The organism is Nocardia uniformis NBRC 13702 (genome assembly GCF_001613345.1).
Classification (GTDB): Bacteria; Actinomycetota; Actinomycetes; order Mycobacteriales; family Mycobacteriaceae; genus Nocardia; species Nocardia uniformis.
This window is the reverse complement of record NZ_BDCE01000034.1, coordinates 1-113856: the sequence shown is the minus strand read 5'-3', so window position 1 is coordinate 113856 and position 113856 is coordinate 1. Positions and strand designations below refer to the sequence as shown.

General features: G+C 66.6%; 87 protein-coding genes and 1 tRNA gene. 56 read left to right on the top strand and 32 right to left on the bottom strand.

Features of this window, described 5'->3' with window-relative positions; translation table 11 throughout:
- The 4 genes from NU1_RS09960 to fabG all read left to right on the top strand — a co-directional run.
- The coding region (locus tag NU1_RS09960) for a cytochrome c oxidase subunit I (RefSeq protein WP_067519610.1) at nt 1-1132 on the top strand (1132 nt) is incomplete at its 5' end.
- 212 nt (nt 1133-1344) lie between these two features.
- On the top strand, nt 1345-2127 hold the full coding sequence (locus NU1_RS09955; RefSeq protein WP_245720039.1) for an SAM-dependent methyltransferase: 783 nt from the start codon (nt 1345-1347) through the stop codon (nt 2125-2127).
- A gap of 18 nt (nt 2128-2145) precedes the next feature.
- A complete protein-coding gene (locus NU1_RS09950) occupies nt 2146-2691 on the top strand; it encodes a TerD family protein (RefSeq protein WP_067519607.1) in 546 nt (181 codons plus the stop codon).
- A 10-nt stretch (nt 2692-2701) separates the two neighbouring features.
- The gene (gene fabG / locus NU1_RS09945; protein ID WP_067519605.1) at nt 2702-3460 is read left to right on the top strand and encodes a 3-oxoacyl-ACP reductase FabG; all 759 of its coding nucleotides are present in this window, start codon (nt 2702-2704) and stop codon (nt 3458-3460) included.
- 15 nt (nt 3461-3475) lie between these two features.
- On the opposite strand, the gene NU1_RS09940 is transcribed toward fabG, so the two are convergent.
- Complete coding sequence (locus NU1_RS09940; protein ID WP_067519603.1) at nt 3476-4615, bottom strand: acyl-CoA dehydrogenase family protein; 1140 nt, start codon at nt 4613-4615, stop codon at nt 3476-3478.
- Between the two features lie 529 nt (nt 4616-5144).
- Here NU1_RS09940 and NU1_RS09935 point away from each other — a divergent pair.
- Together NU1_RS09935 and NU1_RS09930 are read left to right on the top strand one after the other, a co-directional pair.
- Nucleotides 5145-6185, top strand: a complete 1041-nt coding sequence (locus NU1_RS09935) for a polyprenyl synthetase family protein (RefSeq protein WP_067519601.1) — start codon at nt 5145-5147, stop codon at nt 6183-6185.
- A gap of 128 nt (nt 6186-6313) precedes the next feature.
- Nucleotides 6314-7609, top strand: coding sequence for an MFS transporter (locus tag NU1_RS09930; protein ID WP_245720038.1), 1296 nt, complete (start codon nt 6314-6316; stop codon nt 7607-7609).
- 172 nt (nt 7610-7781) lie between these two features.
- On the opposite strand, the gene NU1_RS09925 is transcribed toward NU1_RS09930, so the two are convergent.
- Nucleotides 7782-9023, bottom strand: coding sequence for an alpha/beta hydrolase (locus NU1_RS09925; RefSeq protein WP_245720037.1), 1242 nt, complete (start codon nt 9021-9023; stop codon nt 7782-7784).
- A gap of 120 nt (nt 9024-9143) precedes the next feature.
- Here NU1_RS09925 and NU1_RS09920 point away from each other — a divergent pair, with 120 nt between their 5' ends.
- Nucleotides 9144-9791 carry a Uma2 family endonuclease gene (locus tag NU1_RS09920; RefSeq protein WP_067519598.1) on the top strand — a complete coding sequence of 216 codons (648 nt, stop codon included), beginning with the start codon at nt 9144-9146 and terminating at the stop codon, nt 9789-9791.
- Nucleotides 9792-10177: 386 nt separating this feature from the next.
- On the opposite strand, the gene NU1_RS41265 is transcribed toward NU1_RS09920, so the two are convergent.
- Entirely contained in the window at nt 10178-10324 is a 147-nt protein-coding gene (locus NU1_RS41265) for a hypothetical protein (protein ID WP_212761657.1), read from the bottom strand.
- A gap of 990 nt (nt 10325-11314) precedes the next feature.
- Here NU1_RS41265 and NU1_RS09905 point away from each other — a divergent pair.
- A complete protein-coding gene (locus NU1_RS09905) occupies nt 11315-11767 on the top strand; it encodes a DUF8020 domain-containing protein (RefSeq protein ID WP_157552076.1) in 453 nt (150 codons plus the stop codon).
- Between the two features lie 142 nt (nt 11768-11909).
- Here the strand turns inward: NU1_RS09905 and NU1_RS09900 are convergent, their stop codons facing one another.
- Entirely contained in the window at nt 11910-12872 is a 963-nt protein-coding gene (locus NU1_RS09900; RefSeq protein WP_067519638.1) for an alpha/beta hydrolase, read from the bottom strand.
- 85 nt (nt 12873-12957) lie between these two features.
- On the opposite strand from NU1_RS09900, the gene NU1_RS09895 reads away from it, so the two are divergent.
- Nucleotides 12958-13611, top strand: a complete 654-nt coding sequence (locus NU1_RS09895; protein WP_067519591.1) for a TetR/AcrR family transcriptional regulator — start codon at nt 12958-12960, stop codon at nt 13609-13611.
- A 574-nt stretch (nt 13612-14185) separates the two neighbouring features.
- On the opposite strand, the gene NU1_RS09890 is transcribed toward NU1_RS09895, so the two are convergent.
- From NU1_RS09890 to NU1_RS44175, 5 genes are read right to left on the bottom strand one after another with little or no spacing between them, the layout of a single operon-like run.
- Complete coding sequence (locus NU1_RS09890; RefSeq protein WP_084521142.1) at nt 14186-15319, bottom strand: alpha/beta hydrolase; 1134 nt, start codon at nt 15317-15319, stop codon at nt 14186-14188.
- Nucleotides 15320-15352: 33 nt separating this feature from the next.
- Nucleotides 15353-16369: a zinc-dependent alcohol dehydrogenase family protein gene (locus NU1_RS09885; RefSeq protein WP_170264248.1), complete on the bottom strand. Its 1017-nt coding sequence runs from the start codon at nt 16367-16369 to the stop codon at nt 15353-15355.
- Nucleotides 16370-16391: 22 nt separating this feature from the next.
- Nucleotides 16392-17159, bottom strand: coding sequence for an SDR family oxidoreductase (locus NU1_RS09880; protein ID WP_067519588.1), 768 nt, complete (start codon nt 17157-17159; stop codon nt 16392-16394).
- Nucleotides 17160-17182: 23 nt separating this feature from the next.
- Nucleotides 17183-17683 (bottom strand): cyclophilin-like fold protein, encoded by a 501-nt coding sequence (locus tag NU1_RS09875; protein WP_084521141.1) that lies wholly within the window; start codon nt 17681-17683, stop codon nt 17183-17185.
- 39 nt (nt 17684-17722) lie between these two features.
- Nucleotides 17723-18127, bottom strand: a complete 405-nt coding sequence (locus NU1_RS44175) for an MFS transporter (RefSeq protein WP_067519586.1) — start codon at nt 18125-18127, stop codon at nt 17723-17725.
- 164 nt (nt 18128-18291) lie between these two features.
- Here NU1_RS44175 and NU1_RS09865 point away from each other — a divergent pair, with 164 nt between their 5' ends.
- A complete protein-coding gene (locus tag NU1_RS09865) occupies nt 18292-19206 on the top strand; it encodes a helix-turn-helix transcriptional regulator (protein ID WP_067519585.1) in 915 nt (304 codons plus the stop codon).
- 247 nt (nt 19207-19453) lie between these two features.
- Here the strand turns inward: NU1_RS09865 and NU1_RS09860 are convergent.
- Both NU1_RS09860 and NU1_RS09855 read right to left on the bottom strand, forming a co-directional pair.
- Nucleotides 19454-19529 (bottom strand) — tRNA-Arg (locus NU1_RS09860).
- Between the two features lie 270 nt (nt 19530-19799).
- Complete coding sequence (locus NU1_RS09855; protein ID WP_067519633.1) at nt 19800-21269, bottom strand: flavin-containing monooxygenase; 1470 nt, start codon at nt 21267-21269, stop codon at nt 19800-19802.
- A 480-nt stretch (nt 21270-21749) separates the two neighbouring features.
- Here NU1_RS09855 and NU1_RS09850 point away from each other — a divergent pair, with 480 nt between their 5' ends.
- The gene (locus tag NU1_RS09850) at nt 21750-23387 is read left to right on the top strand and encodes a long-chain fatty acid--CoA ligase (RefSeq protein WP_067519631.1); all 1638 of its coding nucleotides are present in this window, start codon (nt 21750-21752) and stop codon (nt 23385-23387) included.
- Nucleotides 23388-23600: 213 nt separating this feature from the next.
- Nucleotides 23601-24860: a PucR family transcriptional regulator gene (locus NU1_RS09845; RefSeq protein ID WP_084521140.1), complete on the top strand. Its 1260-nt coding sequence runs from the start codon at nt 23601-23603 to the stop codon at nt 24858-24860.
- A gap of 46 nt (nt 24861-24906) precedes the next feature.
- On the opposite strand, the gene NU1_RS09840 is transcribed toward NU1_RS09845, so the two are convergent.
- The 3 genes from NU1_RS09840 to NU1_RS09830 form a co-directional block, all read right to left on the bottom strand.
- Nucleotides 24907-26313 carry a lipase family protein gene (locus NU1_RS09840; RefSeq protein ID WP_067519583.1) on the bottom strand — a complete coding sequence of 469 codons (1407 nt, stop codon included), beginning with the start codon at nt 26311-26313 and terminating at the stop codon, nt 24907-24909.
- The gene (locus tag NU1_RS09835; RefSeq protein WP_067519581.1) at nt 26310-27386 is read right to left on the bottom strand and encodes an esterase/lipase family protein; all 1077 of its coding nucleotides are present in this window, start codon (nt 27384-27386) and stop codon (nt 26310-26312) included. The genes NU1_RS09840 and NU1_RS09835 overlap by 4 nt, the downstream gene beginning before the upstream one ends.
- Nucleotides 27387-27538: 152 nt before the next feature.
- On the bottom strand, nt 27539-28186 hold the full coding sequence (locus NU1_RS09830; RefSeq protein WP_212761721.1) for a TetR/AcrR family transcriptional regulator: 648 nt from the start codon (nt 28184-28186) through the stop codon (nt 27539-27541).
- Nucleotides 28187-28358: 172 nt separating this feature from the next.
- On the opposite strand from NU1_RS09830, the gene NU1_RS09825 reads away from it, so the two are divergent.
- A complete protein-coding gene (locus NU1_RS09825) occupies nt 28359-29978 on the top strand; it encodes an acyl-CoA synthetase (protein WP_067519579.1) in 1620 nt (539 codons plus the stop codon).
- 8 nt (nt 29979-29986) lie between these two features.
- Here NU1_RS09825 and NU1_RS09820 read toward each other — a convergent pair whose 3' ends face one another.
- Nucleotides 29987-31279, bottom strand: coding sequence for a PucR family transcriptional regulator (locus tag NU1_RS09820; protein WP_067519577.1), 1293 nt, complete (start codon nt 31277-31279; stop codon nt 29987-29989).
- A gap of 222 nt (nt 31280-31501) precedes the next feature.
- Between NU1_RS09820 and NU1_RS09815 the strand changes: the two genes are divergently transcribed.
- The 8 genes from NU1_RS09815 to NU1_RS09785 all read left to right on the top strand — a co-directional run bounded on the left by NU1_RS09815 (nt 31502) and on the right by NU1_RS09785 (nt 37979).
- Nucleotides 31502-32260: an ABC transporter ATP-binding protein gene (locus NU1_RS09815; RefSeq protein WP_067519575.1), complete on the top strand. Its 759-nt coding sequence runs from the start codon at nt 31502-31504 to the stop codon at nt 32258-32260.
- Nucleotides 32257-32988 carry an ABC transporter ATP-binding protein gene (locus NU1_RS09810; RefSeq protein ID WP_067519574.1) on the top strand — a complete coding sequence of 244 codons (732 nt, stop codon included), beginning with the start codon at nt 32257-32259 and terminating at the stop codon, nt 32986-32988. The genes NU1_RS09815 and NU1_RS09810 overlap by 4 nt, the downstream gene beginning before the upstream one ends.
- On the top strand, nt 32985-33866 hold the full coding sequence (locus NU1_RS09805; RefSeq protein WP_067519572.1) for a branched-chain amino acid ABC transporter permease: 882 nt from the start codon (nt 32985-32987) through the stop codon (nt 33864-33866). The genes NU1_RS09810 and NU1_RS09805 overlap by 4 nt, the downstream gene beginning before the upstream one ends.
- Nucleotides 33863-34831 (top strand): branched-chain amino acid ABC transporter permease, encoded by a 969-nt coding sequence (locus NU1_RS09800; protein WP_067519570.1) that lies wholly within the window; start codon nt 33863-33865, stop codon nt 34829-34831. Before NU1_RS09805 ends, NU1_RS09800 begins: the two co-directional genes overlap by 4 nt.
- A complete protein-coding gene (locus tag NU1_RS09795; RefSeq protein WP_067519568.1) occupies nt 34821-36071 on the top strand; it encodes an ABC transporter substrate-binding protein in 1251 nt (416 codons plus the stop codon). Before NU1_RS09800 ends, NU1_RS09795 begins: the two co-directional genes overlap by 11 nt.
- A 75-nt stretch (nt 36072-36146) precedes the next feature.
- Complete coding sequence (locus NU1_RS09790) at nt 36147-36896, top strand: DUF8020 domain-containing protein (protein WP_067519566.1); 750 nt, start codon at nt 36147-36149, stop codon at nt 36894-36896.
- A gap of 24 nt (nt 36897-36920) precedes the next feature.
- A complete protein-coding gene (locus NU1_RS41260) occupies nt 36921-37097 on the top strand; it encodes a helix-turn-helix domain-containing protein (RefSeq protein WP_157552075.1) in 177 nt (58 codons plus the stop codon).
- A gap of 93 nt (nt 37098-37190) precedes the next feature.
- Nucleotides 37191-37979, top strand: coding sequence for a helix-turn-helix domain-containing protein (locus tag NU1_RS09785; RefSeq protein WP_067519564.1), 789 nt, complete (start codon nt 37191-37193; stop codon nt 37977-37979).
- Nucleotides 37980-38281: 302 nt separating this feature from the next.
- Here NU1_RS09785 and NU1_RS09780 read toward each other — a convergent pair whose 3' ends face one another.
- Together NU1_RS09780 and NU1_RS09775 are read right to left on the bottom strand one after the other, a co-directional pair.
- Nucleotides 38282-38674, bottom strand: a complete 393-nt coding sequence (locus NU1_RS09780) for an SCO5389 family protein (protein ID WP_067519563.1) — start codon at nt 38672-38674, stop codon at nt 38282-38284.
- A 58-nt stretch (nt 38675-38732) separates the two neighbouring features.
- The gene (locus tag NU1_RS09775; RefSeq protein WP_067519561.1) at nt 38733-39776 is read right to left on the bottom strand and encodes an NAD(P)H-dependent flavin oxidoreductase; all 1044 of its coding nucleotides are present in this window, start codon (nt 39774-39776) and stop codon (nt 38733-38735) included.
- A 174-nt stretch (nt 39777-39950) separates the two neighbouring features.
- On the opposite strand from NU1_RS09775, the gene NU1_RS09770 reads away from it, so the two are divergent.
- The 6 genes from NU1_RS09770 (at nt 39951) to NU1_RS09745 (ending at nt 68328) form a co-directional block, all read left to right on the top strand.
- Nucleotides 39951-40805 (top strand): M23 family metallopeptidase, encoded by an 855-nt coding sequence (locus NU1_RS09770; protein ID WP_245720036.1) that lies wholly within the window; start codon nt 39951-39953, stop codon nt 40803-40805.
- A gap of 56 nt (nt 40806-40861) precedes the next feature.
- The gene (locus tag NU1_RS09765; RefSeq protein ID WP_067519626.1) at nt 40862-41842 is read left to right on the top strand and encodes a helix-turn-helix transcriptional regulator; all 981 of its coding nucleotides are present in this window, start codon (nt 40862-40864) and stop codon (nt 41840-41842) included.
- Between the two features lie 257 nt (nt 41843-42099).
- Complete coding sequence (locus tag NU1_RS43130) at nt 42100-51567, top strand: non-ribosomal peptide synthetase (protein ID WP_245720035.1); 9468 nt, start codon at nt 42100-42102, stop codon at nt 51565-51567.
- A gap of 400 nt (nt 51568-51967) precedes the next feature.
- Entirely contained in the window at nt 51968-65704 is a 13737-nt protein-coding gene (locus NU1_RS09755; RefSeq protein ID WP_157552074.1) for a non-ribosomal peptide synthetase, read from the top strand.
- Between the two features lie 204 nt (nt 65705-65908).
- A complete protein-coding gene (locus NU1_RS09750) occupies nt 65909-66931 on the top strand; it encodes an alpha/beta hydrolase (RefSeq protein ID WP_371859784.1) in 1023 nt (340 codons plus the stop codon).
- A 158-nt stretch (nt 66932-67089) separates the two neighbouring features.
- Entirely contained in the window at nt 67090-68328 is a 1239-nt protein-coding gene (locus NU1_RS09745; RefSeq protein ID WP_084521143.1) for an Nramp family divalent metal transporter, read from the top strand.
- A gap of 121 nt (nt 68329-68449) precedes the next feature.
- Here the strand turns inward: NU1_RS09745 and NU1_RS09740 are convergent, their stop codons facing one another.
- Complete coding sequence (locus NU1_RS09740; RefSeq protein WP_067519552.1) at nt 68450-69322, bottom strand: polysaccharide deacetylase family protein; 873 nt, start codon at nt 69320-69322, stop codon at nt 68450-68452.
- A 65-nt stretch (nt 69323-69387) separates the two neighbouring features.
- Here NU1_RS09740 and NU1_RS09735 point away from each other — a divergent pair, with 65 nt between their 5' ends.
- The gene (locus NU1_RS09735) at nt 69388-69759 is read left to right on the top strand and encodes a MerR family transcriptional regulator (RefSeq protein ID WP_067519550.1); all 372 of its coding nucleotides are present in this window, start codon (nt 69388-69390) and stop codon (nt 69757-69759) included.
- A gap of 27 nt (nt 69760-69786) precedes the next feature.
- On the opposite strand, the gene NU1_RS09730 is transcribed toward NU1_RS09735, so the two are convergent.
- Complete coding sequence (locus tag NU1_RS09730; protein WP_067519548.1) at nt 69787-70581, bottom strand: enoyl-CoA hydratase-related protein; 795 nt, start codon at nt 70579-70581, stop codon at nt 69787-69789.
- Nucleotides 70582-70704: 123 nt separating this feature from the next.
- On the opposite strand from NU1_RS09730, the gene NU1_RS09725 reads away from it, so the two are divergent.
- Nucleotides 70705-71934: a TetR/AcrR family transcriptional regulator gene (locus NU1_RS09725; protein ID WP_067519547.1), complete on the top strand. Its 1230-nt coding sequence runs from the start codon at nt 70705-70707 to the stop codon at nt 71932-71934.
- Between the two features lie 96 nt (nt 71935-72030).
- Here NU1_RS09725 and NU1_RS09720 read toward each other — a convergent pair whose 3' ends face one another.
- On the bottom strand, nt 72031-73446 hold the full coding sequence (locus NU1_RS09720) for an aldehyde dehydrogenase family protein (protein WP_245720034.1): 1416 nt from the start codon (nt 73444-73446) through the stop codon (nt 72031-72033).
- A 378-nt stretch (nt 73447-73824) separates the two neighbouring features.
- Here NU1_RS09720 and NU1_RS09715 point away from each other — a divergent pair, with 378 nt between their 5' ends.
- The 3 genes from NU1_RS09715 to NU1_RS09705 all read left to right on the top strand — a co-directional run bounded on the left by NU1_RS09715 (nt 73825) and on the right by NU1_RS09705 (nt 76647).
- Nucleotides 73825-74826, top strand: a complete 1002-nt coding sequence (locus NU1_RS09715; RefSeq protein WP_067519545.1) for a daunorubicin/doxorubicin resistance ABC transporter ATP-binding protein DrrA — start codon at nt 73825-73827, stop codon at nt 74824-74826.
- 145 nt (nt 74827-74971) lie between these two features.
- A complete protein-coding gene (locus tag NU1_RS09710) occupies nt 74972-75787 on the top strand; it encodes an ABC transporter permease (RefSeq protein ID WP_067519543.1) in 816 nt (271 codons plus the stop codon).
- On the top strand, nt 75784-76647 hold the full coding sequence (locus NU1_RS09705) for an ABC transporter permease (protein WP_067519620.1): 864 nt from the start codon (nt 75784-75786) through the stop codon (nt 76645-76647). The genes NU1_RS09710 and NU1_RS09705 overlap by 4 nt, the downstream gene beginning before the upstream one ends.
- A 98-nt stretch (nt 76648-76745) precedes the next feature.
- Here the strand turns inward: NU1_RS09705 and NU1_RS09700 are convergent, their stop codons facing one another.
- Nucleotides 76746-77444, bottom strand: coding sequence for a hypothetical protein (locus NU1_RS09700; RefSeq protein WP_157552073.1), 699 nt, complete (start codon nt 77442-77444; stop codon nt 76746-76748).
- 164 nt (nt 77445-77608) lie between these two features.
- On the opposite strand from NU1_RS09700, the gene NU1_RS09695 reads away from it, so the two are divergent.
- Together NU1_RS09695 and NU1_RS09690 are read left to right on the top strand one after the other, a co-directional pair.
- Nucleotides 77609-78637, top strand: a complete 1029-nt coding sequence (locus tag NU1_RS09695; protein ID WP_067519619.1) for an SDR family oxidoreductase — start codon at nt 77609-77611, stop codon at nt 78635-78637.
- A 62-nt stretch (nt 78638-78699) separates the two neighbouring features.
- Nucleotides 78700-79128 (top strand): NUDIX hydrolase, encoded by a 429-nt coding sequence (locus NU1_RS09690; RefSeq protein WP_067519540.1) that lies wholly within the window; start codon nt 78700-78702, stop codon nt 79126-79128.
- Nucleotides 79129-79153: 25 nt separating this feature from the next.
- Here NU1_RS09690 and NU1_RS09685 read toward each other — a convergent pair whose 3' ends face one another.
- Nucleotides 79154-80365: a lycopene cyclase family protein gene (locus NU1_RS09685; protein ID WP_067519538.1), complete on the bottom strand. Its 1212-nt coding sequence runs from the start codon at nt 80363-80365 to the stop codon at nt 79154-79156.
- 96 nt (nt 80366-80461) lie between these two features.
- A complete protein-coding gene (locus NU1_RS09680) occupies nt 80462-80938 on the bottom strand; it encodes a hotdog fold domain-containing protein (RefSeq protein ID WP_067519536.1) in 477 nt (158 codons plus the stop codon).
- Between the two features lie 588 nt (nt 80939-81526).
- Between NU1_RS09680 and rpsJ the strand changes: the two genes are divergently transcribed.
- The 12 genes from rpsJ (at nt 81527) to NU1_RS09620 (ending at nt 87739) form a co-directional block, all read left to right on the top strand.
- A complete protein-coding gene (gene rpsJ / locus NU1_RS09675; RefSeq protein WP_003938093.1) occupies nt 81527-81832 on the top strand; it encodes a 30S ribosomal protein S10 in 306 nt (101 codons plus the stop codon).
- A 14-nt stretch (nt 81833-81846) separates the two neighbouring features.
- Nucleotides 81847-82512, top strand: coding sequence for a 50S ribosomal protein L3 (gene rplC / locus NU1_RS09670; protein WP_067519534.1), 666 nt, complete (start codon nt 81847-81849; stop codon nt 82510-82512).
- Complete coding sequence (gene rplD, locus NU1_RS09665) at nt 82509-83210, top strand: 50S ribosomal protein L4 (protein WP_067519533.1); 702 nt, start codon at nt 82509-82511, stop codon at nt 83208-83210. Before rplC ends, rplD begins: the two co-directional genes overlap by 4 nt.
- Nucleotides 83207-83512 carry a 50S ribosomal protein L23 gene (rplW, locus tag NU1_RS09660; protein ID WP_067519531.1) on the top strand — a complete coding sequence of 102 codons (306 nt, stop codon included), beginning with the start codon at nt 83207-83209 and terminating at the stop codon, nt 83510-83512. Before rplD ends, rplW begins: the two co-directional genes overlap by 4 nt.
- Before the next feature lie 33 nt (nt 83513-83545).
- Nucleotides 83546-84376: a 50S ribosomal protein L2 gene (gene rplB / locus NU1_RS09655; RefSeq protein WP_067519529.1), complete on the top strand. Its 831-nt coding sequence runs from the start codon at nt 83546-83548 to the stop codon at nt 84374-84376.
- A gap of 14 nt (nt 84377-84390) precedes the next feature.
- A complete protein-coding gene (rpsS, locus tag NU1_RS09650; RefSeq protein ID WP_067519528.1) occupies nt 84391-84672 on the top strand; it encodes a 30S ribosomal protein S19 in 282 nt (93 codons plus the stop codon).
- Entirely contained in the window at nt 84669-85070 is a 402-nt protein-coding gene (gene rplV, locus NU1_RS09645) for a 50S ribosomal protein L22 (RefSeq protein WP_067519526.1), read from the top strand. The genes rpsS and rplV overlap by 4 nt, the downstream gene beginning before the upstream one ends.
- Nucleotides 85071-85889, top strand: a complete 819-nt coding sequence (gene rpsC, locus NU1_RS09640) for a 30S ribosomal protein S3 (protein ID WP_067519524.1) — start codon at nt 85071-85073, stop codon at nt 85887-85889. It begins immediately after the preceding gene.
- A gap of 4 nt (nt 85890-85893) precedes the next feature.
- Nucleotides 85894-86310 carry a 50S ribosomal protein L16 gene (gene rplP / locus NU1_RS09635; RefSeq protein ID WP_067519522.1) on the top strand — a complete coding sequence of 139 codons (417 nt, stop codon included), beginning with the start codon at nt 85894-85896 and terminating at the stop codon, nt 86308-86310.
- The gene (gene rpmC, locus NU1_RS09630; protein WP_067519521.1) at nt 86310-86549 is read left to right on the top strand and encodes a 50S ribosomal protein L29; all 240 of its coding nucleotides are present in this window, start codon (nt 86310-86312) and stop codon (nt 86547-86549) included. The genes rplP and rpmC overlap by 1 nt, the downstream gene beginning before the upstream one ends.
- Nucleotides 86546-86842: a 30S ribosomal protein S17 gene (gene rpsQ, locus NU1_RS09625; protein WP_067519519.1), complete on the top strand. Its 297-nt coding sequence runs from the start codon at nt 86546-86548 to the stop codon at nt 86840-86842. The genes rpmC and rpsQ overlap by 4 nt, the downstream gene beginning before the upstream one ends.
- Nucleotides 86843-87214: 372 nt before the next feature.
- Nucleotides 87215-87739: a hypothetical protein gene (locus NU1_RS09620; RefSeq protein WP_067519518.1), complete on the top strand. Its 525-nt coding sequence runs from the start codon at nt 87215-87217 to the stop codon at nt 87737-87739.
- Here NU1_RS09620 and NU1_RS09615 read toward each other — a convergent pair.
- The 3 genes from NU1_RS09615 to NU1_RS09610 form a co-directional block, all read right to left on the bottom strand.
- Nucleotides 87730-88311, bottom strand: coding sequence for a putative glycolipid-binding domain-containing protein (locus NU1_RS09615; protein ID WP_067519516.1), 582 nt, complete (start codon nt 88309-88311; stop codon nt 87730-87732). The genes NU1_RS09620 and NU1_RS09615 overlap by 10 nt on opposite strands.
- Before the next feature lie 18 nt (nt 88312-88329).
- Nucleotides 88330-88464: a helix-turn-helix domain-containing protein gene (locus NU1_RS40180; RefSeq protein WP_371859783.1), complete on the bottom strand. Its 135-nt coding sequence runs from the start codon at nt 88462-88464 to the stop codon at nt 88330-88332.
- Nucleotides 88465-88565: 101 nt separating this feature from the next.
- Nucleotides 88566-88994: a pyridoxamine 5'-phosphate oxidase family protein gene (locus tag NU1_RS09610; RefSeq protein ID WP_067519514.1), complete on the bottom strand. Its 429-nt coding sequence runs from the start codon at nt 88992-88994 to the stop codon at nt 88566-88568.
- Between the two features lie 219 nt (nt 88995-89213).
- Here NU1_RS09610 and NU1_RS09605 point away from each other — a divergent pair, with 219 nt between their 5' ends.
- Entirely contained in the window at nt 89214-89678 is a 465-nt protein-coding gene (locus NU1_RS09605) for an EXLDI protein (protein ID WP_067519512.1), read from the top strand.
- 34 nt (nt 89679-89712) lie between these two features.
- On the top strand, nt 89713-91875 hold the full coding sequence (locus tag NU1_RS09600; RefSeq protein WP_067519510.1) for an MMPL family transporter: 2163 nt from the start codon (nt 89713-89715) through the stop codon (nt 91873-91875).
- A 159-nt stretch (nt 91876-92034) separates the two neighbouring features.
- Here NU1_RS09600 and NU1_RS09595 read toward each other — a convergent pair whose 3' ends face one another.
- From NU1_RS09595 to NU1_RS09575, 5 genes are all read right to left on the bottom strand, one after another.
- On the bottom strand, nt 92035-92445 hold the full coding sequence (locus NU1_RS09595; protein ID WP_084521135.1) for a hypothetical protein: 411 nt from the start codon (nt 92443-92445) through the stop codon (nt 92035-92037).
- A gap of 111 nt (nt 92446-92556) precedes the next feature.
- Complete coding sequence (locus NU1_RS09590) at nt 92557-93321, bottom strand: CPBP family intramembrane glutamic endopeptidase (protein ID WP_084521134.1); 765 nt, start codon at nt 93319-93321, stop codon at nt 92557-92559.
- 56 nt (nt 93322-93377) lie between these two features.
- Nucleotides 93378-94310: an RluA family pseudouridine synthase gene (locus NU1_RS09585; protein ID WP_067519507.1), complete on the bottom strand. Its 933-nt coding sequence runs from the start codon at nt 94308-94310 to the stop codon at nt 93378-93380.
- Between the two features lie 71 nt (nt 94311-94381).
- Entirely contained in the window at nt 94382-94834 is a 453-nt protein-coding gene (locus tag NU1_RS09580) for a TIGR03667 family PPOX class F420-dependent oxidoreductase (protein WP_067519505.1), read from the bottom strand.
- Nucleotides 94835-94898: 64 nt separating this feature from the next.
- The gene (locus tag NU1_RS09575) at nt 94899-95801 is read right to left on the bottom strand and encodes an alpha/beta fold hydrolase (protein ID WP_067519616.1); all 903 of its coding nucleotides are present in this window, start codon (nt 95799-95801) and stop codon (nt 94899-94901) included.
- 188 nt (nt 95802-95989) lie between these two features.
- On the opposite strand from NU1_RS09575, the gene NU1_RS09570 reads away from it, so the two are divergent.
- From NU1_RS09570 to NU1_RS09560, 3 genes are all read left to right on the top strand, one after another.
- Entirely contained in the window at nt 95990-97936 is a 1947-nt protein-coding gene (locus NU1_RS09570; RefSeq protein WP_067519503.1) for an ABC transporter ATP-binding protein, read from the top strand.
- Nucleotides 97933-99669: an ABC transporter ATP-binding protein gene (locus NU1_RS09565; protein ID WP_067519501.1), complete on the top strand. Its 1737-nt coding sequence runs from the start codon at nt 97933-97935 to the stop codon at nt 99667-99669. Before NU1_RS09570 ends, NU1_RS09565 begins: the two co-directional genes overlap by 4 nt.
- A 167-nt stretch (nt 99670-99836) precedes the next feature.
- Entirely contained in the window at nt 99837-101120 is a 1284-nt protein-coding gene (locus NU1_RS09560) for a SidA/IucD/PvdA family monooxygenase (protein ID WP_067519500.1), read from the top strand.
- Between the two features lie 58 nt (nt 101121-101178).
- Here the strand turns inward: NU1_RS09560 and NU1_RS09555 are convergent, their stop codons facing one another.
- Complete coding sequence (locus tag NU1_RS09555; protein WP_307643414.1) at nt 101179-101871, bottom strand: GNAT family N-acetyltransferase; 693 nt, start codon at nt 101869-101871, stop codon at nt 101179-101181.
- Nucleotides 101872-102062: 191 nt separating this feature from the next.
- On the opposite strand from NU1_RS09555, the gene NU1_RS09550 reads away from it, so the two are divergent.
- The 5 genes from NU1_RS09550 to NU1_RS09530 form a co-directional block, all read left to right on the top strand.
- Complete coding sequence (locus tag NU1_RS09550; RefSeq protein WP_067519611.1) at nt 102063-102818, top strand: thioesterase II family protein; 756 nt, start codon at nt 102063-102065, stop codon at nt 102816-102818.
- Nucleotides 102815-104137, top strand: a complete 1323-nt coding sequence (locus NU1_RS09545) for a beta-ketoacyl [acyl carrier protein] synthase domain-containing protein (protein WP_067519498.1) — start codon at nt 102815-102817, stop codon at nt 104135-104137. The genes NU1_RS09550 and NU1_RS09545 overlap by 4 nt, the downstream gene beginning before the upstream one ends.
- Nucleotides 104130-107231, top strand: a complete 3102-nt coding sequence (nbtC, locus tag NU1_RS09540; protein ID WP_084521133.1) for a nocobactin polyketide synthase NbtC — start codon at nt 104130-104132, stop codon at nt 107229-107231. The genes NU1_RS09545 and nbtC overlap by 8 nt, the downstream gene beginning before the upstream one ends.
- A 20-nt stretch (nt 107232-107251) precedes the next feature.
- A complete protein-coding gene (locus tag NU1_RS09535) occupies nt 107252-112366 on the top strand; it encodes a non-ribosomal peptide synthetase (RefSeq protein WP_067519496.1) in 5115 nt (1704 codons plus the stop codon).
- Nucleotides 112363-113856, top strand: a 1494-nt coding sequence (locus NU1_RS09530) for a condensation domain-containing protein (protein WP_245720032.1), incomplete at its 3' end; no start/stop codon positions are given. The genes NU1_RS09535 and NU1_RS09530, both read left to right, overlap by 4 nt.

Below are 113856 nucleotides of genomic sequence, written 5' to 3'. Positions count from 1 at the left end.
CATGTTCCGGATGCCGGTTTTCACCTGGACCATCGCCGTCACCAGCGTGTTGGTGCTGCTGGCCTTCCCCCTGCTGACCGCGGCGCTGTTCGGTCTGGCCTACGACCGGCACCTGGGTGGTCACATCTACGACCCGGCCTCGGGCGGCACACTGCTCTATCAGCACCTGTTCTGGTTCTTCGGCCATCCCGAGGTGTACATCATCGCGCTGCCGTTCTTCGGCATCGTGTCGGAGATCTTCCCGGTCTTCAGCCGTAAGCCGATTTTCGGTTACACCACAATCGTTTACGCGACGCTCGCGATCGCCGCCCTGTCGGTGGCGGTGTGGGCGCACCATATGTATGCCACCGGCGCGGTGCTGCTGCCGTTCTTCTCGTTCATGACGTTCCTCATCGCGGTTCCGACCGGTGTGAAGTTCTTCAACTGGATCGGCACCATGTGGCGGGGGCAATTGACCTTCGAGACGCCCATGCTGTTCTCCGTCGGCTTCATCGTCACCTTCCTCTTCGGAGGTCTGTCGGGTGTGCTGCTGGCCAGCCCGCCGCTCGACTTCCATGTCTCCGACACCTATTTCGTGGTCGCGCACTTCCACTACGTCCTCTTCGGCACCATCGCCTTCGCAACCTTCGCGGGTATCTACTTCTGGTTCCCCAAGATGACCGGTCGCATGATGGACGAGCGCCTGGGCAAGTGGCATTTCTGGACCACCTTCGTCGGCTTCCACACCACCTTCCTGGTGCAGCACTGGCTGGGCAACGAGGGGATGCCCCGCCGCTACGCGGACTACCTGGAGTCCGACGGCTTCACCAACCTCAACACCATCTCGACCATCGGCTCGTTCATTCTGGGCGCGTCGATGCTGCCGTTCATCTGGAATGTCTTCAAATCGCATCGCTACGGCGAGGTGGTGACCGTGGATGATCCGTGGGGCTACGGCAATTCGCTCGAATGGGCGACGTCGTGCCCGCCGCCGCGGCACAACTTCTACGAGCTGCCGCGGGTGCGTTCGGAGCGTCCGGCGTTCGAGCTGCACTACCCGCACATGGTGGATCGGATGCGCGCCGAGGCCCATGTCGGTTGGGGCGCAGGACATCAGGATGTGAACGAGACCGCAGCGGACACTCGGGTCTAGCACACTTTACAAAACAGACCGGTATGAATGTGAGGATTGTGCGACTCTGATCCGGCCGCACCCATAACGGCGCAGATAGGCAAGGCTGTATTGCCCCGAGGATGCCGGAAATGGGGGAAGATTTTTCGTGTCGATATCGAACCGACGCGAGGGAGTTCGAGATGTCTCAATCCTCCGCCGCCTACCGGAGCGCGGCGCCGGTAGGAGTGGACATGGCCCACGCCAGCGTCGCCCGGGTCTACGATGCCGCGCTCAATGGCAAAGACAATTTCGAGATCGATCGCGAGGTACTGCGTCAGGTTGCCACGGTCGCCCCGGGGGTAGCCGAATTAGCTTGGGCCAACCGGGATTTCCTTATCAGGGTATGTCGATTCCTGGTCCAGCAGGCCGGTATCGACCAGTATCTGGATCTGGGTTCGGGACTGCCGACCGCGGAGAACACCCACCAGGTGGTGCAGCGCGTGCTACCCGATGCGCGGGTGGTCTACATCGATCACGACCCCACGGTGCTGGCCCACGCGCGCGCGATACTGGACGGCGTCGCGCGGACCACCATTATCGGCGCGGATATCTTCCGGCCTTTCGAGGTGCTCAAGAATTCGACCGTGCGCGCCTATCTGGATTTCACCGAGCCGGTCGCGCTGTTCCAGATCGGCACCCTGCACCACTATCCCGACGATAACGCGGCCGAGGTCATGCGGACCTACGTCGACTCGTTGCCGTCCGGTTCCTATGTGGCCATCGCGCACTTCTTCGATCCGGAGACGCCGGAGCACAGTGAACTGGCGCGCAAGATGGAGGACAGGTTCGTGCACAGCCCGTTGGGCAGCGGCCGCTTCCGGACCCGGGCCGAAATCCAGTCCATGTTCCGCGGATTGGAGATGGTCGAGCCCGGATTGGTGCTGTGCGACGACTGGTGGCCGGACGGTCCGCGGCTCACGCCGCTGTCGCCAGTACGCCACTGCATAGCCGGGGGTGTCGGCCGGAAGCCCTGAACGATCCCTGGCAAGCTCATGTTTGTGACTTTGCGCGATGAGACCGGTGCTCCGCTCAACTTTGTCGGGATGGCGCTGGGCTGGGATCCGGCCCAGCGCCGCCGATTCGGCGGACGTGTCCAAAATATCGACCTGAACGCGGCGGCGCTGCTCTTCAGCGGTGCGGATATCGTCGACGTGGTCTATCACGAACAACTCAGCTCGCGGGACGGCTCGGTGCGCCATCACGGCGACAGTGTGACCGGCGAGGGCACCGGCGATGTCGAGGTAATCACTGTCGACCTGACCCGGATGGCGTCGCAGGTCACCACGGTGATCTTCCTGGTGACCTCGTACGGCGGCCAAACCTTCGAGCAGATCGACAATGCCTTCTGCCGGCTGTTCGACGGTGCCAGTAGCACCGAAATCGCCCGCTACAACCTGGATCGAGGTGAGCACACCGGCTTCGTTATGGGCCGGCTGTTCACCGCGGACGCCGAGTGGCATTACGAACCGATCGGCGCGGCCATCTTCGCGGGACATCCGGTCGAAGCGGTAACGCAGGTGAGCCAGTTCCTCGTTTAGCCTCGGTGCCATGACCGAAATGACTCGTACCGCCATTGTTACCGGGGCCGCGCGCGGCATCGGCGCCGAAACCGCCCGCCGTTTGGCGCAGGACGGATTCGCGGTCGCGGTGTTGGATCTGGACGAGGCCGCGTGTAAGCCGGTGGTCGACGAAATCGTGGCGGCGGGCGGTAGGGCGCTCGGTGTCGGCGTCGACGTGGCCGATGAGCAGGCGGTCGCGTCGGCCGTGCGGCGGGTGGCCGATGAATTGGGCGCACCCACGGTCCTGGTCAATAACGCGGGTATCACGCGCGACAATCTGCTGTTCAAAATGTCGGTGGCGGAATGGGATTCGGTCATCAACGTGCACCTGCGCGGGGCGTTCCTGATGACCCGGGCGGCACAGAAGTACATGATCGAGGCCAAGTGGGGTCGCATTGTCAATCTGTCCAGCACCTCGGCGCTGGGTAATCGCGGGCAGGTCAACTACTCGGCCGCCAAGGCGGGCGTGCAGGGCTTCACCAAGACGCTCGCCTTCGAGCTCGGCAAATTCGGCGTGACCGCCAATGCCATTGCCCCCGGCTTCATCGAAACCGAGATGACCGCGGCGACCGCCGAGCGGCTCGGAATGAACTTCGAGGACTTCAAGACCGCCAATGCCGCCATGATTCCCGTGGCGCGGACCGGTGTGCCCGCCGATATCGCCAACGCGGTGTCGTTCTTCGTCGGCGCCGCAGCGGGATTCGTGTCCGGGCAAGTGCTGTACGTGGCCGGTGGGCCCAAGGACTGATGCCGACCGAATGGTTCAGCCCGCGAGGGACCGCGCGATCACCAAACGCTGAATCTGGTTGGTGCCCTCGAAGATCTGGGTGATCTTGGCTTCGCGCATATAGCGCTCCACGCGGAAGTCGCGGGTGTAGCCGTAGCCGCCGAAGACCTGTACGGCGTCGGTGGTGACCTTCATGGCGGCGTCGGTGGCCACCAGCTTGGCGACGGAGGCATTGCGCGAGTAGGGGAGTCCGGCGTCGCGGCGGCGGGCGGCGTCGAGGTAGGTGGCGCGGGCCGAATCCACGGCGACGGCCATATCGGCCAGCAGGAAACCCAGGCCCTGGTGGTCGATGATCTTGCGGCCGAAGGTGGTTCGCTCCTGGGCGTAGGCCACCGCCTCGTCCAGGGCGGCCTGGGCCAGACCGACGGCTACGGCGGCAATGCCGAGGCGACCGGAATCCAAGGCGCTGAAGGCGATCTGGAGACCCTGGCCCTCCTCGCCAATGCGGCGTTCGGTGGGCACGAAAGCATTGTCGTAGTGGGCCGAGGTGGTGGGGACGGCGGTCAGGCCCATCTTCTCCTCGGGCTTACCGAAGGACAGCCCGTCGGTGGTCTTGTCGACGAGGAAGCAGGAGATACCGCGCGAACCCTCGCCGGTGCGGGTGAAGACATTGTAGAAATCCGCGATACCACCATGGGTGATCCACGCCTTGGTGCCATTGATCCGGTAGCCGCCGTCGGTGGGTGCGGCCTTGCAGGTGAGCGCTGCCGCATCCGATCCCGCCTGCGGTTCGGACAGGCTGTACGCGCCGATGGTATCGCCGCCCAGCATCTCCGGCAGCCACCGCTGTTTCTGCTCCTCGGTACCGAAGGTGAACAGCGGATGGACCGACAGGCTGTGCACGCTCACCGCCACCGCGATCGCCGCCCACCGCGCCGCGATTTCCTCGAGGACCTGCAGGTAAACCTCGTAGGGCTGGCTGCCGCCGCCCCATTCCTCCGGATACGGCAGGCTCAGCAGCCCGGCCTCACCCAGGGTGGCGAACACACCCTCGGGGTAGGTCTCGGCCTTCTCGTGCCGATCGACGATCGGGGCCAGTGCCTTATCGGCGATATCCCGCGTGAGCTGGATGAGTTCGCGAGCTTCGGCGGTGGGCAGTAGACGGTCGACGGCCACGGCGACTCCTCGGGCAGGGCGAATACTGAGTACCCGAGCACAGTACTGGGCGGTCGCCGACCGGCTGCGCACCGCCGTGAGTCATCCGGACCAGCACCGTCGTCGCTGTCGAATGACCCGGTTTACCGAGGACTGTCGAATTCCTGCGAGCGAGCAACCGTGACGCTACCATTTGTTGTGATGCAGAACACAGTGCAGTAGAGGGTCTCATGCGCTTGACGGGTCTCAATGTTTCCTTGGCACAGGGGAATCCGTCCTTCGCCCGGTCCGTGTCGGCCGCCATCGTCACATCAATACGTTGCCGTCGAACGGAGTCCGAGTTGAGGTCCCTCGCTGTGTCCGAGTTCTCGCTGTCGCACCCCGCCCGGTTTCGAACTCACCGCGGCCGCCCGGGTGGCGGCGCTCGGACCCATGGATCGCCCGCGGGCCGAGCTGGCCGGAAAACTGTTGTAGCGCAACATTTCCGCGCGCCACCCGCATGTCGCGCCCATGGAATCGCGACCGGCGTATTCGAGTTCGGGAGGTTGTCATGACGACGACGGCGGGCGCACGGCCGATGCCGGATGGACAGGCGGCGCGCCGAATCCTGTCCAGGGCAAGGCAATCGACGCAACCACTGCTGCGGCGGGCGGTCACCGCCCTGCCGGAGGAACTACAGCTCATGGTCGGCTACCACCTGGGCTGGTGGGATCGCTACGGCCGCCCGACGGCGGCGGATACCGGAAAGGGGCTGCGTCCCGCCCTGGTGCTGGCCGCCGCGACCGCTGTCGGTGGCCCACCGGGTAGCGCCGCGCATGCGGCCGCCGCCGTCGAAATGATCCACAATTTCACCCTGATTCACGACGATGTGATGGACGGCGGCACGCTGCGCCGCGGCCGTCCCGCGCTCTGGTCGCTGTGGGGCACCGATGACGCCATCCTCGCGGGCGATGCCATGCACGCGCTGGCCGTCCGCATTCTGGCCGACGCACCCTTCGGCGCGATCGAATCCATCCGTCGGCTCGAGGGCAGTGTCATAGAGCTGTGCCTCGGCCAGCACTTCGACTGCGCCTGCGAAACCAACTCGAACATCACGCTCGAACAGTGCCAGATGACCTTGCGCCACAAGGGAAGTGCATTACTGGGCTGTGCCTGTGCCCTGGGTGCGCTCTGCGCCGGGGCCGAATCCTCGGTCGTCGATGCCCTGGACGGTTTCGGTCGCGAGCTCGGCGTCGCATTCCAACTGACCGACGACCTCATCGGCATCTGGGGCGACCCCGCCCGCACCGGCAAACCGGTCGGCAACGATCTCATGCGCCACAAGCACTCCCTCCCGGTCATGATGGCTCTGCAATCGGGCACCTTGGCGGGCCGCGAACTGGCCGACCTCTTCCTCACCGGCAAACACAAACCGCTCGACTCCCGAGCGGTAGCCCACGCCACCCACCTGCTCGAGCGCGCCGGAGCCCGAGAATGGGCCCGCGCCGAATCCCTCCGCCACATCCGAGCCGCCAAGCTCTATCTCCCCGATCTCACCGGGGCGGGCGACCTCTTGGATTTGACGGAGTGCATCGTGAACCGCGATCACTGAGCGCCCCACCCCCTATTCGGGGGTAGTCGACCGGTGACGCGGATCACTACTTTTCTGTCACCCCGTGGATCTGAACGGTCCGCTCCGGGCAGAAAAGAGGTACAGCAGTGAGAGTTTCCCCAACGACGGTGGCGACCCCAACGTCCGGCACGAGTGTGCGCAAGGTAGCCGTTGCCAGCTGCATCGGGACGACCATCGAGTTCTACGACTTCTTCATCTACGGCACCGCGGCGGCGCTGGTCTTCCCGACGGTGTTCTTCCCGGCGCTCGGGGCTACGGCGGGGACCGTCGCGTCGTTCGCGACCTTCGCCGTGGCCTTTATCGCGCGACCGGTCGGGGCGGCGCTGTTCGGCCACTACGGCGACCGGATCGGCCGCAAGAAGACACTCGTGTCGACGCTGCTGTTGATGGGGCTGTGCACGCTGCTCATCGGCATGCTGCCGAGCGCCGACACCATCGGGGTCGCCGCGCCGATCATCCTGGTGCTCCTGCGATTCGGTCAGGGCTTCGCCGTCGGCGGCGAATGGGCGGGTGCCACGTTGCTCACCGCCGAATACGCTCCGCCGGGCAAACGCGGGCTCTACGCGATGTTCCCGCAGGTCGGCCCCGCCTTCGCATTCATCCTGTCCAGCAGCACATTTCTGGTCACCGGCGCACTCCTCGGCGATACCGACGAGGCCTTCCTGACCTGGGGTTGGCGTATCCCGTTCCTGTTCTCCATCGTGTTGGTCGCCATCGGTCTCTACATGCGACTGGCCATCGAGGAGACACCGGTATTCCGCGCGAATCAGGCGGCGCGCGCGATCGATTCGGCGAAACCGGGCCTGCCCTTCCTGGACGCGTGGCGGCATCAGCCCAAGGAAATCCTGCTGTCGGCCGGTGCGTTGGCGACGCTGTTCGCCTTCTTCTACATGGGCACCGCGTATCTCACCAGCTACGGCACCAAAACTCTGGGATTCGACCGGCCGTTCGTGCTGATCGTGGGCATCGGCGCGGCCGTGGCCTTCGGCGCGGCCATCATCGTGTCGGCCCTGTACTCCGATCGCCTGGGCCGCCGCCGGGTGCTGATGGTGTCGTCCGGGCTCGCGATCGGATGGGCGCTGCTGCTGTTCCCGCTGCTCGATACGGGTACACCGGTCGCGTTCGCCATCGGCGTCGTCGGCACGCTGACGATCTTCGGCATTGCCTACGGCCCCTGCGGCGCATTCCTTCCGGAAATGTTCCAGACCCGCTACCGCTACACCGGCGCGGGTATGGGCTACAACCTGGCCGGAGTACTCGGCGGCGCGATTCCACCTCTGATCGCCACACCACTGTCCGCGTCCTTCGGCAGCATCGCCATCGGCATCATGCTGGCGGGCCTCGCGGTACTCAGTTTCGGCTGCACCTACGCCCTGGTCGAAACCAAGGACAAGGCAATGTAGAACCCACCGACCCGTGAACGCCCCGCCCGATCGGGCGGGGCGTCCGGCAGCTTACGACCTGCCGATGGGCTACGAAGCGTCTCTGATCACCTTTGTGATCCCATGCAAGACATAGTGTCTGACGTTGGGTGATCGTGGTCACGCCCTGGTTCCGGTGGGCTGCCAGGGGTCGCTAAACAAACTCGTTGCCCCTGGAGCGGGGGAGTGCGAAGTCGACGGTGATACCCGCTCGTATGGCTGTCCCCAGCAGTCTCGACGCGCCTCGTCGTGGCAGATTCGCGATTTGTGCCGCGCGCCCGGGTATTTCACGGTGCCTGCCGTCGCGGACCAATCGCGCCACGGCGAGGGCCGCCAACCGGTGGGTATCGAGGGCGCTGTGACCGGTATCGGTCAGTGGTACCTGGACGGCGTCCGGGATCAGGTCGGCAATGCGCTGCGCCACCGGGCGCGGAGCGCGCAGATCCCGGTCGCCGGAGATGACCGCGGTCGGCCAGGTGAACCCCGGCAAGGCGGCGGGCAGATACTCGGGTTCGCCACGAAACGGCGGCACATCATCGCGGACGAACATCGACTGTGGATCGAGTGGCAAGCCGTCCGGTGCGTGTGAGCCGCCGAGTTCGCCATGGGTAATGCCCGCGACCAAGTCCGGCTCGACCACATAGCGCTGCCCCGGTCCGGCCACCTCGTCCGCGCCGAGCCCGACGATCCGCCGCCACACCCGGGTGCCGTGACCGGCGAGACGGGCCCGAAGCAGCCGCTCCAGCGCCGTGGCACCGGCGAACTCGTAGACGATCTGCACCACGTTCCCCAGTTCGTGGACGGGCACCAGTTCGGCATCCAGGAGTGCTCGCACCGCCTGCGCCACCGGGCCGGGGCCGTGCCAGAGCAGTTCGCGACGGTACTCGCGAGTCGCGGCCAGATCTCCGGCCTGGTCGAGCATGGGGGAGTCCAAGACCATCCCGGCGACCCTTCGCGGATGGCGAACGCCGAACACCTGGGCGAGGCAGGTGCCGTAGGAACAGCCGTAGATGACAGCCCGCTCGATACCCGCATCGTCCAGCACCGCGGCGAGATCATCGACCACCGCTCCCACCGTGACTTCCTCGACCGGTAAATCGGCACCCGCGGTATCGCGTCGAGACAGCCCGATTCCGCGGTGCTCCATCATCACCACATCGAGGCCGAGGCGCGTCGCCCGGCGGCGAAACGCGCGGTACGGCACCGCCGAAGCCAGACCGGGCCCGCCGGGGATCACCACCACCGGCGTCCCACCCGAGGGCGCCGGACGGATATAGGCGATGTCGACCTCGGTCGGACCGGCGGGCCGACGCACCCGTCCGCCCGCTCTACCCGCGACCTCTCGCTCCGCAACCTGTTGCAGCGCTCCGCGAGACTCTTCCCGTCCTGTGCCCACGTGGCCACTGTACGAGACAGCCCGGGGCCCTGGTCTGGGCTGGACAGTGAGGTGTATCGGGCAGAACCAGTAGTCTTGGACGGGACCAGCCCCGCCGGTTACGCCGCGAGAGGTATTGCGATGTCCACTCCGACGCCCGATTCCACACCCCTGCCCGACCGTATGACCTGGGATGAACTCGCCGCCCTACCCGCTGAACAGGCGGAGCGCATCGAACTGGTCAAAGGTCGGCCGGTATGGGTGCGGACGGGCCCTCCGGAGCATCAGCGATTCGCCACCCGCGTCCGGAACGCGCTGGAAGTCTGTGGACGGGACAGCATGCGGGCGCGGCCCGGCGAATGCTGGCAGGTGGACACCGAAACAAATGTCTTCCTCAGCCGCGCCAAGGACGACTTCCTGACACCCGACTTCCTGGTCTACCACTGCCCCGACGAACCATGGACGCCGATCTTCGCCGAGGACGTCGTAATCGTGGGTGAGGTGTTGTCGCCGTCGAACCACATCGGTGAGATGCTTGCCAAACAGGCTCGCTACGCGGAAGCGGGCATCAGTGAGTACTGGGAAGTGCTCTTGGACCGCGAAGGTCGGCGGATCGACACCATCCTGACCTATGCGCTATCGACACCCGGCGATCTTCCCGATGGCGTCACGCCACTGCGCCCCCGGCAGTACGCCCAGGTCGGCGAATGGTCCCACCGGGTACATCCGGTGATCAGCCTGGGGCACCCGTTCCCGATCTCCATCCCGTGGGCCGACCTGGCCTACTGATGCGGTTAGTAGGACGAACCTGTCGCATCGGCTGACAGTGTGTCCCATCCGGGTGTTCCTACCGGTCCTGCCGCCGAGCCCGACCAGGTAGGCGGCTGCAAACCATCGGACACCGGACTCGGTGCGGGATCCAACGGCAGGCCGTCGGATGCCGCCGACGCCGCCCCCGCGGAAATCCCGACCAGTAGGGCAACTGCCGCGGACATACCCGTGTACACCATCGCACGCTTCACGAAGACTCTCCTTCTTGTTCTTGATTGCACGTCGCTGCGCACCACGACCCTAGGCGCACCGAAAAATATTGAAACGACTGTGTTTATGGTGCCCCGAGGTTTCGGGGCAGGACGCCTGTGGCTACTGCAGCTCAGCGGAGGGCCGAGGAGCAGTCAGCGAAAGGCGTCGGCGTGAGCCGTCGCCCATTGCTCGAATGCGCGCGGCGCCCGACCGGTGATCTCCTCGACCGTCGGGCGTACGACTGATTCGTCGATGGCCCCGACCACCTCCGCGCCCACATTGCCGGTCGCGCCTGTCACCAGAATCATTGTCTCGATACCCTCTTCAGCGGATCTGCCCGAGCGCGGTTCGCGCCACATCGGCCATGCCAGCGGTCCTCTCCGATGTCGCGCCAGGCGGCCCGACTGTGTGACATCTCGAACCTATGCGGACCCTCGCTGCCGGGTAGCCGGTGATCAGCGTGCCGCCGTCGAGCGGTAATGCACCTCCGGGTGCAACCGCTGCACGCTAGGGCGCGTCGTGAATGGTGAATGCCCGCCGCCACCGAACCATCTTGTCCGTCAACCCCGGCGATACAACGAATTCGAACTCGAGTAGCGGCGGCATCACATTGATGTGAATGACCCATCGGGAGTCGCACGCGAGTTTCCGGGCCGCCGCCGTGGGAGGGGACCGCAAATCGACGCCCGAGTACCGATAGGGCCATTTCTCATGTGGCACAAGTGACGTGAGAGGTTCTTGATTAGGGAGTTCCTCGATTGGCCGAAATTAGCAAGATATAACGTAATCGTCTGGTACGGGGCATGTTTTGTAGGCCAGCGCAGCCCGTCTGGCATTGAACCGGCCAATCATGTTGTCACGGACAGGTTTCCCTCGAGTTGAGCGATCCCGCGCTCATGCTTTATCCCGGGACGTAGTCCGATTTGTCTCATTTGTCTGCTGAATATTGCTGCGGCTCTACTGAAGTCGCCACGGCAACACCGCGCCACGCCGAAAAACGGTCTGTTAATCCGCTGAGAATCCTTTATGTGGTTGTAAGGTCTTGCTCGCCCACCGTTCTGGTAGCTGATCAGTTACCAGTTGACGAAGAGGTATTTGCTCGGAAGCGTTCCATCCCCTCCCTATCAATGTGCACAGGCTCTGCCTGTGTCTATCGAAAGGCATTTCCTCGCATGTGGATCCGACGGTTCGTTGCTACCTCTTTGCTTGCTATTGCTGCCACCGGTTTGACGGCGGCCACCTCGCATGGTGAACCCGCCGTCGCGACCGCTGCCTTCAGCGGGCCGACTGTGACCGGAACCGAAAACGGACTCACCTACACCACCGGCGCCTCCGCGGATGGCGTCGGCATCACCGCGCAGGTGGTCGGCGGCTACTTCAACGTGGCCGCGGACGGCAGCAAGGTCGATGTCATGGCCGACGACGGCACCGTTGTGGAGAGCATGCCCACGGTGTTCTCCGACACTCAGCGCATCGTGCGGCTCAACGCCGATGTGAGTGCCGACGGCAGCACCATCACGCTGCGTCCGGGAGCCTCGGAGCCGGTCAACTCGGTGTCCGCCGCACAGGACATCGGTCTGGTCGGCGCGACCGCGGGTATGGTCGTCGGCTTCTTCGCGGGCGCGGTTGCCGGCTGCATGATCGGCCTGGCCGGCCTGATTGTCGGCTGCGTTCCGATGCTGTTCGTCGGCGCGATCACCGGTGCCGTGATCGGCGCGGCGGCGGGTTTCGTGGTTCTCTGATCGATCCCCTCCGCGTGGGCTGTGCCGACAGGCGCAGCCCACGCGGCGTTGTCGGGGACTGCGCGCATGATGGCCGTCGGCGAGCATCTGGGTCCAATTTTTTGCCATCGTGCCGTGTGGCCGCAGGAGACAGGCTTATGAGTCATCGCTCCAGGGCTGTGTGGAGGAACGCGAGGATCTCCGCCTGAGCGGCCGCGGCCTGAGGTTCGATGCCGGGCAAGTTGAGGAAACCGTGCTTCGCTCCGGGGTATTCGGAATGCTGCGTCGGAGTGCCGGCGGCTTGGAGCCGCTCTGCGTAGCGGCGGCCGTGATCGGCGACGGCGTCCAGGGTGGGCACCACCACGAGTGCGGGAGCGAGGCCGCTCAGATCGTCGGCGTGCAGCGGCGAGAGGGCGCGACTGTCGGTTCCCGGCGGGACGGCGAGCCGGCGGAAAAGTTGCAGTGTCAGCAGCGCCCGGGTCGGGCTGGTGGCGAACTCGGTGATCGACGGGTAGTCGAACATCGCCTCGGTGACGTCGACCGCGGGGTTGACCAGCACCTGCGCCTTGAGCTCCAAGCCGGCCTCGCGGGCCCGGATGGCAGTCAGGGCGGTGATCAGGCCGCCGCAGCTTTCGCCGACGACAGCCGTGCGCGCCGGGTCGATGCCCCACTGCGCGGCGTGGCGCAGGATGTGATCTAGCACGTCCCAGCCGTCGTCGGCGGCATCCGCGAGCGAACTGTCCGGGGCGAGCAGGCGGTGCTCGACCGAGACGACGACGGCGGGCAAGTGGGCGGCGAAATGGCTGTTGGGCAAGTCGCACTGCACCGCCGTGCCCACGAAGGCGCCGCCGTGGACATGGACCACGAGGGGGAGATCGGTCCGGTGGCCGTCTGCTACCGGCCGGTAGACCCGGACCGGCAGGTCGCGGCCGGGCAGCGCGATCGTCTGCCAGTCGATCGCGGCGCCGGGATCCGGCTCTCCGATAACCGTCCGCATGGCGGCGGACCGGAAGCGGTTCTCGGCCTCGCGGTAGGTGAACAGTTCCTCGGTCGTTATCACCGAGAAGTCCGGCTCGGGCGGCCGTGTTGCGAGGAGCTGGTGCATGTCTGCTTCGGAAATCGTCATGTCCTCATTATGCACGCGGTGCGTGCACTGGCAAGTGCATGATCGAGTGCCTAGGTTAGGCTGGGTCAGACGCGAAAGGGGCGAGATGACTGGCCGCAGGCGATGGTCGACCGAGGAGATCCTGGATACAGCGGCGGACCTGCTGCGCAACGGCGACGCCGAGTCGTTCAGCGTGCGCAAACTAGCCGGAGCGCTCGGGACCGATTCCTCCAGCCTCTACCGGCATTTCCGCACCAAGACCGAACTGCTGCGCGCGGTCGCCGACCGCATCCTGCTGGCCGCCATGGCCGGCTACCGCCCCGAAGGCGACTGGAAACAGCGCATCACCAGCCTGGCCCTGCGGCTGCGCGCGGCATTCGGCGAGCAACCCCAGCTCGCCGCGGTATGGGGGCGCTATGCCTCCGGCGGCGCCGGCTCCCGGCTGGTCCTGGAGGAGGTGCTGCAGGCGTTGCGCGCATCCGGCCTGCCCGACGCGGAGATCCCGGTGCGATACCACCGCATCGCGATCCTGCTCTGTGCGCTGATTGCCGCCGACGCTGGGATCAGCACCATCACCCCCGAGGAGTACAACCAGGGTATGGAACTGTTCCGCGTCGCGGTGCTCGGCGCCGACCCCGCGCAATTCCCGGCCGTGGCCCATTTCGCCCGCGACATTCGCCCCCTCGGGGTGGACCGCGGCCCCGCGTTCGAGGAGATCCTCGCCGCCCAGCTCGCCGATATCGAAGCCCAGCTCCCCTGACGCCTGCCGTGCGGCGGATCCAGCACCGCAGGCCGATCCGCACGGCACTCCAGTCCGATGTGGGTGTGCGCCTGGCGTTTCTACGGTCTGGCGATGCGTATACGAGCTCTGGTTCTCCCGACCTGCACGGTGGCGGTCTTGGTGTCGGCCTGCACGACCGACTCTGCGGTCGCGGCCCTGACTCGCGGTCGAATGTGTGCCCTCGGCAGGACACACAAAACATGGGCAACCGGAAAACGCCTGGTCATCGCGGGTTCCTACACGATTTAGCGATCCCGGTTCGCCGGTGCCGATCCTATCGCGTTCCCATCTCCGTTGTGCCTACGGCGGGCCACATCGAAGGAGGAACGCGGGCGAACTGGGGATTCGCACGGGTCAGTTGGTGATCGAAGCGGATTTTGCCTTCGCTGGGTGAATGCGCCGCCTGTGGTACCGATCGCGCAGATGGGGAGGTGGTGTGTGTGGCGGTGTCGGTGTGTTTCACCGTCTGAAGTGCTGATGGGGATGGATGTGGACCCGTTGTGCCTGGCGTATGGGGGTACGCCGGGGCGCAACGGGCGACTGGGCCGGTAGGTCAGGCCAGGTTCTGGGAGTAGAACGAGGCGAGTTTGTCGAAGGGGATGAGGTCGGTGCGGTCGTAGAGATCGACGTGTCCTGCGCCGGGGACGATGACCAGTTCCTTGCGGTTGCCGGCGAGGCGGTATGCCTCTTCGCTGAACTCGCGGGAGTGGGCGTTCTCGCCGGTGATGAACAGCATCGGGCGTGGGGAGATGGTCTCGATGTCGTTGAACGGGTAGAAGTTCATGAACTTGGTGTTGCTCGACAGGGTCGGGTGGGTGGTGGTGTCGGCGGTGGCGCCTTCGGGGGTGACCGCGCCGCGTTGGGTGCGGTAGAAGTCGTAGAACTCGCGCTCGACCGGAGTGGAGTCGGCGGTCAGTTCGTGCACGGTGCCACCGGTGTATTCGACTGGCCCGCCCCGGAATTCGACGTCGCGCTGGGCGGCGGCCTGGGCGATGATCTGCTGGCGCTGTTCGGGGGTGACGGAGTGGCCCAGCCCGTTTCGGTTGGCCGCGCCCATGTCGTACATGCTGACGGTGGCGACGGCCTTGATGCGGGGGTCGATCTTCGCGGCAGAGATGACGAAGCTGCCGCTGCCGCAGATGCCGAGGGCGCCGATGCGTTCGGGATCGACGGTGTCCTGGGTGCGCAGGTAGTCGACTCCGGCGGAGAAGGTTTCGGTGTAGATGTCGGGGGCGACGGCGTTGCGGGGATTGCCTTCGCTGCCGCCCCAGAACGCGGTGTCGAGAGCGAGGGTGACGAAGCCTTGTTCCGCCATCTTGGTGGCGTAGAGGTTGGCGGATTGTTCCTTGACCGCGCCCATGGGGTGGCCGACGACCATGGCGGCGGCGCGGGTGCCGGGGGCGAGGTTGTTGGGGACGAACAGGTTTCCGGTGACGTCCATCTGGTACTGGTTCTTGAACGTCACGGGGGTCATGGTGACCTGGTCGCTGGTATAGAAGTTGTCCGCACCGCGAGACAGGTCGCCGGAGGCCAAACCAGCGATCGGGGTGACTGGTGCGGCCGCGGTGGTGGCGGTGTCGGCGCCGGAACACGCCGAGGCCGCCAGGATGGCGAGGGTGGCGATACCGGCTCCGGTGATGCGAGCCCATCGGCGGGGATACCGGCTCGGCGTGAGGGTGGTGTTCATGGTGGGGTGCTCCTGGTGCGGTGTTCGGAAAGGTCAGAGGGTGAGAAGGGTTTTGATGGCACGGCGTTCGTCCATCGCCCGGTAGCCTTCGTCGGCCTGATCCAGGGGCAGGGTCAGGTCGAAGACCTTGCCGGGGTCGATGGTGCGGTCCCAAATGCGGTCGATGAGGTCGGGCAGGAACCGGCGCACGGGTGCGGGGCCGCCGAGGAGGTGGACTTCGGCGAAGAACAGCTGGTCGGCGGGCAGGGTGACGCCGTCGTGGGCGACGCCGACGTAGCCGACGTGCCCGCCGGGGCGGGTGGAGTTGATGGCCTGCATCATCGATTCCTGCGTGCCGACCGCTTCGATGACACCGTGCGCGCCGAGCCCGTTCGTAAGTTCCTTGATCGCGGCGACTCCCTCATCACCGCGGGTTTCTACGATGTCGGTGGCACCGAATTCGCGGGCGAGAGCTTGGCGATCGGCGTGACGCGACATCGCGATGATCCGTTCGGCGCCGAGCTGTTTGGCGGCGAGCACACCCATCAACCCGACCGCACCGTCACCGACTACGGCGACGGTTTTGCCGGGTCCGGCCGCTGCGGCGTCGGCGGCGAACCAGCCGGTGCCCAGCACGTCGGAGGCTGCCAGCAGCGAGGGGATCAGTTCGGGTTCGGGCATCGCCGGGGTGGCGACGAGAGTGCCGTTGGCGTAGGGGATGCGGGCCAGTTCGGACTGGGTGCCGGCGACGAAGGATCCGTGCACACATTTCGACTGGTATCCGGCCCGGCAGATCTCGCAGGTGTTGTCGGAGATGCAGAACGAACCGACCACGAAGTCGCCGACTTTCAGGCTATGCACGTCGGAGCCGATTTCCTCGACGACGCCGACGTATTCGTGGCCCATGACGGTGTGGTCGACCGGTTCCACGCCCCGGTAGGGCCACAGGTCGGAGCCGCAGATGCAGGTGGCGGTGAGGCGGATGACCGCGTCGGTGGGCTCAATGATCTTCGGATCTTCACGGTCGACGACGCGCACATCGCCGGGGGCGTACATGACTACTCCACGCATGGGATGTCCTCTCGGTTTTGGGTCAGCGGGCGGTGTAGCCGCCGTCGACGGGCAGCGCCACGCCGACGACATAGGAGGCACCGGGGCTGCACAGCCACAGCACGGCGGCGGCCATTTCCTCGGCGGTGCCCAGGCGGCCGATGGGTTCGTCGGCGGCGGCTTGGGCGGGGTCGAGGTCGCCGGAGTCGAACATGGCGGTGACCATGGGGGTTTCGATGGTGCCGGGGCAGATGGCGTTGATGCGGATGCCGCGTGGGGCGTATTCCAGTGCGGCTGAACGGGTCAGGCCGATCACGCCGTGTTTGGCGCCGTGGTAGGCGGCGCGCCCTGGCAGCCCGACCAGCCCGCCGAGTGAGGAGCAGTTCACGATCGCTCCGGAGCCCTGTTCGCGCATCTGGGCGAGTTCGTGTTTCATGCATGCCCAGACTCCGCGCAGGTTGATGCCGGTGACCCGGTCGAACACCGCACCGGGTTCGTCGGCGGCATCGACGGTGGGGGACTGGATGCCCGCGTTGTTGTAGGCGAGGTCCAGGCGCCCGAACGTGGCGACGGTCTCGGAGACGGCGGCAGCGACCTGGTCTTCGTCGGAGACGTCGCAGTGCACGGTGAGTACCTGGTGTCCGGCGGCGCGCAGCCCGGCACCGGCGGTGGCCAGGGCGTCGTCGTCGACGTCGGTGAGGGTGACTGCGGCTCCGGCTCGGGCGAAGGCGGTGGCGGTGGCCAGACCCATGCCGGAGGCGGCGCCGGTGACGAAGGCGACCTGTCCGGTGAAGTCGTAGGTGGGATTCACGGTGAGTCCTTTCGGGTCGGTGGTCAGGCGGCGGTGATGGTGAGGGTGGTTCCGGCGGATTCGGCGGTGATCGCTTCCAGGCCGGTCTCGATCTCGCCGATCATCACGATCCCGGGCGAGGGAATGCGGAAGCCGTCTTCGAGGTAGTAGACGGCCAGGTCGTGGCTGGGTGCCCAGTAGCCGAGTTGTCCTGCGCGGTAATCGGATCGGCCGTGTCCGTCGGCGAGTTCGCGGGGCAGAGTGCCGGCCTTCTCCCGGCCGCCGAGGTCGTGGACGGTCAGGGTCAGCGGCAGCAGGGACGCGAAATCGCGGGCGGTGGGATTGTCGTAGAGGCGGGCGGTGACCTCGCCAGCCCCGGTGCTCAGCCGGATCTGCATATAGGTGTCCTCCTGTGCCGGTGACGTCGTTGTCTGCTCGGCGGTCGATGTGCTCGGCGTCGGTGCGGGTGGGGCGGCGGTGCAGGCCGCGACCGCCATCGCCGCCGTAGTGGTGGTCAGCGCGATCAGGGTGGCGAGCGCTCGCATGCGGTGTCTCCGTTCGGGTCTGTTCGAGCTGGCCATGGCTCAGCTCACTCCGGTCAGGACGGGCTCGGGCTGGTGGCCGGGTCGCGTCGGCGTGTTGTCGCCCTCCCTGCGGCGGCGGGTGCAGGCAAGGACCGCGATCGGGATCAGTGCGGTGGCGGTGAGGAAGGCGCCGAGCACGGCGGGTCCGGTGAGCCCGAGCGCGGTGGACAGGGTGGTCGCGGCCAGCGCCATCACCGGCGGCCCGAGGATCATGCCGACCGCGAACGCGGTCACCAGCAGCCCTGCGCGGGCGATGTCGACACCGAGGTCGGCAGCCACATCCGGCAGGAGACCGACGATCATGAACTCGGTGGTGCCCATCAGGAAGATCCCGGCGGCCAGCACATATACCAGTACCGGCAACCGAGCCCCGGTTCCGGGCCGGTCGATCCGCGACGTGCTCATCTCACCTCGTCGATGTCGAAGAATTGGGGGTTGGAGCTCTCGGCTCCGTAACCCATGCAACGCCCCGAACAGAGGTTGTGGGAGGTGAGGATCAGAGGGGTGCTGGCAGCACCCCCCTGACAGCACCTGGCAAACACGCAGGCAGGCGGCCTAGCCTCGAACCCATGGAGTCGAGCAACCGAGCCGCCGAGATCGGCCAGTTCCTGGCCTCACGCCGCGCCAAGATCACCCCCGACCAGGTCGGGCTGCCGGTCTACGACGCCGCCAAACGCCGCGTCCCGGGCCTTCGCCGCCAGGAGGTCGCCACTCTGGCCGGGCTGTCAGTCGACTACTACACCCAGATCGAACGTGGCAAGGTCAACAGCGTCTCCGAATCGGTCATCGATGCCATCGCCCGTGCACTCGAACTCGACGATGCCGAACGCTCACATCTGTTCGACCTGCACCGCAACGCCTTGATCAGCCCACAACGACGCCCCCGCCGCGCCGCCAAAGCGGTCCGGCCCGGCGTGCAGGCCCTGCTCGACAGCTACAACGGGCCCGCGTTCGTCCGCAACGCCCGCCACGACCTCGTCGCGGGCAACCGGCTCGGCTACGCCTTCTACAGCCCGCTCTACCCCGACCCTCTCGCACCCGAGGTGACCAAACCGGTCAACTTCGTCCGGTTCTGCTTCCTTGACCCGCGCGCCCTCGACTTCTACCCCGACTGGGATCACATGGCCGACGGCGCGGTCAACCTGCTGCGCACCGACGCCGGACGCGACCCCTATGACCGTGGCATCTCCGACCTGGTCGGCGAACTGTCCACCCGCAGCGAGGAATTCCGCACCCGCTGGGCCAAACACAATGTGCGCCTGCACTACACCGGAACCAAGAACTTCCACCACCCGGTCGTCGGCGACATCGCCATCGACTACGAAACCATGCCCCTGCCCGCCGACCCCGGCTTGGTCCTCACCTTCTACACCGTGCAACCCGCCACCCCCTCAGCTGACGCGATGGCACTGCTCGGCGCATGGGCCGCCACCAATATCCACCCACCGGCACACGCGGACCCCGCCGTCAACGTGGGCGACTAGAATACCGGTGCTGCGCAGGTCAAGGCCACACTGTTGAGCCGGATGCAGGATCGCGGCGATACCGATCCGTGCTGAATCCGGTGTCGCCCCGGTTTCCCGGTCCTCGTCTGCCGACGGTTCATGCCAGGAAGTGGCTCCACTTGCGCGTTCGCGGCGAGAATGGGGCCTGGACGACGTTACGGTTCCCGTAGGGATCGAACCTGCGACGCCAAATCAGCCTGCCACCTGTGGATATGCAGGTGCCAGGTGGTGCCCTCGGCAGGATTCGAACCTGCGACACCCGCTTTAGGAGAGCGGTGCTCTATCCCCTGAGCTACGAGGGCTGAACCGGTGGTGCGGTACGGGTTGTGTGCCGCCGACCGAGACGTCGGGGAGTCTACCGGGTTACGGGCGTCAGAACAGAATGCACGTGCCCGGTAGATTCGGCGACCGGCTACTTCCCGGTGCTGACGGTGATGATGTCGGCAGCTCAGGGGTATGCGCCTCGGATACCCCGCCTCGTCGTGTCGGGCGATTCAGCGTCGAACCGCCGCGGTCCGGGACGGTTGCCCCGGATTCGGGGTCGGTCGATGTCTACGGTCCGGCTCCCGCGCCTAATGCCGCGCCGCCTCCGCCACCTCGTAATCGCTCGGGTCGAATTTCCGTGTCTTCCAACGGAACAGCACTGTCGCACCGGGCCAGTTATTGGTGATGCGGCCGGAGGCATTGCGGTACCAGCTGGAGCAGAAGTTCCACGGGGTGTCCTTCAGTCGCCGCTGCAACCAGTCGTCCCAGGACTGCTCGGCACTCGGTCGCGCCGCCGCGGACCGGCCGGGCCGCTCGGCCAGGAATCCGATGGCCTCGCGGATATAGCGGGCCTGCGCCTCCAGCATGTAGATGATGGAGCCGGAGCCGACATTGGTGTTCGGGCCGTACATCATGAACAGATTGGGGAAGTGCGGCACCGACATGCCCAGGAAGGCGCGGGCGCCCTCGGCGGCCCACTCATCGGCGAGCTTGCGACCGCCCTGACCGTAGATATTCATGGGCGCAAGGAATTCCGTGCCCTTGAAGCCGGTGCCGAAGACGATGACATCCACCTGATGCTCGACGCCGTCCGCGGTGCGAATGCCCGTCGGAGTGATCGCCTCGATGCCCGTGGTCTCCACGCTCACATTCGGCTGGCCCAGCGCGGGGAAGTAGTCGTTGGAGAACAGGCCGCGCTTACAGCCTGCCGCGTAATCGGGGGTGAGCTTGGCGCGCAGTTCCGGATCGGGCACCTGCTTCTCACGATGCCGGTCGGCAATGCTGATGACCGGACCCTGCATGGCCGGGATATCGGTCAGCGCCAACGCCAGTACCTCGAAGAGGGTCCAGATCGCGAACCGTTCCGCCATCCGTACCGGGGGTACGTATTTGAACAGCGCCTTGTGTAGTGCCGAGTACTCGGTGTCGAACTTCGGCAGCACCCACGCGGCCGACCGCTGAAACAGGGTGAGGTGCTCGACCTTCGGCTGAATGGACGGAATGTATTGAATGGCACTGGCTCCCGTGCCGATGCAGGCCACCCGCTTACCGGTGAGATCCACCGTGTGATCCCATTCGGCGGAGTGGAAGGCCGCGCCGGTGAAGGAGTCGATTCCGGGCAGATTCGGTAGGGCCGGACGGGAGAGCTGGCCGACCGCCGGAATGAGGATATCGGCGGTGCGGATCACGCCGTCGGCCGTCGTGATCCGCCAAACCCCCTCGTGCTCATCGAATTCCGCGTCGGTGACCTCGACGCCGAATTCGATCCGGTCCGGGATGCGGTACTTGTCGGCGATCTCGCGCATGTAGCCGTGGATATCGCGCTGATGCGAGAAGCGCCGGGGCCAATCCGATTTCGGCTCGAACGACCACGAGTACAGCGGTGACGGCACATCACACGCCGCATTCGGATAGGTGTTCTCGCGCCATACGCCGCCCAGATCGGTGGCCTTCTCCAGCACGGTGAAGTTCTCGATGCCGTGGCGGCGCAACTCCAGCGCCATACCCAGGCCCGCGAACCCCGCGCCGATGATGATGATGGACGGCTTACGACTCATACCATGAAGGTAAGGGCCGATACCGCTGGTCAGGAAGACATCGGCGGACATCCGATCCATATTTTCGGCCAATCCGCCCCGGCACTGTCTCAACCAGCGGGTCTGGGCTCGACTGGACAGCCCAGACAGCACGGCTTATATTTCTCGGGAAGATACTGCTTCAATTTGCTTGTCTCGGTTCGGGATTGGTGATTTCTGCGGCGCCGCAGGGGGTGTCGTTGCCCATCTGTGTCGATCCGGGACTTCGGGGTCGGCAAGTCGCTGCGTGGGGCAGTGGCAGGTCGGCCATCGGCTGCGGGCGGCGAAAGGTGGGGTTTCGCCGCCCGCAGTTGTTGAGTGATCCGCTTCCAGATATATTTGGTACTCACGGTCACATGTATTCGGAACTCCCGGCACAGTGTGTCTGATTTCGACTATTCTCTGCGCGTAGTGACCTGTCTCACGGTCATGCAGCAGGGAAGTGCAAGGGAGCGGTTGGAAATGATGAGCACCATGCAGGATGAGCAGCTGTCGCTGGCCACGCTGCTGCGGTACGCGGCGACCTTCCAGGGTGACAGCACCGTGTCCACCTGGACTGGAGACGGCGTCCGTACCCAGACGTTCCGCGAGATCGGGGCCGATGCGGCGCGGCTGTCCAATGCCCTGCGCGGGCTCGGCATCGGTATCGGGGACCGGGTCGGCACCTTCATGTGGAACAACAACGAGCACATGGTCGCCTACGTGGCGGTCCCCGCCATGGGTGCGGTACTGCACGCGCTCAATATCCGGCTCTTCCCGGAGCAGCTGGTCTATGTGGCCAATCACGCCGAGGATCAGGTCGTCATCGTGGACGGCACGCTGCTGCCCATGTTCGCCCAGTACCTGCCCAACCTGAAGACCGTGCGCCACGTCATTGTCGCCAACGGTGATGCCGCCGCGCTGACCGCGCCCGAGGGCGTCCAGGTGCACTCCTACGCCGAACTGCTTGCCGCGCAGCCGGATACCTACGACTATCCGGTTATCGACGAGCGGTCGGCGGCCGGTATGTGCTACACCTCCGGCACCACGGGTGATCCCAAGGGCGTCGTCTACTCGCACCGCTCCAACTGGCTGCACGCCGCGCAGGTGTGCGCGCCCAATGGTATGGGCTTCACCGCCGACGACACCGTGCTGGCGATTGTGCCGCTGTTCCACGCCAATGCCTGGGGCATCCCGTACGCCGCGCTCATGTCGGGCACCAATCTGCTGATGCCGGACCGCTTCCTGCAGCCGGGACCGCTGCTGGAGGCGATGGCCGCGGTCAAGCCCACCTTCGCGGCGGCCGTGCCGACCATCTGGGGTGGCGTGCTGGCCGGATTGCAGGCCGCGCCGCAGGATATTTCGCATCTGCGCACCTGTGTGGTCGGTGGTGCGGCCGTGCCGCCGTCCATGATGCGGGCCTTCCATGAGCAGCACGGCGTCGAGCTGCTGCACGCCTGGGGTATGACCGAGACCTCTCCGCTGGGTTCGGTGGCGCATCCACCGACCGGCGTCGAGGGCGAGGAGGCGTGGGCCTACCGCTACACGCAGGGTCGTTTCCCGGCCGGTGTGCAGGCGCGGTTGGTCGGCGACGACGGCAGTGTGCTCCCCAATGACGGAGTGGCACTGGGGGAGTTGGAGGTTCGTGGTCCGTGGATCACCGGCTCCTACTACTCTCCGTCCGGTGCGGAGGTCGATCCCGACAAGTTCGATGACGGCTGGCTGCGCACCGGCGATGTCGGCAAGATCAGCCCGAATGGCTACCTGACCCTGGTCGACCGCTCCAAGGATGTGATCAAGTCCGGCGGCGAATGGATTTCGTCGGTGGATCTGGAGAACGCGGTCGTGGGCCATCCGGCGGTCGCCGAGGCCGCGGTCATCGGTATTCCGGATGAGAAGTGGGACGAGCGGCCCCTCGTCGCGGTGGTACTCGCCGAGGGTGCCGTGGCCAAACCCGAAGAGCTGCGCGAATTCCTGGCCGACAAGTTCGCCAAGTGGCAGCTGCCGGAGTACTGGGCCTTCATCGCCGAGGTGCCCAAGACCAGTGTCGGCAAGTTCGACAAGAAGCGGCTGCGCGGACAGTACGCCGACGGCGAGCTCGCGGTCACCAAGCTGTCCTGAGCGGCTTGGCCGCGATGGCCGGTCCGGACGGATAAACGAAATCGACGTGAGGCGGCAGATTCTGCCGCCTCACGTGTCGTTTGCGGGCGCGTCCTTGCGCGCGGCCGCGCTGTCGTGGCGGTCATGCGTGATTGCTCGTCGGCGTGACAGCCGTTACAGTGGGTCCTCAATGGGAACGGCAGCGTTCCCAAAGGAGCTGTGGTGGAGTCGAACATGATCGAGCTAGCGCCCCCCGAACAAGGCACCGCACCGGTGGGTGCCGAAGTGGAGCAGTCGATTTCGGCTCCGCTGCATGATGTTCGGCGACTCGCGCGGCAGCTGGTCGAGCACTTCGCGGAGGACGTCACCCCGTTCGGAAACCTGCCCGGCGAGGTGCTGCGCGGTGAGGTCACCACCGTCACCCGAATCTGTCTCGAACTGGCCACCGGAGTACTCGAGGGGCGCGAAGTCGCCGATAAGGTCGAGCGATTGCAGCGCTCCGGCGCGGGTTGGGCGCGCGAGGGCTTCCCCATCGGAGCCATCCACCGCGCGGTCCGGGGCGGCGTCGAACATGCCTTCGGGCTGATTCTGGAGGCCACCGGCCCGGAGGACTACACCCGGCTGACGGTCACCGCCCAGCGGTTCCTGGAAATACTCGCCATGATCAATGCCGCCTTCACCGTGGCCTATGTGCGTGAACATCAGGCCGCCGCCGCGGAACAGCAGACCGCCGTGCAGACCGTGGCCTCGGCGCTACTGGCGGGCCGGTCCCCCGTAACTATGGCCCGTACCGGCGGTATCGAAGTCGACGAATCGTATTACGTGCTGGCACTGAGTATTCCGCGACAAGAGCACGTTCTTCGGGTCGATGCGCCCGTCGCGGCCAGGCGGGCGCTGCGCCGAATCCAGGCAGCCCTCGCCGCACACTGCGCAGGTAAGGCGCTGTCACTGCTCGGTACCGAAGGGGGCACGCTGCTACTGCCGGCGGCGGCGACGAGTACCGCCGATGTCGATCAGTTGGTAGCGCGATTATCCGCTGCCGCACAGGTTTCCGTCATGGCGACCATGGTGCACACCGAGACCGCCGCGATCCCGGAGGCCGCCGAACGCGCGCATGAGCTGCTCGATATGGTGCATCGATTGTGTTGCGCGCCAGGGCTGTACAGCTTCGACGATCTGGCGGTGGAGTATCAGCTCACCCGCCCCGGGCCGGGGCGCGAACATCTCGGCGCACTGCTCGATCCATTGGATGAGTATCCGGATCTCATGGAGACGCTGCAACGCTATGTCGGCAGCGACCACAGCCGACAGCGCACCGCGCGGGTGCTGGGGGTGCACACCAATACGGTGGACTATCGGCTCAAGCGGATCGCGCAGCTCACCGGGTTCGATCCGGCCCGGCCCTCCGGACTGTGGCATCTGCGGTCCTCGCTGGTGGCGCGTACCTACCGGAACGTCACGGCGGGTCGGGAATTCGAGCAGGCCCGCCCCTGATCCGCGCCCCGGTCCCCGCGCAAGTAGGACCGGAGCACGAACCGCCCTACGCCCGCACGGCCACCGGGCCGCCCAGGCGTGAGGTTCCCGCACGCCGCTCGGTAGCGCTGTCCGATATCGCAGCGTCATCCGATACCGCGCTGCGCTCCCGAATCGGGCGTCCACCAGCCATTCTCGCGCACAGCGCGATAAAGGTCAGGTATTCGGTCAGGGCGCGGCGGGAAGCCGCCACCGACCACACGGTGTCGATGCCGACCGGTGCGAGCTGGCGGCGGCCCTCGAAACGGTCGGCGAGCCAATCCAGCATGGCCGGAGCGCAGAGGAACTGTAGCGGCAGATGGGTGCTCAGCCGGTCCCGCAGGTAGTGGATGTGGCCGCCGCCGTAGATGTATCGCCACACCTGGGCATCGACATCTCCGACCGCGATCACCTCGTCATTGACGCCCTGGACAACCAGCATCGGCATGGCCGGTATCCGGTAGCCGGGGCGAATATCGTCGAGGATGCGCCGCATTTCCGGATGTGCCAGAAAGGCTTCCAGACCGCCGTAGACGTGCTTGCCGATATCTCGGCCCGCCAGCTTGGCGAGCAGCGGGAAGGTCGCACTGGTTTCGGCGCGCACCAGTAGTTTCAGGTACTCGGCCGAAACCCGGGTGCGCAGAATGCGATCCAGCTGCGGGTAGGCCCGCCGCAGCCCGGCGGTGAACACCATGGCGAAACCGGCGAAGGCCGAACCGTTCATGCGGACGAACGCGGCCGCGGGATCACCCACCGGCGATCCCGCGGCCGCGCCGACGATATCGAGTTCGGGGGCGTATTCGGCCGCCAGCTCCGCCGCCCACGTGGTGGCCAGGCCGCCACCGGAATAGCCCCACAGTCCGATTCGGGTGTCGGCGTTCAGTCCGAGCGGGTCGAAGGTGAGGGCGGCGCGCGCCGCGTCCAATGCCCGGTAGCCGGGTTCGCGAGCCGCGCCGAAGCGTCCACCGAGACCCTCGTGATCGGGCACCGAGACCGCCCAGCCGCGCTCCAGGGCGCTGGCTATGAGTGGCAATTCCAGCTGCGGAATCGCCCCGAGAGCCTGCGCCCCGTGGCGTAAGGCATAGGAGGGGAAGCATTTCGGAGCCACGGCGTCGATCGCGCACTGGAACGACAGCAGGGGGCGCGGGATGCTCGGATCCGCATCCCAGGGCAGCAGCACCGTCGTTACCGCCGCCTCCGGGGTGCCGTCCAGATCTCGGGTGCGATACAGCAGCTGCCAGGCCGAAATGCACTGCGGGACAGCCCCGAAGAATCCCAGTCGGACCTCCCGCGACCGCAGGATGGTGCCCGGCTCCAGGTGCTCGATATCGCCGGGAGACCGATGGAACGGGTCGTCACCTGGAAGGTCCGGCCGGTTGGTCGTGGCGGCTGCGCGGGTTTGTGGCGTGATGGCCGGTCGGATCTGCGGATTCACAGCTTGCCCCCACCGCCGATTACCCAGGGATTGAACGTGCACGCGAGTTCCGGATACCCGACCGGATCCAGGGCGCGCAGTGCGATGGACGCCGCCCGAGGCGAGTACATAATGGTCAGATGGTCGGAAAGATCCTGTTCACACCCCTCCTGGAGGGTGATGTTATCGACCGTGGCGTCCGGTCCGGGCTGTAGGAAGGTCCACTCGTACGGGTTCGAGATCTCGTCGTGCCGGGTCCCGACCGAGGTGTAGGCGACACCGGGAACCGTGTCACCCTGCGCGTTCAGCTTGTCGTAGAACGGCGATCCGACCACCTGCTGGATATTCGCGACGCCGATGAGCGGTTGATACAGGCCGAGGATATTCAGGCCGAGACTGGTGAGAGTGCGTCCCAACGTCGCTATGCCCATCAGGGTCGTGCCGTGCGAGGTTGCGCCGAAGGTAATGACCTTCCCGATTTTGCCCTGTCCGCCTTCGAATTTCAGATACTGACTCGATACCGGACCGGCCTGGGAATGCCCGACGATATCGACGGTATCGGAACCGGTCGCCGCCAATACCCGGTCCACGAAGCTGCCGAGCTGCCGTGCGGAATCCTCCATCGCACCGACACCGTACCGGCCCGGAATCAGCGGGCCGAGGCCGCCACCGCCCATGGTCGCGAGGCGGCCGAAATTGGTGGCGAAAACACAGAATCCGGCCCGCGCGAGCTGTGGGGACAGGTAGGCGAAGCTGTCATAGGCATTGAGCCAGGTGCCGTGTACCAGTACCACCGGCCGCGGATGTGCGGCGCTGGGCCGGCAATCCCAGTCGTTGGCGCCCGGCGGTGCGGCATCGGGATGGAGCAGCCCATAGCCGAAAGCCGCCAGATACGACGACATCTCCGGTCCCTGGTCGATGGCATCGGAGGCGAAACTACGCTGGAAGGCCGAGCCGGAACCGCTACCGGAGCTGGAGCCGGTATCCCCGCTAATCGGTGGTTCGGCGGTCGCCGCGCCACCGGAGAATACCGCCGTGGCAATGGTTGTGCTCGCGCACAGCGCGCCTATGAACGCACGCAGAGCTGATCGCATGGGAAACCTTCCATCTTGTCCCGCAATCGAATTCGAATAGCCGTGAATTCGATTCGAAGGGGACTCTATGGACGCGGATTCCGCGGTGTCACGGTCGCTGTGCCGAACGACAAACCGGCCGGGCACGGTACGGCGGTAGTTTGTGGCGCGGCTCAATCGGAGTGCGGCCCGACCAAGGCGATGGCTGTTCGGGTGAACAGTGGCGCGAGTTGCGGCAGTGCCTCCGCACCGCGCTCGTGCAGGCAGGCCCGGACCCGGTCGTCGATACCGCCGAGCAGCATATCGATGGCCTCCCGATCCGGATCCGCGGCGAGATCGCCATCGCGGACGCCGATCCGGGCGACCGCCATAATGTAGTCGGCGAAGGCCTCGTGCACCTGAGCTCGGTGTTCGCGCAGCGCCGGACCCGCCGCCAGGGTCTCCAGGTACAGCGCGCGCGCCGCACCGGGTTGTGCGGCCAGGAAGGCCAGGAAGATCTCGAAGGAAATCCGCACCCGGGCGGCGAAATCCACGCCCCGCATACCGGTGACGGTCTCGCGCAGCTGTTCCAGCGCATTGGTGACGGCCAGATCGTAGGCGGCGGCGAAGCACTCGTCCTTACCGGTGAAGAAGGTATAGAAAGTGCGGCGCGCGACCTGGGCGCGCCCCACGATTTCGGCGACCGTGGTCGCGGCGTAGCCGAGCTCGCCCACCGCCTCCAGCACGGCGGTACACAGCCGCCGGTACTGCGAACTTGTCACCTGTTCACGACTGAGCCGATGCCGACCACGCGGCAGCGGCCCCGCCGCCTCCTCACTCACACCGCACAGGATATTGCCCAGCACCCTGCACAACAGCGTTCGGGACCCGTTCCGCTCGCGCGTCTCGGGCCGTAACGTTGGGTTGCGGGCATCTGCCCGCACTCGGGTGGGACGGACGAGGAGGTCCGCGGTGGAAGCGGAACGCGCACAAAACGGTTCGGGGGGAGCGGGTATGACCGTGGGATTGATTCGCTCGGCGGGAAATCGGGTGTATGCCGAGGTCGAGTCGGTGCGGCTGGTGCTGCGGACCGGTGTGGTGGGGATCGAATCACCGGCCACCCTGCTCACGGCGGCGACCGCAATGGTGCGGTACGGGACCATTGCGGCCGGATTGACGCTGTCGGCGGCCCGGTACGGGAATCGTACGGCGCTCGTCGATGAACTCGGCTCGCTCACCTTCGCCGAAATGGACGAACGGTCCAACCGGCTCGCCAATGCTTGGCGGGCGCGCGGGCTGCGCGGCGGGGAGGGGGTGGCCATTCTGGCGCGCAATCATCGCGGACTGCTCGACGCCGTCTTCGCCGCCGCCAAGTGCGGGGCCCGCATCATCCTGCTCAATACCGATTTCGCCGGACCGCAGATTCGCGATGTCGCCACCCGCGAGGGCACCGATCTGCTGGTCTACGACGAGGAGTACGCCCACATGCTCGACGGCGTGCGACCCCGGCGCGGCAGTTGGCGGGCCTGGACCGAGAAAGTCCGGCCCGACTGCCTGGAAGCGCTTATCGCGGAGGGTGATCCGTCCGCTCCGCCCGGGCCCGGCGTGACGCCCAAACTCATTCTGCTCACCTCGGGGACCACCGGCACCCCCAAGGGCGCGCCCCGCCCGGAGCCGAAATCCCTCGCCCCGCTGGGTGCACTGCTGTCGAAGGTGCCGTTCCGGGCGGGCGGGGTCACCGAATGCTGCGCGCCCATCTTCCACACCCTCGGCTTCGCCTGCGCCATGCTCGGACTCGGCTTCGGCTCCACCCTGGTGATCCGTCGCCGCTTCGATCCGCAGGAGGCCATCGACAGCATGTCGCGTCACCGCGTCACCACCCTGATCGCCGTTCCGGTCATGTTGGCCCGCATGGTGGATCTGGGCGGGCGCGGCCTGGTCGGCCGCGATCTGAGCGCCCTGCGCATTATCTTCGTCGGCGGCTCCCAACTCGGGGCCCAGCTGTGCCGCGATGTCACCGCCGCCTTCGGTCCGGTCGTCTACAACGTCTACGGCTCCACCGAGGTCGCCTACGCCACCATCGCCACCCCCGATGACCTGGCCGTCGAACCCGGCTGCGTCGGCAGCCCCGTCCTCGGCACTCGCGTGGAAATCCTCGACGACAATGGCCGCGGTGTCCCGACCGGCACCACCGGCCGCATCTTCGTCGGCAACACCATCCAATTCGAGGGCTATACCGGCGGCGGCCACAAGGAACGCATCCGCGGCCTCATGTCCACCGGCGATGTCGGCCACTTCGATGCGGCCGGAAGGCTTTTCGTGGACGGCCGCGACGACGACATGATTGTCTCCGGCGGCGAGAACGTCTTCCCCGCCGAGGTCGAGGAACTTCTGCACACCAATCCGGCCATTCAGGAGGCAGCGGTGATCGGGGTCGACGACGAGAAATTCGGCGCACGACTGAAAGCCTTCGTGGTGCTCCACGCGGGCTCCACCCGCACCGAGGACGACATCAAATCATTCGTGAAATCCAACCTTGCCCGCTACAAGGTCCCGCGCGAGGTCGTCTTCATCGAACAGCTACCCCGCAACCCCACCGGCAAGGTACTCAAGAAGGCACTGCGGGAACTCTGACGCGTCTTTCACCCCGCGCTGCTGAGCCGGGGGGCGGGCCGGGATTGCAGTTCGATCGCCACCAGCAGATCGATCAAATCGCTGACGCTGCGCGGATTCCGTCCGGTGAGTTCCTGAATCCGCCCCAACCGGTACTTCGCCGTGTTGTGGTGCACGCACAGCACGTCGGCGGCCTCGCGCAGATTCATATCGGCGGCGGCGAAGGCGCGGATGGTTTCGGCCAGTACGCCGCCGCGGGTGTGGTCCTCCGCAAGCAAGGCGTCGATCCGGGGATCGATGAGATGCCTGGCGGTGTCGTCGGCGCTGAGCATGAGGTAGCGGAACGGCGTGAGGTGGGGTAGCGCCATGACGCCGCCGTCGTCGGGCAGTAGTTCCAGCGCGGTCCGTGATTGTTGATGCGCCCGTGGGAGATCCGCGATCCCGGTGACCACCGGGCTGATACCGATGGCCAGGCCGATACCCGCGGTGCGGAGCTTCGTGCGCATGGCCTCCAACCGTTCGCAAAGCTCTTCGGTGGATCCGGCCCGGCCCAGTGCGGGTACGGCGACCACGTCGTGGCCGTGCGCACCCGCCAGTGTGCGCAATCCGTTCACGCCGACCCGGGCCAGCGCGGCCGAGGTGAGTTGTTTCGAATCGGCGTCCGCTCCGGGCGGATCCAGCACCGCGGCGCTGACCACCACCAGGGGAGCGAGGGGTTCGACGCCGATGCCGAATCCCTGCGCCAAGGACAGTTGCGGACCGCGATCGGGCAACTCCCCGGCCAGGAGGGTTTCCAGCAATTCCCGGCTCTCCTGGCCGTTCTCGGATTCGTACTGCTGGAACTCCAGGTAGGCATTGGCGGCCTGGGTGGCGGCCAGATCGCAGAATCGGTTGAGCGGCACCACCATCGACAGCGCGGCCTCGCGATCGTCCTCGGAATCGCTCGCGTAGTTCATCAGTGATTTCCACAGTGCCTGCTGACCGAGTCGGAAGGCGCTGATGTAATCCACCAGGGTGAGCCCGGCTCGTACCCGCCGCGCCGCCGCGCGCCGGGTGTAGGCGATATCGGTGGCCGTCACCTTGCGGTCCTCCAACAGTGCGCCGAGTCCGATCCGGCACAGCTGGGCGAGCTGGTCGTGCACATCTGCGTAGAAGGTTTCGTCGCGCGCGGCATAGGCGGGAATCTGACCCATGATCGCGGCGACGCCGATATCGGCCATGTCGTGCACCTGATCGAAGAGCCGGGTCACGATGCGGGTACGCGCGGCCAGGACGCTTTCCGAGTAATTCGGGAGTGCGGCCAATTGTGATCCAGCAGACATGGGAGGCGATTAATCCACGCCCCGCCGTGTGTGTCAAACCCCAGCCTTCGCCCATCGACCATGTCCACGGCGGACAAACACCATGCGAGAACTTGGTCCTCCGCGTCCAATGTGCGCTCTGAACTGCGAATTTACGCTGACCAAGTTCTATCCCTCCGGTGCGAGTCTGCTCACGCGCTCGTACCGATGACAGCCCGCCGTGCGCGTCGGGCCGGAGGACGCATGCTCGAAATCTCTCAACTCACGGTTCGCTTCGGCGGCATCACCGCGCTGGCGGATGTCGGCTTCCGGGTCGCTTCCGGCGAGCTGGTCGGTCTCATCGGTCCGAACGGCGCGGGTAAGACCACCCTCTTCAACTGCCTCACCCGGCGCTACACACCCGACGCCGGGGCCATCACCTACGCGGGCGCACCGCTACTCGACCAGCCACCGCACGCCCTGGCCAGGCTCGGCATCGCCCGCACCTTCCAGAACCTCGGGCTGTTCCCCAGACTTTCGGTGCGCGACAACGTGCTGGTCGGCGCGCACCACCGGGCCGGTGCCGGATTCCTGTCGGCGGGACTGCGGCTGCCCCGGGTCCGCCGGGAGGAAGCGCGATTGCGCGCCGAGGTCGACGAACTCCTCGAGCGGCTCGAATTATCCGATGTGGCCGATCATCTCGCCGCCGGGTTGCCGTTCGGCACCCTCAAGCGCATCGAATTGGCGCGGGCGCTGGCGGTTCGGCCGCGGCTACTGCTGCTCGACGAACCGGTCAATGGGCTCAGTCATGGTGAGGTCGACGAATTCGCGGCGCGGCTGCGGGATTTGCGGGCGGACTTCGATCTCACGGTCATTGTGGTCGAACACCATATGGGATTCGTTATGAACACCTGCGACCATGTCGTCTGTCTGGAATTCGGCCGGGTGATCGCTGATGGTGAACCCGAAGCGGTGCAACGGAATCCGGCTGTAGTGGCGGCGTACCTGGGGACTGCCGCATGAGTGGGGAACCGTTTCTGTCTGTGGGAGACCTGTATGCCGGATACGGTGGCTCGCGGGTACTGCACGGTATCGGCCTCGAGGTGCGACGCGGTGAGGTCTGCGCCATCCTCGGTCCGAACGGGGCGGGTAAGACCACGCTGCTGCGCGCGCTGTGCGGAATGGTGAGGGTGCGCGGCGATATTCGCCTGGACGGCACCGAAATTACCGGGCGCGCACCCGAATCCGTCGCTCGAATGGGTGTGGCGCATGTACCCGAGGGGCGTGGCACCTTCACCGCCCTGACCGTCGAGGAGAACCTGCGGGTCGGCGCGTACACCCAGCACGACCGCACCCGCGTCGCAGCCGATCTGGCCCGGGTCTTCGACTTCTTCCCGGTACTGCGGGAGAAGTTGCGCGATCCCGCGGGTGGGCTGTCCGGCGGGCAACAGCAGATGCTGGCCATCGGCCGCGCGCTCATGCTGCGACCCCGGCTGCTGCTGCTCGATGAACCTTCCCTCGGCCTTTCGCCACTGGTCACCCAGGAGCTCTTCCAGATCGTGCGCACCATCAATGCCGAGGAGCACACCACCGTGATGGTCGTCGAACAGAACGCGCACTTGGCCCTGGAGGTGGCCCACCACGCGCATGTGATCGAAACCGGTCGAATCGTCCTGTCCGGCTCCGCTGAAGTGATTCGGGCCGATGAACAGGTCGCGCGCTCCTATCTCGGATACCGGGTGCAACCGTGACCGGATTCCTGCAACAAATCATCGAGGGGCTCAGCGCCGGTGCGATTTACGCCGGACTGGCCCTGGCCATGGTGCTGATCTACCGCTTCACCGGAATCGTCAACTTCGCCCAGGGCGAGCTGGCCATGTTCTCCGCCTTCCTCGCCTGGCAGTTGATCGAGAACGGAATGCCGTTCTGGCTGGCGCTTCCCATAACCCTCGCCGTGTGTTTCGGCGGCGGCATGCTGATCGAGCGGGTGGTGATCCGGCCGGTTGAAGGTGCGCCCGAACTGACGCTGGTGATCGTCACCGTCGGCCTGTACTTCTTCATCAACGCGGCCGCCGGCTGGATCTGGTCCTATCAGGTGAAGGCCTTCCCGAATCCGTTCCCGGACGGTGCGTTGCGGACCGGTGGCGTCACAGCCGGATACGGCAGCCTCGGCGTGATCGTCGTGGTCGCGATGGTCATGGCGCTGATCTATCTGCTCTTCCGCTACACGAAGATCGGACTGGCCATGCGGGCGGTGGCGAGCAACCCGGCCTCGGCCCGGCTGTCGGGTATTCGCGTCGGTCTGGTGCTGGCGCTCGGTTGGGGGCTGTCGGCACTGGTAGGCGCGGTATCCGGGGTGCTGTCCGCGCCTGTGCTATTCCTCGAACCCAACATGATGGGCGGGGTGCTCATCTATGCCTTCGCCGCCGCCACCCTGGGCGGATTCGACAGTCCGGGCGGCGCGGTGGCCGGTGGGCTCATTGTCGGCGTCGCCGAAACCCTCACGGGCGCATACGTCGACGCTATCGGTACCGAACTAAAGATCGGCGTGCCATTGGTGATCATTCTCGGTGTACTGCTGCTGCGTCCGCAGGGTCTGTTCGGGCGAGCGGTGGTGGAACGAGTATGAATCGCCGAAATGCGTTGATACTGCTCGCATTACTCGTGTTGGCCTGCCTTGCGCCGTTCCAGCTGGCACCGTTCCATACCTTCCAGCTGTCCATGGCGATCGTGTACGCCATCGCGCTGTTGGGACTGAATCTGCTGGTTGGCCAGACCGGCCAGATCTCCCTCGGGCACGGTGCGTTCCTGGCAATCGGGGCGTACTCGACCGCTGTCATGCTCGATCGCTGGGACACACCGCATTTCGCCACGCTGCCGGTGGCGGCCGCGGTGACCTTCGTTCTCGGCCTGGCACTCGGCGTCCCGGCCCTGCGGCTGCGAGGTCTGTACCTGGCGCTGGTCACCCTCGCCATCGCCATCTTCCTGGTGCCGCTGCTCAAGCGCTTCGAATCGGTGACCGGCGGGTCCATGGGGCTGACGGTGTCGAAGCCGCAGCCGCCGGAATGGACGGGGTTGGCCGAGGATCAGTGGCTGTATTTCCTGGCCCTCGCCGTGGTATTGGCGAGTTTCCTGTTCGTCGCAGGAGTGCGGCGCTCACGAGTCGGCCGGGCGCTCAACGCCATTCGCGATCACGAGACGGCGGCCGAGGTGATGGGCGTGCGGCCCGCGCACTACAAGACCCTGGCTTTCGCCTGGAGCGCCATGCTCGCGGGGGTGGCCGGATGCGTCTACACCTGGGTCATCGCCTATGTGTCACCCGATTCGTTCGCCACCGCACTGTCCATCACCCTGCTGGCGGGGCTGGTGGTCGGGGGACTGGGCTCGCTGTGGGGGCCGCTGCTGGGCGGCGCGTTCGTCATGTACGTGCCCAGCCTCGCCCAGGACATCAATCAGGCAGCGCCGGGCATGGTCTTCGGATTGCTGCTCATCGCGGTCATGTACGTCGCCCCGACCGGATTGGCCGGGCTCGCCGCTCGCGTGTCGGGTCGGCTCGAAACTCTTGTTCGAAAAGGGAAAACCCATGCGCACTAGTGCTATTCGTGTCATTGGAGCCACAGCCGCCGTGCTGCTCGCCACCACCGCCTGTGGTGGACGCGGTGACGGCGGCGGTTCCGTCGCCCACGGCGACTGCAAGGGGCAGCAGACGGTCGGCATTACCGACTCGAGTATCAAGCTGGGCGGAGTCTATCCGCTCTCCGGTCCTGCCTCCGCGTACGGGGAGATACCCAAGGGTGCGCGGGCCTACTTCGACTACATCAATGCCGAACAGGGTGGAATCGGCGGGCGCACAGTCGAATACCTGGTACGCGATGACGGCTACCAGCCGCCCAAGACCGTCGAGGAATCGCGCCGACTGGTGGAACAGGACCAGGTGTTCGCCATTTTTCAGACCCTCGGCACACCGACCTCGTCGGCCGTCTGGGACTACCTGAACCAACGCAAGGTCCCGCACGTATTCGTCGCGGGAGGAGCCACCAAGTGGGGCGCCGACACCGAACATCCCTGGACCATAGGCTGGCAGCCCAGCTACCGGTCCGAGGGCCGGGCCTTCGCCGAATACGTGCGGCAGCACAAGCCGAATGCCACCGTGGCGGTGCTCTTCCAGAACGACGACTTCGGCAAGGATCTGAAAGACAGCTTCACCGCCGCCATCGCGGGCAGTGGGGTCGAAGTGGTCGCCGAACAGAGCTACGAGGTCACCGATCCCACGGTGGACCCGCAGCTGCGTAATCTGGCGAACTCGAAAGCCGATGTGCTGCTGAATATCTCGACGCCCAAATTCGCCTCCCAGGCGCTGGCCGGTGATGCTCGCAATCCGGAGTGGAATCCGGTGCACATCATATCCATGGTGGCCAATTCGCTCGCCGTGCTGAAACCGGTCGGCCTGCCGAATGTGCAGGGGGTGGTGTCGGGCGCGTTCACCAAGGATCCGGCCGATCCGCGCTGGGCCGATGACGCGGCCATCAAGTTGTACAAGGAGAAGCTGGCGAAGTACGCGCCGGGCGCGGATCCGACCAATACCTACACCCTGATCGGGTGGGCCGCCGCCGACAGCTTTCGCAAAACCTTCGATTCCACGAAATGCGCTACCCGCGAGGGCCTTCGGGATGCCACCCGCAATCTCGGCGATATCGAGATCGACACGTTGCTGCCCGGTATCACCCTGAAAACCGGTCCCGGCGACGCCTTCCCGATGGAGGCAGTGCAGATCCAGCGCTTCGAGGGCGACCACTGGGTATCGGTCGGCGCGGTCGTCGATACCAGCGAATAACAGACCCCCATAGGCACTGTCGCGAATGACGCCCCGTCGCGACAGCTTTCGGAAATCAGATCGATGAGGATCTCTATGAATACGCGCAAGTTCATTGTGACCGCAGCGCTCGCCACCGTCGCCCTCGGTGTCGGTACGGGCACCACCAAGGCCGCACCCGGGCAGACCGAAGTGCACTACGAGATCTCCCGACAGGGGGATGCGGCGGTGCTGACCACCAGCGACGGAAAATTGCGCGCGGTCGGCGAACAATTGGTGCTCACCGATGCCGCCGGAACCCCGGTTGCGGCCTTGCCGCTGACCTACCGAATGGACAATACGGCCTACCCGATCGCTGCCGAGATCAGTGGTGGCACAGCGGTTTTGACTCCGTTGAAAGACGGTGGCATACCTCTCGCCGATGTTGCCATGAGCGAGGTCGTATCCATGGATTCGGTGTTGCGACCGGTGGCCGAATCGCTGACCCCGCGCGACCAGTCGGCGCTGGGTGTGCTTGCGCAGCGGATGACCATCGGTAGCGCCGCCAGCGCTATCTTCGGCGCGGTACTCGGCGGCGGTATCGGCTGCCTGGTCGGCGGTGCGGTGGGCGCGACCCTCTCCAGCCCCGTCATCGCCCTGCTGCTGCCCTTCGTCGGCGCGACCATCGCCGGATGTGTACTGGGCGCGGCAACTCTCGGCGCGGTGGGCACCGTGGTCGGCCTGGTAACCGTAGGCGGACCGCTGGCCCTGTTCTCGGCCTTCCAGTACTTCAGCACCATCCTGGCACCGTGCCCGGCACAACTTCCGGCGTGCAAGGATCCGATGGCTGCCGCGCCGCCGAAGTAGCACCACGACGTCGCCGCAATCTATATGCAGCGGCATCGGCTCCATGCGGGACTGACGCAGCAGCAGGCCGCCGATCGGCTGTTCATGTCGAAATCCGCGTATCAGAAATACGAGATGCGCGCACTGCAGGCCACCTACCCGCAGTGCGACTACGGGATCTTCATGCTGACACCGCGTTCGGTCGGACTGGCTCCGTCATAACGGTCGGTGTGTTGGTTCGGCACACACCGTGTGTGTGTCACTGGGATAGGTGGTGCGAGGATTTCGCTCAGTCCCCGTGGCCGAGGAGGAATATTGCGAGCGGTACCGTCCGATACCAAGCCCAATGAGCAGGTTCAGCCGACCATCGGCGGCTATATGCGACATCAGCGCGTCCGGCTGACGCTCACTCAGCAGCAGATCGCGGACCGCTTGTTCATGTCGAAATCCGCCTACCAGAAGCATGAGAACGATGAACGCACGCCGACGGTGCGGGGGATTCGCGATTGGTGTGATGCGCTGGATCTGTCGTATGAGAAGCGGCGCAAGGTGATGTCGATCGTGATGGGCGAACTCATGCCGCTCGCCGTCGGGTCGCCGGAGGCCATTACCGATGACGACATCGAGTTCATCGATTCCCTGCCCTACCCGGCGTTCCTGCACCGGGTACCGCAGTACGACATCCTGGCGGCGAACCGGGTGGCTGTCGAGACGTGTCCGTGGCTCGATCCCGCGCTGGCGACCGGTGATCGACCGCTCAATGTGATCGTGCAGATGTTCAACGATCCCCGAGCAGAGCAGATCCTGCGCAACTGGGAGCCCATCGTCCACCGGCTCACCTACCTACTCAAGGAAATGTCGACCGGTGTCGTACGCGCCGAGGAGGTCGCCGCGATCTACGAGGCGTGTAAGCGGCATCCACGATTCGAATTCATGTGGAACACCCCGATGCAGCCCACGGAGTTCGACGACGATCACGTGATCATGGTGGATTCGCAAGGTACGGAGGGGCACTGGCGCATGCGGTCGCTGCAGTCCACCCATCCGTGGTGCGACTACGAGATCTACCTGCTGACACCGCGCGCCGGCGGCGCGCGATCCTGACTCGTCTGCCCTGGTAGCAGGCGCTTTCGGAACATACAGTCTGGGTGACACCCAAATTGTGTGTCTAGATCATCTTGACCTGAGCAGGCCCGAAATCGGAAGGTCTGAGGGCTGGTGGTGTCCGAAGGGGGGACACCACCGCTTAATGGCGGGCCGCCGTCGGCGGTTCCCGCGCAGGCTTTCGAGGGGTGAGGGTGCCCGGGAATCGCGGGCGGGGGCGTCGGTCCGGGGATGAGGGATGCCAGGAGGGCGGCGAACTCGGCGCGACCGGGATCCCTGGTCGCGCCGAATTCGAGGTGCTATCAGCAGTTACGCAACTCTGGATTCTGGTTGAGCAGCTGCGCGCGGGTGGAGATGAAGGTGCTGTAGGTTTCGCCGCCGACCGAGGAGAGCGGGAACGCCGCTACCCGGTGGCAGTTCTGGAAGGCGAGCTTGATGCCGAAATGCCGTTCCAGGCCACCACGAATAGCGTCGGAAGCCATGGCGCGCAGCAGTTGGCCACGTGCCTTCTCATCCGGAGGTGCGATGAGGTTGTCGGCGTATTCGTCTGCGCCGGAGCGCAGATCGGCGGCGACGCGCTCCACTACCTCGTAGGCGTAGGGCAGGGAAGTGCGAACGCATTCAACGAACTCGGCGTCGCTTACTTCACCGCGTTCGGCACGTTCGAGCAATGCGGTGGGTACGTCGAGTGACATGGCGCTCTCCTCATGGGATGGCGGAATGATGTCAGCCGAGTCTAAACGAAAAACATTGTCAACAACCCTGGATTCGATGCGAAAGTGCTTTCTTCAGAGCGGCTTTCGCATCTTCGGAAAGCTGTCGTACCAGGTCACCGGCCGATAGCTCGGCGGCCAGGGTGTGTGTCTGCCCCGCCCACAGGTTCACCGCGTCGGCATTACCCTCCGCCCGCGCGGCCGCGCGCAACGGTCCGGTGGCGTAATGGATTTCGGGGTAGGCGGCCGGTGCGTCCGGATGGTCGAGCAGGAACCGATTGCGCAGGCCGCGGGCCCGCCGCCCGGTGAAGGCGCGGGTCAGCATGGTCGGGGTGTCCATCGTGATGGCGTCGCGCAGCAGCGGTGCGGTCCCGGCCTCCGGACAACGCAGGAAGGCGGTGCCGAGTTGTGCGGCCGCGGCCCCGGCGCTCAGCGCGGCGGCCACCCCCGGGCCGGTGGCGATCGCGCCCGCCGCGACGATCGGAACATTCACATTCGCTACCAGCAACTGCAGCAGTGCGAACAGGCTCAGCGGATCGGTGACGTCGTCCTCGGGACGATCCATGAAGGATCCGCGATGCCCGCCCGCCTCCGCGCCCTGCGCGATCAAGACATCCGCGCCCGCCTCGATCGCGCGGCGTGCCTCGGCCACGGAGGTGACGGTCACCCAGACCTCACTCCCGGCCTCGTGCAGCCGCGCGATCTCGGCGACCGACGGGCAGCCGAAGGTGCACGACACCACACGCACCCGCTCGCCGACGAGCATGTCGAGTTTGGCGTCCCAATCGTCGGTATCGAATCGTGGTTCCCCGACCGGAAAGTCACGACTCAGCTCGGCGAGGTACCCGGCGTAGTCGTCGGTGGGTGTCGGTGCGGCCGGAGCGAACAGATTCACCCCGAACGGTGCTTCGGTCAGCGTGCGCGTGCGGGCAATTCGCTCGGCGGTATCGGCGGCCGACAGATATCCGGCCGCGAGAAATCCCAGACCGCCGGCCTGGGAAACGGCCGCCGCGAGGTCAGGGGTGGAGGGTCCGCCCGCCATGGGCGCCAGCACGATCGGGGTACGAAGCTCATCGAGGACCATGCCCCTAGTTTGCCCCCGTCGGACGATGATCTCGAGTCGGGTTCGGCCACCACGACCCTCCCGGTTACCCATATTTCCGCCCGAGAAGGTTGCGGAATGGTCACGACGGAGTACAGTTTCCGTCACAGCGATGCCGAATCGTTACCGGAACCACCCCGAGCGCTAGGACTAGCTTTGCCTCAGCACCGAGAGAACTCGAACTCCGTATCCGTAATGGACCTGCTGGGTGAGAACGCTGGGGGCGTTCGGGTTTCCCGGCACCGTGCCGAGCCCAGCACCGCCGACCGCGTGAAGGTCGCCGCCAGCGCCGCGGTCGCCGCCGGTGCCCTGATCGGCAGTGCCGCACAGCTGGTGCCCACGCTGGCCAATGCCGCGCCGGTGCCCGCCAATAACGACAAGCACACCGCCGACGCCGCCACGGCCGTCGATGAGGCAGTCAAGCAGGCCACCGCGATCGCCGCTCCCGCCCCGGTCGAGGCGTCGGCTCCCGTCGCGGAAGCCGCCGAGGTCGCCGGTCAGCCCGCCCCGTTCGGCCTGACCAACCTGCCCCCCGAGATCTCCGGTCCGCTGGCCCAGGCCGAGCAGACCCTCAAGAGCCTCCAGCAGCAATTCGCTCCGCCCGCGGCCGCGCGTCCGGTCGCCGGCACGATCAGCTCCGGTTTCGGCAGCCGCTGGGGCGCCATGCACTACGGCGTCGACTTCGCCGACACTCTCGGCGCTCCCATTCACTCCGTGCTGAGCGGCACCGTGATCGAGGCCGGTCCGGCTCAGGGCTTCGGTCTCTGGGTCCGCGTGGCACAGGATGACGGCACCACCGCGGTCTACGGCCACGTCAACGACATGCTCGTCCACGAAGGCCAGCGCGTGAACGCGGGCGACGTCATCGCCACCGTCGGTAACCGCGGCCAGTCCACCGGCCCGCACCTGCATCTGGAGATCTGGGATGCGGCGGGTAACAAGATGGATCCGCTGCCCTGGATGGCCAGCAAGGGCGTCGTCATGCAGCAGCAGTGGGGCCCGGGCCTGTAGATCGTTCCGCGCCCGTGACGGGACGGTTTCCGGACCGACGCGTCCCCGTGGGTGCGGTGACGACCTTGGATGAACTGTTCGACCCGACCACGCTGCCGGGCCGCGCCTACGCGGCACTGGTACAGCACCCCCGATCGACCCTGACCGACCTCGCGGCTCGACTGGGCGCTCCGCCGCGCGTGACCGAAGCCGCGCTGGAAGCGCTGTTCCATATTCAAGCGGCCGTCCACCTGACCGATCAGGACGGCATCGTGCGCTGGGACGCGCATGCGCCCGAAGCCCTGTCGGAAGCCGAATCCCGCCGCCGCCACCACGACACCCAGCGCATGCAGGCCGCCGCCGCGCGCCTGGGCGAGACCTTCCGCTCGGTGCGCAGATCCACCGATTCCGACGGTTCGGTGGTCGCGGTGTACGAGCGCCGACAGTTGCTCGCCGATTTCGAGGATCTGCAGCACACCGCGCAATCGCAGGTGAAGGTGGTCGAGCGCGGCCCATTCCTCTCCGATATGGAGACCGAGGAGCGGCTGTTCGAACTCAAATCCGCGCGCCTGGCCGCGGGGATCGATTACCGAACGCTGTACCAGGAGACCATCTATCAGGATCCGGAGCGGCTGCGGCACGTGCTGGCCACGAATGCGGCCGGGGCCCAGGCCCGTACGCTGCCGGACCCGCCGCTGAAGCTCATTATCGCCGACAATCGGCGCGCGGTCCTGGTGCTGCACACCGACGAAAGACGCGGCGACCCCATGGGTTTGCGCGTCGGCGCCTCGCCCATTCTCGATCTGCTGGTGAAATCCTTCGACGTGCTGTGGTCCATGGCGACGCCGATTTCGGTGAACCCCGCCGAGGCCCTCGACGAGCGCGATCGCGCCATCCTCACCCTCATGAGCCTGGGCGCGACCGATGACACCATTGCCCGCCGATTGGGCCTGTCGCGCCGCACGGTCGTGCGTCGGACCGCGAGCCTGCTCGAACGGCTCGGTGCGAGTACGAGGTTCCAGGCCGGGGTGCAGGCCACCCGAAGAGGATGGCTCTGACCCGATGGTGTCGGCGCACAGCGCCGCGCTAGCCTGACCTGTGGTGTATGTCACTGCATCGAGTGAACCCTGCAACACCTGCACACCCTCGTACCGATGGGTAGAGGGAGCTCGGGCGGTCTCCGCCGCACCGATTCCCCCATATAGGATTGCTCGGACCGCAGGCTCGCGGACGGAAGGCTCGTGACCGTCTGGGCGGGGGCCCAATTCGCTTCGGCCGTGCGGACCTGATGAACGCGAGAGGTGAACTAGCTCGAATGGATACTGCCCGACGTTCCGCACGTGGTAGCCGTCGCCGCCGGTCGGGCAGCCCGCTGTTCGCCCAGTTGCTGACCGCCGGGGTCGAATCCGCGCCCGATTCGGTGGCCATTCGGTTCAATCCGACCGGTGCCGCATCCGATGCTCGCGAACTCACCTACCGCGAACTCGACGAAGCCTCCTCGAAGGTGGCCCGGGAACTCATCGACCGGGGTGTCGGTCCCGGCGATGTGGTGGCCATCGGTATTGCCCGGTCCATCGAATCCGTGCTGTCGGTCTGGGCGGTCGCCAAGACCGGCGCGGCCTATGTGCCCATCGATCCGAGCTACCCGCCGGAGCGCATCGAATACCTGCTGTCGGATTCGGGCGCGGAATACGGCCTGACCACCTCGGCGCATCGCTCGGCCCTGGGTACCACCGTCTACTGGATCGAACTCGACGATCCGGTCCGTGCCGAGCGCATCGCCGCCCGACCCGGACACCCCATCTCCTACGCCGACCGGGTGCGTCCGCTCACCGAGCAGCATCCGGCCTACGTCATCTACACCTCGGGCTCCACCGGCCGCCCCAAGGGCGTCGTGGTCACCCACACCGGTCTCGCGGGCCTGGTGGCGGCCGAGCGCGAACACTATGACGTGACCGGGGATTCGCGGGTGCTGCACGTCTGCTCGCCGAACTTCGACGTCTCGGTGCTCGAACTGCTGCTCACCTTCTCCACCGGCGCGACCCTGGTGGTTTCGCCGCCGAAGGTGTTCGGCGGTGACGAACTCGCCGAACTGCTGCGCCGCGAACGCGTCTCGCACATGCTCATCACCCCCGCCGCGTTGGAATCGGTCGATCCGACCGGTCTCGACGAGCTGCAGGTCGTAGTGGTGGCGGGCGATAAGTTCGGGCCCGAACTGGTCGCGCGCTGGGCCATCGAGGACCGCTCCTTCTATAACGGCTACGGTCCGACCGAGGCCACGATTCTGGCCACCAGCACCGCGGCCATGGTGCCCGGCGAGCCGATCACCATCGGCCCGGCGGTCGCGGGGGTGGGCGCGTTCGTGCTGGATACCCGGCTGCGGCCGGTGCCCGCGGGCGTCACCGGTGAGCTGTACCTGTCGGGTCCGGCACTGGCGCAGGGCTATCTGGCCCGCCCGGGTCTGACCTCGGAACGCTTCGTGGCCAGCCCCTTCGGTGCCGATACCGGCAATCCGGGCGCGCGGCTGTACCGCACCGGTGACCTGGTGCGGCGTCGCGAGGACGGCGTTATCGAATACCTGGGCCGCTCCGACTTCCAGGTCAAGATTCGCGGTCTGCGTATCGAACTCGGCGAGATCGACAATGCCCTGACCGCGCACGAAGACGTCGACTTCGCGGTGACCATGGGCAAGACGCTGCCGTCGGGCGCCACCGCGCTGGTCGCGTACGTCATGGCCAAGCCCGGCCGTGCCGCCGATCCGGCCGCCCTGAGCGACTACGTCGGACGCAGCCTGCCGGCGCATATGGTGCCGTCGGCCATCGTGGTCCTCGACCACCTGCCGCTCACCCCGAACGGCAAACTCGATCGCGACGCACTGCCGGAACCGGTCTTCGAGACCACCGCCACCCGCGCGCCGTCGGGCCCGGTCGAAGAGAAGATCGCCGAACTGTTCGGCCAACTGCTGCGCATGGACTCCGTCGGTGCCGACGATTCGTTCTTCGCCGTCGGCGGCGATTCGATTCTCTCCATCCAGCTGGTGTCGCGGGCGCGTCAGGCGGGCATCGCGTTCACGCCGCAGGATGTCTTCGAACAGCGCACCGTGGCCGGGCTGGCCAGGGTCGCGGTGGTCGGCGACGGCAATGTGGTTGCGGCACTGGAGGAATTGCCCGGCGGCGGGGTCGGCGAGATTCCGCTGACTCCGGTACTGGCCGATTACCTCGAAGACGGGGTATTCAACCGGTTCTCGCAGAGCATGGTGTTGGCGCTGCCCGACGATATCGATCGGGCCGCCATCGCCGAAACCTTCACCGAGGTACTGACACACCACGACATCCTGCGAGCCCGACTTGTCCAGGCGGACGGGCGATTCCAGCTCGAGGTGCCGGACGCGGGCGCTCTGGACACGGACGCTTTCATTGCCGAGGTTCGCGTCGCGGCTGGTGCCGAGGGTGAGGAACTCGCCCGCATCGGCAGTGCCGCAATGGATTCCACGCTCGACGCGCTGGATCCGAGTGCCGGACGCATGCTCGCCTTCACCTGGCTGCGTCGTCCCGATGCGAAGGATGTGCTGCTGGTCGCCGCGCATCACTTCGTCATCGACGGTGTCTCCTGGCGCATACTCATCGCCGATCTGGTCGCGGCCTGGGTGCAGCGGGCAGCCGGACAGCGGGTTACCCTGCCCGCCATCGGCACTTCGTTCCGCCGCTGGGCGCACGGGCTGGCCGAGGCCGCTACCGGCGCGGACCGTCTCGCCGAGATCGACCACTGGCGCGAGGTGCTCGCCACCGCCGATCCGCTGCTCGGTGCGCGCGAACTCGATTCCGCCATCGACACTTTCGCGACGGTGAAGCGCTTCACCGTGCAGCTGCCCTCGGATATCACCGAGACCGTGCTGACCGAGGTTCCGGCGCTCTACCGCGGCGGCGTCAATGACGGTCTGCTGGCCGCGCTGGCGCTCGCCGTGCGCTCCTGGCGTTCGCGGCGTGGCATCGACGCCCCGGTGACCCGGGTGCGCATGGAGGGCCATGGCCGTGAGGAGAGCGCCGTCCCCGGTGCCGACATCACCCGCACCATCGGCTGGTTCACCAGCGTGTACCCGATCGCGCTCGACCTGTCCGGCATCGACACCGCCGCGGCGCTCGAGGGTGGTTCGGTCACCGCCGCCGTATTGCGCACCGTGAAGGAACAGCTGATTGCCGTGCCCGACAAGGGCATCGGCTTCGGGCTGCTGCGCCACCTCAATGCCGATATCGCACCGCAGCTCGACGGACGGCTGGCGCAGATCGGTTTCAACTACCTCGGTCGGGTCTCCGCGAACGAGGTTCCCGAGGGGATGGCCGACGCCGCATGGCTGCCGACCGAGGTCCTCGGTGAGCTGGCGGTCGATCAGGATCGGTCGATGCCCGCGGGCATGGTGGTCGATCTCAATGCCATTGTCACCGATGGCGAGGACGGTCGTCCCCGCATGTCGGTATCGGTGCAGTACGCCGCCGAAATCCTCGATGAGGCGGCCGTGCGGGAACTGGCCGACGACTGGGTCAACGCCCTCACCGCCGCGGCCCGCCACGTGCAGGATCCGGCGGCGGGCGGCCTGACTCCGTCCGATGTGCCGCTGGTACGGGTCGCGCAGACCGAACTCGATTCCTGGCGCGCCGAGTACCCCGGGCTGTCGGATGTGCTGCCGCTCTCGCCGCTGGGCGCGGGCCTGCTCTTCCACACCCAGCTCACCCGGGGCGCGGCCGACGACTACGTCACCCAGTTCGCGCTGGAGCTCTCGGGCACGGTCGATCTCGACCGGTTGCGGCGGGCGTCCCAGGCCATTCTGGATCGCCATGACGGACTGCGCGCCGCCTTCGTGACCGCCGCCGACGGCACGCCGGTACAGATCGTGGTGGATTCCCTCGAAGCGCCGTGGAGCGTCGTCGAAGGGGTTGCCGACGAAGATATTCCGGATTTGCTGGCCGAGGATCAGCGCACCCGTTTCGAACCGGCCGTCGCGCCGCTCATGCGATTCACGGTGTACCGCACGACCGGCGCGGGCGCCGCATCGGATACAGCCGGTCGTATCCACTTCGTGCTGACCACCCACCACCTGCTCTTCGACGGCTGGTCGCTGCCGCTGCTCATGAAGGATCTGCTGGTCCTCTATGCGACGCACGGTGATTTGTCGCCGCTGCCGCCGGTGCGGCCGTACCGCGACTACCTGGCCTGGCTGTCGCGGCAGGATCGCGACGCGACGCTGGAGAAGTGGCGCGGCACCCTCGCGGGTGCGCAGCCCACCACCATCACCACCGTGCTGGAGCGCCCCGATACCCGGGAAACCGGCTACGGCGAAATCGAATTCGAATTCTCCGAGGCCGAGACCGCCGCCGTGACGGCCTTCGCGGCCGAATCCGAGGTCACCGTCAATACCGTCGTACAGGCGGCGTGGGCGCTGGTGCTCGCCACCCTCACCGACCGCGAGGACGTCGTCTTCGGTGCGGTCGTCTCCGGTCGCCCGCCGCAGTTGGACGGCGTGGACGACATGATCGGCCTGTTCGTCAACACCATCCCGGTGCGGGTGCGGTTCGACGCCGAATGGAGCGTGCGGGACCTGCTGACCAAGGTGCAGTCCGAGCAGGCGGGCCTGCTCGAGCACCACTACCTCGGGCTCGCCGATATCCAGAGCGCCGCGGGTACCGGCGGGGTATTCGACTCGCTGGTCGCCTACGAGTCCTATCCGATCGACGCCGATGGTCTGAAGGCCGCCGGCGGCTCCATCGACGGCCTGGAGGTCGCCGGTGTGAAGTCGGTGACCTTCACCCACTACCCGGTGACCGTGGTCGTGGAATCCGGTGCGTGCCTGCGGTTCAAGGTGTGGCACCGCCGCGACACCATCGGCGATCCCGTTGCTCGGACCCTCGCGGATCTGCTGCGCATGATTATCGGCCGCTTCGTGGCCGCCGCGCCGTACGCCGTTGTCGCGCAGCCGAACTGGTGGCACGCGGGAGCGCTGCCCGGCCAGCTGGAACTGCCCGCCGATCGCACCCGCCCGGCGACGCCGTCCCGCCGTGGCGGCGAGCTGCGCTTCGATATTCCGGCCGACGTGCACGCGGCCCTGGATCGGCTCGCCCGCCAGCATGGTTCGACCGTGCTGACGGTCGTCCACGCGGCCTTCGCGGTACTGCTGTCCCGGCTCTCGGGTGGCACCCGCGATATCACCATGGGTGCACTACTGCCCGAATTCGGTGAGGTGCGAACCGATTCCGCCGCCAACGCCTATGTGCTGCGCACCGAAATCGACCCGGGTATCGCGTTCGCCGATCTACTCGACACCCTCACCCGCACCGATGCCGAAACCGTCGAGCGCGCCGGTGGACCGTCCGAGCCGTTGGCCGACGTCCTCGACGTGGTGCGGTCGGCGGCCGGACACCCGCCGTTCCAGGTGCTGCTCACCGCCGCGGGCGCGGGGCAGATCGAACAGACAGCACTGGTCGATCTGCAATTGGATGTCACCGAGCGCGCCGACGATCAGGGCGTGCGTCTGACCTTCACCTACGCCACCGATCTGTTCGATCCGGCGACGGTGCTCGACTTCGCCGATCGCCTCGGCCGGATTCTCAGCGCCGTGGCCGCCGATACCGCCGCCATTGTGGGCGATATCGATGTGTACGCGCCCGGTGAGCGCGAGCTGGTGCTGCACGAGTGGAATTCGCCCGGCGTGCCGGTGCCCGATGTGACCCTGGTCGACCTCATTACCGCCCAGGCCGCACAGCACCCCGACGCCACAGCCATCCGCTACGGCGACACCACGCTGACCTTCGATCAGCTGCTGCGCCGCGCCAATACCGTGGCCCGGGCGCTCATTGCTTACGGTGCCGGACCGGAAGCCCTTGTCGCGGTCGCGGTTCCGCGCACCGAGGAACTGCCGGTAGCCCTGCTCGCGGTACTCATCTCGGGTGCGGGCTATCTGCCCATCGATACCGCCTACCCGGCGCAGCGGCTGGAATTCATGCTGGGCGACTCGAGCCCGGCCTGCGTTCTCACCACCACCGAGGAGCGAGACTCGGTGCCCACCGGCGACATTCCGGTGGTCCTGCTCGACGGGGTGCCAGGCTTCTCCGACGCACCCGTCACCGATGCCGACCGCCGGGCTCCGCTGCGCGCCGATCACCTCGCCTACGTCATCTACACCTCCGGCTCCACCGGCGTGCCCAAGGGCGTCGGCGTGGCTCACCGCAATGTGGTGGAACTGTTCGCGAATACCCAGGCGCACTTCGAATTCGACGAGAACGATGTGTGGACACTGTTCCACTCCTTCGCCTTCGACTTCTCGGTGTGGGAGCTGTGGTGCGCGCTCGCCAACGGCGGTGCGGTCGTGGTGGTCGACCATCTCACCTCGCGATCGCCGGAACAGTTCCGCGAGTTGCTGATTCGCGAACGGGTCACGGTGCTCAACCAGACCCCGTCCGCCTTCTACCAGCTGGCCGAGGCCGACCGCGCCGCGGGCGCGCAGTCCGGTGACTATGCCCTGCGCTATGTCGTATTCGGCGGTGAGGCACTGGATTTGCGGCAGCTGCGCCGCTGGTACGAACGCCATGGTGGCGGGGGACGGGAAGGCGGGAAGAATACTGCTGCGCCGACGCTGGTGAATATGTATGGCATCACCGAGACCACGGTGCACGTCTCCTTCCTGGCCCTCGATGAGGATCTGGCGGAGCAGCCGAGCAGCATTATCGGCCGGGCCCTGCCGGGCCTGGGTGCGCGGGTGCTCGACCAGCGGCTCAACCCCGCCCCGGTGGGCGTCGCGGGTGAGATCTATGTGGACGGCGCGCAGCTGTCACGCGGCTACCTGGGCCGACCCGGTTTGACCGCAACACGTTTCGTGGCCAACCCCTACGGTGCGCCCGGTTCGCGCATGTACCGCGCCGGTGACATCGGCCGCTGGGCCGGATTCGGCGGCGAGGCCAATCTCGAATACGCGGGCCGCAGCGACCAGCAGGTCCAGTTGCGCGGTTTCCGTATCGAACTCGGCGAGATCGAATCGGCGCTGCTGCGACTGCCCGGCGTGAGCCAGGCCGTGGTGCTGGTGCGCACCGACAATGGTGTCGATCAGCTCGTCGGTTATGTGGTGCCCGAAGGCGATACCGCTCTCGACTCGGCCGAGGCCAAGGCCGCGCTGGGCGAATTCCTCACCGCGTACATGGTTCCCGACGCCATCGTGGCGCTCGAGACGTTGCCGCTCACCCCGAACGGCAAGCTGGACCGAAAGGCCCTGCCCGCACCGGAAGTCATCAGCTCCGCCGAATTCCGGGAGCCGCGCACCGAGATCGAACGTGTGGTAGCCACCGAATTCGCCGCCCTGCTCGGTGCGGCCGAAGTCGGTCTGGACGACGATTTCTTCGCCCTCGGCGGTAACTCGCTGCTCGCCACCCGCGCGGTGGCCCGCATCAATGAGGCTCTCGACGCGAATCTCGCGGTACGCGAACTGTTCGAGGCGTCCTCGGTCGCCGCCCTGGCCGCCAAGGTCGTGACCGGTGCCGCCGAGAATCGGCCGCCGCTGGTCCGGATGGAACGCCCCGCCCGGGTGCCGCTCTCGCTCGCCCAGCAGCGCATGTGGGTCATCAACCAGATGGACCCCGAGTCGCCCGCCTACAACATCCCACTGGCACTGCGGCTTTCGGGAAATCTCGACATCTTCGCCCTGCGTCAGGCCGTGGCGGACGTGCTCGAACGCCATGAGGCGCTGCGCACCCGCTACCCGGTCGACGGCCCCGGGGGGCTGCCGTACCAGGAGATCGCGTCGGTCGTCGAGGCGGTGCCGGGTGGACTCACCGTGGAGCCGATGGCCAACGCACTGCACCGGATGACCGAGGTGCTTTCCAACGGGTTCGATGTCACCACCGAGGTTCCCGTGCGGGCCCTGCTGTGCAGTGACGGCGATACCAGCGCCGAGCACTACCTGGTGGTCGTGGTGCACCACATTGCCGGTGACGGTGCGTCGCTGCCGCCCCTGGCTCGCGACCTCATGACCGCGTATGTGGCTCGCTGCCAGGGTGATTCGCCCGCGTGGACACCGCTCGCGGTGCAGTACGCGGACTTCGCCATCTGGCAGCGCGAGGTCATCGGTGTCGACAGTGACGAGAATTCGGTGGCCGCCGGTCAATTGGCGTACTGGCGCGATCAGCTCGCCGGAGCCGCCGGAGCCCTCGAACTGCCGCTGGACCGGCCGCGTCCGGCCACCGCGACAATGCAGGGCGGCGCAACGACCTTCACGGTGCCCGCCGAGGTACACAACGGTCTGCAGCGTATTGCCCGCGAGCACAATGCCTCGCTGTTCATGGTCATTCACGCCGCGCTGGCCGTACTGCTGTCGCGGCTGTCCGGCAGCGGCGATGTCACCATCGGCACGCCCATTGCCGGACGTGGTGAGCGGGTGCTCGACGATGTGGTCGGCATGTTCGTCAATACCCTGGCACTGCGCACCGCCGTCGACTCGGCCGCCACCTTCGACGATCTGGTCGACAAGGCCCGCGAAACCGATCTGGCCGCCTACGGCAATGCCGATATCCCATTCGAGCGGGTGGTCGAGGTCGTCACCCAGTCGAACGCACCGGATCAGCTCTTCCAGGTGGTGCTGTCGTTCCAGAACACCGAGCGGCCGGAACTCGCGCTGCCGGGGCTGACGGTCGCCGGTCTGGATACCGGCGCGATCTCGGCCAAGTTCGATCTGCAGGTGACCATCGACCCGCGGCAGTGGGAGGACGGCCCGGTCGGCGAACTCGCGGGTGCGCTCACCTACGCCTCGGACATTTTCGACGAAGGCACCATTCGGACCTTCGGTGAGCGCTTGCAGAAGGTGCTCGCGGCGGTGGCCGCCGATTCGCGCCAGCGGGTCGGGGCCCTCGAATTCGGTGTCGCTCCCGCGCTGCGTCCGCAGCCCGTGGCGCCGGTCGCCGACTCGGCCACCGTCACCCGCGGCACCGCGCTGCCACAGTCGCTGACCGCGGCCGTGGAAGACGATCCCGACGGTCCGGCCCTGGTGTGGGGTGAGGATGCCGTGTCCTACCAGGAACTCGATGCGCGTTCCTCGCGTCTGGCGCGGGTGCTCATCAGTCGTGGTTCCGGTCCGGGTACGGGTGTCGCACTGCGCCTCGATCGCGGTATCGACGCGGTCGTGGCCACCTGGGCGGTACTCAAGTCCGGTGCCGCACTGGTGCCGGTGCTGTCCACCGACGCACCGCTGCCCGCCGATCTGGTGGTCAAGGTCGGGTTGACGGTCGGCACGGATTCGGCCGCGAACGGCGTGGATTGGCTGGTCCTGGCCGATCCGACGCTGGCCGCGGAGATCGCGGCCGCCTCACCGCGCCCGGTCACCTACGCCAACCGGACCCGAGCCCTGCACGGCGCCGATACCGCCTTCGTGAACGGCACCCGGGCACTGACCTACGACGAACTGGCGGAGGTGGTCAACAGGGTCAGCGGCCGCACCGAATTGACCTTCGAATCCCGCACCCTGCGGCACGGCCGGGCGGACACACCGTCGGCCGTGGTCGAGACCCTCGCGGCCGGTGTCAATGGCGCATCGGTCGTGGTCTCGGGGGTCGCGCCCGGCACGCTCACCGAGGTACTGGCCGAGGAATGGGTGACCCACCTGTTCACCGACCGGTCGGGCCTGGACCATCTCGATGGGGAACCGCTCGAGGATCTGGCGGCCGTCATCGTGGACGACCGGTCGGACGTCGAAGCGGCTCAGCGCCTTCCGTGGCTGACCACGGTCGTACCACTCGACCGGGCCGACTGAGGCATGCCGCGGGCCGTGGCGTGCGAACCCGGCGTTCCCCGGCGCTGCGGGATGGCGTTCTCCCCGTCATTCCGGCATGCTTTTGGCCGGAATCCACACTTGTATGGAGAGGTGTGGATTCCGGCCGAAAGCACGCCGGGATGACGAGTGGGATACCCGCCGGGCCATTCGGGTCGGGTGGCCGCCGGACCGAAGACCGGCGGCCGTATGTCAGGCTCGTAACAGGTGCGGTCGCGGAAAAGCCGGGATAACCAGGGTCAGGTAACGGTCGGCGCGCGCATGGCCGATGAAGCAGGATGTGCGCCCCGGCGCAGCACATACGTAGACGGCAAGGATGAGGCGAGTTGATGGGTCGGGCAATCGGAAAGCAGCGCACGCTGACGTGGGAAGGGTCCCGGGTATGACCCGCCCCGTCCGCCAGCGGCCCACCCGGACCCGCCGCCCCCGGGTCACCACTCTCCCGCAGCTCATGGCGTCGGCGGTCGAGGCCAATCCGAGCGGGACCGCCCTCGTCTACGCCGACGCGGCCGCGACACTCGGCGCGCTCACCTATGCCGAACTCGATGAACGGTCGACCCGGCTGGCCCGGCTGCTCATCGACCGCGGCGTCGGGCCCGAGGATCTTGTCGCCGTCGGCATTCCGCGCTCGCTCGATTCCGTCCTCGCCGTATGGGCCATCGCCAAGACCGGTGCCGGATATGTGTCGGTCGACCCGAACTATCCGGCCGATCGCGTCGCGCATATGGTCACCGACTCCCGGGCGGTGCTCGGACTCACCGTCGCCGAGGTGCGGGGTGACCTGACCGATGAGGTCGAATGGCTGACCATCGATACCGCCGACTTCGCCCAGCGGGTGGCGGCGTATTCGGCGGAGGCCATTACCTCCGGCGATCGGGTGCGGCCATTGCGTGCCGAACATCCGGCCTATGTCATCTATACCTCCGGCTCCACCGGTCTGCCCAAGGGCGTGGTGGTCACGCAGGCCGGTCTGTCCGGCTTCTGCGATGAGCAGCGCGAGCGCTACCGGACCGGAACCGAGTCACGGGCACTGCATTTCGCCTCGCCGTCCTTCGACGCGTCGGTACTGGAACTGCTGCTGGCGCTCGGTGGCGCGGGCACCCTGGTGGTCGCCTCGCCCGAGGTGCTCGGCGGCGATGAACTGGCGGCGCTGCTGCGTCGCGAGCGGGTGACGCACGCCTTCATCACCCCGGCCGCCCTGGCCTCGGTGGATCCGGCCGGACTGGACGATCTGCGTGTCGTCGTCGCCGGTGGCGAGGCCTGTCCGCCGGATCTGGTGCGGCGCTGGGTACTTCCCATCGCGGGCGGTGCGACCCGGGAGTTCTACAACGGCTACGGGCCCACCGAAACCACCATCATGACCAATATCAGCGCACCACTGGTGCCGGGTGAACTGGTCACCATCGGCGCGCCGGTGCGCGGTGTCACCGAACACGTCCTCGATGAGCGGCTCGCGCCGGTGCTCGACGGCGCGGTGGGGGAGCTGTACGTCTGCGGCGCGCAGGTGGCGCGCGGTTACCACGAGCGATCGAGCCTCACGGCCGGGCGGTTCGTGGCCAATCCGTTCGACCCCAGCGGTTCCCGGCTGTACCGGACCGGCGATCTGGTGCGGCGCACCTCCACCGGTGATGTGGAATACCTGGGCCGCAATGACTTCCAGGTGAAGATCCGCGGCTTCCGTATCGAATTGGGCGAGATCGACGCGGTGCTGGGTTCGCACGACAGCGTGGACTTCGCGGTCACCGTCGGACATAAACTCGATACCGGCGCAACGATTCTGGCCGCCTACGTGCACGCCGCGGCCGGGGCGGCCGTGGATACCGATGAGCTGACCGTCTACGCCGAGCAGAGCCTGCCCGCGCATATGGTGCCCACCACCATTATGGTGCTCGACGCCATTCCGCTGACCCCGGTGGGCAAGCTGGATCGTCGGGCGCTGCCCGAACCGCAATTGCGCACCAAAGAATTTCGCGCGCCCGCCGGTCGCCTCGAGGAAATGGTCGCGGCGGTATTCGCCGAGCTCCTCGATCCGGCCGTTCCGATCGGCGCGGACGACGACTTCTTCGAACTGGGCGGCAATTCGCTTATTGCCACGCGGGTCGCGGCTCGGCTGGGTGCGGAGATTTCCGCGCGCGTCCCGGCGCGGATGATCTTCACGGCGCCGACCGTCGCGGGTCTGGCCGCGCAGCTCGCACCCATTGTGGGCGAGGGCGGTCGCCCCGCACTGACTCCACAGCCACGCCCGGATCGCATCCCGCTGTCGCTGGCACAGCAGCGCATGTGGTTCCTCAACCAGTTCGATACGGCCTCGGCCGCCAACAATATTCCGTTCGCCATCCGGCTGACCGGTGCGCTCGATATTCCCGCGCTACGCGCCGCCATCGGCGATCTGGTCGAACGGCACGAGTCGCTGCGCACCGTGTACCCGGCCGTCGACGGCACCGGCTACCAGGTGATTCTGCCTGCGGAACAGGCGATTCCGGATCTGACACCGCAGGCTGTGGATCCATCGCTGGTCGCCGAGTGGCTGACCGGGCTGGCCGTCGAGGGTTTCGATGTATCCAGCCAGGTGCCGCTGCGGATCGAGCTGGCCGAGATCGGTCTCGACGACTACGTGATCGCCGTGGTCGTGCACCATATCGCCGCCGACGGTGCCTCGGTGGGCCCGTTCATGCGGGATCTGTTGGCGGCCTTCTTCGCTCGGCGCGGTGGTGAGGAGCCGACGTGGGCGCCACTGCTGGTGCAGTACGCCGATTACGCGCTGTGGCAGCGCGCACTACTGGGTGATGAGCAGGACTCGGCGTCGCTCGCGCATACCCAGATCAGTTACTGGCGTGAGACTTTGGCGGGGATCCCGGATCGCCTCGACCTGCCCGCCGACCGGCAGCGGCCGTCCATCGCCTCCGGCCGGGGCGCGGTGTACTCGTTCGAGATCGATGCCGCCCTGCAGTCGCGTCTCGACGAGCTCGCCCACGGCCGCGGCGCCTCACCGTTCATGGTCGTGCACAGCGCCCTGGCGGCGCTGCTGGCACGCCTGACCGGCACCGACGACATTGTGATCGGTACGCCGGTCGCGGGCCGCGGTGAACGCGAACTCGATGATCTCATCGGCATGTTCGTCAACACACTGGTGCTGCGCACTCGGATCGATGCCGGGGCGTCCTTCGCCGAACTGCTGGAGAATACGAAGGAGACCGATCTCGCGGCGTTCTCGTATCCTGAGCTGCCGTTCGAGCGGTTGGTGGAGGTCCTCGACCCGGTGCGGTCGCAGGCACATCACCCGCTGTTCCAGGTCGCGCTGTTCTTCCACAATATCGAGACACCGCGCCTGGAACTGCCCGGCCTCACCGCCGAGGCTGTCGAATTCGACGGCGCGGTAGCGAAATTCGACCTCCAACTGTCGGTCATCCCGCGCACCGACGGCATGACGGCCATGTTCACCTACGCCACCGACCTGTTCGACGAGCCCACCGTGGCCGTTTTCGCGGACCGCTTCATGCGAATGCTGACCGCCGTTGTCGACGACCCGCAGACCGCGCTGGGTGATATCGATCTGCTCGAGTCCTCCGAACACGAGCGCATACTGCACGGCTGGAACGACACCCGTTACCCCATCGCACCGGAGCTGCTGCTCGACGGATACCGCCGTGCGGTGCAACGGCATCCGGACGCCGTCGCGGTCGCCTACGAGGGCGCGCAGCTCACCTACCGGGAGTTCGACGAGCGGGTCAATCGCCTCGCCCGGCTGCTCATTGCCGAGGGCGTCGGTGCGGAATCGCTGGTGGGCCTGGCCATTCGCCGTTCCCTGGACCTCGTGGTCGGGATGTACGCCATTAGCACCGCCGGTGGCGCGTACGTGCCGCTCGACCCGGATCACCCGGCCGAGCGCATTGCGCACATTCTCGAGACCGCGCAGCCGGTGGCGGTCCTGACCACCCGCGCCGATGAGGTCGCGGTGCCGGAGGGCACCCCGGTGCTGCGGGTCGATGCTCTGCACCTGAACGGGTTCTCCGCCGCACCGGTCTCTTCCACCGAACTATTGCGCCCCGTGCGCCCGGATCATCCGGCCTACGTCATCTTCACCTCGGGTTCGACCGGCCGCCCCAAGGGCGTCGCGGTCTCGCATGCCGCCATCCACAATCAGACCACCTGGATGCTGCACGAGTACCCGCTCGGCCCCGAGGACATCTACTTCCAGAAGACCGCCACCACCTTCGATGTATCGCTGTGGGGCTACTTCATGCCGCTGCGCGCCGGTGCGAAACTGGTGGTCGGCACCCACGACGGGCACCGGGATCCGCTGTACGTGGCGGAAACCATTGCCCGCGAGGGTGTTACGGTCACCGATTTCGTACCGTCCATGCTCACGGTATTCGCCGCCCACACCGCGCCGGGTGCCATCGCGAGCCTGCGCGATGTCTTCGTAATCGGTGAGGCGCTGCCGCCGGAGACGGTGGCCTCCTTCGCCGCCATTTCCACCGCGCGGGTGCACAATCTGTACGGCCCCACCGAGGCCGCCGTATCGATTACCTACTGGCAGGCGCGCGGCGATGAGCGTTCCTCCGTGCCGATCGGCCTGCCGCAGTGGAACAGTCAGGTCTACGTGCTGGATTCGCGACTGCGGCCGGTCCCGGCGGGGGTGGCCGGTGAGCTGTACCTGGCCGGTGATCAGCTCGCGCGCGGCTATGTGCGCCGCCCCGATCTGACCTCGGATCGCTTCGTCGCCAACCCCTTCGGCACCGGTCGGCGCATGTACCGCACCGGCGACCTGGTCGTCTGGCGCGATGCCGAGGGCGATCGCCCCGAGCGGCTGGACTACATCGGCCGCACCGACTTCCAGGTCAAATTCCGGGGCCAGCGCATCGAACTCGGTGAGATCGAAACCGCGCTGCTGGCCCAGCCGTCGATCAGTGCCGCCGTCGCGCTCGTCATGCAGTCCGACCTCGGTGATCAGCTCGTCGCCTACGCCGTACCCACCCCGGGTGCCGTCATCGAGCAGACGGAACTACTGGCCGGGCTGGCGGATTCGCTGCCCGCCTACATGATCCCCGCCACCATTGTTGCCCTGGACGCCTTCCCGCTGAATACCAGCGGCAAGCTCGATCGCAAGGCCCTGCCCGCGCCGACGTTCACCGGACGCGAATTCCGGGCCCCCACAACGCCGGTCGAGGAGATTATCGCCGGGGTCTTCGCCGAGGTACTCGGTATCGACCGGGTCGGTGCGGACGACGACTTCTTCGCCCTCGGCGGTAATTCGCTGGTCGCCACCCAGGTGGTGGCGCGGCTCGGGGTGGCCATCGGTGACCGGGTGCCGGTGCGCACCCTCTTCGAGACGCCCACCGTGGCGGCGCTGGCCTCGGCCGTCGAATCCCGTACCCGCCAGGGCCGTACCCACGAACTCGGCAGTATCGCGCGGCCGGAGCAGTTGCCGCTGTCGCTGGCGCAGCAGCGAATGTGGTTCCTCAACCGCTTCGAGGATCTGGGCGACGGCACCGCATCGGCGGGCTCCGCCGCCTACAATCTGCCATTCGCCCTGCGGCTTTCGGGCAGTCTCGACACCGAGGCGCTGAGCCGGGCGTTCGACGATGTGGTGACCCGGCACGAGGTGCTGCGCACCGTGTACCCCGAAACCGCCGACGGTGCCGTGCAATTGGTATTGCCCGCCGGAGCGGAAGCGGCCGCCGTGCGACTGGAACCCATTCGGGTCAGTGCGGATGCGGCGACCGCGGCGGTCCACGCACTCGCGACCACGCCGTTCGACGTCACCCGCGAGGTGCCGATCCGGGTGCGGCTGTTGGAGATCGCCGATCTCGCGCCCGGTTCCCGCCGCGAATACGTCCTGGCGGTGGTGGCGCACCATATCGCCGCCGACGCCTCCTCCATGGGTCCGCTGGTGCGCGACATCATGACCGCGTACGCCGCCCGCACCGCCGGCGCCGAGCCCGGCTGGCAGCCGCTGTCGGTGCAGTACGCCGACTACGCGCTCTGGCAGCGCGCGGTGCTCGGCGACGAGCACGATCCGGAATCGGTTGCCGCCCAGCAGATCGACTACTGGCGTCAGGCCCTGGCCGACCTGCCCGATCTGCTCGAGCTGCCCACCGACCGACCGCGCCCCGCGGTCGCCTCGATGGCCGGCGCCCGTGTCGAGGTGGCCATCGACGCCGCCACCCACGCCGGACTGGTGCAGCTCGCTCGCGAGCACAACGCCACCATGTTCATGGTGGTGCACACCGCCTTCGCGGCGCTGCTGGCGCGCCTGTCCGGCTCCGGCGATATCGCCATCGGCACGCCCGTCGCCGGACGCGGTGAACGCGAACTCGACGACCTCATCGGCATGTTCGTCAATACCGTCGTCTTCCGCACCCGTCTGGACGGCGGCGATACCTTCGCCGATGTCCTGGCCCGGCAGCGTGAAATCGACCTGCAGGCGTTCTCGCACGCCGATATTCCGTTCGAGCGGCTGGTCGAGGTGCTGAACCCGCCCCGCACCACCGCACACCATCCGATATTCCAGGTCGGCCTGTCCTTCCAGAATATGGCCCGGTCCGCCCTGGAACTGCCCAACCTCACCATTGCCGGTGTGGACACCGATATCGATGTATCGCAGTTCGATCTGCACCTCATCGTGTCCGACGGTTACGACGAATCCGGTGCTCCGGCGGGTATCGGTGGTTTCATCACCTACGCCAGCGATCTGTTCGATGCCGAGACCGTCGCCACCTTCGTACGGCGGCTGACCCGCCTGCTCGCGGCCGTTGTGGCGGACGCCTCGGTGCGGGTGGGCGATATCGAGCTGCTCACCGCCGATGAACGCGCCGAATTGCTCGAAGCACGCAATGACACCGCGCGGCACTTCTCCGCCGCGACGCTGGCCTCGCTGCTGGATGCGAGCGTGGCGGCCGATCCGGCCGCCACCGCCCTGGTCGGTCCGGACGGCGAGGTACTGAGCTACGCCGAACTCGGTCAACGGGTGAATCGCCTGGCCCGATACCTGATCTCCCTGGGCGTGGGTCCGGAGGACCGGGTCGCGTTGGCACTGCGGCGGTCCGTCGACCTCGTGGTGGGTATGTACGCGGTCGCCGTGGCGGGTGGCGCGTATGTACCGGTCGACCCGGATCAGGCCGCCGAGCGTACGGACTACATTCTCGAGACCGCGGCACCGATCTGTGTGCTGACCAACGCCGAAGCCGGGTTCACCTCCGGTGCCGCACCGCTGGTGCGCATCGACGAACTCGACCTGAACTGGGTTGACGCCCATCCGGTTTCCGATGCCGAGCGCATTACCCCGCTGCATCCGGCCCATACGGCGTATGTCATCTTCACCTCCGGTTCGACCGGTCGGCCCAAGGGTGTGGCGCTGCCGCACGCCGCGATCGCCAACCAGTTGCAGTGGAAGACAGCGGAGTTCGAGCTCGGTGCCGATAACGTCGTGCTGCTCAAGACCGCCGCGACCTTCGATCTCTCGGTGTGGGAGTTCTGGTCGGCCGCCGTCTCCGGTGGCCGCCTGGTCATTGCCGCGCCCGATGGCCATCGCGATCCGGCGTACCTGAACGAGCTCATGGCCCGTGCGCAGGTCACCACCTTGCACGCCGTCCCGTCGATGCTCGATGCGCTGCTCACCGAATCCGGTGGGGCCCTCGCTCATTCGCTGCGCCGCGTCCTCGCCATCGGTGAGGCGCTGCCCGCGAGCGTCGCCCAGCGTTTCCGCACCGCCAACCCGGCCGCCACGCTGTTCAACCTGTACGGCCCGACCGAGGCGGCGGTGTCCATCACCACGCACCGGGTCACCGACGCCGATCAGGGTTCGGTCTCCATCGGCGTGCCGGAGTCCAATAGCCAGGTCTACGTCCTGGATTCGCGCCTGCGACCGGTCCCGACGGGTGTGTCCGGCGAGTTGTACCTGGCCGGTGCGCAATTGGCGCGCGGCTACTTCGATCGTCCCGACCTCACCGCCGACCGCTTCGTCGCGAACCCGTTCGGCACCGATGGCTCCCGCATGTACCGCACGGGTGATCTCGTCGCCTGGAGTACCAACGGCGAGCTGGAATACCGGGGCCGCACCGACTTCCAGGTCAAAATCCGTGGTTTCCGTATCGAACTCGGCGAGATCGAAGCGGCGCTGTTGGCGTTGCCGGAGATCGCGCAGACCGCGGTCATCGCGAAGTCCGATCAGCGCACGGGCGACCGTCTGGTGGCGTACCTGGTGCCCACCGAGTCGTCCTCGTCCTCCACGTCTGAGTCCCTCTCGTCATCCCGGCATGCTTTTGTCCGGGATCCACATTCCGAGGCACCGGTCCTGACAGCGGTGGATTCCGGCCAAAAGCACGCCGGAATGACGGAAGGTTTTGCTTCGGCCGTAGACGTGGCTGCGGTGAAGTCGACCTTGTCGGCGGCCTTGCCGTCCTACATGGTGCCGTCGGCCTTCGTGGTCCTCGACGCCCTGCCGTTGAACGTCAACGGCAAACTCGATCGAAAGGCCTTGCCGGAACCGGAATTCGAGTCCACCGCGTTCCGCGCACCCTCCACCCCCATCGAAGAGATCGTGGCGGGTGTCTTCGCCGACGTGCTCGGTGCCGAGCAGGTGGGCGCGGATGACGATTTCTTCGCCCTCGGCGGCAACTCACTGCTCGCCACTCAGGTAGCGGCCCGTATCGGTGCCGCCCTCGACACTCGCGTCCCCGTACGCGCCCTGTTCGAATCCACCACCGTGGCGGGCTTGGCCGCCCGCGTCGAAAAGCACGCGGGCGCGGGCCGCAAGGCTCTCACCGCCGGACCGCGACCGGAATTCGTTCCGCTGTCGCTGGCCCAGCAGCGCATGTGGTTCCTGAACCAGTTCGACACCACTTCGGCGGCCTACAACATCCCGGTCGCCGTCCGCCTCACCGGCGAACTGGATACCGCCGCACTGCAACAGGCGGTCGCGGACGTGATCGGCCGCCACGAAACCCTGCGCACCATCTACCCGCAGGTCGGCGGCGCCGCCCAGCAGGTGATCCTGCCTGCGGCGCAGGCGATTCCGGATCTCACCCCGATCCGGGTCGGCGGAGCCGAACTGCGCGACCGCATTACCGAGGTGGCCGCATCGGGATTCGATGTGACCTCCGAGGTGCCACTGCGGGCAAACCTGTTCCGCGTCGACGCCGAGGACATCGAGCATGTGCTCGTCTTCGTCGCCCACCACATCAGCGCCGACGGCTGGTCCATGGGCCCGCTGACCCGAGATGTCATGGTGGCGTACGCGTCCCGCGCCAATGGTGATGCCCCGGCCTGGGCTCCGCTGCCTGTGCAGTACGCGGATTACACGCTCTGGCAGCGCGAGGTGCTCGGTGCCGAGGACGATCCGGACAGCCTGCTGTCCGCCCAGACCGACTACTGGCGCACCGCCCTGGCCGACCTGCCGGATGAGCTGAACCTGCCGGCCGATCGCCCGCGCCCGCCGGTGGCATCCCTGCGCGGTGGCACCGTCACCTTCCCGATCAGCGCCGAAATCCAGCAGGGCCTGCAAACCATTGCTCGCGAGCAGGGCGCCACCATGTTCATGGTCGTGCACACCGCCCTCGCGATCTTCCTGGCGCGGCTGTCCGGCACCGGCGATATCGCCATCGGCACCCCCATCGCGGGCCGTGGCGAGGCCGAACTCGACGATGTGATCGGCATGTTCGTCAATACCCTGGTGCTGCGCACCCGGGTTCCGGGCGAGCTGACCTTCGACGAACTCCTCGCGGCGGTCAAGGACACCGACCTGCAGGCGTTCGCGCACGCCGATATTCCCTTCGAGCGCCTCGTCGAGGTACTCAATCCGGAACGCTCCACCGCGCGCAATCCGCTGTTCCAGGTCATGCTGGCCTTCCAGAACCTGCAGGACAGCAGTTTCGAACTGCCCGGCCTGCGCATCAGCCCGCTCGAATCCGGCGCCGAGACATCGCAATTCGATCTGGCGCTCGCCCTCCGCGAGACCGGCGATGCCGGCATGTACGCCGTATTCACCTACGCTCGTGACCTTTTCGACGAGGCCACCGTCGAGGTATTCGCCCAGCGGTTCACCGCCCTGCTCGAAGAGATCACCGCTCGCCGCGAACTTCCGGTCGGTGATCTGCCGCTGCTCGACCGGACCGAATACGACCTGCTCACCCATGTGCACGGCGATGACATCATGGCCACCGGGCTCCTGCCCGATCTGCTCACCGCGGGCCTGCGGTTCGGCCGCGACCGGGTCGCCGTGCGCTGGCGCGGCAGCGCCATCTCCTACGGCAGCCTCGACGACTACTCGTCGCGCCTGGCGCGGGTGCTCATCGACCGTGGCGTCGGACCGGAAAAGCTGGTCGCCGTGGCCTTCCCGCGTTCACTCGGCATGGTCATGGCCATTCTGGCCATTGCCAAGGCCGGTGGCGCGCACGTGCCCATCGACCCGACCTACCCGGAGGACCGGGTCCGTCATATGGTCACCGATTCCGGCGCGGTCCTGGGCCTCACCTCGAACGCCTTCGCCGATACCCTGCCCGCCGAGCTGGATTGGCTCGTCATGGACGATCCGGCCACCGATCAATTGGTGGGCGCCAAGTCCAGCGATCCGGTGACCGACGCGGATCGTCGTGCGCCGCTGCGTATGCGGCATCCGGCGTACATGATCTATACCTCGGGCTCCACCGGAAAGCCCAAGGGCGTCGTGGTCACCCACGCCGGTGTCGGTGGGCTCGCCGACTACGCCACCTCGCGTTACGACCTGCGACCCGATCACCGGATGCTGCACATCTGCTCACCCAGCTTCGACCCGTCGGTGCTGGAATGGGTGTGCGCCTTCTACACCGGCGCGGCCCTGGTGATCGTGCCCGCGGAGATCATGGGCGGTGCCGAACTGGCCGAACTCATGCGGGCCGAACAGGTTACGCACGCCATCATCACCCCGGCCGTGCTCGGCACCATGGATCCGGCCGATCTGGATCAGCTCGAAATGATCTCCATCGGTGGCGATGTCACCACACCGGAACTGCTGGCCAAATGGCAGCCGGGCCGGGTCTACCACAATGCGTACGGACCCACCGAGACCACCATTATCTCCTCGTACGCACAGCTGACGCCGGGTCGCCACATCACCATCGGCACACCGGTACACGGCATGTCTGCCCTGGTGCTCGACGCGCGCCTGCACCCGGTGCCGCCGGGTGTCGCGGGTGAGCTGTACCTGGCCGGCGGCGCGCTGGCGCGCGGTTACCGCAACCGCTCCGGACTGACGGCCGAACGCTTCGTCGCGAATCCCTGGGGCGCACCGGGTTCACGCATGTACCGCACCGGTGACGTGGTGCGCTGGTACGCCGAACCGCAGGACCGGTCCGGCAATCGCGCGCACCCGTCGGTGCCGTGGGAACTGGACTACGTGGGCCGCACCGACTTCCAGGTCAAGATTCGCGGCTTCCGCATCGAACTCGGTGAGATCGACGCGGTGCTGACGAGCCACGAGGATGTGGACTTCGCCATCACGCTGGGCCGCAAGAACCCGGCCGGCGTCACCATGCTGGTGTCCTACGTGCTGGGCAAGCCCGGCCGGGCCGTGAACCCGGACGCACTCACCGATTTCGCGGCGCACACCCTGCCGCCGCATATGGTGCCCGCGGCCATCGTGGTGCTCGACGAGGTCCCGCTGACCCCGGTCGGCAAACTCGACCGCAACGCACTGCCGGAACCGGTACTGGCACAACGCGAATACCGGGCACCGTCGACCCCGCTGGAGGAAGCGGTCGCCGCCGCCTTCACCGAGGTACTCGGTGTGGAGCAGGCGGGCGCCGACGACGACTTCTTCGCGCTCGGTGGCAATTCGCTGCTGGCCATGCAGGTGGTCGGCAAGTTGCAGGCGCTCACCGGCGCACGGCTCGCGGTCGCCACCTTCTTCGGTGACGCCACCGTCTCCGGGCTGGCCCGCCAGATCGGCGTACTGCTGGAATCGGAGCAGGATGCCGAGGCCGCCGTGGCCGCCGCACTGGGCGTGCTGTTGCCGCTGCGGGCCCCCGATCCGTCGATCGACGCGGCGGACGCGCGGCCACCGCTGTTCGTCATCCACCCGCTCGGCGGATTGTCCTGGTGCTATTCGGGATTCACCCGCTACCTGCCCGCCGAACAGCCCATCCTGGGCATCCAGACCCCGGCCCTGACCGAGGACGACTACGCGCCGGACTCCCTGGCCGATATCGCGAATCGCTATGTCGCCGAAATCCGCCGGGCGCAGCCGGAAGGCCCCTACCGCCTGCTCGGCTGGTCGCTCGGCGGCAAGCTGGCGCACGCCGTGGGCACCCGCCTGCAGGCACAGGGCCAGCGCGTCGACCTGCTGGCCATACTCGACGGCTACCCGCGGGTGGACGACACAGATTTCAAGTCCGCCATTCGGGAGACCTTCACCAGTCTGGGTGTCGATATCGAAGATCTGCCCGATACCGACAATCTGAAGGAACTCGGCGACGCCGCACTGGCCGCCCTGTACGCGTCGATCTCGCAGGACCTGGCCGCCATGACACCGGAGCGACTGCGCCGGATCTACGGAACCGCCATGCGCAGTGTGGAATTGGCGGATGAGACACCCACCGAGGTGTTCCGGGGCAACCTGCAGTTCTTCACCGCCACCGTCGACCGGTCCGAGGCCATGCGGCAGTGGTCGGCCCACGATTGGCAGCCGTACGTCTCCGGTGCGATCGTCGACCACCCGGTCGCCGTCCCGCACGAGCAGATGACCGGCGACGAGGCCCTGGCCGCCATCGGCCCGCGCGTCGCCGACCTACTGGAAACGCCGGACCAGCCGGACGATTCCGGTGCCGGTGCGACCGAATCCGGTGCTGCTGCGATCGAGTCGGCATCCCCGCTGCCCCCCGGCGCGGTGAATGTCCTCGCCGCCGATCCGTCCGGCCTGGCCGTTCGGGTGATCACCCTCGATATCGCCGCCGACTGCCCACCCGCTCGGGTGCAGCGCTCGGTCGAAACCCTCTTCGAACGGCATCCGGGTCTGCGCGCCCGACTGCGTCGCGACGGCGAGACGGCCACCTTCGAATTCCCGGACGGCGATCCGGACGATGCGGTGGTGTGGCGTTTCGACTGGGCGGGGGAGACCTCCGGCGATCTGGTCGACAGCGCCATTCGCGCGGCCACGGCGGAACTCGACCCGGATAAGGGCCGCAATATCCGCTTCGTACTGCTCGATGCCGAGGAGGCCGACCACCAACTCGACGACGCCGAACAGGCCGCGGCCACGCTGGTGGTCATTGCCAATGGCATGGTCGTCGACGACACCTCGTGGCGCACGATTATCGAGGAACTCACCGCGTCCTGGTCCGGTGGTCATGCCACCCGGCTCGCCCCGGTCGCCCATCCCGCGGGTATTGCCCGCGATCTGGCGCGCCGGGCATTGGATCCGGAAACCGTCGCCGACCTGCCCTGGTGGCGCGGCGCCCTGGATGCGGTGCCGCACACCGACGAGATCGATCCGACGGCCGGGCGCGGCCGGATCACGGTGACCATTACCGCCGAAGGTGCGGGCGCGATCGATACCGTGGCTCGGCGCTACCACGCCACCATCGACGAGGTACTGCTCGCCGCCTTCGCGCTCGCCCTCGCGTCGACCGATGCGGCCCTGGACCGGCTCGGTGCCGTGGTCCGGCTGCCCGCCGATGGCCGTATCTGCGGCGACCCGGACGGATACCGTGCCGTGGGAGCGTTCACGACCAGCTATCCGCTGCCGCTGAATCTGGAGCCGGTGGATTTCGACGAGATCCGCAGTGGCGGCCGGATCGCCGGAACTGTGATCGAACACGTCCGGGACCTGTGCCGGACCGTTCCGTCACAGGGGGTGAGCTTCGGCCTGCTCCGGTATCTCGGCGAGTCGGGTACCGAACTCGCGGGTGCGGCGGGCCGGATCGGATTCCGCTACCGGGATCTGCGTCCCGCCCGGGTACACCCCGAATCCGCGGCCACCGATCTGTATCTCGACATCACCGTCGACACCACCCAGGACGGATTCATCGCGCGGTTCGATTACGCCGGAGCCGTGTTGGAGCTCGATCAGGTGAAGGGTTTGGTGGAAGGTTGGGTCCAGGCATTGGGTGGACTAGCCGAGCACGGTAGGGCATCGAATACGTAACATTGACCTCTGTTGTGGCGACTGCATAGGCCGTATGGTCTGTCCGAAGTGCTCTGGCCACAGTAGGAGGCTGTCGAGAGATTCTCGGCCGCTGGGTTGGTCGCCAGAACTCGAACGAAGCAAAGGTGTGAAACATTGATTCGACGACATGTCCGGAATGGGGCTGCCGCCGGTCGTCGCCGTGGTGCGCGCGCTGCGGCACTTATTGCGGCAACCGCGGTTCTGACCGGTCTGACCGCCGGTCTCGGCGTCGGAGGCGCCGCTGCTGACCCCATTATCGACAGCAAGAAATTGCTCGCCGATCCGGTCGCACCGGACGGGTCGAAGATCACCAAGGCCGAGATGAAGGACAACCGCAATATCCGGTTGTACGTCTACTCCGCCGCCATGGACTCCACCTTCCCGGTCGATGTCCAGCGGCCCGCCGATACCTCCGAGCCGCGACCGACCCTGTACCTGCTCAATGGCGCGGGCGGCGGACAGGACGACGCGTCCTGGGTGAAGAAGACCGAGATCGTCAATGGTTTCCTCGGCGATAAGAACGTCAATGTCGTTCAGCCCATCGGTGGTAAGTGGTCCTACTACACCGATTGGGTAGCCGCCGACGAGAGCCTCGGCACCAATAGGTGGACGACGTTCTTCACCGAAGAGCTGCCGCCGCTGATCGATGCCGCCCTCGGCACCAATGGCATCAATGCCATCGCCGGTATCTCCACCTCCGGCACCACCGTGCTGCAGCTGCCCGAGCGCAAGCCCGGCCTGTACAAGGCCGCCGCCGCGTACTCCGGCTGCGCCCAGTTCGCCGATCCCGTCGGCCGTGAGTTCATGCGCCTGACGGTCGAGGTCTGGGGCGGCGGCAATATGGAGAATATGTACGGCCCGCCGGACTCGCCGGCGTGGATCGAAAACGATCCGGTCGTGAATGCCGAGAAGCTGCGCGGCACCGAGCTCTACATCTCCTCCGGCAATGGTCTACCCGGTCAGTACGACACGCTCAATGGCCCGTACGCCCTCCCCGGCGCCTACGGCCTGGCCAACCAGCTGATCATCGGTGGCGCCATCGAGGCGGGCACCAACTACTGCACCGCCAACCTCAAGAACAAGCTGGATTCGCTGGGTATCCCGGCGACCTACAACTTCCGTCCGTCCGGCACCCACTCGTGGGGCTACTGGAATGACGAGTTCATGAACTCGTGGCCGGTACTGGAGCGCGGACTGGGTCTGTAACAGCCTCGGTGACAAGTAGATTCACGCCCCGACCGCAGACTGCGGTCGGGGCGTTCTGCTGTTCGAGGGGGCGCGCGCCTCGCACCGTCATTTTCATGGGGTAGGTCTCAACAAAAAGTTTGGTGAACCATAAACTTTAGTTTGTGAGCACCACCGTACTGGCCGAGTCCCGGCGCTCCGCCGTCCAGCGAGCCAGGTCCGCCTCGTTGCTGCTCGGGCCCGCGTTCGTCGCCGCCATCGCCTATGTCGATCCCGGCAATGTGGCCTCGAATATCAGCGCGGGTGCGCAGTTCGGGTATCTGCTCGTCTGGGTCATTGTCATGGCCAATGTGATGGCCGGGCTGGTGCAGTTCCTCTCGGCGAAACTCGGTTTGGTGACCGGTATGTCGCTGCCGGAGGCGGTGCGGTCCAAGGCCGGCCGTTCGGTTCGGCTCTCCTACTGGGCGCAGGCCGAAACCGTGGCCATGGCAACCGATCTCGCCGAGGTCGTGGGTGGCGCGATCGCGCTGAATCTGCTCTTCGACCTGCCGCTGCTGGTCGGTGGTGTCATTACCGGTGTCGTATCGCTGGTCCTGCTCGCCGTGCAGAACCGGCGCGGGCAGCGGCCGTTCGAACGCATCATCATCGGCATGCTGGCCGTGATCGCGGTGGGATTCCTTGCCAGCGTATTCATTTCGCCGCCCTCGGCCTCCGGCACGCTGGGTGGTCTGATGCCGCGATTCGAGGGCTCCGGGAGCGTGCTGCTGGCCGCCGCCATGATCGGCGCGACCGTTATGCCGCACGCGGTGTACCTGCACTCCGGCCTGGCACGTGATCGGCACGGTTCGCCGGAGCCCGGCCCGGCTCGGGTCCGGCTGCTGAAGATCACCAAGATCGATGTCGGTCTGGCCATGGTGCTCGCGGGCACCGTGAATATGGCCATGCTGCTCATGGCCGCTCAGACGCTGCGCGGGCGCGAGGGTATCGAGACGCTCGAAGACGCGCACGGCGCGGTCCGCGATGTCCTCGGCCCCGGCGCCGCACTGCTGCTCGCCATCGGGCTCCTCGCCTCCGGACTGGCGTCGACCTCGGTCGGTGCCTACGCGGGCGCGATGATTATGCAGGGCCTGCTGAAGCGCAAGATTCCACTGCTGGTGCGCCGCGTGGTGACCATCATTCCCGCCCTTGTCATTCTGGGCCTCGGCATCGACCCCACCCGCGCCCTGATCGTCTCGCAGGTGGTGCTGTCCTTCGGTATCCCGTTCGCCCTGATTCCCCTGGTCCGCTTCACCGCCGACCGCACCCTCATGGGCGACGACGCCAATCACCGCGTCACCACCGGCCTGGCCTGGCTGGTGGCGGCGATCATCTCGGTCCTGAACGTCGCCCTCATCTACCTCACGGTCACCGGAAAGTGACCGTGTCCCAGGCGGTTTCATAACCGCACGCGTGGGGCGCAGGGGGCCGCACGTGCTCGCGCCCCCGTTCCGGATTCGGAACGGGGCGCAGGTGAAAAGGGCTGTGGGGGAGGAGGGTTGGTCAGCACTCGGCGGTTGCGCGCGCGTAGTGGTCGGCGATGTCATCGCTGGTGGTCAGCCAGACACCGGGGTGGTTGGCGACGTAGTTCAGGGCCTCGTCGAGGTAGCGCTGCCGGAAGGCCTGGCCGATGACGAACGGGTGCAGGGCAAGTGCCATGACGCGACCGCTGTCGGCGGAGTCCTCGTAGAGCTGATCCACCTGATCCTTGACCATCCGCACGAAGTCGGGGCCGGTCAGCCCCTTGCTGACGAAGATGCCGATGTCATTGAGCTCCACCGAGTACGGAACACTCAGCATGCCCGGCACATTCAGTCGGTAGGGCTGGTCGTCATTGGTCCAGTCGAGGACGTACTGCCCGCCGAGTTCGGCGAAGAGCGCTGCGGTGTCGAAGGTTTCGGTGAGGCCGGGCCCCATCCACCCGCGCGGCCGCTGGCCGGTGGTCTTCTCGATGGTGGTGACTATTTCGCGCAGCGCGGTGCGCTCCTCCTCGACCGGGAGCCCGGAGTGCAGGTGGCTATTGCTGCTGCCGTGCGCCAGCCACGCCCAGTCGCGCTCCCTGCCCGCCTGAATGATCTGCGGATACCGCTCGCCCACATCGGAATTCAGCAGCGCGCTGGCCCGGATGCCGTACTTGTCGAGCGCCTTGATTACGCGCCAGATACCCACGCGCGCACCGTAATCACGCCAGCCGTAGTTGAGAGCGTCCGGGGTCAGGGCGGTGGTGCCCTCGTAGATCGCGGTGCCGGGTAGGTCGGCGTAGAAGTGTTCGATATTGAGGCCGACATAGAAGGCGACCCGCTTACCTTCCGGCCAGTGGATCGGCTCGCGCTCGGTGATCGGGCTGTAGTCGAAGAGGGTGACGTCTTTGCTCATGCGACTATGCTCGAACCTTCACATACGTGTGAAGGTCAAACGAGATCTGTTGTGAGGTGCGACATATGCGAATCGGTGAGCTGGCGGAGCGGACCGACACCCCGCCGCGACTGCTGCGCTACTACGAAGAACAGGGCCTGGTGCGCGTGCCCCGCGCCGCCAACGGCTACCGCGACTACGACGAACGACTGGTCGACCAGGTAATCCACATTCGCGGACTACTCGAAGCGGGCCTACCGACCCGCATCATCAAGCAAATCCTGCCCTGTCTCGACGACCCACGCGATATCCACTTCGCCGACGCCACCCCGGAAATCATCGCCACCCTGGAAGATCAGCGTGACCGCATGACCCAGCGGATAGACCTGCTCACCCGCAACCGCGACGCCATGACGACCTACCTGGAGTCCCTCCGCAGCTGCGCACGACCTTCTTGACCGGGGCACGAGACCCGCAGAGTTCGATCAATCCTCGAAGACCGGTTTACGTTTCTGCAGCATGGCGGCCGCGCCTTCGGCGAAGTCGGCGGCCTCCAAAAGCTCGGACTGGCCGACTTTCTCGGCCGCGAGCACGCCATCGAGGGACGCCAGTGCGGCCTCGTTGAGGGCGCGCTTGGTCAGCTCCGTCGCGCGGCGCGGCCCGCCCGCGAGCTTCGCGACCACGGCCTCCACCCTCGCGTCGAGGTCGGCGTCGGAGAGGACATCGGTGATCAGGCCGTACTCCTTGGCCCGGGTGGCGGGCAGGCGCTCACCCAGCAGCGCCATCTCGGCGGCCAGCGGGCGGCCCGCCGCCGCGGCCACCATGGCCGCCGCGCCGCCATCGGGCATCAGGCCGATATTGATGAAGGCCAGCAGCAGGTAGGCGTCCGCACTGAAATAGGAGAGATCGGCGGCCAATGCGATTGCCGCGCCGATACCGGCGGCCGCGCCCTTGACCCGGGTGACCACCGGCAGCGGCGAGTCCACAATCGCCCTGACCATGGCGTTGGCCCCATCCATGGTCATTTCGGGGGTAATGCCCCGGGCCGCGTCGGCGGGGCCGGCGGCCAGGTCGGCGCCGGTGCAGAAGTCACCGCCCTCGCCGGTCAGCACGATGACGCGCAGCGATTTGTTCGCCGAAGCCGCCCGCACAATGTCACCGAGGCCGACCATGGTGTCGTAATTGATCGCGTTCTTGCGCCGCGGGTTGGTGAGCGTGATACGCAATACCCGTCCGTCCACAATGGCACTGAAGCCCGGGGTGGTCGCGATATTCGTCATGGGGTGCTCCTGGATCTGCGCACGGCGCCCGTGCCGTTGTAGTTCGCATTGCGAATTGTGGTTAACTTAGGGGTACTTGTTCGGCACTGTCAACAGTCCGTGCCATCGAGAAGGAGAACGTGAATGGTCGCCGAACGCAGCGAGTTGGGCCTCGCTTCCGCGCGACCGGACGGCGATCCGACGCCCCGGCGGCGGCCCAAGAATCGCAAGGTTCAGATCGTGCGAGTTGCCGCCCGAGCCTTCGCCGAACGCGGCTATCACCCGGTCGGTGTGGACGAGATCGCCGCCGAGGTCGGCATTTCCGGCCCCGCCCTGTACCGGCACTTCAAGAACAAGTACGCCCTGCTGGTCGCCGCCGCCGAAATGGGCGCGCAGCAACTCCTCGACGCCGCCCGCGCCGCCGACGACCCGAAGCTGGAAGCGGAACCGCGACTCACCAAACTGATTCGCGGCATTGCCGATTACACCAATGAGGTGCGCCGCGAGGGCGGGCTGTACCGGTGGGAACGCCGCTATCTGGAGCGCGAGGACCGCGACCGGATTCGTGTGATGTACGTGGCACTGCACGAGACCGTCGCCGTACCGATCCGGGAGCTACGCCCCGATGCCGATCCGGTCGACGTCACCCTGCTGACCGCGGCCGTCCTCAGCGCCATCGGCAGCATCACCCACCACCGCACCGCCCTGTCGACCACCCGGCTGTGCGCCCTGCTCGACGACATCTGCTGGTCCATTCTGCGCACCGAGCTACCGCCCGCCCCGCCGCCCGCCACCGGCGATCCGATCCTGCGCGGCCTACCGGTCATCTCCAAACGCGAACAACTGCTCACCGAGGCCATCCGCATCTTCGGTCGCCAGGGCTATCACGAGGCCAGTATCGAGGAGATCGGTGCGGCCGCGGGTATCAATGCCTCCAGCGTCTACCGCTACTTCTCCAGTAAAGCGGACCTGCTGGCCGCGGCCTTCAATCGCACCGGCGAGCGCGTCGCCATCGGCAATGCCGAGGCGCTGTCGGAGGCCACCAGTCGCGCCGACGCCGCCGTCCGCATAGCCGACCGGTTCGCCCGCATGACCTTCGCCATGCCGGAGATCCTGCCCGTTTACTTCTCCGAATTCTCCAATCTTCCCGCCTCCGAACAGCATCGGCTCCGCTCCATTCAGCGCCAGAACGTTCTGGAATGGGCCAATCTCCTCGACGGCGACCAGGTGGAGGCCCGCTTCCGGGTCCAAGCCGCCATCGGTCAGGTCATCGATGTCGGCCGCCGCATCCACTTCGACGGCCGCCCCGAAAACCTCGCCCGGGTAAGAGCTTTGATGCAAGCGGTGCTGCTGGGCGTGGAGGAGAAGAGCTAGCCGAGAAGAACGGAGCGCCCGGTCGAAAGTTCTTTCACCGGGGCGCGAGCATGCCGGGACGACCGGGGCGCGCCTGATGAGATGGCGCGGTGGCGATCAGACCCGGTGGCGCAGCCGGAAGACCATGCGGGCCAAGCGAAGGTGCTGTGGGTGCCGTTCGAAGGTGGACTGCTCCACCGGATCGTGCCGGTGCTTCTCGGTAATCGTGAGTGGACGGGCGAAGGCGCGTAGCAGTTCCTCGTCGCGGGTTCGGCCCGGTCCGTCGGTGCCGTAGACCGGTGCCGAATTCACGGTCACCACAGCGGTATTCAGGCGTTCGGCGAATTCCGGGACGCTGCGGACATCGCGGGTGAAGACGGCTACCGATAGCGGGCGGCTCTCGAGGCGTTCGGCCACATGGTCCATGGTCGCGACCCGGTTCACCACCAGTACCGGGCCGACCGCATCGCCGGTGAGAGCGAGACTCACCTCGGGCACCTCGGCGAGCACGATCGGCTCGATATAGGGCTCTCGAATCGAGTCCAGTCCACCGACCACCGCCTTGCCGCCGCGGCTGAGAGCGTCGCGCACATGGCGGCGCACCACATCGGCCTGCGATTCCAGGGTCATCGGTCCGTAGGCGGCGCGCTTCTCACCACCCGGTCGCAGCCGCTTCGCCTGTGCGATAACCAATTCCAGGAATGGTTCGTACACCGACTCCGCGACATACGCGACCTGGATCCCGGCCGGATTCTGCCCGGCATTGGCCATCGCCCCGAAGACCGCGGCGGCCGCGGCCTCCTCGAGCCGGGCATCCACCTGTACCACCATTGCTCCGCGGCTGCCCTGTTCGAGCAGTAGGGGAGTGGACTGCTGTGCGCACAGTGCCGTCACCTCCCGGACCCCGGCGGGCGACCCGGTGTAGGAGATCTTGTCCAGTCGTGCCCGGCACAGCGCCCCCGCGGTCGAACTGTCACCGGTGACCACCTGCAGCACAGGCTGATTCGGTGCGAGCCGATTCCAGCTGTCGGCCAGCCACGCGCCCACCCCGGGGGTGAGCTCACTGGGCTTGAACACCACCGTATTACCGGCGGCCATGGCGCAGGCAATGGCGTTCATGGGTGTCAGCACCGGGTTGTGCCACGGCCCCAGTACCCCGATCACACCCAGGGGCAGATATCCGATCGAGGCGGTACGGCTGCGTCGGAATCGTCCCCGGGTGTGTCGCCCCAGGGTGCTTTCGGCCTGGCGTGTGGCCCAGTTCAGGTGTTCGATCGCCGCCGTCACCTCGATGGCGGCGTCCAGGCGCGGTTTACCGGTCTCCGCGCTGATCAGGTCGACCAGTTCGCGGGAGCCGCGGGCAATGCCGCGTTTCCAGTCCAGCAGCCAGCGTCGCCGTCCATCGAATCCTATTGCCGCCCACCACTGTTGGGCGGTATGTGCGGCGCGCACGGTACGGGTCAGTTCCCCGGACCCCATGATGGCGTAGTCGCCCACGACCTCACCGGTTCGCGGATCGTAGGACGTCAGCACCTTCGGTCGGCCAGTTCCCCCGGCTGGACTTACCGCTGCTGCCGGTCGCGGCTGCGCAGACTCGGCCATGGTCACCTCTCGCAGACCAGTGAATTTCTCTCCCCATACGCCAGACTATGGCCCGGTCGCTATACCCGACAAGGTGCGAAAACCCATGCGGACCGGCCGGTCTGTGTCGCGACCAGCAGCTATCCGACAACCGATCGGTCTGTGACCAAGGACACAGTGAAGGGTGTGGAGATCGGCAGAGTTAACCAGGCGCTTTCCAGAAGGTTCGGTCGGTTATCCGGCTCCCCGGTAACATCGCGCGGGGCGGAGGGGATCATCCTCACCGGGAAGCGATAACCCGTGCCCGTCGTGGTCGATAGTGGAGAGTTGATGCCGAGCTTGGACAAACCCGATTCGTACACCGCCGATACCCGCGCGGGCACCGAACCGGCGGTATACGTCGAGGATGTCCGTAAGTCTTTCGGAGATGTGCATGCGCTGCAGGGCATCAGCTTCACGGCTTCCCGTGGCAGCGTGCTCGGCATTCTCGGCCCCAATGGCGCGGGCAAGACCACCATGGTCAAAGTTCTGTCCACGCTGCTGCGCCCGGACTCCGGCACCGCCATCGTCGCCGGGCACGATGTGCGCGCGGACCCGGCCGGAGTACGGCGCTCCATCATGATGACCGGTCAATACGCCGCACTCGATGAAAACCTCTCCGGGCGCGAGAATCTCGAATTGTTCGGCCGTCTCATGGGCTTGAGTCGCAAGGCCGCCCGCGAGCGGGCCGATACCCTGCTGGAGCAGTTCGATCTCACCAGCGCGGGCCGCCGCTCCGTGCGGAACTACTCCGGCGGTATGCGCCGCCGCGTCGATATCGCCTGCGGACTGGTGGTCCGCCCCGAGGTGGTCTTCCTCGACGAACCCACCACCGGCCTGGACCCCCGCAGCCGCCAAGGCGTGTGGGAACTGGTCTCCGCCCTCAAGGACCAGGGCATCACTGTCCTGCTGACCACGCAGTACCTCGAAGAAGCCGATGTGCTCAGCGACAACATCATCGTGATCGACAAGGGCATCGTCATCGCCGAGGGCACCGCCGACGAACTCAAGGAGAAGACCGGCGGCAGCTACTGCGAGGTGGTGCCGCTCGATCCGACCCATCTGCGGCAGGTCGCCGATGCGCTCGGCGATCTGGTTCCGGCCGCCGTGCGAGCCGATGTCAATGGCGCCGATCGGCTGTCGATCCCGGCACCGGAGGGCGCGGCCACACTGGCCGAGGCACTGCGCCGCCTCGATGGCGCGGGTGTGCAACTCGCCGACATCGGCTTGCGCCGACCCTCGCTCGACGACGTATTCCTGGCCCTCACCGGGCATTCGGGTAGGTCGGCATGAGCGGTCAGGGCCCGGAGGAGGCAGCTCGCGTAACCACGCAGGGCCCCCGTTCATGCCGCAATAGGCACGGCATGAGCGGTCAGGGCCCGGAGGAGGCAGCTCGCGTAACCACGCAGGGCCCCCGCTCATACTGGGAGGGCACGGCGTGAGCACTGCCCTACAGGTCGAGGCGGACTCGCAGTTGTTCGTGGGACTGCCCGAGGCGAAGCCGTCGAGCTTCGCGCAATGGTGGGCATTGACCGCGCGCGTGGTGCGGGTGATGGCCACCAAGGGCGAACTCGTCGTCGCCGTGATCACGCCGCTGGTATTCACGCTCGGCTTCTATCTGCCGCTGCGGCACATCATGAACCTGCTCAATATCGACTACGCGCAGTACGTCATGCCGATCATCGTGCTGCAGACCATGGCCTTCACCATGATGTCGAATGCGCAAATGGCGGCCTTCGAAGCGCTGACCGGACTGACCACTCGGATGCAGACCATGCCGATCGGTGCCCTGGTACCGCTGACGGCCCGGATCAGCGCCGGACTGGTGCGGTCGGTGACCTCGCTGGCGGCCGCCCTGCTCTGGGGGCATTTGATCGGCTTCCAGTTTGTCGCCGGGTGGGGACAGGCCGTCCTGTTCTGTGTCTTCTCCCTGGCGGTCGGCACCGTCCTGGCGATCGGCGCGGACGGATTGGGCTCGCTGACCAAGAGCCCGGAATCGCTGAGTCAGGCGCTGACCCTGCCGACCCTGATCTTCGGCATGCTGTCGTGCGGGTTCGTGCCGGAAGAACGGTTCCCGCAGTGGATTCAGCCGTTCGTGCGCAACCAGCCGATTTCGCAGTTCTCCTTCGCGTTGCGGGATATGGCCGAGGGCGGGGTCACCTGGGATGTGCTGTGGGTGCCGCTGGTGTGGCTGATCGGGCTATCGGTGGTGTTCATTCCGATGGCGGTGTGGGCGAGTGTGAGGCGGTCATGAGTACGGTCGAGAACAGTGTGGCGGGGACCGTGACCGATGTGGTGCCACGCGATATTCCGCTGCCGGTGGTGCCGCCGCGCATCGAGCGCGCGCTGACCACATGGGCGGAGCAGAGCTTCATCCAGTGCAAGCGCATGCTGCTCGGCTGGGCGCGGAGCCCCTCGGTCACCGTTCAGGTGCTGCTGTATCCCGCGCTGACCCTGCTGATGTTCGATGTGGTGCTGGGCGGATCGATCAAGGCCGTAACCGGTATGCCCGCGATCTACGGCCAGGTCCCGATGGTGATGCTGGTGGCCGCGATGACCGGTGCCGTGGTGAGCGCGCTGGGCTTCAAAGTGGAGAAGGCCAGCGGTCTGCTGAGCCGGTTCTGGACCATGCCCATCCACCGGGCGGCCGGATTGACCGGCCGACTGCTCGCCGAGGTCGTGCGCGTGCTCGTCACCACACTGTTCGTCCTCGCCGTCGGGATCGCCCTGGGCTTCCGATTCTGGAACGGGCCCCTCGCCGGAATTGCCATGCTCATGATTCCGGTGCTGTTCGCGCTCGGTTTCACGGTGCTGGTGACCGCATTGGCGACAATCACCGAAGGCGTGGTGCTGGTCCAGGTCATTGGAATCGTCAGCAATCTGCTCATGTTCTTCAATACCGGTTTCGTGCCGGTGGGCGCCTACCCGACGTGGCTGCAGCCGATTGTCGAGAACCAGCCCATGAGTTGTGCCATCGACGCCATGCGCGGCCTCGCCTGGGATGGCCCCGTGGCGGTACCACTGCTGAAGACCCTCATCTGGACCATCGGCATGCTCGTGCTCTTCGCGTACCCGGCGATTCGCGGCTACCAGCGTGCGGCCGAAACCGCGTGAGGGTTGATCCGGCCTGAGCGGTCACATTCGACCGAGTGGCAGCGGGGTTCGCTGCCTCCGGGCGGATGGTGTCCGCTCAGACCGGATATGGTCGGCGGCTACTTCGCGTCCTTGACCTTTCGCACGGCATCCACGAAGAACTGCTCCGCGGCCGCCTCATCGAGCGTCTCGTTCAACGAGGTCACCCGCACCGCGACCGTGGTCCCGCGCAGGGTCGCCCACCCGGCGTAGGTCGCGGTGACGGCCGGCTCGACATTCGCCACGGCGGCCGTACTGGTCGAGTACGAGGCGATGGCGTCGATACCGTCCAACGCGGCGGGCGGTGTGCGAGTGTCCACCTTCACCGAGGAATCCATCCGCTCACCCTCCATAACGCGGCTGATCGTCAGTTGCGGGCATTCGGCCTCGGCCTGAGCGAATTTGGTGAGGTCGGCGACGCGGCCGGAAACGAATTCGGTGAGGATCGCGGTGTCGGCGACGACCGCGGTGATGGCGGCATCGCTGAGTGTCTCCCTGCTCACCGCCTCCAGGTCGAGCTGCGGGGCGCGGCACTCCTCCGGCGTAATGGTGGAGTCCGACTTCACCCCCGCGAAATCGGCCATCGACTCGCGGAGTTGGTCCGGCGGGATACTCACCTTCTTCGATCCGGCCGGTAGTTCCGATCCCGTCAGCACCAGTTGATCGCGGGGGGTGCTCGGAGTCGTGTCCGTCGCGCCGGTCGCGGTGTCGCTACCGCATCCGGCCGCCAGCACACTCGCGCAGATCGCCGATGTGGTCATCAGAGTCCGAAAGTTCACCGGCACAGCATGCCGTGACTTCGCCCCGCAGAAGGGCACATTCCCCGCTACCGGTGTGAGCCGGGCGAGTCCTTTACCGGTTATGACCGCTTCGTCTGTCGGGTATGACCGTCTCGACCGGATGCGCCAGCAAAGTGTGGCGTGGCTCACGATATGGTGACCGCATGGCTTACCTGGTCACCGGGGCAACCGGGTTCATCGGTCGATTCCTCATACCGGAACTGCTCGAGCGCGGCGAACAGGTGCATGTATTGGTGCGGCCAGGCGAGGATTCGGTGCTGCGTTTCAACCGGTGCGTGCGGACCTGGGATGCCGGGGACCGCGTACGACCGGTGCGCGGCGACCTGAGCGCGCCCGGCGTCGGCATCGACCCGAACTGGGTTGCCGCGCAGCGGGGTTCGATCGACCATATTTTCCATCTGGCGGGCGGTTACGACGCGGTCGGGGCGAGCGGCGGTACCCGGCGGGTGCTGGAATTGGCCGGGGAGCTGTCCGCCGGTGCCCTGCACCATATTTCGAATGTGGCCGTGGCGGGTGACTGGGAGGGCCTGTTCGCCGAGGATATGCTCGATGTCGGCCAGGTGTTGGCAAGTCCGTGGCAACGGTCGCTGCTGGAGGCCGAACGCGCGGTCCGGGAGAACTGCCCGGTGCCGTGGCGGATCTATCGGCCGTCCATTGTGATCGGCCACTCCCGGACCGGTGAGATCGACCGTATCGAGGGCCCCTACTACTTCTTCCGGCTGCTGCGCATGGCCGCGCAATTGCCGCGCATCCTGCCCGTGGTGGCCCCCAAGCTCGGCGAAACCAATATGGTGCCCGTCGATTTCGTGGCCCGCGCTCTCGACTACCTCGCACATGTCGAGGTGCCCAGCGGCACCACATTCCATGTGGTGGATCCGCGTCGGCAAAGCGTCGCCGATGCCCTCAACCTGTTCGCCGATGAAGCGGGCGCACCGCATCTGGTGGAGGTCATGCCGAAGCAGACGCTCGATATGACCCTGCGCGTGCCCGGTATCGGCCGCCTGCTCCGGCAGGTCGGCGTGCCCACCGAGGTCATCGAGCACAGCGAATTCTCCTGCTGGTTCGACAACCGCAATACCGCCGCCGCCCTGCGGGACAGCGATATCAAGGTCCCGCCCCTGGCCGCCTACGCGCCGGTCATCTGGAAGTACTGGATCGAGAACTGGGTCTGAGCTCTCCCTCGCCCGGAGACAGATCCCGTGCCGTTCAGCGTCCATTCGGGCACGATGTTGCGGTGGAGCAATCTCGAATCCGGGTAGCCGCATACGTAATCAGGTGCCGCACAGTCCCTGAACTTCTGGTGTTCGACCACGTCGGCATGCCCGAGGCGGGAACCCAGATACCGGCCGGTGGCGTGCACCCGGGCGAAGACCTCGAACAAGCGGTCCTGCGTGAGGTGGCGGAGGAAACCGGGCTTTTCGATATCTCCGTGATCAACCGAATCGCTGTGGACCACCGCCCACACCCGCAGACCCGGCATCCACGCCGAACCACATTCTTCCGCCTTGACGCCAGGGAAGACACACCCGATGCCTGGACGCATCGGGTCGACGGCACCGGGGCCGACCAAGGCATGAAGTTCGCATGTCGCTTCGTGGTGCTACCACTGGAGAAGCCGCTGGCCGACCAACAGGACGCCTGGTTGGATCAAATCTCGACCTGAGCCGGGGGTGACGGTTCCGCTGTGGCTAGGCGTGGCCGGGTAACTCACTTGCGGAATCGGCGATGTCCGTCGGCCGTCCGAAGTCGTAATCGACCCAGCGGTTTCGGTTGGTCCAGCCGACCAGGTCGTAGCGCCAGCGGAACGGCCAGGTCTGCGCCACCGTCATGAATAGCGAGGCTCCCAGCGCGGTGTAGTCGTCGTGCGAGGAGAGCAGTGCCCGCTGCTGGCGTGGCGGCCTGGTGAAGAACGAGTCGAACATGGCGATGGATTGCTCCGTGGTCAGCCGCCCGAGCCCGTACACCCCGCGCATCCGCATCCAGTACACCAGTCGTGCCTGCCACGGCCACATCGCCTCGATCGGATCCGCGCCCCGTCGCAGGGCGTCGATCGCGGTGTCCACCAGCGCGAGTGAATCCGCCACGCAGTACCCGGTGATCGGATGCATCTGCCCGCCGCGGGACCCGAACGGAATCACCTGTCCGAGCCCGGCTTTCGGCGGCGCCTCATCGAGCGGATAGTGCGCCGCCTCGCTGGGTTCGTCGCCACGTAGTCGAATCCCGTGCGCGGCAAGTCGATTCAGGGTCCGCCGCCGCAATTCGTGCTGCGGCATCCCGCCACGCAATCCGAGACTGGTCTCCTCGAAGATGACGGTCCCATCCCCGAGCGGTACCGAGTACAGGAAGGACGGCGGCTCATCGGGCCCCGCCCCGTTCTCATCCCGCCAGTCCAGCAGCAGCCCCTCACCCGGTTTGACCATGGGCGCGGCAATATCCTCGGCCACGAAAATCCCATGTGCACTGGCGGTCCGCCGCGGCCCCGGCGCGGCCTGTCCCCGCGTATCGAAGACCGTGGCCGCCTTCACCTCGGTCCCATCCGCCAATTCCACCCGGTGCGCGTCGACAACCCGTGCCCGCTGCGCGATCACCGTCGCGCCGTCCAACGGCAGCGCATCCCACAACCCCTGCTTGGACAACACGCAGTAGGGCCGCTCGATCCGCCGCTCCGCCTTGGTCCACACCACGGGTGCCTCGATCCGGCTGGCAATCGCACTGTGCGATAACCACTGCGGCAATTCATCGATCCAGCACGAATACGTCGGCACCCACAACCGCTCCGGCCGCGGATCCACCGCCACAACGTTCAACCCCGCCCGCACGGCCCGATGTGCCAGGGCCCGCCCCGTCGGCCCCAGCCCCACCACACAAATATCGGCGCCCTTGCCGACCCGCCCACTCATACCCGCATTCAAACAGCATTTCGCCCACCCCCGCCAGACCACATCCCCTCTGGCCTACTGGGCAAGCCCACCGAGGAGGGCTTGCCCGGTCCTGAGCTACTTCGGGGTCACCCAGGTGGTGATGTCGGCGTGCACGACCTCGAGGCCGGTCTTGTCGAAGATCGAGACCGGGACGATCAGGTTCTGGCCCTCGGTGATCTCGTCGAAATCGGGGAGTTCGGGAAGCTTCGCCACCGCGCGAAGGCTCGAATTCGCCTTGGCCAGGTACTGCACGTTCATGGCCTTGGGAATCCAGCGGTGGGTATCGGGGACGGTGGCCTCGCTCAGCATGCCCATGGCGACCTCGGCGAGATTGCAGGCGGCGATGGCATGGAAGGTGCTGAGGTGGTTGTGAATACCGAACCACTTGGGGGCGGTCACCTCGCACAGACCCGGTTCCAGGCGGATGACGGTCGGCAGCACCGTGCCGAAGTACGGCACCCGCGCGACCATGCCCAGGGAGAACAGGGTGTGGCCCAAACGATTGTCGGGCAGCTTCTTCCAGCCGCGGTAGGTGGCGGTCTCTTTCGTCATACCGAGTATCTTACTCGAAAGTAAGTTATTCGAAAGCTGCCCGGGGCTCGGGCGGCGGCGGGCTCGCGCCGTGGGTCTGCCGCCCAACTCGTCCAGGGGAATGCCCATGGCATACTGCCTCCGCAGCCCGATTCGACGTATCCGTCCGCATTTTTCGTGCCGATGGATGTGACCAGCGCCATCACCTGGCGTATCGGAGGGGGGCGATTTGAAGTCCTCCCGAGCCTCGAGGCATACTGTTCGGGTTGCCTGCACCGGGTTGCGTCTGTTCTGTGGAACTGCGCTGGTGGTCGCGGGTAAGCAAGACCCAAATCTAGTACCCGGCTTTTGGCGCGGGTACGTCCGGAACAGGGTTCCGAGGCTCCACAGGATTTGATCCGGGGCCGGAGAATGAGCGGATGGGCGACACGCCCGACCGCGTGGGCCGGAAGAACCATGACAGATGAACAGCGGTGACGGAGCGGGGTACACCCCGGTCGAGTTGGTTAGTTGCTGATGCGTCTTCGTGTGTTCGGGCTGTGCAAATGAGGGTGGTAGGGGAGCGAAAGCTTCCGGGCCACAACGCAAGCGGAGAAAAGGACACTCAGCGTGGCGGGACAGAAGATCCGCATCAGGCTCAAGGCCTACGACCATGAGGCGATCGACGCGTCTGCGCGCAAGATCGTCGAGACGGTGACCCGCACCGGCGCCCGTGTCGTCGGCCCGGTGCCGTTGCCGACCGAAAAGAACGTGTACTGCGTCATCCGTTCGCCGCATAAGTACAAGGACTCGCGCGAACACTTCGAGATGCGTACACACAAGCGGCTGATCGACATCCTCGACCCGACGCCGAAGACGGTGGACGCTCTCATGCGCATCGATCTTCCGGCCAGCGTCGACGTCAACATTCAGTGACGGGGACTGTAGATATGACTGACAACAAGAGCCGCCCGGCAGCGGGCATCCTGGGTACCAAGCTCGGTATGACCCAGGTCTTCGACGAGAAGAACCGCGTCGTTCCGGTGACCGTCATCAAGGCTGGTCCCAACGTCGTGACTCAGATTCGTACCGTCGAGGTCGACGGCTACTCGGCCGTTCAGATCGCATACGGCGCCATTGACCCGCGCAAGGTGACGAAGCCGGTTTCCGGCCAGTTCGCCAAGGCCGGTGTCACCCCGCGTCGCCACATTACGGAGATCCGCGTCGCCGACGTCGCCTCCTTCGAGGTCGGCCAGGAGCTTTCCGCCGACGTGTTCGAAGAGGGCACCTACGTCGACGTGACCGGCACCTCCAAGGGCAAGGGCTTCGCGGGCACCATGAAGCGCCACGGTTTCAGTGGCCAGGGTGCCTCGCACGGTGCGCAGGCTGTGCACCGTCGTCCGGGCTCCATCGGTGGTTGCTCCACCCCGGGTCGCGTGTTCAAGGGCATGCGCATGTCGGGCCGTATGGGTAACGACCGTGTCACCACGCAGAACCTCTCGGTCCACAAGGTGGATGCCGAGAACGGCCTGCTGCTGATCAAGGGCGCGATCCCGGGCCGCACCGGCGGCATCGTGATCGTCAAGAGTGCAGTGAAGGGTGGTGCCCGGGCATGAGCGCGGTGAGCACTGAGAAGAAGGCCGCCGGCCTGACCGTTCCGGTCAAGGCTCCGGGCGGCAAGACCGAGGGCACCGTCGATCTCCCCGCGGAGATCTTCGACGTGACCGCCAATATCGCGCTGATGCACCAGGTCGTCGTGGCCCAGCAGGCCGCGGCTCGCCAGGGCACGCACTCCACCAAGACCCGCGGTGAAGTCCGCGGTGGTGGAAAGAAGCCGTACCGCCAGAAGGGCACCGGCCGCGCCCGTCAGGGTTCGACCCGCGCGCCGCAGTTCGCCGGTGGTGGCACTGTGCACGGCCCGCAGCCGCGCGACTACACCCAGCGTCTGCCCAAGAAGATGAAGGCCGCCGCCCTGCGCGGTGCCCTCTCCGACCGGGCGCGCAACGAGCGCATCCACGTGATCACCGAACTGGTGTCGGGTCAGACCCCGTCCACCAAGGTGGCCCGGGACTTCCTTGCCGAGCTTTCGGTTCGCAAGCAGATCCTGGTCGTGGTCGGTCGCGAAGATGTCACCGCGTGGAAGAGCGTGGCGAACCTGCAGAACGTGCACCCGATCGCACCCGATCAGCTGAACACCTATGACGTGCTGAAGGCCGATGAGGTCATCTTCAGCGTCGAGGCGCTCAACGCCTTCGTGCACGGCCCTGCGGAATCCCCGCAGGACACAGCAGCTGCACAGGAGGAGAGCAAGTGACCACGATCGCCGACCCCCGCGACATTTTGCTGGCGCCGGTCATCTCCGAGAAGTCCTACGGACTGATCGAGGAAGGCACCTACACCTTCGTGGTGCACCCGGACTCCAACAAGACGCAGATCAAGATTGCCGTCGAGAAGGTTTTCGGCGTCAAGGTGACCAGCGTCAATACCGCCAACCGTCAGGGCAAGCGCAAGCGGACCAAATTCGGATACGGCAAGCGCAAGAACGTCAAGCGCGCGCTCGTGACCATCTCGGCCGACAGCAAGCCCATCGAGATCTTCGGAGGCCCGGTCGCGTAAGCGCCTGGGAATCCAGAAAGTAGAGAAGAACTCATGGCAATCCGTAAATACAAGCCGACGACCCCGGGTCGACGCGGTTCATCGGTCTCCGATTTCGCTGAGATCACCCGCTCGACCCCCGAAAAGTCGCTGCTGCGTCCGCTCACCAAGTCCGGTGGTCGTAACGCCCACGGCCGGATCACCACCCGGCACCGTGGTGGCGGCCACAAGCGCGCCTACCGTCTGATCGACTTCCGTCGAATGGACAAGGACGGCATCCCGGCCAAGGTCGCTCACATCGAGTACGACCCCAACCGGACCGCGAATATCGCCCTGCTGCACTTCGCGGATGGCGAGAAGCGCTACATCATCGCGCCCAAGGGCATCAGCCAGGGCACGAAGATCGAGTCCGGCGCCGGTGCCGATATCAAGCCGGGCAACAACCTGCCGATGCGCTCGATCCCGACCGGTACCACCATTCACGCGGTGGAGCTGCGTCCGGGTGGCGGCGCCAAGCTGGCCCGTGCCGCCGGTATGAGCATTCAGCTGCTGGGTAAGGAAGGCGCCTACGCCGTCCTGCGTATGCCCTCCGGTGAAATCCGTCGCGTCGATGTGCGCTGCCGCGCCACCATCGGCGAGGTCGGCAATGCCGAGCAGTCGAACATCAACTGGGGTAAGGCCGGCCGTATGCGCTGGAAGGGCATTCGCCCGACCGTGCGTGGTGTGGTCATGAACCCGGTGGACCACCCGCATGGTGGTGGTGAGGGTAAGACCTCCGGTGGTCGCCACCCGGTCTCGCCCTGGGGTAAGCCGGAAGGCCGCACCCGTAAGCCCAACCGTCCGAGCGACAAGCTCATCGTCCGCCGCCGCGGCAAGAAGCGTTAAGGAGGAGGTTAAAGATGCCACGCAGCCTCAAGAAGGGCCCGTTCGTAGACGACCACCTCCTCAAGAAGGTGGACGTTCAGAACGAGAAGGGCACGAAGCAGGTCATCAAGACCTGGTCGCGTCGTTCGACCATCATTCCCGATTTCATCGGCCACACGTTCTCGGTGCACGACGGCCGCAAGCACGTCCCGGTCTTCGTGTCGGACAACATGGTTGGGCACAAGCTCGGTGAGTTCGCGCCGACCAGGACGTTCCGTAGCCACGTCAAGGACGATCGGAAGAGCAAGCGGCGATGAGCACAGAAACTCAGAACCAGACCGCACGCGCAACCGCTAAGCATGTTCGCGTGACCCCGATGAAGGCTCGTCGTGTTGTGGACCTGGTCCGCGGCAAGCGAGTCGAGGACGCGCTGAACATCCTGCGGTTCGCTCCGCAGGCCGCCAGCGAGCCGGTCGCGAAGGTCGTGGCCTCGGCCGCGGCCAACGCCGAGAACAACCTCGGTCTGAACCCGGCCACCCTGGTCATCTCGACGGCATTCGTCGACGAGGGCGCGACCATGAAGCGTTTCCAGCCGCGGGCCCAGGGCCGTGCGTTCCGGATTCGCAAGCGCACCAGCCACATCACCATCGAGGTCGAGAGCGTGCCCACTGCCGGCGCTGCCACTCGTAGCCGCCGGAAGGGAGGGGCAAAGTAAATGGGACAGAAAATTAACCCCCATGGCTTCCGCCTCGGTATCACCACCGACTGGAAGTCGCGTTGGTACGCGGATAAGCAGTACGCGGAATACGTGAAGGAAGACGTCCAGATCCGCAAGCTCCTCGCCACTGGCATGGAGCGGGCCGGAATCTCGAAGGTCGAGATCGAGCGCACCCGTGATCGCGTCCGTGTGGATATCCACACCGCGCGTCCGGGCATCGTGATCGGCCGTCGCGGCGCGGAAGCCGATCGCATCCGCTCCGAGCTGGAGAAGCTCACCAAGAAGCAGGTGCAGCTGAATATCCTCGAGGTCAAGAACCCCGAATCGGATGCGCAGCTCGTTGCTCAGGGTGTTGCCGAGCAGCTGTCGAACCGCGTGGCGTTCCGTCGTGCGATGCGTAAGGCCATTCAGTCGGCCATGCGTTCGCCGAACGTCAAGGGCATCCGCGTGCAGTGCTCGGGCCGCCTCGGTGGCGCCGAAATGTCGCGCTCGGAGTTCTACCGCGAGGGTCGTGTGCCGCTGCACACCCTTCGTGCGGACATCGACTACGGCCTGTACGAGGCGAAGACCACCTTCGGCCGTATCGGCGTGAAGGTCTGGATCTACAAGGGCGACATCGTCGGTGGCAAGCGCGAGGTCTCCGCGACCGCCGCTCCGTCGGGCGATCGTCGCGAGCGTCGTGAGCGGCCGAGCCGTCCGCGTCGTTCCGGTGCCCAGGGCACCACTGCGACCAGCACTGAGGCCGGGCGTTCGGGCGCCGCCACCGCCACCGCGGTGGCGGAGGCTCCGGCTCCGGCAGAGACCCAGGAGGGCTGACCTCATGTTGATGCCTCGCAAGGTCAAGCACCGCAAGCAGCATCATCCCGGTCGTTCCGGTATGGCCAAGGGCGGCACCTCGGTGGCGTTCGGCGAGTACGGCATCCAGGCTCTGGAGCCGGCCTACGTGACCAACCGGCAGATCGAGTCGGCGCGTATTGCGATGACCCGCCACATCAAGCGTGGCGGCAAGATCTGGATCAACATCTACCCCGATCGCCCGCTCACCAAGAAGCCGGCCGAAACCCGCATGGGTTCCGGTAAGGGTTCGCCGGAGTGGTGGATCGCGAACGTGAAGCCCGGTCGGGTCATGTTCGAGATGTCTTACCCGAATGAGGAGACCGCTCGTGAGGCCCTGCGCCGCGCGATGCACAAGCTCCCCATGAAGTGCAGGATCGTAACCAGGGAGGAGCAGTTCTGATGGCTACCGGAACTCCGGCCGCAGACCTGCGCGAGCTCAATGAAGAAGAGCTCGTTGCCAAACTGCGCGAAGGCAAGGAAGAGCTTTTCAACCTGCGCTTCCAGATGGCGACCGGCCAGTTGCAAAACAACCGTCGTCTGCGTGTGGTCCGCCACGAGATCGCGCGCATCTACACGGTCATGCGTGAGCGCGAGCTCGGCCTGGCCTCCGGTCCTGAAGGCAAGGGAGACGCCGCATGAGCGACGTAAAGGGCCCGGCCAAGACGCCGGCCAAGGAAGAGGTACGCGGCCAGCGCAAAGTGCGCATCGGCTACGTTGTCTCCGACAAGATGACCAAGACCATCGTGGTCGAGCTGGAAGATCGCGTGAAGCACAAGCTTTACGGCAAGATCATCCGCACCACCTCGAAGGTCAAGGCCCATGACGAGAACGAGGTTGCCAATGTCGGCGACCGCGTGCAGCTGATGGAGACCCGTCCGCTGTCCGCCACCAAGCGGTGGCGTCTGGTCGAGGTGCTCGAGCGCGCCAAGTAGTCCTAGCGATTGCTTACGGGTCGGAAACGATCTGCGCTCGGCCGACTGGTCGTAGTAACGAAGGCCCGCTTCCCGACTGGGGGGCGGGCCTTCGTGTATTCGGGGGTGATTCCGCAGTGATGATGCCCGAATCGTGCGGATGGGGCTGCGGTGGTGAAGCCGCGATGGCGGGGATGGAGCCGGGTGACCCGCCCCCGACCGTGTCATGTCGATCGAACTTCTTTCTCGCGCAAGGGCGCTCGTGTCGCGTGGGTCTCTTCCGGCGCGCCGTGGTATTGGCGTAAAGGCCCCCCGAGGGGTTACCTTCTATGGGCTATGAGGGATGCTGCGACAACGACTTCGGGTGCTTGGCGGACGAGTGATGATGCGGCGGTGTCGTTTCGCGACGCCGCGGTGGCGTGGGCCCTGGCCGCCCACGAGGTGCTCGTCGAAACCGCTTCGGGCTACGGCAATTTCGTTACCGTGACCGAGCTGGCCGACCGGGTGCAGGAGATGTCGGGTGTGCGTACCGATGCCCCGACCCGCACCTGGATCGACGCCATTCTGCGTAAGGTCGCGCGACGCTGCCACCGTGCGGGCGAGCCGCCGCTGACCGCCCTGTGTGTCAATCGCAATCACAAGGTTGGGGACATCTACAAGTACGTCCTCGAATTGGCGGCCCTCCCGATTCCGGCCGATCTCGAGTTGCATGCCGGATACGCCCGCTGGCAGTGCTATCAGTCCTACGCCGCGGATGTCCCGGCGGAGCCCGGCATCCCGCCGCTCACCCCGAAGGTCGCTGCGGCCCGCGGGCTCGCCGCCGCTCCCGCCGAGGAGAAGCCGGAGACCACCCGGGTCGTCATGTGCTCGGAGTGCTTCACTCAGCTCCCCGCCAACGGGATCTGCTACTACTGCTGACGCACCGCGAGGCCCGGGTAGTCGACGATCAACCCGCTCGCGTCGTACACCAGTACGCCGGAGTAATCGAATTCCGGTGCCCTGTAATCGAATCGGTGCCGCGCGCCATCATCGGGTATCCGGTGGTACCGCTGCTCCAGCCGAGTGACCTTCGGTACCGCGAGGTGTACGTAGGCGGCGGGGGCATCGACCTCCTCGCCGACCCCGATCGACAGCCGATGGATCGGTAGGGCGTTGGTGCAGGCCGAGGCTTCGAGATCGATATCGACGCACCCGTCGAGCGCGGGTGCCGCGATCCCGTTCACCGTCCAGCTGCCCACCCCGTTCGCCGCCAGCCGCACACTCTCCCTGCTGCTTTCGTGGCGCACGGCAACCTGGGCGTGCCGGGTACGCCACTCGCTGTCCAGTGCGATCGAGTACTCCACGGTCCATCCGCGCCCACCCTCGATCGCGGTCGTACTCCCATTGATCAGCATGCCCGTACTCGTGGCACGAAGGAATGTGACCTCGAATCCCTCGCGCGCCGCACAGTGCCGCCACGCGGCCATAGCTGGCGGATTGTCGAATCGCACTCGTCCACTGTCGCACGGTCACCGGCCGGTGAGCGGGTGATTGCGGTAGCTGACGCGGTAGAAGGTGCGGCGCGAGACGCTGGCGCGGGCGACGATATCGGCCACGGTGGTGGCGGCATAGCCGCGCTCGGCGACGGCTTCGAGGACGCCGATACATCGGATAGCGACGGATCAATGCGCGAAGGCCCGCCTCCTTTCCGGGAGGCGGGCCTTCGTCTGAGGCCGCACGCCAGCAGCCGTGTTTCGGCGGGTGGTTACACCTTGCCGAGGTCGGCCGACAGCCAGTGCTCCGGCCGCATGTACACCACGACCTGTTCGCCATGGGATTCGGCGAACTCCAGGTATGGGTCCACCTTCTCGGGTGGCAGGTAGCGCGCCGCCATCTCGCGCAATTCGCCGCGATCCTCGGCCATCGGCACCACCCGGGTGATGGGCCCCTCCGCCGTCACGTAGCGGATGCTCGGCTCCAACACCTGCACCATGAGGCTGAACCGTCCGGCAGCCTCGAGCAGTTTGATCTTCTTGGATTGCGCCCCGGTCGTAATCCAGAGCTCGCTATTGGGTGAGTACTGGTACCAGATCGGCACGTTCAGCGGTGCTCGATCCGGCCCGGCGGTGACGGCCAGCGCCCCGATATGCGGCTGTGCGAGGAATTCCTGTCGTTCTTTCAACGTCAGTGCCATGGGTCCACCGTACGTGCCGGGTCCGACAGAACTATGACGTCCACCACTCTTGCGTTATACGTATACGTCTACATATAGTAGCCGCAGGAAGTGGCGAGCCGGGAGCTCCGAACTTCCACGGGCGAGTAGTCGAACCGTTGCGGAACAAGACAACTCGAACGCCTATCGCCTACTGCCCGCATGCCCGCATGCGCAGTAGCTAATGAATTGAGGGGAATCATGCCCACTGATCTGCACAAGCCCACCGATCCCACGAGCGCCTCCGCCGAGGCCGTGACCATAGACGTCACACCGGGCGATGACAGCCGACTCACCGAGATCGAACTCCGGGTCGGCCCCGGTGGTGCGCGGCGGCAGCGCTTCGTCGGCCGCCTAATCGGCGAGTACCGGCAGTTCACCACGCAGGGCGTCGCACAGCTGCGCGTCTATCAGGGCCGCACCGGCAAGTTCCTGATTCACCGCCAGGAGATCGACTGGTCCGATTCGTCGCAGCTCGTCGCGAACTGGACGAAAGGTCTCAGGGGGTGGCGCGATCTCATCGGCCTCGGTGAGGATGGGTGGGGCGAGTTCACGACCGAGATCGTGGACTCGATCGGGGAGTTGCGGGGCCGGTTACCGGAAAAGCTGTATCGCACGGTGCTCGATGTGATCGAGCATCCGTCCACACAGGTTCTCGATATCTGACTCGGCCGCAACGGTTCTGGAAGGGACTCCCCGCATGTTCGCCAGTTTGGGACGCTTCGTCGTTCATAGACCATGGGTTGTGATCGGCATCTGGCTGATCGCCATTATCGGCGTGGTGGTGGCCGCTCCGAAGCTCACCGCGACCACCGACCAATCCGAGTTTCTCCCTTCGCATTACGAATCCATCCAGGCGATGGAATTGCAGCAGAGGGCATTTCCCGACAGTCAGGTACCGGCCGCACTGATCGTCGTGGCGCGCTCCGACGAAGCGCCGCTCACCGAGCGCGATTCGGCGAAGGTAGCCGAGGTCGCGACCGTGCTGTCGGGCCGAAATATCGCCGATGTCACCGCGATCGCGGCGACTCCGCCGTCGGAGAACCGCCTGGTGCAGGTCATCGCGGTGCAGATGACGAAGGTCACCGCACCCGACGACACCCGGCAGACCGATGCGGTGAAGTCCCTGCGGGATGCCTTGAAGGAACAGGTCTCCGACACCGATCTGAAGGCGGGCATTACCGGAGCCGCCGCATCGCAATTGGATCAGGTGGAATCCAGTGAGAAGGGTCTGGCGATTATCGGCATCGCCACCATCATCCTGATTCTGACGCTGCTGCTGATTATCTTCCGCAGCCCGGTGATCGCACTGTTGCCGATTGTCGTCATCGCCGGTATCTCGATGCTGGTGGGTGGCGTAATCGCCATGGTGGCCAAGGCATTCGACCTGCAGATCGACAGTTCGGTGCAGGCGTTGCTGACCGTCGTACTGTTCGGCGTCGGTACCGACTACATCCTGTTCCTCATGTTCCGCTACCGAGAACGGCTGCGTGCCGGCGACGATGCCAGGACCGCCATGGTCAATTCGGTCTCGCGGGTCGGCGAGGCCATCACCTCGGCCGCGGCGGCCGTGATCATCGCCTTCGCTGCACTCATCCTCTCGACCCTCGGTATGTTCCGGTCGCTCGGAACGGCGCTGGCCATTGCCGTGGCGGTCATGCTGGTGGCGGGCCTGACCCTGATCCCCGCCATCGTTTCGCTGCTGGGCACCAAGGTGTTCTGGCCGTCGAAGGCGTGGCAGATGGAGCCGCGGGGCACTCGCTTCGCCGCGATCGGATCGGCCATGGGCAAGCGCCCGGCCGCCTTCGCGGCGGTGTCCGGTCTGGTGCTGGTGACCCTGGGTGTCTTCGCCGCCGGATTCAATCCGACCTTCGATCTGGGCTCCGGATCCACCTCGAATGCCTCCGAATCCGTGGTCTACAGCGACGAATTGCGCAAGGGCATGCCCGCGGGCACCACGCAGCCGTCGCAGGTGTACCTGAGCAATGACGGTGGTACGGCGCTGACCGCCGACCAGTTGGCGGATTTCGGTACGGCGCTGACCAGTGTCGATGGCGTGGGCCAGGTTTCGCCCCCGACGACATCGCCGGACAGTTCGGTGGCCGAATTCCAAGTGACGCTGTCGAATACACCCGAGTCCGATGCGGCCCTCGAAACGGTGCGGGGCCCGCTGCGTGATGTCGCGCATTCGGCCGCGCCCGCCGGAACCACAGCGGTCGTGGGCGGTATGACCTCGGTGTTCGTGGACTTCCAGGCCGCCATGAATCGCGATTACCGGGTCGTCTTCCCGGTGGCCGCGGTGTTGATCATGATCGTGCTGGCCCTGCTACTGCGCAGTGTGGTCGCGCCCTGGTATCTGATGGCGTCGGTATTCCTCGGATTCGCCGCCACCCTCGGTGCCGCGGTGCTGGTATTCCAGCAGTTGCAGGGTGAAACCGGTCTGATCTTCACCTTGCCGCTCATCATGTACCTGTTCGTGGTCGCGCTCGGCACCGACTACAACATCCTCATGGTGGCCCGTTTGCGGGAGGAAGCGCGGGAGGGCCTCGATCCCAAACAGGCCGCCGCGTCCGCGGTGCGGCATACGGGTCCGACCATTGCCGCCGCCGGTCTCATCCTCGCGGGTACCTTCGCGTCGATGATGTTGGCCGGTAATAGTGCGATGGCCCAGATGGGCTTCGCCATCTCGGTGGGTATCGCCATCGCGGCCTTCGTCATGTCGATGTTCTTCACCCCGGCCGTCACTGCCCTCATCGGCCATTTCGCCTGGTGGCCGGGACACGGTGACGAACCTCGCGAGTCCGAGGGGCAGCCGGAGTCGGAGCTGTCGTTCTCCCTGGAGAAGGACGCCGCCGGACGCTGATCCGAGAGGTGGTACGAAAGCTTCAGGCCCGCTTCCCGATTCGGGAGGCGGGCCTGAAGTCTTTCGAAAGGAGCGGGCCAGGCCGGCGAGGGAACAGAGGATTGCAGCCGGCCTGGCCCGCGGCGATTCGGTGAGCCGCGCTCTACCGAACCGGGTCTATTACGAGCCCAGGAAGCCGAGTGGGCCCGCACCGCACGTGGCGCTGCCGGTCAGGGTGGGCTGTAGGACATTGACCTTCAGTTCCCAGGCGGAGCCCTGCAGGGCGGCCAGGGTGTGGGTGCCCGCGCCCTTCGGGGTCCACTGGATGGTGGCCTTGCCGTTCGACGGTTTGACCGGGCTGCCGGGTATGACTCGGCCGCTGTCGTGGAACCAGACCTCGAACCAGTGGTCGACATTGGCGGTGATTTCGTAGGTGCACGCCGCGTAGATATTGCGCGCGTTCACCGATAGGCCGGTGGGGACGGCGGACGCGTAGGGCGCCGTCAGCGCCGCCGAACAGGCCATCGCGGCCAGCGCGGTGAGACCGACACCGGCCCGCCGGGCGATGCGCTTGTTCACGGACATCGTCATGTGGAAACTCCTCGGGTGCCAACCGCATCAGATGCGGACGAGCGAACCCTATCGAGCGTCCAGTTAACGCGTGGGGCTTTCGGAAAATAACTGAAACAAGTTCTATTCAGTTCAGCGCAGGGTTACATGCCAGACCACGGCCGCGGCCAATGCGCCCGCGCCGTTCACCGCCCAGTGCAGGGCGATCGGGGCGAGCAGGCTGCCACTGCGGCGACGCAGCCAGGTGAACACCATGCCCGCGCCGGCGGTGGCGACCACGGCGAGGGCGATCCCGACGATCTGCCCCAGCGCGCCACCGCCGAGAAAACTCGACAGCCCCTTGTTGCCGCTGGTCAAACCCATCGACGAGGCGATATGCCAGAAGCCGAAAAGTAGTGAGCCCCCCGCGAATACGCCCCGTGCGCTGTACACGCGGTCAAGGGTCCCGTGCAGCACACCGCGGAAGGCGAGCTCTTCGGGAATCACCGTCTGCAGTGGTATGACAACCATGGAGGCGATCAGCGCGCCGGAGACGGTCGCATACCGGTCGGCCAGGAAGAACGGCCGGGTAATGGGTAGCGCCGCGCCGATGGCGACCGCCGCCAGCACCACCCCGACCGCGCCGAGCGCCCAGAGTGAACCCTTACGCCAATGCCGTGGCGAGAGTCCCAGTTCCGCCCAGCCCAGTCCGCGCCGCCGCACCAGGGCCAGTAGTGCGAACGCGGCGATCGGGACCGTAATAATGCTGGCCCACGCGGTGGTGAAATGCGCGATGAGATTGGTGCCGATCAGAACGACGACAACGACGGCGATATCGATATAGGCATGCAGCCGGCGGCGCGCCATGGCCGTCGGGGCCGGTCGGACGGCGACAGCGCCGTTATCATTCTGAGACATCCGGGCCAGTCTACGGATCGTTCCTGTGAGTGCACCCCGATGTGGTGAATCCGCCGCTATCTCCCCGCCCACCCCTGTGGATCGTGCCATGCCTGGAGGGTCCGTTTCGTTTCGAAGCGCCGAGGCTCCCGTGTCACCGGATCGGTGAATTCGATGGCCGAGGCCAGCAGCTGGAGTGGACGGGTGAAGTCGTCCACAGGCTTATCGGTCAGTTCGGGATAAAAATCGTCACCGAGGATCGGTATACCCAGGCCGTTCATATGCAATCGGAGTTGGTGGGTGCGCCCGGTGCTCGGCCGAAGTCGATAGCGGCCCAGATCATCTCGGTGTTCGAGCAGTTCGACGTGGGTTTCGGCATTGGGTTCACCCGGCACCTCGAAGGCCTTGAGTACCTGCCGTTCCTTGACAATCCGGCTGTGCACGACCCTGGGCAGTTCCAATTCCGGGTCGAAGCGGGCGATGGCCTCGTACTCCTTGCGCACCACCCGCTTGTGGAACATGGTCTGATACGCCCCGCGGCGGGCCGGGTCGATAACGAAGAGGACCAGCCCGGCGGTCGCGCGGTCGAGCCGGTGCGCGGGAATCAGATCCGGTAGCTCGAGGTCGCGGCGTAGTCGTACCAGTGCGGTCTGCAGAATGTGTTGGCCACGCGGGATGGTGGCCAGGAAGTGTGGTTTGTCCGCGATCAGTATGGCGTCGTCGCGGTAGACGATATCGATCTCGAACGGCACATCGGTTTCCACCGGTAGGTCGCGGTGGAACCAGATCGCCCCGCCGGGTACATACGGCGCGTCCGGGGCCAGCGGCCCCTCGAGGTCCACAATGCCGCCCTCGCGCAGCAGTTCGTCGATGCGTGCGGCGGGTACGCGCGGCAGCCGCTCCACCAGATGGTCGCGGATGGTGGCCCACTGGCCGTCTTCCGGTAGTCGCAACCGGGCGGGGTCGAGCCCGTGCCGCTTCGGTAGCGGCGGCTGCTGCCTGCGTCTCACCCGATGACCCTACCGGCGCGCCGCCACCCGCGATCTCGCAGGTAGAGAGGTACGGGGAATGGGAGACGGGGTCAGAAGCCGCGCAGTCGGTCGGGGGTGATGCGAACGGCTTGCGAGTACGTGGCGTAGAACTGCTCGGCCGTCATTTTGAGATCGGCCAGGCCCTCTGTGTACTTGGCTGTGTAGCGGGCGATTTCGTCCGGATTGGGGTCGGTGGGGTCGATGCGGGCGGCGCCGGTGAGGACGAGGACCTCGCCGCCGGAGGCGGTGGAATTGAGATTGAGCGAAACCCGGGGGTTGCGAGCGATATTGCGGAGCTTCGGCTGATTGGGCTCGCTGAAGAGGAGAATTTCGCTGCCGTTCCAGAGAAACCAGACCGGATTGGGCTGTGGGGTTCCGGATGGGCCGACGGTGGTGAGCCACGCGACGGTCTCACGCTCGAGGCGTTCGGCGGCATGCGCGCCGAACTCGGTATCGGTATCGACTACGGAAACGGCGGCGGGGCGGGCGTCAGGAGTGGTCATGCCACTCGCAACGCCCGCCCCCGCGACGGGATTCCGGCCCTGCTGGTATTTCCGGAGGCGAATCTCAGGATTTCGGTGCCACGGTGCGGTCCAGGAAGGACGTGACCATCGGGGCCAGCAGTTCCGGTCGGTGTACGACTGACACGTGGGAGGCACCCGGGATGATGGCCAACTCGGAATCGATCAGACCGGCCGGGGTATCGCCCATAATGCCGCCGCCCAGCAGGCGGAACACCTCCACCGCGTGCTCGGGGCGGACGATATCGGAATCGCCGATGATATTCAGCACCGGCATCTCCAGCGCGCGGACCGCGTCGGCGGGAACGGTGGGCAGATTGCTGTCCATCTCCTTGACCCGCGCCACCAGCGTCGGGAAGTCCTGCGGGCGAGGCGCGTTGGCGAGGTAGTAGTCGTGGAAGGGGCTGCCGTGCAGCATTTCCGGCTGTAGCTCGGTGATGCCCTCGAGGGTGCCGGGGTGCATAGCGTCCGGGCCGAGACCTCCGGAGAGCAGCACCAGCTTGCGTACCAGCCGCGGGTGGTGGATGCCGATATCGAGGGCCACGCCCGCGCCCATGCTGTAGCCGAATATATCGGCCTGCTGCACGCCGATCTGCTGGAGCAGGCTCGCGGTGTCGTCGGCCATGGTCGTGGTCCGCAGCGGACGGTCGATGTCGGGGGTGTGGCCGTGTGACTGCTGGTCGATGGCAATGACCTGGCGCTGCTTCGACAGCACCGGGATCAGCTCGCCGAAGTCGGCGTCGATACCGGACAGCGCGCCGTGCAGCAGTACCACCGGCGGCAGATCGTTGGTCTCGCCGTGCACCTCGTAGTACATATCGAGGCCGTTGATGGTGGCGCGGTGGCCGGGATCCGCGGCGGGCTGCGAGGGGGTTTCGGTATTGCTGCTGCAGCCCGCGAGGACGGCGGTGGCGAGCAGGGAGAGGGTCGCGAGGACGGTCTTCTTCATGGCGGTCTCTTCTCGAACGATGAAATCGATTGCGAGGCCGCGGTTCCTCGCTCGGTACATCGGTAGAGACGGGGGACCTTCGGAAAATTCATCGGTGGCGACCGGCTATTCATCCACCTGGGTGATTCAATTCCAAGAAAGTTAGCCTAACCTATCCTCGGACCGATTTTTGGTGAGAGGCGGAACAGATGACGGTGGAGGTCGCGCCGCCCCTGGTGGCGGACGCCGACTCGGGGGCGGACGGTAAACCCGATCGCACGGTGGTCAAGGAACGCAAGCAGCGCGAGATGCGGGCGCGAAAGGAGATCCTCGCCCCGGTCGCGGGGACGCTGAGCCTGGCGAGCGTGATCATCGCGATCTCCTCGGTCTGCGCCGTGGTCCCGTTCCTGCTGATCGTCCAGGCGTGCCGGGAACTGCTGGCCGATGCCACCGATACCGATCGGGTGTGGCGGCTGCTGCTCATCGCCGTCGTCGTGCTGGTGGTGCGGGCGGTGCTGCAGGCCGCGGCCCTGACCTGGTCGCACCTGGTCGACGCCGGATATCAGCTGACGCTGCGAAGGCTATTGGCCGATAAGCTGACCCGCGTACCGCTGGGCTGGTTCGGCGAACGCACCTCCAGCGACGTCAAGAAGTATCTCCATGACGATGTCGAAGCGCTGCATTATCTGGTGGCGCACGCCCGCCTGGATTTCGTTGGCTCGGTGACCATTCCGCTGGTGACGCTCATCTATCTGGCGACCGTGGACTGGCGACTCACGCTGGTGCTGCTGCTCCCGCTGTTCGTTTACGCGCTGTGTATGAAGAAGATGCTGGACGAACCGGGCCGGGAACGCATCGTGGCCTACAACGCCGCCGAGCAGCGCACCCGCGAGGCGACGGTGGAATTCGTCGACGGTATCCAGGTGGTGCGGGCCTTCGGGCGAGCGGGTAAGGCGCACAGCGTCTTCCAGGATGCGGTGGAACATCAGACCGAGAGCGTGCGCCGATTGAAGCTGCCGGTCGTTACCGTGCAGTCGATTTCGGAAACGGTGGTCGCACCGGTCTTTGTCATGCTGCTGGTCGTGGTGGCGGGGCTCGCGGGAGTGGGCGCGGGGTGGATCGAGCCGATCGACGTGCTGCCGTTCCTGCTGGTCGGACTGGGACTGGGTAGTTCGCTGCTCGGCCTCGGGTATGGCGCGCAGGCGCTGCGGACGGCCGGTGACGCCGCGCTGCGGCTGCACGAGTTGATGCGGACACCGGAATTGGCTTCCGGGGCGGGGAGTTCCGCGTCCGAGGGAGTGGATTCCGGCCACAAGCACGCCGGAATGACGGAAGGAGCGGCATCGTCGGCGGCTGCTGCCGTGGCGGCGGCTACGCCGGAGGTTCCCGCGGGCACGGTTCGGTTCGAGGGCGTGACCTTTGGGTACCGCGCCGATCATCAGGTGCTGCGCGGCGTGGATCTCGAACTCGCGCCCGGCACGATTACCGCGCTGGTCGGCCCGAGCGGTTCCGGCAAGTCCACCCTCGCCAAGCTGCTGCCGCGCTTCTATGACGTGGACGCCGGCCGGATCAGTATCGGCGGCCGGGATATTCGCGATTTCCCGACCGAGGAGCTCTATCGCACGGTCGGCTTCGTCTTCCAGGATGTGCGGCTGATTCGCGGCAGTATTCGCGACAACCTGCTGCTGGCGCGCCCGGATGCCGATGGCGCTGCTCTCGAGCGGGCGGCTCGGGCCGCGCAGATCCACGAGCGCATTACCGCGCTGCCCCGTGGCTACGACTCCGAGATCGGGGTGGATGCCACCCTGTCCGGCGGTGAGGCGCAGCGACTTTCCATCGCCCGCACCCTGCTGGCGGATACTCCGGTACTGGTGCTCGACGAGGCCACCGCCTTCGCCGATCCGGAATCGGAAGCCGCCGTACAGGACGCGCTGGCGGTCCTGGTGGCAGGCCGCACGGTGCTCGTGATCGCGCACCGACTGCACACCATTACCGATGTGGACCGGATTCTGGTGCTGGAGAACGGCACCCTGGCCGAACAGGGCAGCCACGCCGACCTCCGTGACGCGAACGGTCTCTACCAGCGACTCTGGGAAATCAATGAGGCGGCGCTGCATTCGATGACCGCGCTGGAATCCGGGGAGGGAACACGATGATCCGCACGGTATTCGGGCTCGTACCACGCGAATACACCTCGCTGACACCGAAACTGGTGGCCGCGATTCTGGCGCAGGCGCTGTGCCAGGCACTCGCCTACGTACTGCTGGTGCCGGTGCTGGAGGCTCTGTTCGGTGGCGACACCGACCGCGCCTGGTTCTGGACACTGTGGTTGGCCGCCGCGGTGGCGGGGGTCGTGGTGCTCAGCTACGTGCAGGCGGTGGTGGGCCTGCGCATAGGTGTGGGTATGCAGCACGGTTTGCAGACCGCACTCGGCGATCATCTGAATGCGTTGCCGCTGGGGTGGTTCGGGACCCAGAACGCGGGCACGCTCTCGCGCGTGGTGGTCGAGAATGTGCGCGAGGTGCAGGGGCTCATCGCCTACCTGCTCGCGAAAATGCTGACCGGTGTGGTGGTGCCGCTCGGTGTCGCGGTCGGCATGCTGTTCGTGGACTGGCGGATCTCCCTGGCCATGCTGCTGGCCGCACCGGCGCTGTACCTGGTGAACCTGTGGGCCAACCGTTCCTACTCCGCCGCCGATGAGCGGCTGCACGACTCGGCGTCGGAAGCCAATGCGCGAGTGCTGGAATTCGCGCAGGCCCAGCCGGTGCTGCGTTCCTTCGGTGCGGTCGGTGCGGGCAATAAGGCCCTGGACGCGGCCCTCGACCAGCAGCGTAAGGCCGCCACCGGCATGCTGCTGGCGAGTGTGCCCGGGCTGATGGTGTTCTCGCTCTGCGTGCAGGCGGTCTTCCTGGTGCTGGTGTACCTGGTTGTCGGCGAGGCCACGGGTTCGACCATTTCGGTGGCCGCCGCCATCGCGCTCATCGCGGTGAGCGCCCGCTTCATCGAACCGCTGAACCAGGCGGCCCAGCTCGGTACCGCCCTGCGTTCGGCCGTGGCAGCGGCCGAACGGGTGAGCACGTTGCTGGCGGAACCCACACTGCCGCAGGCGGATACACCGGTCACCCCGGGCGCGCCGAGCGTAGTGTTCGAGCAGGTGAGCTTCGGTTACGGCGACGGTACCTCCGTGCTGTCCGATATCTCCTTCACCGTCCCGGCGGGTACCACCACCGCGATTGTCGGCCCCAGCGGCGCGGGCAAATCCACGGTGCTACGGCTCGCGGCGCGCTTCCACGACACCGATTCCGGTCGAGTCGTGGTGGCCGAGCACGATGTTCGCGATCAGCCGTCCGAAACCCTGCTGGGCCAGCTGTCTCTGGTCTTCCAGAACGTCTACCTGTTCAACCGCTCCGTGCTGGAGAACATTCGGGCGGGCCGTCCGGATGCCACCGACGCCGAGGTGCGCGGTGCCGCCGAGGTGGCGCGCGTGGACGAGATCGCACACCGCCTGCCCGATGGCTGGGACACCGCCGTGGGGGAGGGCGGAGCGTCGCTCTCCGGTGGTGAACGCCAGCGGGTTTCGATCGCCCGCGCCCTGCTCAAGGACGCCCCGATCGTCCTGCTGGATGAGGCCACCAGCGCCCTCGATCCGCACAATGAGGCGGTTGTGGTTCGCGGCGTACACCAGCTCACCCGCGATAAGACGGTCATCGTGGTGGCACACCGCCTGGCCACCATCGCGCACGCCGACCAGATCCTGTTCATGGAGGGCGGCCGCATTGTCGAACGCGGCACCCACGCCGAACTTCTGGATCTGAACGGTCGCTACGCCGCCTTCTGGAACGAACGCAGCCGCGCTTCCGGCTGGCGACTTGAAGCAGCGCCGGCGTAGGGATATCGCACCCGCCGACGCGCGACCACTCACGGGGTGCACGGTATGTGAAAGTACACCTTCAAGATAAGGTAAGCCTATGCAAACATGGGGTGGGGTTGTACGACAACGATGCGGCGCGGCCGGGGACTATTCCCCGGAGGCCGGGCAATAGAGCAGGAGAACCGGTGGAAACACTTCTGGTGGTCGGCGCGGGGCCGAAAGCCTTGGCGGTCGCGGCGAAGTCGCATGTACTGCGCAAACTGGGCCTCCCGGCGCCACGGGTGGTCGTGGTGGAAGCGCATGCGGTGGGCGGTAACTGGCTGCCCAGCGGCGGTTGGACCGACGGCCAGCACCGGCTCGGCACCAGCCCGGAGAAGGATGTGGGATTTCCGTACCACTCCACCTGGGCACGCGGCCACAATCAGGAACTCAATGCGGGCATGGCCGCCTTCAGCTGGACTTCGTTCCTGATCGAACACGGCACCTACGCCGAATGGGTCGACCGCGGCCGTCCCAGCCCGCAGCATCACATCTGGGCGAAGTATCTGCAGTGGGTGGCCCGCAAGGTCGACCTCGAATTGGTGCTGGGCACCGTGCGCACCATCTCCGCCGCCGATGACGGCTGGCTGGTGACGGTGGCCGATGCCGACGGCTCGCACAGCGAAATCGATTGCGACGCGGTCATGGTCACCGGTCCCGGCCGCAGCGACCGGGCGCTGTCGACGCACCCCAAGGTCTTGAGCATCTCCGAGTTCTGGGATCTGGCGGGTAAGCGCCAACTCCCGCTGTCCTCGCGGGCCGCCGTGATCGGCGGCGGCGAGACCGCGGGTTCGGCCCTGGACGAGCTGGTGCGCCATGAAATGCTCACCATTTCGGTGATCTCCCCGCAGGCCACCATCTACACGCGCGGTGAAAGCTATTTCGAGAACGCGCTGTTCAGTGATCCCACCAAGTGGGGCGCACTCGGCCATGACGAACGCCGCGATGTGATTCGCCGCACCGACCGCGGGGTGTTCTCGGTCCGCGTCCAGGAAACCCTCCTGGGCGACAATCGCGTTCACCATCTCCAGGGCCGTGTCACCCAGGTCGCCGACCAGGGCGACAGTGTGGCCCTCACGCTCCGCAATGAGATGCGTGCCGACCAGGTGCACAATTTCGACCTCGTCGTCGACGCCACCGGCGGTCAGCCGCTGTGGTACCTGGAGCTCTTCGATTCCGCCGCAAAGGATCTGATCGAGCTGGCGATCGGCGGTCCGCTGACGCAGGCCCGCATCGAACAGTCCATCGGCTACGACCTGGCCGTTGCGGGGCTCGACGCCAAGCTCTACCTGCCGAATATGGCGGCCCTGTCCCAGGGGCCGGGCTTCCCGAATCTCAGCTGCCTGGGCGAACTTTCCGATCGCGTGCTGCGCAGTGACAATGCCCGTCGCCGAACCTCCGCGCGCACCAGGGTTTCCGCGGCTCGATAAACGAAATGCCCTGCCCGCCGGTGATATCGGCGGGCAGGGCGGGAGTGGTCGGCGGGTCTCAGCGACCGGCGGGGATATCCGAGGGGTCGCGCGGGAACGTATACAGCGAGATCCGGCGACCCGGCCGGACATCGAAGTCGCCGAGGTGTGGCCAGCTGTTCTTCTCGAAAGTCTTACGAATGGCGGTATTTCGGTGATCGGGATCACCCATCACACGGCGGCATTCGGGTTCGGCGGCCAGAATGTTCCTGCCGAGTTGCCCGACCCAGCCCGACATGACACCGCGCCCGATGAGATTCAGGTCCGCGGTGGCGATGTGGAAGCCCATATCGTGCGGATCGGCATGGTAGAGCTGTCCGATCTCATCCTTGGCGGCCCGGTACAGCTCGATGTAGGCAACCTCCCGGCGACCCAGTTCGGGCAGGTCGATGGCGGCGAAGTCGAAGCTGAGAATGCAGGGCCGCGAGTAGGTTCCGGCCAGCTGGGCCCGGCAATTGAGGCGGCGCTGTTCGGACGGCCAGGCCTGCTCCCAGGTCTCGAGTAGGTGCGGCCGGTGCATCCACTCGGTAATGGTTTCCGGATCGACGCCTTCGGGGTCGACCACGCGCAGGTCGAAGGGGTACTCGAAGGCGGGGACAACCGGCGCGGGCGCATTGCGAACCGCGTCGGGAACGTCGGCCAACTCGCGCTCGAGCACGTACGGCGTCCGGTTCATGAGGGTGGAGCTCCGTTCGGTCGTTACCTTGATCACCTCGCTGAGTAAGGCTAGCCTATACTAATCCGACGGTGTTACCGTTGCCCGTCCGAATCGGCACGGGTGTCCGGTTCAGTGGTCGCACAGCGTTATTCGCAGCGTCCAGGTGCCAAGCGTCGCACCGTAGATAACTAGCAGCAAATTGAACGCCGCGTGTTGGTCGGCGGCGTGTAGGAGAGATGCGGGATATGGCAAGGGAACTCGGATGGATCAGGCAATTTCAGGCTCCGCACTCCGAATCCTGCCCACCGCTGCTGGTCTTCCCACACGCCGGCGCGGGCGCCTCGGCCTATCGGGTTTTCGCCAAAACGCTCGCCGCTGACTTCGACACCGTGGTGTTCCAGTACCCGGGTCGACAGGACCGGGCGCGGGAGGCCGCCGGGCAAACCCTGCCGGAGATCGCGGCCGGGGCCTTCGAGGCATTCATCGCCTCACCGCACCATCGCGACGTCCCCCTGACCATTTTCGGCCACAGTATGGGCGCGATCATCGCGTTCGAATTCGTCCGCCTCGCCGAGGCCGCCGGACTGAACGTCCGACTACTGGCCGCCTCCTCGGCCGCCGCGCCGAAGCTGATCGCCGACCTGCCGCCGCATCCCACCGAGGACGAGGCCCTGCTCGACCACATGTCGGCCCTCAATGGCACCGGCACCGAGGTTCTGGGCAGCCGTGATGTGCTGCGCATGGCCCTGCCGGTCATGCAGGCCGACTATCGCGCCTTCGACGCCTACTCCTGCCCTGCCGATATCGCCATCGACGCACCCATCGCGGTACTCGGCGGTGACGAGGACGAATTCGTCGCGCCCCGCGCCCTGTACGCGTGGGAGGCGCACAGCCGTGCCGGAATCGCGGTGACGCTCTTCGAAGGCGGCCACTTCTATCTCAATGACCACGTCGCCGGTATCGCCGAACTGCTGGCTCCGGAAGCGAGCGTTCTCGCGTGACGGCCGCAACCGTCGACGATCCCATCGTGATCGTCGGAATGGGTATCGAGGCCCCCGGCGGCATCGACAGCCTGCCGCAGTACTGGTCGGCCCTGGCCGACGGCCGCGAACTCATCGGCCCCTTCCCTCGTGACCGGGAATGGCCGCTGGCCGAACTTTTCGCCCTCGGCCGCCGGGAGGGCTGGGGCACCGTGCGCGATGCCGGTGGATTCCTTACCGCCGCCACCGAATTCGATCCGCTCTACTTCGGCATCACCCCGCGCGAGGCCGTGGCTATGGACCCGCAGCAGCGCGTCGCCATGCGAGTGGCCTGGCGGGCGCTCGAACACGCGGGCCTGAATCCGGGTTCCGTCGACGGCGAGGCCGCGGGCTGCTGGATGGGCGTATCCCAGATGGAGTACGGCCCCCGCGCGGCCTCGGTCAACGAACACAATGGATATCGCGCCACCGGTGCGGCGCTGGGCGCGACGGCCGGGCGAATCTCGCACGGGCTCGGCCTGATCGGCCCCTCCATCAGCGTGGACACCGCCTGTGCCTCCTCGCTGACGGCGGTACATCAGGCGGCCTCGGCCATTCGCGCCGGTGAATGCGACTGGGCCCTGGCCGGTGGCGTCTGTGTGATGGGTTCACCGGGCGCGTTCTACGAATTCTCCAAGAACAACGCCCTGGCCAGCGACGGCCACTGCCGCTCCTACGCCGCCGACGCCACCGGAACCCTGTGGGGCGAGGGCGCGGGTGTGGTTGTGCTGGAACGCGAATCGCGGGCGCGCGCGCTCGGGCACCGGATCTACGGACGGCTGCTGGGTTCACGGGTCAATCACAATGGCAAGGGCGCGCCGCTGGCGGTGCCCAGCGCCACCGCACAGCAGCGGCTCATTCGCGATACCCTCGCGGCCGCCGCTATCGCACCGGATCTGATCGGCCTGATCGAAGGCCACGGCACCGGCACCCCGGTCGGTGACCCGCTCGAATTGCAGGCCCTGGCCAGCACCTACGGCACCCCGGACCGGACCGAGGGCGCACGCCTGGGTTCGGTGAAGTCGAATGGCGGTCACGCCCAGGCGGCCGCGGGCCTGCTCGGCCTGATCAAGGTCCTGCTGTGCGGCGCGAACGGAGCCATCGCCCCCAGCCTCTACGCCGATGAGCCGACCGAGGACATGGATTGGGGCAGCACCAGTCTGCGGTTGGCGACCGAGCTCGAAGAGTGGGCGGCCATCGACGGCGTGCGCTACGGCGCCGTGTCCTCGTTCGGCGTCGCGGGCACCAATGCCCACGCGATTGTCGGCATGCCCGTCCTGGAGGACGACACCGATGAGTAGTTATCTCCTACCCGACGGCAGTATTCCGGTGCTGCTGTCCTCCGATACCGCCGACGGCCTGCGCGCCGAAGCCGCCAATATCCTGGACTACCTGCGGGTTCGGCCGCGGATCACCCCGAATCGGGTGGCGGATATGCTCTTCCGCACCCGGATGCCGCGCCGCTACCGCGCGCTCGCCATGGTGACCACGCGCGACGAACTCCTGGATGCGTTGCGCGCCATTGCCGCCGGTTCCGCGCATCCGGCCGTGGTCGCGAGCGACGGCCCGGCCACGGCCCGCCGTATCGGTTTCGTCTTCCCCGGCCAGGGCAGCCAGCGACCGGGTATGGGCAAGCTGTTCTACGAACTCTCCACCGCCTACCGTGCCCGTGTCGACGAATGCGCGGCCGTACACCTGGAGCGTTTCGGCCACGATCAGCCGCTGCACTACCTGCTCGGCACCGACGGCCGCTTCGAGGACGAGGTGTGGGAAGTACAGCCCGCCCTGATGTTCCACATGACCGGCCTGGCCGCCATGTGGCGGGCGGCGGGCGTGGACCCGGCCGCCGTGATCGGGCACAGCCAGGGGGAGTTGGCGGCGGGCGCGGTGTCGGGTGTGATGTCGCTGCGTGATGCCGTGCTGGTGGTGACCCATCGGGCGCGCCTGGTGGAGCGCCTGTCGCCGCGCGGCTACTCGATGGCTGTACTCGCCATGGACCGCGAGGCCGTCGAGGCACTGCTGGCACGGCACTCCGGCTGGGCCGAACTGTCGGTAATCAACTCACCGAACATCATCGCCATTTCCGGTGACCGCGACACCATTCGCGACATGGTGGCCGCGGCGACCGAGCGCGGCCAGTTCGCCCGCGAGATCGGTGTCGCCTATCCGGCGCACACCTCCATCGTGGCGGAGGTGCGCGCGGATTTCGAGGGCTTCCTCGACGACGAGATGGATTGCCCGACCTTCTCCGACAGCGAGATCGCCTGCTATGGCGCGACTCTCGGCGAGGCCATCACCGCGGGTCTGGCGCAGGAACAGTATTGGTACTGGAATCTGCGCAATCGGGTGCGCTTCGACCAGGCCGTCGTGGCCGCCGCCACCGATGGCGTGGACACGCTCATCGAGGTCGTCGAGCACCCGGTCCTGCAATTGGCCATTCAGGAAAATCTGACCCTGGTACCGCGTGACCGTGCCCGGGGAAATCGGGACTTCCGGGTGCTCGGAACTTCCGTGCGCACCGCCGACAGTCTGCGGGAATTCACCCGCAATCTGGCCACCGTCGCGGTACACGACCTCGGCTATCGCTGGGAAGCACTGCGTGTCGAATCCGGCACCGCACCGGCCCTGCCGCTGCGCGATTTCCCGCACACCGTCCTGCACCCCCGGAAGCTCTGGGCCGCAGCGGGTTACGAACCGTCGACGATTACCGCGCCCGCATCCACCGGTCCGACGCCGCAACGACTGGTGGAACGGTGGCTGCCGATGGCCCGCCGCGCCCTGGTCGCACCGCGCACCATCGCGCTGGTCGACCACACAGGGGAGTGCGCCGAACTGGTCTCGGCGCTGAGTACTGCCGCCGACCGGCACGGCGCGACCATTGTCGACGCTGACGGTGACTACGACACGGCGGTGCTCCTGCTGCCGTCGCGACCGGAAGCCGACGGTGCCGCAACGGTTTCCGAACTCACCGAGTTCTTCGCCCAGCGTGCGTGGCAGTCGGCGCTGTCAGGTCTGCGCCCGGGCGGTGAATGCTGGCTCGTTACCACCGGCGGTGAGGCTGTCATCGCGGGTGATCCGGTTCCGCAGCTGTTCCACGGCGGCGTGAGCGCCGGATTCCGTTGCGTCGGTGTGGAAAACCCGGGCATCCTGTTCCGGCATCTGGATCTGTCCGCCGATGCCGCGGCGACCCAGGCCGCCCGCATTGTCGGCGCGCTGCATACCGCCGGAGAGGCCGAACTCGCGCTCCGGGACGGCAAGGTTTTCGTCAAGCGCCTGGTCGCCGACGAGTCCGAGCCCGGCGCGGCGGCCGATCTCGACCACATCCTGATTATCGGCGGCACCGGTCAGCTGGGGCTGCGCTTCTGCGAGCACTTCGCGCACGCGGGCGCGGGTCGCATCACGCTGCTCAGCCGCTCGGGTGAAACCGCCGGCGTTGCTTCGGAACTGGCCCGTCTCCGCAATATCGGTGGCGTCGAGATCGCGGCTGTCGCCTGTGATGTCACCGATCCGGCGGCGGTCGCGAACTTCGCTGCCGCGCAGTCGGAACGTCCGGTGAGCCTGCTCATCCACGCGGCGGTGAACTACGTGGACGCCGAACTGGCCGATATCACCGCCGAGATGGTCGCCACGGCCACCGCATCCAAGGTCGTCGGTCTGGAAACCGTACTCGCGGCGGTACCGCGGACCACGGACTGCCGGATGGTCCTGTGCTCGTCCATGGCCGCCACCCTCGGTGGTCGGGGCCAGATCCTCTACGCGGTCACCAACCGTATGCTCGACATCATCTCCCGTCGCCTGCGGGCTCAGGGTATCGACAGTGTGTCCCTGGAATGGGGGCTGTGGAGCGTCGCCGGTCCGCTCGATGACGCCGGTTTCGCCCGCGTCGAGGGCGCGGGCGTCTTCCCGATGCAGGCCGCCGACGCCATTGCCGCCGGATTCACCGGCCAACCGTCGGATGCCGTAATCATCGCCGCCGACTGGGAATTCGTGCGCGAGGTCTTGAGCGCCTTCGGTCAGGACAGCGTGCTGTCGGAGATTCCCGAGCACATCGAGCCCGTTGCCGCGATCGAATCGACTCCGGTGGATATCGCACCGGTGGTCGTAGCGGCCGCGCCTGCCGAGACCGTCACGGTCGACCACACTGTCGCGGCCGCCACCGATCTCGCACTGGTCGACCGGATGGCCGTCGAACTCGGCCGGGTCATGGGTATCGACGGCAGCGACGATATCGACCGTTCCGTTCCGCTCGTCGCGCTCGGCCTGGATTCACTGCAGGCCTTGGACTTCCGCAAGCGGGTCCGATCCGCACTGGACCGGGATCTACCGGTCGCCGCCATTCTGGGCGGGGCGTCCCTCGATGACGTCGTCGCGCTGATGGCCGAGAACACCAACTAAAGGCTAGGGGCCAGATTTCGATGTCAGACACCGACGCCACCGTGCTTGCCGGGAATACCGCGAATACCTCAGCGCTCGACCGCCGCCGCGAACTGCTGCGTCGCCGCCTGCAGGAGAGCGGTCTCGCCACCGCATCCGCCACCGCCCCGGTGCGCCGCACCGCGGCGGGGGAGCAGCGCCCGCTCTCGGCCGGGCAGCGCCGGATGTGGTTCATGCAGACCCGCGATCCGCGGGATACGACACTGAATATCTGTGTCGCCTACCGTTTGAGCGGTGCGCTGGACGAGGCGCGGCTGCGCGATGCGGTCGGTGCGGTCATCGCCCGCCACGACGTCTTGCGCACCACGTACGCTGCCGATGCCGACGGCGAGCCGTATCAGGTGTTCTCCGACGATATTTCGGTCCCGTGGCAGTCGCACGATCTGACCGACCTACCCGAACAGGGCCGCGCCCGCCGCGTGGAGGTACTGGCGCGCCGCGAGTTCGGCCGCTCCTTCGATCTGGCGACCGAACTGCCGCTGCGTATGACATTGGCGCGCACCGGTACAGAGGAGTACGTGCTGCTGCTCTCGGTCCACCACATCTGCTGGGACGACGACTCGTGGGGCGTCTTCTTCGCCGAGCTGAATGCCGCCTACAACGGCCGCGAAAATGCTCGGCTGTCCGCGCAATTCGTGGATGTCGAGGTCCTCGACGCTCCGGGTACGGACGACGACGCCGATATCGACTACTGGCGCGGTGTGCTGCGTCCGCTACCGGAACCCCTCGAGCTACCCGGCTCGGCGGTATCGCGGCCGTCGCGGCAGGCGGACCGCTGCACCGTCACCCTGCCCCAGGAACTGCTCGACCGGGTCGACGCCTTCGCGCGCGAGCGAGCCGCGACCCCGTTCATGGTGCTGCTCGCCGGCTATGCCGCACTCATCGAGCGCTACACCGCCGCAGGCGATTTCCTCATCTCCATCCCGGTCACCAATCGCCGTTCCGCTGCCGCCGAGCAGCTCATCGGGTACTTCGGCAATACGCTGCTGCTGCGCGAGACGCTCGGCAACGATGCCGCCGCACAGACCTTCGGCGGCCTGGTCGAAGCCACCAAGGAGACCTGCCTGGGTGCGTTCGCACATCAGACCGTCGGCATCGATCGAGTTGTGCGCGAAGCGAACCCGAATCGTGTCGCCGGCCGCGACGGCATGGATCAGTTGGTGAGCCTGGGCTTCAGTGTGCGCAAGAGCGCCGACGGCTTCGCCCTCGACGGCATCACCTCCGCCCAGCTCGACGAGCTGGGCGCACCCACCGCGCAGGTGCCGCTGGCCTTGGCCGTGGTCACCGAAAGCGCCCATGGCGCGCTGGTGGAGGCCGAGTACCAGGTGGATGTGCTGACCCGCTCGTTGGTCGAGCAGATGCTCACCCACTATGTGCGGCTGCTGGAAAGCGCACTGGCCGAACCGGATAGCCGTATCGGTGACCTCGATATGCTCGGCTCCGACGACCAGCAGTCCATTCTGGCCGCATCGCGTGGCCCGATCGCCGAATTCGCGCCCACCACCATGGTCGACCTGTTACAGCGCAGTGTCGCCGCCGCGCCGGAAGCCGTCGCCCTGGTATCCGACGACACCGAAATCACCTATGGCGAGTTCGATCGCCGGGTGAACCGCTTGGCGCACTGGCTCATTCGCGAGGGCATCGGCGCGGAGGACATTGTCGGCCTGCGCATGACCACCTCGGTCGAATTCATTATCGCGGTCTACGCCGCGCTGAAGGCGGGTGCCGCCTACCTGCCGATCGACCCGGCCTACCCGGATGACCGCATCGAGTACCTGGTCGAGGACGCGAACCCCGAACTCGTGCTCGGCCGGGTGGAACTCGATGCCGCCGAGGAGGCCGCCGCCGAACTGCCGGAGACCGCACCCACCGACGCCGACCGGGTGCGTCCGCTGCGCCCGTCCAACCTGGCGTATGTCATCTATACCTCCGGCTCGACCGGGAAACCCAAGGGTGTTCCGGTATCGCATGCCGCCATCGCCGAGCACGTCGGTACCTTCACCGCCGAGTGGGGTATCACCACCGAGGACCGGCTGCTGCAGTCCTCCTCGGTCAGTTTCGACGCCTCGCTGCTCGATCTCTTCATTACCTTCGCCCTGGGCGCGCGGCTGATTGTGCCGAAACCCAACGCATTCCAAGACATTCGCTATGTCGCGGACCTGATCACCCGCCAGGGCGTCACCATCCTGCACATGGTGCCGTCCATGCTGAGCACCTTCCTGCTGCTGCCGGAGATCAGCGAGTGGCAGGCCCTGCGGCATGTGCCGGTGGGTGGTGAGGCGCTGCCCGGTGAGGTGGCCGATAAGTTCGCCCAGGTCTTCGACGCCGAACTGCGCAATCACTACGGCCCCACCGAGGCGGTCGTCTGCGCCACCCATATGCCGGTCGAGGGCCCGCAGGGCAATGGCATTGTGCCCATCGGCATTCCGAACCCGAACGTGCACGCCTATGTGCTCGACGCGGCACTTCGGCTGGTGCCCGCCGGTGTGGTCGGCGAGATCTACCTGGGCGGTGACCAGCTGGCCCGCGGCTACCTGGGCCGCCCCGAGCTGACCGCCGCCCGCTTCGTCGCCGACCCCTTCACTCCCGGTGCGCGCCTATATCGCACCGGAGATCTGGCCCGCCGCAATGAATTCGGTGAACTCGACTTCGTGGGCCGGGCCGACGAGCAGGTCAAGGTACGCGGATTCCGCATCGAACTCGGTGAGGTCGAGGCCGCACTCGTCGCGCATCCGACGGTCGGGCACGGCGTGGTCGTCGTGGCCGAGGATCCGGCGGTCGGTCCGATGCTCGCCGCCTACCTGGTGCCCGTACCGGGCGAAACCGTCGATATCGAGCAGGTGCGCGCCCACGCGGCCGCCGGTCTGCCGGACTACATGGTGCCCCGCGCCTTCGCCGTCATCGACGAGATCCCGCTGACCGTCAATGGCAAACTCGACAAGCGCGCCCTGCCCGCCACGACCCCGGCCGTGGAGCGTGCGCACCGCGAGCCCGCCACCGCGACCGAACGTCGGATGTGCGCGATCTTCGCGCAACTGTTCTCCGTCGACCGGGTCGGCGCGGAGGACTCCTTCTTCGAACTCGGCGGCCACTCGCTGCTGGCCGCTCGTCTGGTCGCGCAGATTCGCGCCGAATTCGGGCTCGAACTCGATGTGCGGATCATCTTCGACACCCCGACCGCCGCCGGACTGGCCGCGGTGCTGGTGCATCAGTTCCGCGAGGAATTCGATATCGACCTCGACTCCATGGACGAGGAGGACGACACCGAACCGACCGAGGCCGCTGCGGTCGATACTCCCGCGGCGGCGACCGGCCGCCCGGTGCTCGGCGAACGCGTTCGCCCGCGGGAACTTCCGCTGTCCTACTCGCAGCTGGCCATGTGGTTCCAGTACCGCATGGAGGGCGCGAGCGCGGTCGGCAACCTGCCGTTCGCGGTGCGAATCGACGGTGCGCTCGACATCGACGCCCTCCGGCTCGCACTCGGCGATGTGGTGGCGCGCCACGAGGCGCTGCGCACCACCTTCCCCGAGAAGGACGGTGTCCCTTACCAGTTGGTGCACGACCACCTGGATATCGCGCTCGAGGTCGGTGAGATCGCCGCCGACCGATTGGACGCCGAACTGGCCGAGATCGCGAACTACAAGTTCGCGGTCGAATCCGAGCCGCTCATTCGGCCCCGGCTACTGGTGCTCGACGACCGGACGCGGGTGCTGTCGCTCCTGGTGCATCACATTGCCGCCGATCACGCGTCGCTGGGCATTCTGCTCGACGATGTGCTGACCGCGTACCTGGCGCGGGTCGAGACCACGCAGGCTCCGCGGTGGACCCCGCTGGCCGTGCAATACCCCGATTACGCACTGTGGCAGCGGGATATCTTCGACCACACCGGTGCCGGTGCCGCATCGACATTCGGCCAGGCACAGATCGACCACTGGCGGCAGACGCTCACCGGGCTCCCCGACGAAATCGCGGTGGCGCACGATCGGCGGCGTCCGCCGGTACTCGGCAAGCATGGTGAGGTGGCCACCTTCACCGTCTCCGCCGACCGCCGCACGGGCCTCGTAGCCCTCGCCCAGCAGTGTGGCGCCACGGAATTCATGGTGTACCAGTCCGTTGTCGCCACCGTGCTGCACAAACTCGGCGGCGGCTCCGATATCGCCCTCGGCACCCCGGTGGCCAGTCGCGTCGACGCGGCCACCAGCAACCTGATCGGCCTGTTCGCCAATATGGTGGTGCTGCGCAATGACCTGTCCGGCGCACCTACGCTCCGCGACACCGTCCTACGCGGCCGCAATGTCGTCCTCGACGCGCACGCCCATCAGGAACTACCCATCGAACGACTGGTGGAGGCACTCAATCCACCGCGTTCGCGCTCCCGGAACCCGCTGTTCCAGAGCATGATCCACTTCCGTGGTGCCGACTGGGCCCCGGCCACCGTGGATCTGGGTGGTGCGGCCACCGCCACGGTCCTGCCGGTGGACTTCGACGTATCGTTCCTGGACCTGAACCTGAGCCTCAATGTCACCGCCGACGGCGGCATGGATGTGCGGGTGGTCGCCAATGCCGATCTGTACGAGCCGGATACGGTGCGGCTCATCGCCGACGCGGTGGCCGCCACCCTCGACGGGTACGCCACCACACCGGACCGTGCCGTCGCGGAACTTCAGGTGCTGCCGCAGGCCGACCTGGACCGGCTGCTCGCCGAGCCGGTCGCGGCCCAGGTCGTCAGCTCGCAGTCCAGCGGTGGCGACCACACCGCCACCGAGCGGACCCTGATCACGCTGATCGAGGAGCTCCTCGAAATCGACGATGTCGAAGCCGATGACAATTTCTTCGCCCTCGGCGGCGACAGCGTCATCTCCATCCAGTGGTCGGCGCGGGCCGCCGCCCTCGGCCTGCCGCTCACACCGCACATGGTGTTCGAGTACATGACGATCGCCGAACTGGCGGTGGCGGTCGACAACGCGGCGGCGGAAGGCCCAGCGCCGGAGTCGGATTCGACTACCGCCCTACCGGAGGAATCCGCACCCATGAGTGCCTCCGGCCTCGACTCCGATGCCCTGGCCGCACTGACCGCATCCTGGGGCCGGTCGTGAGCACCGCGAGCGCACCGCCGAAGATCGAAGACGTCCTGGCGCTCAGCCCGCTGCAGGAGGGTCTGTTCTCGCTGTCCAAGCTGACCGGCGACGGCATCGACCTGTACACCATGCAGTTCGTCGTCGATATCGACGGACCCCTGGATACCGAACTGCTGCGGCGCAGCGGCCAGGCCATGCTGGATCGGCACCCGAATCTGCGGGCCGCCTTCTGGGATCGCGATGTGCCGCGTCCGGTGCAGATCGTGCCCGCGCAGGCGGAACTGCCGTGGACCGAACGATCGGCGCGCCCCGCGGAATTCGATGCCATCGCCGAATCCGAGCGGCGCCGGCCCTTCGATCTGGGGCGCGGTCCGGCCCTGCGCATCCTGTTGCTCACCGTGCCCGGTGAGACCAGGCGGCGGATGATTCTGACCGCCCACCACATCCTCATGGACGGCTGGGCGGTGGCGGTGTTCTTCACCGAACTGCTCGCCGTGTACCGGGCGGGCGGCTCGACCGCCGGGCTGCCCACACCGCGCCCGTACCGCGACTACATCGCCTGGCTCACCGGGCAGGACGCGGCCGCCGCCACTCAGCGCTGGGTGGAGTACCTGAGCGGCATTTCCGGGCCGCTCATGATCGCCGACGGCACCGCGGCCACGCGGGGGACAGTCGTTCCCGCGAAGACGAACCTGCTGCTGCCCGCCGCCGAGACCGCCCGCGTCCAGCAGTGGGCCCGCGCCAACGGGCTCACCCTCAATACCGCCGTGCAATTCGCCTGGACCGTGGTGCTGGGCCGACTCACCGACCGGCGTGATGTGGTGTTCGGCACCACCATTTCCGGTCGACCCGAACATCTTTCCGGTGTGGAACAGATGATCGGCCTGTTCATCAATACCGTGCCCGTCGCCCACACCCTCGACCGCCAGGTGAGCGTGGTGGACCAGTGCGCGCGTCTGCAACGCGAATGCGCCGCCATGCGCGATATCGGCTACCTGAGCCTGTCCGCCGTCCAGCGCGCCACCGGACACGGTGCCCTCTTCGATACGCTGTTCGTCTTCGAGAACGCACCCATCGACGACGCCATCCAGACCGTCGAAATGCCCGACGGCTCCGCCTTCCGCCCCATCGAGATGGAAAGCCTCGCGCACTACCCGCTCACGGTGGTGTCGCACCTGTCCGACGGTGACCTCGTGGTGCTGGTGGAGGCGATTCCCGAAGCGCTGCCGTACTTCTCGCCCGCCGAGATCGGTGAGCGGTTGCTCGCCGTACTGCGGCAGCTGCCGGAAATCGGCTCCGGTACGCCGGAGGCACTCGATGTACTCACCGCCGCCGAACGCTTCGAACTCGCCTCCGTGGCGACGGTGTTCGACGGCGGCGAATCCGAGGGTGGTGCCGCGATAGCGGCAATCGCCGAACGCGCCGAACGCGCTGCCGGCGGACTTCCGCCGTCGTTCCCGTCATTCCCGCCGTCACTCTCGCCCCCGTCGCCCCCGTCATTCCGGCAT

Coding starts and splice junctions, on each gene's coding strand:
- rpsS (WP_067519528.1), top strand. CDS start 84,391: ATGCCACGCAGCCTCAAGAAGGGCCCGTTCGTAGACGACCACCTCCTC.
- rpsC (WP_067519524.1), top strand. CDS start 85,071: ATGGGACAGAAAATTAACCCCCATGGCTTCCGCCTCGGTATCACCACC.
- NU1_RS09825 (WP_067519579.1), top strand. CDS start 28,359: ATGACCGTGGGATTGATTCGCTCGGCGGGAAATCGGGTGTATGCCGAG.
- NU1_RS09735 (WP_067519550.1), top strand. CDS start 69,388: ATGCGAATCGGTGAGCTGGCGGAGCGGACCGACACCCCGCCGCGACTG.
- NU1_RS09850 (WP_067519631.1), top strand. CDS start 21,750: ATGATGAGCACCATGCAGGATGAGCAGCTGTCGCTGGCCACGCTGCTG.
- NU1_RS09600 (WP_067519510.1), top strand. CDS start 89,713: ATGTTCGCCAGTTTGGGACGCTTCGTCGTTCATAGACCATGGGTTGTG.
- NU1_RS09775 (WP_067519561.1), bottom strand. CDS start 39,776: ATGGTCCTCGATGAGCTTCGTACCCCGATCGTGCTGGCGCCCATGGCG.
- rplV (WP_067519526.1), top strand. CDS start 84,669: ATGAGCACAGAAACTCAGAACCAGACCGCACGCGCAACCGCTAAGCAT.
- rplD (WP_067519533.1), top strand. CDS start 82,509: ATGAGCGCGGTGAGCACTGAGAAGAAGGCCGCCGGCCTGACCGTTCCG.
- NU1_RS09890 (WP_084521142.1), bottom strand. CDS start 15,319: ATGAACACCACCCTCACGCCGAGCCGGTATCCCCGCCGATGGGCTCGC.
- NU1_RS09575 (WP_067519616.1), bottom strand. CDS start 95,801: ATGAAGAAGACCGTCCTCGCGACCCTCTCCCTGCTCGCCACCGCCGTC.
- NU1_RS09680 (WP_067519536.1), bottom strand. CDS start 80,938: ATGACGAAAGAGACCGCCACCTACCGCGGCTGGAAGAAGCTGCCCGAC.
- rplB (WP_067519529.1), top strand. CDS start 83,546: ATGGCAATCCGTAAATACAAGCCGACGACCCCGGGTCGACGCGGTTCA.
- nbtC (WP_084521133.1), top strand. CDS start 104,130: ATGAGTAGTTATCTCCTACCCGACGGCAGTATTCCGGTGCTGCTGTCC.
- NU1_RS09715 (WP_067519545.1), top strand. CDS start 73,825: ATGCCGAGCTTGGACAAACCCGATTCGTACACCGCCGATACCCGCGCG.
- NU1_RS09865 (WP_067519585.1), top strand. CDS start 18,292: ATGGAGTCGAGCAACCGAGCCGCCGAGATCGGCCAGTTCCTGGCCTCA.
- NU1_RS09835 (WP_067519581.1), bottom strand. CDS start 27,386: ATGCGATCAGCTCTGCGTGCGTTCATAGGCGCGCTGTGCGCGAGCACA.
- NU1_RS09800 (WP_067519570.1), top strand. CDS start 33,863: ATGAATCGCCGAAATGCGTTGATACTGCTCGCATTACTCGTGTTGGCC.
- NU1_RS09875 (WP_084521141.1), bottom strand. CDS start 17,683: ATGCGAGCGCTCGCCACCCTGATCGCGCTGACCACCACTACGGCGGCG.
- NU1_RS09820 (WP_067519577.1), bottom strand. CDS start 31,279: ATGTCTGCTGGATCACAATTGGCCGCACTCCCGAATTACTCGGAAAGC.
- NU1_RS09920 (WP_067519598.1), top strand. CDS start 9,144: ATGTCCACTCCGACGCCCGATTCCACACCCCTGCCCGACCGTATGACC.
- NU1_RS09795 (WP_067519568.1), top strand. CDS start 34,821: ATGCGCACTAGTGCTATTCGTGTCATTGGAGCCACAGCCGCCGTGCTG.
- NU1_RS09580 (WP_067519505.1), bottom strand. CDS start 94,834: ATGACCACTCCTGACGCCCGCCCCGCCGCCGTTTCCGTAGTCGATACC.
- NU1_RS09570 (WP_067519503.1), top strand. CDS start 95,990: ATGACGGTGGAGGTCGCGCCGCCCCTGGTGGCGGACGCCGACTCGGGG.
- NU1_RS09885 (WP_170264248.1), bottom strand. CDS start 16,369: ATGCGTGGAGTAGTCATGTACGCCCCCGGCGATGTGCGCGTCGTCGAC.
- NU1_RS43130 (WP_245720035.1), top strand. CDS start 42,100: ATGGATACTGCCCGACGTTCCGCACGTGGTAGCCGTCGCCGCCGGTCG.
- NU1_RS09845 (WP_084521140.1), top strand. CDS start 23,601: ATGATCGAGCTAGCGCCCCCCGAACAAGGCACCGCACCGGTGGGTGCC.
- rplP (WP_067519522.1), top strand. CDS start 85,894: ATGTTGATGCCTCGCAAGGTCAAGCACCGCAAGCAGCATCATCCCGGT.
- NU1_RS09900 (WP_067519638.1), bottom strand. CDS start 12,872: ATGACGATTTCCGAAGCAGACATGCACCAGCTCCTCGCAACACGGCCG.
- NU1_RS09730 (WP_067519548.1), bottom strand. CDS start 70,581: ATGACGAATATCGCGACCACCCCGGGCTTCAGTGCCATTGTGGACGGA.
- NU1_RS09740 (WP_067519552.1), bottom strand. CDS start 69,322: ATGAGCAAAGACGTCACCCTCTTCGACTACAGCCCGATCACCGAGCGC.
- NU1_RS09810 (WP_067519574.1), top strand. CDS start 32,257: ATGAGTGGGGAACCGTTTCTGTCTGTGGGAGACCTGTATGCCGGATAC.
- NU1_RS09855 (WP_067519633.1), bottom strand. CDS start 21,269: ATGAGTCGTAAGCCGTCCATCATCATCATCGGCGCGGGGTTCGCGGGC.
- NU1_RS09935 (WP_067519601.1), top strand. CDS start 5,145: ATGACGACGACGGCGGGCGCACGGCCGATGCCGGATGGACAGGCGGCG.
- rpsQ (WP_067519519.1), top strand. CDS start 86,546: ATGAGCGACGTAAAGGGCCCGGCCAAGACGCCGGCCAAGGAAGAGGTA.
- NU1_RS09895 (WP_067519591.1), top strand. CDS start 12,958: ATGACTGGCCGCAGGCGATGGTCGACCGAGGAGATCCTGGATACAGCG.
- NU1_RS09565 (WP_067519501.1), top strand. CDS start 97,933: ATGATCCGCACGGTATTCGGGCTCGTACCACGCGAATACACCTCGCTG.
- NU1_RS09815 (WP_067519575.1), top strand. CDS start 31,502: ATGCTCGAAATCTCTCAACTCACGGTTCGCTTCGGCGGCATCACCGCG.
- NU1_RS09535 (WP_067519496.1), top strand. CDS start 107,252: ATGTCAGACACCGACGCCACCGTGCTTGCCGGGAATACCGCGAATACC.
- NU1_RS09695 (WP_067519619.1), top strand. CDS start 77,609: ATGGCTTACCTGGTCACCGGGGCAACCGGGTTCATCGGTCGATTCCTC.
- NU1_RS09610 (WP_067519514.1), bottom strand. CDS start 88,994: ATGGCACTGACGTTGAAAGAACGACAGGAATTCCTCGCACAGCCGCAT.
- NU1_RS09790 (WP_067519566.1), top strand. CDS start 36,147: ATGAATACGCGCAAGTTCATTGTGACCGCAGCGCTCGCCACCGTCGCC.
- NU1_RS09705 (WP_067519620.1), top strand. CDS start 75,784: ATGAGTACGGTCGAGAACAGTGTGGCGGGGACCGTGACCGATGTGGTG.
- NU1_RS09595 (WP_084521135.1), bottom strand. CDS start 92,445: ATGACGATGTCCGTGAACAAGCGCATCGCCCGGCGGGCCGGTGTCGGT.
- NU1_RS09725 (WP_067519547.1), top strand. CDS start 70,705: ATGGTCGCCGAACGCAGCGAGTTGGGCCTCGCTTCCGCGCGACCGGAC.
- rpmC (WP_067519521.1), top strand. CDS start 86,310: ATGGCTACCGGAACTCCGGCCGCAGACCTGCGCGAGCTCAATGAAGAA.
- rplC (WP_067519534.1), top strand. CDS start 81,847: ATGACTGACAACAAGAGCCGCCCGGCAGCGGGCATCCTGGGTACCAAG.
- NU1_RS09950 (WP_067519607.1), top strand. CDS start 2,146: ATGTTTGTGACTTTGCGCGATGAGACCGGTGCTCCGCTCAACTTTGTC.
- NU1_RS09605 (WP_067519512.1), top strand. CDS start 89,214: ATGCCCACTGATCTGCACAAGCCCACCGATCCCACGAGCGCCTCCGCC.
- NU1_RS09780 (WP_067519563.1), bottom strand. CDS start 38,674: ATGTCACTCGACGTACCCACCGCATTGCTCGAACGTGCCGAACGCGGT.
- NU1_RS44175 (WP_067519586.1), bottom strand. CDS start 18,127: ATGAGCACGTCGCGGATCGACCGGCCCGGAACCGGGGCTCGGTTGCCG.
- fabG (WP_067519605.1), top strand. CDS start 2,702: ATGACCGAAATGACTCGTACCGCCATTGTTACCGGGGCCGCGCGCGGC.
- NU1_RS09755 (WP_157552074.1), top strand. CDS start 51,968: ATGACCCGCCCCGTCCGCCAGCGGCCCACCCGGACCCGCCGCCCCCGG.
- NU1_RS41260 (WP_157552075.1), top strand. CDS start 36,921: ATGCAGCGGCATCGGCTCCATGCGGGACTGACGCAGCAGCAGGCCGCC.
- NU1_RS09955 (WP_245720039.1), top strand. CDS start 1,345: ATGGCCCACGCCAGCGTCGCCCGGGTCTACGATGCCGCGCTCAATGGC.
- NU1_RS09685 (WP_067519538.1), bottom strand. CDS start 80,365: ATGAGTGGGCGGGTCGGCAAGGGCGCCGATATTTGTGTGGTGGGGCTG.
- NU1_RS09550 (WP_067519611.1), top strand. CDS start 102,063: ATGGCAAGGGAACTCGGATGGATCAGGCAATTTCAGGCTCCGCACTCC.
- NU1_RS09590 (WP_084521134.1), bottom strand. CDS start 93,321: ATGTCTCAGAATGATAACGGCGCTGTCGCCGTCCGACCGGCCCCGACG.